The organism is Marinobacter nanhaiticus D15-8W, assembly GCF_036511935.1.
Lineage (GTDB): Bacteria > Pseudomonadota > Gammaproteobacteria > Pseudomonadales > Oleiphilaceae > Marinobacter_A > Marinobacter_A nanhaiticus.
In genome coordinates this window covers 3,795,644-3,910,986 of sequence record NZ_AP028878.1, presented here as the reverse complement: position 1 = coordinate 3,910,986, position 115,343 = coordinate 3,795,644, and the positions used below count along the sequence as shown (strand labels likewise).

Annotated in this window: 105 protein-coding genes (2 of these 105 running past the window's edge); 67 read left to right on the top strand and 38 right to left on the bottom strand. The window is 59.0% G+C overall.

Features of this window, described 5'->3' with window-relative positions; all coding sequences use genetic code 11:
* Together RE428_RS17560 and RE428_RS17555 are read right to left on the bottom strand one after the other, a co-directional pair.
* Positions 1-110: the 5' portion of a CBS domain-containing protein gene (locus tag RE428_RS17560; RefSeq protein WP_004583243.1), read on the bottom strand. The gene continues 379 nt to the left of window position 1, outside the view; 110 of the gene's 489 nt are visible here — the first part of the coding sequence; it begins with the start codon at positions 108-110; the stop codon falls past the left edge of the window.
* A 135-nt stretch (positions 111-245) separates the two neighbouring features.
* Entirely contained in the window at positions 246-965 is a 720-nt protein-coding gene (locus tag RE428_RS17555) for an START domain-containing protein (RefSeq protein ID WP_227500308.1), read from the bottom strand.
* Positions 966-1,264: 299 nt separating this feature from the next.
* Between RE428_RS17555 and RE428_RS17550 the strand changes: the two genes are divergently transcribed.
* Positions 1,265-2,260, top strand: a complete 996-nt coding sequence (locus RE428_RS17550) for a DUF2804 domain-containing protein (protein ID WP_004583241.1) — start codon at positions 1,265-1,267, stop codon at positions 2,258-2,260.
* Between the two features lie 146 nt (positions 2,261-2,406).
* On the opposite strand, the gene minE is transcribed toward RE428_RS17550, so the two are convergent.
* From minE to RE428_RS17525, 5 genes are all read right to left on the bottom strand, one after another.
* The gene (gene minE, locus RE428_RS17545; RefSeq protein ID WP_004583240.1) at positions 2,407-2,661 is read right to left on the bottom strand and encodes a cell division topological specificity factor MinE; all 255 of its coding nucleotides are present in this window, start codon (positions 2,659-2,661) and stop codon (positions 2,407-2,409) included.
* Between the two features lie 6 nt (positions 2,662-2,667).
* Positions 2,668-3,477: a septum site-determining protein MinD gene (minD, locus tag RE428_RS17540; protein WP_004583239.1), complete on the bottom strand. Its 810-nt coding sequence runs from the start codon at positions 3,475-3,477 to the stop codon at positions 2,668-2,670.
* Between the two features lie 152 nt (positions 3,478-3,629).
* On the bottom strand, positions 3,630-4,406 hold the full coding sequence (gene minC / locus RE428_RS17535) for a septum site-determining protein MinC (RefSeq protein ID WP_004583238.1): 777 nt from the start codon (positions 4,404-4,406) through the stop codon (positions 3,630-3,632).
* Positions 4,406-4,828 (bottom strand): HopJ type III effector protein, encoded by a 423-nt coding sequence (locus RE428_RS17530; RefSeq protein ID WP_004583237.1) that lies wholly within the window; start codon positions 4,826-4,828, stop codon positions 4,406-4,408. The genes minC and RE428_RS17530 overlap by 1 nt, the downstream gene beginning before the upstream one ends.
* On the bottom strand, positions 4,825-5,112 hold the full coding sequence (locus tag RE428_RS17525) for a DUF1244 domain-containing protein (RefSeq protein WP_004583236.1): 288 nt from the start codon (positions 5,110-5,112) through the stop codon (positions 4,825-4,827). The genes RE428_RS17530 and RE428_RS17525 overlap by 4 nt, the downstream gene beginning before the upstream one ends.
* Before the next feature lie 130 nt (positions 5,113-5,242).
* Between RE428_RS17525 and dinB the strand changes: the two genes are divergently transcribed.
* Positions 5,243-6,307: a DNA polymerase IV gene (gene dinB, locus RE428_RS17520; RefSeq protein WP_004583235.1), complete on the top strand. Its 1,065-nt coding sequence runs from the start codon at positions 5,243-5,245 to the stop codon at positions 6,305-6,307.
* A 42-nt stretch (positions 6,308-6,349) separates the two neighbouring features.
* Here dinB and RE428_RS17515 read toward each other — a convergent pair whose 3' ends face one another.
* The gene (locus RE428_RS17515; protein ID WP_004583234.1) at positions 6,350-6,910 is read right to left on the bottom strand and encodes a phosphatase PAP2 family protein; all 561 of its coding nucleotides are present in this window, start codon (positions 6,908-6,910) and stop codon (positions 6,350-6,352) included.
* Positions 6,879-8,078, bottom strand: a complete 1,200-nt coding sequence (locus tag RE428_RS17510) for a glycosyltransferase family 4 protein (RefSeq protein ID WP_004583233.1) — start codon at positions 8,076-8,078, stop codon at positions 6,879-6,881. Before RE428_RS17510 ends, RE428_RS17515 begins: the two co-directional genes overlap by 32 nt.
* Before the next feature lie 239 nt (positions 8,079-8,317).
* On the opposite strand from RE428_RS17510, the gene RE428_RS17505 reads away from it, so the two are divergent.
* The 6 genes from RE428_RS17505 (at position 8,318) to RE428_RS17480 (ending at position 13,984) form a co-directional block, all read left to right on the top strand.
* A complete protein-coding gene (locus RE428_RS17505) occupies positions 8,318-9,355 on the top strand; it encodes an NADP(H)-dependent aldo-keto reductase (RefSeq protein WP_004583232.1) in 1,038 nt (345 codons plus the stop codon).
* 2 nt (positions 9,356-9,357) lie between these two features.
* Complete coding sequence (locus RE428_RS17500) at positions 9,358-10,119, top strand: alpha/beta fold hydrolase (protein ID WP_205624685.1); 762 nt, start codon at positions 9,358-9,360, stop codon at positions 10,117-10,119.
* Between the two features lie 12 nt (positions 10,120-10,131).
* The gene (locus tag RE428_RS17495) at positions 10,132-10,491 is read left to right on the top strand and encodes a hypothetical protein (protein ID WP_205624684.1); all 360 of its coding nucleotides are present in this window, start codon (positions 10,132-10,134) and stop codon (positions 10,489-10,491) included.
* A 255-nt stretch (positions 10,492-10,746) separates the two neighbouring features.
* Entirely contained in the window at positions 10,747-11,061 is a 315-nt protein-coding gene (locus RE428_RS17490) for a hypothetical protein (protein WP_004583231.1), read from the top strand.
* Between the two features lie 186 nt (positions 11,062-11,247).
* The gene (locus tag RE428_RS17485; protein ID WP_004583230.1) at positions 11,248-13,419 is read left to right on the top strand and encodes an acetyl-CoA hydrolase/transferase C-terminal domain-containing protein; all 2,172 of its coding nucleotides are present in this window, start codon (positions 11,248-11,250) and stop codon (positions 13,417-13,419) included.
* A 103-nt stretch (positions 13,420-13,522) separates the two neighbouring features.
* Positions 13,523-13,984 carry an FKBP-type peptidyl-prolyl cis-trans isomerase gene (locus RE428_RS17480; RefSeq protein ID WP_004583229.1) on the top strand — a complete coding sequence of 154 codons (462 nt, stop codon included), beginning with the start codon at positions 13,523-13,525 and terminating at the stop codon, positions 13,982-13,984.
* Here the strand turns inward: RE428_RS17480 and RE428_RS17475 are convergent.
* Together RE428_RS17475 and RE428_RS17470 are read right to left on the bottom strand one after the other, a co-directional pair.
* Positions 13,981-14,796 carry a lysophospholipid acyltransferase family protein gene (locus RE428_RS17475; protein WP_004583228.1) on the bottom strand — a complete coding sequence of 272 codons (816 nt, stop codon included), beginning with the start codon at positions 14,794-14,796 and terminating at the stop codon, positions 13,981-13,983. The genes RE428_RS17480 and RE428_RS17475 overlap by 4 nt on opposite strands.
* Entirely contained in the window at positions 14,790-15,563 is a 774-nt protein-coding gene (locus tag RE428_RS17470) for a GNAT family N-acetyltransferase (protein WP_004583227.1), read from the bottom strand. The genes RE428_RS17475 and RE428_RS17470 overlap by 7 nt, the downstream gene beginning before the upstream one ends.
* A 509-nt stretch (positions 15,564-16,072) precedes the next feature.
* Here RE428_RS17470 and RE428_RS17465 point away from each other — a divergent pair.
* Together RE428_RS17465 and RE428_RS17460 are read left to right on the top strand one after the other, a co-directional pair.
* Positions 16,073-16,810: a response regulator gene (locus tag RE428_RS17465; protein ID WP_040883805.1), complete on the top strand. Its 738-nt coding sequence runs from the start codon at positions 16,073-16,075 to the stop codon at positions 16,808-16,810.
* Positions 16,811-16,894: 84 nt separating this feature from the next.
* A complete protein-coding gene (locus RE428_RS17460; protein ID WP_004583225.1) occupies positions 16,895-18,460 on the top strand; it encodes an ATP-binding protein in 1,566 nt (521 codons plus the stop codon).
* Between the two features lie 293 nt (positions 18,461-18,753).
* Here RE428_RS17460 and RE428_RS17455 read toward each other — a convergent pair whose 3' ends face one another.
* From RE428_RS17455 to RE428_RS17445, 3 genes are read right to left on the bottom strand one after another with little or no spacing between them, the layout of a single operon-like run.
* Positions 18,754-19,830, bottom strand: coding sequence for an ABC transporter ATP-binding protein (locus RE428_RS17455; RefSeq protein ID WP_040883804.1), 1,077 nt, complete (start codon positions 19,828-19,830; stop codon positions 18,754-18,756).
* A 1-nt stretch (position 19,831) separates the two neighbouring features.
* Positions 19,832-20,740: an ornithine carbamoyltransferase gene (gene argF, locus RE428_RS17450; RefSeq protein WP_004583223.1), complete on the bottom strand. Its 909-nt coding sequence runs from the start codon at positions 20,738-20,740 to the stop codon at positions 19,832-19,834.
* A gap of 37 nt (positions 20,741-20,777) precedes the next feature.
* The gene (locus RE428_RS17445) at positions 20,778-22,007 is read right to left on the bottom strand and encodes an aspartate aminotransferase family protein (protein ID WP_004583222.1); all 1,230 of its coding nucleotides are present in this window, start codon (positions 22,005-22,007) and stop codon (positions 20,778-20,780) included.
* Positions 22,008-22,495: 488 nt separating this feature from the next.
* Between RE428_RS17445 and grxD the strand changes: the two genes are divergently transcribed.
* Positions 22,496-22,831 (top strand): Grx4 family monothiol glutaredoxin, encoded by a 336-nt coding sequence (grxD, locus tag RE428_RS17440; protein WP_004583221.1) that lies wholly within the window; start codon positions 22,496-22,498, stop codon positions 22,829-22,831.
* Here grxD and RE428_RS17435 read toward each other — a convergent pair whose 3' ends face one another.
* From RE428_RS17435 to RE428_RS17415, 5 genes are all read right to left on the bottom strand, one after another.
* The gene (locus RE428_RS17435; RefSeq protein WP_004583220.1) at positions 22,832-23,656 is read right to left on the bottom strand and encodes an energy transducer TonB family protein; all 825 of its coding nucleotides are present in this window, start codon (positions 23,654-23,656) and stop codon (positions 22,832-22,834) included.
* Positions 23,657-23,699: 43 nt separating this feature from the next.
* The gene (locus tag RE428_RS17430) at positions 23,700-25,931 is read right to left on the bottom strand and encodes a DUF1631 domain-containing protein (protein WP_004583219.1); all 2,232 of its coding nucleotides are present in this window, start codon (positions 25,929-25,931) and stop codon (positions 23,700-23,702) included.
* 286 nt (positions 25,932-26,217) lie between these two features.
* Positions 26,218-26,820, bottom strand: a complete 603-nt coding sequence (locus tag RE428_RS17425; protein WP_004583218.1) for a Yip1 family protein — start codon at positions 26,818-26,820, stop codon at positions 26,218-26,220.
* Between the two features lie 184 nt (positions 26,821-27,004).
* Positions 27,005-28,288 (bottom strand): HlyC/CorC family transporter, encoded by a 1,284-nt coding sequence (locus RE428_RS17420; protein WP_004583217.1) that lies wholly within the window; start codon positions 28,286-28,288, stop codon positions 27,005-27,007.
* 132 nt (positions 28,289-28,420) lie between these two features.
* On the bottom strand, positions 28,421-29,224 hold the full coding sequence (locus RE428_RS17415) for a cytochrome C assembly family protein (protein WP_004583216.1): 804 nt from the start codon (positions 29,222-29,224) through the stop codon (positions 28,421-28,423).
* Positions 29,225-29,412: 188 nt separating this feature from the next.
* Here RE428_RS17415 and ffh point away from each other — a divergent pair, with 188 nt between their 5' ends.
* The 13 genes from ffh to ung all read left to right on the top strand — a co-directional run bounded on the left by ffh (position 29,413) and on the right by ung (position 43,188).
* A complete protein-coding gene (ffh, locus tag RE428_RS17410) occupies positions 29,413-30,801 on the top strand; it encodes a signal recognition particle protein (RefSeq protein ID WP_004583215.1) in 1,389 nt (462 codons plus the stop codon).
* Positions 30,802-30,964: 163 nt separating this feature from the next.
* On the top strand, positions 30,965-31,210 hold the full coding sequence (gene rpsP / locus RE428_RS17405) for a 30S ribosomal protein S16 (protein ID WP_004583214.1): 246 nt from the start codon (positions 30,965-30,967) through the stop codon (positions 31,208-31,210).
* A 41-nt stretch (positions 31,211-31,251) separates the two neighbouring features.
* Complete coding sequence (gene rimM, locus RE428_RS17400; RefSeq protein ID WP_004583213.1) at positions 31,252-31,779, top strand: ribosome maturation factor RimM; 528 nt, start codon at positions 31,252-31,254, stop codon at positions 31,777-31,779.
* A 3-nt stretch (positions 31,780-31,782) separates the two neighbouring features.
* Positions 31,783-32,541, top strand: coding sequence for a tRNA (guanosine(37)-N1)-methyltransferase TrmD (trmD, locus tag RE428_RS17395; RefSeq protein ID WP_004583212.1), 759 nt, complete (start codon positions 31,783-31,785; stop codon positions 32,539-32,541).
* Between the two features lie 24 nt (positions 32,542-32,565).
* Positions 32,566-32,922 carry a 50S ribosomal protein L19 gene (rplS, locus tag RE428_RS17390; RefSeq protein WP_004583211.1) on the top strand — a complete coding sequence of 119 codons (357 nt, stop codon included), beginning with the start codon at positions 32,566-32,568 and terminating at the stop codon, positions 32,920-32,922.
* A gap of 120 nt (positions 32,923-33,042) precedes the next feature.
* Positions 33,043-33,954 (top strand): site-specific tyrosine recombinase XerD, encoded by a 912-nt coding sequence (xerD, locus tag RE428_RS17385; protein ID WP_004583210.1) that lies wholly within the window; start codon positions 33,043-33,045, stop codon positions 33,952-33,954.
* Between the two features lie 108 nt (positions 33,955-34,062).
* The gene (locus RE428_RS17380; protein WP_004583209.1) at positions 34,063-34,812 is read left to right on the top strand and encodes a DsbC family protein; all 750 of its coding nucleotides are present in this window, start codon (positions 34,063-34,065) and stop codon (positions 34,810-34,812) included.
* A 160-nt stretch (positions 34,813-34,972) separates the two neighbouring features.
* Positions 34,973-36,274: a homoserine dehydrogenase gene (locus RE428_RS17375; RefSeq protein ID WP_004583208.1), complete on the top strand. Its 1,302-nt coding sequence runs from the start codon at positions 34,973-34,975 to the stop codon at positions 36,272-36,274.
* 75 nt (positions 36,275-36,349) lie between these two features.
* Positions 36,350-37,750, top strand: a complete 1,401-nt coding sequence (gene thrC, locus RE428_RS17370; RefSeq protein ID WP_004583207.1) for a threonine synthase — start codon at positions 36,350-36,352, stop codon at positions 37,748-37,750.
* A gap of 87 nt (positions 37,751-37,837) precedes the next feature.
* Positions 37,838-39,574 (top strand): single-stranded-DNA-specific exonuclease RecJ, encoded by a 1,737-nt coding sequence (gene recJ, locus RE428_RS17365; RefSeq protein WP_004583206.1) that lies wholly within the window; start codon positions 37,838-37,840, stop codon positions 39,572-39,574.
* Positions 39,575-39,759: 185 nt separating this feature from the next.
* A protein-coding gene (prfB, locus tag RE428_RS17360; RefSeq protein ID WP_115840370.1) for a peptide chain release factor 2 occupies positions 39,760-40,855 on the top strand; the annotation gives its coding sequence in 2 pieces (ribosomal slippage) (positions 39,760-39,831 and positions 39,833-40,855; 1,095 coding nt in all).
* Between the two features lie 75 nt (positions 40,856-40,930).
* On the top strand, positions 40,931-42,442 hold the full coding sequence (lysS, locus tag RE428_RS17355; RefSeq protein WP_004583204.1) for a lysine--tRNA ligase: 1,512 nt from the start codon (positions 40,931-40,933) through the stop codon (positions 42,440-42,442).
* 5 nt (positions 42,443-42,447) lie between these two features.
* Complete coding sequence (gene ung, locus RE428_RS17350; RefSeq protein WP_004583203.1) at positions 42,448-43,188, top strand: uracil-DNA glycosylase; 741 nt, start codon at positions 42,448-42,450, stop codon at positions 43,186-43,188.
* Between the two features lie 86 nt (positions 43,189-43,274).
* On the opposite strand, the gene RE428_RS17345 is transcribed toward ung, so the two are convergent.
* The 5 genes from RE428_RS17345 to nadB form a co-directional block, all read right to left on the bottom strand.
* The gene (locus RE428_RS17345; protein WP_004583202.1) at positions 43,275-44,108 is read right to left on the bottom strand and encodes an HDOD domain-containing protein; all 834 of its coding nucleotides are present in this window, start codon (positions 44,106-44,108) and stop codon (positions 43,275-43,277) included.
* A gap of 189 nt (positions 44,109-44,297) precedes the next feature.
* Positions 44,298-45,299, bottom strand: coding sequence for a CAF17-like 4Fe-4S cluster assembly/insertion protein YgfZ (ygfZ, locus tag RE428_RS17340; protein ID WP_004583201.1), 1,002 nt, complete (start codon positions 45,297-45,299; stop codon positions 44,298-44,300).
* 12 nt (positions 45,300-45,311) lie between these two features.
* A complete protein-coding gene (locus RE428_RS17335) occupies positions 45,312-45,785 on the bottom strand; it encodes a hypothetical protein (protein ID WP_004583200.1) in 474 nt (157 codons plus the stop codon).
* A complete protein-coding gene (locus RE428_RS17330; protein WP_004583199.1) occupies positions 45,769-46,023 on the bottom strand; it encodes an FAD assembly factor SdhE in 255 nt (84 codons plus the stop codon). Before RE428_RS17330 ends, RE428_RS17335 begins: the two co-directional genes overlap by 17 nt.
* A 92-nt stretch (positions 46,024-46,115) precedes the next feature.
* Positions 46,116-47,720, bottom strand: a complete 1,605-nt coding sequence (nadB, locus tag RE428_RS17325) for an L-aspartate oxidase (RefSeq protein WP_205624683.1) — start codon at positions 47,718-47,720, stop codon at positions 46,116-46,118.
* Positions 47,721-48,043: 323 nt separating this feature from the next.
* Here nadB and rpoE point away from each other — a divergent pair, with 323 nt between their 5' ends.
* The 13 genes from rpoE to pdxJ all read left to right on the top strand — a co-directional run bounded on the left by rpoE (position 48,044) and on the right by pdxJ (position 61,778).
* Positions 48,044-48,655, top strand: a complete 612-nt coding sequence (gene rpoE, locus RE428_RS17320) for an RNA polymerase sigma factor RpoE (RefSeq protein WP_004583197.1) — start codon at positions 48,044-48,046, stop codon at positions 48,653-48,655.
* A gap of 58 nt (positions 48,656-48,713) precedes the next feature.
* A complete protein-coding gene (locus tag RE428_RS17315; protein WP_004583196.1) occupies positions 48,714-49,289 on the top strand; it encodes a sigma-E factor negative regulatory protein in 576 nt (191 codons plus the stop codon).
* Between the two features lie 15 nt (positions 49,290-49,304).
* Positions 49,305-50,324 (top strand): MucB/RseB C-terminal domain-containing protein, encoded by a 1,020-nt coding sequence (locus RE428_RS17310; RefSeq protein ID WP_115840369.1) that lies wholly within the window; start codon positions 49,305-49,307, stop codon positions 50,322-50,324.
* A gap of 29 nt (positions 50,325-50,353) precedes the next feature.
* Complete coding sequence (locus tag RE428_RS17305) at positions 50,354-50,842, top strand: SoxR reducing system RseC family protein (RefSeq protein WP_004583194.1); 489 nt, start codon at positions 50,354-50,356, stop codon at positions 50,840-50,842.
* A gap of 169 nt (positions 50,843-51,011) precedes the next feature.
* A complete protein-coding gene (locus RE428_RS17300) occupies positions 51,012-52,430 on the top strand; it encodes a DegQ family serine endoprotease (RefSeq protein ID WP_004583193.1) in 1,419 nt (472 codons plus the stop codon).
* 206 nt (positions 52,431-52,636) lie between these two features.
* Complete coding sequence (locus RE428_RS17295; RefSeq protein WP_004583192.1) at positions 52,637-55,354, top strand: bifunctional diguanylate cyclase/phosphodiesterase; 2,718 nt, start codon at positions 52,637-52,639, stop codon at positions 55,352-55,354.
* A gap of 186 nt (positions 55,355-55,540) precedes the next feature.
* On the top strand, positions 55,541-57,340 hold the full coding sequence (gene lepA / locus RE428_RS17290; RefSeq protein ID WP_004583191.1) for a translation elongation factor 4: 1,800 nt from the start codon (positions 55,541-55,543) through the stop codon (positions 57,338-57,340).
* 98 nt (positions 57,341-57,438) lie between these two features.
* Positions 57,439-58,245, top strand: coding sequence for a signal peptidase I (lepB, locus tag RE428_RS17285; protein WP_004583190.1), 807 nt, complete (start codon positions 57,439-57,441; stop codon positions 58,243-58,245).
* 51 nt (positions 58,246-58,296) lie between these two features.
* Positions 58,297-58,662 (top strand): DUF4845 domain-containing protein, encoded by a 366-nt coding sequence (locus tag RE428_RS17280; protein WP_004583189.1) that lies wholly within the window; start codon positions 58,297-58,299, stop codon positions 58,660-58,662.
* Positions 58,659-59,351, top strand: a complete 693-nt coding sequence (gene rnc, locus RE428_RS17275) for a ribonuclease III (RefSeq protein ID WP_004583188.1) — start codon at positions 58,659-58,661, stop codon at positions 59,349-59,351. Before RE428_RS17280 ends, rnc begins: the two co-directional genes overlap by 4 nt.
* Positions 59,351-60,268 (top strand): GTPase Era, encoded by a 918-nt coding sequence (gene era, locus RE428_RS17270; protein WP_004583187.1) that lies wholly within the window; start codon positions 59,351-59,353, stop codon positions 60,266-60,268. Before rnc ends, era begins: the two co-directional genes overlap by 1 nt.
* 54 nt (positions 60,269-60,322) lie before the next feature.
* Complete coding sequence (gene recO, locus RE428_RS17265) at positions 60,323-61,051, top strand: DNA repair protein RecO (protein ID WP_004583186.1); 729 nt, start codon at positions 60,323-60,325, stop codon at positions 61,049-61,051.
* Complete coding sequence (pdxJ, locus tag RE428_RS17260) at positions 61,041-61,778, top strand: pyridoxine 5'-phosphate synthase (protein ID WP_004583185.1); 738 nt, start codon at positions 61,041-61,043, stop codon at positions 61,776-61,778. The genes recO and pdxJ overlap by 11 nt, the downstream gene beginning before the upstream one ends.
* Positions 61,779-61,808: 30 nt before the next feature.
* Here the strand turns inward: pdxJ and RE428_RS17255 are convergent, their stop codons facing one another.
* The gene (locus RE428_RS17255) at positions 61,809-64,685 is read right to left on the bottom strand and encodes a response regulator (RefSeq protein WP_004583184.1); all 2,877 of its coding nucleotides are present in this window, start codon (positions 64,683-64,685) and stop codon (positions 61,809-61,811) included.
* A gap of 364 nt (positions 64,686-65,049) precedes the next feature.
* Here RE428_RS17255 and cysM point away from each other — a divergent pair, with 364 nt between their 5' ends.
* The 5 genes from cysM (at position 65,050) to RE428_RS17230 (ending at position 71,174) form a co-directional block, all read left to right on the top strand.
* Positions 65,050-65,943 carry a cysteine synthase CysM gene (gene cysM, locus RE428_RS17250; protein WP_004583183.1) on the top strand — a complete coding sequence of 298 codons (894 nt, stop codon included), beginning with the start codon at positions 65,050-65,052 and terminating at the stop codon, positions 65,941-65,943.
* Positions 65,944-65,985: 42 nt separating this feature from the next.
* A complete protein-coding gene (gene rlmD, locus RE428_RS17245; protein ID WP_004583182.1) occupies positions 65,986-67,329 on the top strand; it encodes a 23S rRNA (uracil(1939)-C(5))-methyltransferase RlmD in 1,344 nt (447 codons plus the stop codon).
* Between the two features lie 55 nt (positions 67,330-67,384).
* Positions 67,385-69,625, top strand: coding sequence for a GTP diphosphokinase (gene relA, locus RE428_RS17240; RefSeq protein ID WP_004583181.1), 2,241 nt, complete (start codon positions 67,385-67,387; stop codon positions 69,623-69,625).
* Positions 69,626-69,665: 40 nt separating this feature from the next.
* The gene (gene mazG, locus RE428_RS17235; protein ID WP_004583180.1) at positions 69,666-70,562 is read left to right on the top strand and encodes a nucleoside triphosphate pyrophosphohydrolase; all 897 of its coding nucleotides are present in this window, start codon (positions 69,666-69,668) and stop codon (positions 70,560-70,562) included.
* Between the two features lie 267 nt (positions 70,563-70,829).
* Positions 70,830-71,174, top strand: a complete 345-nt coding sequence (locus RE428_RS17230; RefSeq protein WP_004583179.1) for a hypothetical protein — start codon at positions 70,830-70,832, stop codon at positions 71,172-71,174.
* A gap of 96 nt (positions 71,175-71,270) precedes the next feature.
* On the opposite strand, the gene RE428_RS17225 is transcribed toward RE428_RS17230, so the two are convergent.
* Positions 71,271-71,504, bottom strand: a complete 234-nt coding sequence (locus tag RE428_RS17225; RefSeq protein WP_004583178.1) for a hypothetical protein — start codon at positions 71,502-71,504, stop codon at positions 71,271-71,273.
* Between the two features lie 346 nt (positions 71,505-71,850).
* On the opposite strand from RE428_RS17225, the gene ppc reads away from it, so the two are divergent.
* From ppc to RE428_RS17190, 7 genes are all read left to right on the top strand, one after another.
* Positions 71,851-74,493, top strand: coding sequence for a phosphoenolpyruvate carboxylase (gene ppc / locus RE428_RS17220; RefSeq protein ID WP_004583177.1), 2,643 nt, complete (start codon positions 71,851-71,853; stop codon positions 74,491-74,493).
* A gap of 197 nt (positions 74,494-74,690) precedes the next feature.
* The gene (locus RE428_RS17215) at positions 74,691-76,067 is read left to right on the top strand and encodes an HDOD domain-containing protein (RefSeq protein WP_004583176.1); all 1,377 of its coding nucleotides are present in this window, start codon (positions 74,691-74,693) and stop codon (positions 76,065-76,067) included.
* Positions 76,068-76,451: 384 nt separating this feature from the next.
* Positions 76,452-77,105, top strand: coding sequence for an adenylate kinase (adk, locus tag RE428_RS17210; RefSeq protein WP_004583175.1), 654 nt, complete (start codon positions 76,452-76,454; stop codon positions 77,103-77,105).
* A 36-nt stretch (positions 77,106-77,141) separates the two neighbouring features.
* A complete protein-coding gene (gene tsaB / locus RE428_RS17205) occupies positions 77,142-77,837 on the top strand; it encodes a tRNA (adenosine(37)-N6)-threonylcarbamoyltransferase complex dimerization subunit type 1 TsaB (RefSeq protein ID WP_004583174.1) in 696 nt (231 codons plus the stop codon).
* Between the two features lie 39 nt (positions 77,838-77,876).
* A complete protein-coding gene (locus tag RE428_RS17200) occupies positions 77,877-78,674 on the top strand; it encodes an undecaprenyl-diphosphate phosphatase (protein WP_004583173.1) in 798 nt (265 codons plus the stop codon).
* Between the two features lie 61 nt (positions 78,675-78,735).
* On the top strand, positions 78,736-79,062 hold the full coding sequence (locus RE428_RS17195; RefSeq protein ID WP_004583172.1) for a hypothetical protein: 327 nt from the start codon (positions 78,736-78,738) through the stop codon (positions 79,060-79,062).
* Positions 79,063-79,071: 9 nt separating this feature from the next.
* Positions 79,072-79,863, top strand: coding sequence for a class I SAM-dependent methyltransferase (locus tag RE428_RS17190; protein ID WP_004583171.1), 792 nt, complete (start codon positions 79,072-79,074; stop codon positions 79,861-79,863).
* A gap of 221 nt (positions 79,864-80,084) precedes the next feature.
* On the opposite strand, the gene plsB is transcribed toward RE428_RS17190, so the two are convergent.
* Positions 80,085-82,550, bottom strand: a complete 2,466-nt coding sequence (gene plsB, locus RE428_RS17185) for a glycerol-3-phosphate 1-O-acyltransferase PlsB (protein WP_004583170.1) — start codon at positions 82,548-82,550, stop codon at positions 80,085-80,087.
* A 242-nt stretch (positions 82,551-82,792) separates the two neighbouring features.
* Here plsB and nudC point away from each other — a divergent pair, with 242 nt between their 5' ends.
* Together nudC and murI are read left to right on the top strand one after the other, a co-directional pair.
* The gene (gene nudC / locus RE428_RS17180) at positions 82,793-83,590 is read left to right on the top strand and encodes an NAD(+) diphosphatase (RefSeq protein WP_004583169.1); all 798 of its coding nucleotides are present in this window, start codon (positions 82,793-82,795) and stop codon (positions 83,588-83,590) included.
* 2 nt (positions 83,591-83,592) lie between these two features.
* On the top strand, positions 83,593-84,408 hold the full coding sequence (gene murI / locus RE428_RS17175) for a glutamate racemase (RefSeq protein ID WP_004583168.1): 816 nt from the start codon (positions 83,593-83,595) through the stop codon (positions 84,406-84,408).
* Here murI and RE428_RS17170 read toward each other — a convergent pair.
* Together RE428_RS17170 and RE428_RS17165 are read right to left on the bottom strand one after the other, a co-directional pair.
* Entirely contained in the window at positions 84,401-85,408 is a 1,008-nt protein-coding gene (locus RE428_RS17170; protein WP_004583167.1) for a DUF2156 domain-containing protein, read from the bottom strand. The two genes, murI and RE428_RS17170, sit on opposite strands and share 8 nt — an antisense overlap.
* A 128-nt stretch (positions 85,409-85,536) precedes the next feature.
* Positions 85,537-86,193, bottom strand: coding sequence for a class I SAM-dependent methyltransferase (locus RE428_RS17165; protein WP_004583166.1), 657 nt, complete (start codon positions 86,191-86,193; stop codon positions 85,537-85,539).
* A 469-nt stretch (positions 86,194-86,662) separates the two neighbouring features.
* On the opposite strand from RE428_RS17165, the gene RE428_RS17160 reads away from it, so the two are divergent.
* Positions 86,663-87,436, top strand: a complete 774-nt coding sequence (locus tag RE428_RS17160; protein ID WP_004583165.1) for a type 2 periplasmic-binding domain-containing protein — start codon at positions 86,663-86,665, stop codon at positions 87,434-87,436.
* A 62-nt stretch (positions 87,437-87,498) separates the two neighbouring features.
* Here RE428_RS17160 and RE428_RS17155 read toward each other — a convergent pair whose 3' ends face one another.
* Together RE428_RS17155 and RE428_RS17150 are read right to left on the bottom strand one after the other, a co-directional pair.
* Positions 87,499-89,667, bottom strand: a complete 2,169-nt coding sequence (locus RE428_RS17155) for a putative bifunctional diguanylate cyclase/phosphodiesterase (protein ID WP_004583164.1) — start codon at positions 89,665-89,667, stop codon at positions 87,499-87,501.
* A gap of 73 nt (positions 89,668-89,740) precedes the next feature.
* Positions 89,741-91,753 carry an HDOD domain-containing protein gene (locus RE428_RS17150; RefSeq protein ID WP_004583163.1) on the bottom strand — a complete coding sequence of 671 codons (2,013 nt, stop codon included), beginning with the start codon at positions 91,751-91,753 and terminating at the stop codon, positions 89,741-89,743.
* 354 nt (positions 91,754-92,107) lie between these two features.
* Here RE428_RS17150 and RE428_RS17145 point away from each other — a divergent pair, with 354 nt between their 5' ends.
* The 6 genes from RE428_RS17145 (at position 92,108) to RE428_RS17120 (ending at position 100,245) form a co-directional block, all read left to right on the top strand.
* Positions 92,108-93,508 (top strand): MinD/ParA family ATP-binding protein, encoded by a 1,401-nt coding sequence (locus RE428_RS17145; protein ID WP_040883797.1) that lies wholly within the window; start codon positions 92,108-92,110, stop codon positions 93,506-93,508.
* Positions 93,509-93,725: 217 nt separating this feature from the next.
* The gene (locus RE428_RS17140) at positions 93,726-93,929 is read left to right on the top strand and encodes a hypothetical protein (RefSeq protein ID WP_154660786.1); all 204 of its coding nucleotides are present in this window, start codon (positions 93,726-93,728) and stop codon (positions 93,927-93,929) included.
* Positions 93,930-93,958: 29 nt separating this feature from the next.
* The gene (locus tag RE428_RS17135; RefSeq protein ID WP_004583161.1) at positions 93,959-95,485 is read left to right on the top strand and encodes a fatty acyl-CoA reductase; all 1,527 of its coding nucleotides are present in this window, start codon (positions 93,959-93,961) and stop codon (positions 95,483-95,485) included.
* 433 nt (positions 95,486-95,918) lie between these two features.
* Entirely contained in the window at positions 95,919-97,874 is a 1,956-nt protein-coding gene (acs, locus tag RE428_RS17130; protein ID WP_004583160.1) for an acetate--CoA ligase, read from the top strand.
* A 228-nt stretch (positions 97,875-98,102) separates the two neighbouring features.
* Positions 98,103-98,768 carry a LuxR C-terminal-related transcriptional regulator gene (locus tag RE428_RS17125; protein WP_004583159.1) on the top strand — a complete coding sequence of 222 codons (666 nt, stop codon included), beginning with the start codon at positions 98,103-98,105 and terminating at the stop codon, positions 98,766-98,768.
* Positions 98,769-99,141: 373 nt separating this feature from the next.
* The gene (locus RE428_RS17120) at positions 99,142-100,245 is read left to right on the top strand and encodes a fatty acid desaturase family protein (protein ID WP_004583158.1); all 1,104 of its coding nucleotides are present in this window, start codon (positions 99,142-99,144) and stop codon (positions 100,243-100,245) included.
* Here the strand turns inward: RE428_RS17120 and RE428_RS17115 are convergent, their stop codons facing one another.
* Together RE428_RS17115 and RE428_RS17110 are read right to left on the bottom strand one after the other, a co-directional pair.
* Positions 100,246-100,977 carry a sulfite exporter TauE/SafE family protein gene (locus RE428_RS17115; protein WP_004583157.1) on the bottom strand — a complete coding sequence of 244 codons (732 nt, stop codon included), beginning with the start codon at positions 100,975-100,977 and terminating at the stop codon, positions 100,246-100,248.
* A 2-nt stretch (positions 100,978-100,979) separates the two neighbouring features.
* The gene (locus RE428_RS17110) at positions 100,980-101,555 is read right to left on the bottom strand and encodes a YceB family lipoprotein (protein WP_004583156.1); all 576 of its coding nucleotides are present in this window, start codon (positions 101,553-101,555) and stop codon (positions 100,980-100,982) included.
* Positions 101,556-101,715: 160 nt separating this feature from the next.
* Between RE428_RS17110 and RE428_RS17105 the strand changes: the two genes are divergently transcribed.
* Positions 101,716-102,318, top strand: a complete 603-nt coding sequence (locus RE428_RS17105; RefSeq protein ID WP_004583155.1) for an HAD family hydrolase — start codon at positions 101,716-101,718, stop codon at positions 102,316-102,318.
* A gap of 5 nt (positions 102,319-102,323) precedes the next feature.
* Here RE428_RS17105 and RE428_RS17100 read toward each other — a convergent pair whose 3' ends face one another.
* Positions 102,324-102,509 carry a CPXCG motif-containing cysteine-rich protein gene (locus RE428_RS17100; protein ID WP_004583154.1) on the bottom strand — a complete coding sequence of 62 codons (186 nt, stop codon included), beginning with the start codon at positions 102,507-102,509 and terminating at the stop codon, positions 102,324-102,326.
* 81 nt (positions 102,510-102,590) lie between these two features.
* A complete protein-coding gene (locus RE428_RS17095; RefSeq protein ID WP_004583153.1) occupies positions 102,591-103,820 on the bottom strand; it encodes a pyridoxal phosphate-dependent aminotransferase in 1,230 nt (409 codons plus the stop codon).
* Positions 103,821-104,175: 355 nt separating this feature from the next.
* On the opposite strand from RE428_RS17095, the gene RE428_RS17090 reads away from it, so the two are divergent.
* Positions 104,176-105,159, top strand: a complete 984-nt coding sequence (locus tag RE428_RS17090) for a D-2-hydroxyacid dehydrogenase (protein WP_004583152.1) — start codon at positions 104,176-104,178, stop codon at positions 105,157-105,159.
* Between the two features lie 28 nt (positions 105,160-105,187).
* Here the strand turns inward: RE428_RS17090 and RE428_RS17085 are convergent, their stop codons facing one another.
* Entirely contained in the window at positions 105,188-106,345 is a 1,158-nt protein-coding gene (locus RE428_RS17085; protein WP_004583151.1) for an isocitrate/isopropylmalate dehydrogenase family protein, read from the bottom strand.
* 161 nt (positions 106,346-106,506) lie between these two features.
* Between RE428_RS17085 and RE428_RS17080 the strand changes: the two genes are divergently transcribed.
* Together RE428_RS17080 and RE428_RS17075 are read left to right on the top strand one after the other, a co-directional pair.
* The gene (locus RE428_RS17080) at positions 106,507-107,277 is read left to right on the top strand and encodes an EAL domain-containing protein (protein WP_004583150.1); all 771 of its coding nucleotides are present in this window, start codon (positions 106,507-106,509) and stop codon (positions 107,275-107,277) included.
* Positions 107,278-107,307: 30 nt separating this feature from the next.
* Positions 107,308-107,664: a hypothetical protein gene (locus tag RE428_RS17075; RefSeq protein WP_004583149.1), complete on the top strand. Its 357-nt coding sequence runs from the start codon at positions 107,308-107,310 to the stop codon at positions 107,662-107,664.
* A gap of 570 nt (positions 107,665-108,234) precedes the next feature.
* On the opposite strand, the gene RE428_RS17070 is transcribed toward RE428_RS17075, so the two are convergent.
* A complete protein-coding gene (locus RE428_RS17070; RefSeq protein WP_004583148.1) occupies positions 108,235-109,134 on the bottom strand; it encodes a LysR family transcriptional regulator in 900 nt (299 codons plus the stop codon).
* Between the two features lie 160 nt (positions 109,135-109,294).
* On the opposite strand from RE428_RS17070, the gene RE428_RS17065 reads away from it, so the two are divergent.
* The 5 genes from RE428_RS17065 (at position 109,295) to RE428_RS17045 (ending at position 114,669) form a co-directional block, all read left to right on the top strand.
* Positions 109,295-110,509: an acyl-CoA dehydrogenase family protein gene (locus tag RE428_RS17065; protein ID WP_004583147.1), complete on the top strand. Its 1,215-nt coding sequence runs from the start codon at positions 109,295-109,297 to the stop codon at positions 110,507-110,509.
* Between the two features lie 31 nt (positions 110,510-110,540).
* The gene (locus RE428_RS17060) at positions 110,541-111,356 is read left to right on the top strand and encodes an SDR family oxidoreductase (protein WP_004583146.1); all 816 of its coding nucleotides are present in this window, start codon (positions 110,541-110,543) and stop codon (positions 111,354-111,356) included.
* 35 nt (positions 111,357-111,391) lie between these two features.
* Positions 111,392-112,456: a phosphotransferase family protein gene (locus tag RE428_RS17055; RefSeq protein ID WP_004583145.1), complete on the top strand. Its 1,065-nt coding sequence runs from the start codon at positions 111,392-111,394 to the stop codon at positions 112,454-112,456.
* Positions 112,456-113,145 carry a histidine phosphatase family protein gene (locus RE428_RS17050; RefSeq protein ID WP_004583144.1) on the top strand — a complete coding sequence of 230 codons (690 nt, stop codon included), beginning with the start codon at positions 112,456-112,458 and terminating at the stop codon, positions 113,143-113,145. Before RE428_RS17055 ends, RE428_RS17050 begins: the two co-directional genes overlap by 1 nt.
* A gap of 753 nt (positions 113,146-113,898) precedes the next feature.
* Positions 113,899-114,669: an SDR family oxidoreductase gene (locus RE428_RS17045; protein WP_004583143.1), complete on the top strand. Its 771-nt coding sequence runs from the start codon at positions 113,899-113,901 to the stop codon at positions 114,667-114,669.
* A gap of 39 nt (positions 114,670-114,708) precedes the next feature.
* On the opposite strand, the gene dacB is transcribed toward RE428_RS17045, so the two are convergent.
* On the bottom strand, positions 114,709-115,343 hold the end of the coding sequence (gene dacB / locus RE428_RS17040) for a D-alanyl-D-alanine carboxypeptidase/D-alanyl-D-alanine endopeptidase (RefSeq protein ID WP_004583142.1). 895 nt of this gene lie beyond the right edge of the window; only the last 635 of its 1,530 coding nucleotides appear in the window; its start codon lies off the right edge, out of view; the stop codon is at positions 114,709-114,711.

The following is a 115,343-nucleotide window of genomic DNA, read 5'->3' as shown; positions in this document are numbered from 1 at the left end:
CTGCCGGTGATCTCGTGATCGGTGAGGAACCGGGTGAACTGGTCCATCGTCCAGGACTGGGGTACGGCCTTAACACTGGGTGTCATGATCTCGCGCGCGAGAACCGTCATTCTAGCTTTCCTGCTCTGACGCCAGGTTTATCGTGTACCGACAGGTGCTACATCTGGACACTTTCGTCACCTACGCTCTGCGCCTGCATTCCCATCAGTTGTTGGGAATTCTTACATCAGAGCTTATACGCTCTTTTATTCGACGTCACCCTCCGATTTTACGACATCGACCAGCTCGCCGGATGGACTGAAGACCAGCTTGTACCCTGCATAGCGAGGCTTCTGCGCGACGGATTCAAGCTTGCGCATGGATTCCAGTGGGATATCGACGATCAGCGAATTCACTAACCAGCTTGGAATCGAGCCGTTGGGTTCGGTGTGCTGAATCCAGGTCAGGCGGGTCTGGTCGGGACCGAGGGATTCGAAGCGGTAGAGGGTGTCGGACTTCTCGACCCGGACATAGTCATCGTTGTCCTTGCGGGCGTCGGGGATGGCGTTGAGGTCCATCACCACCACATGAGCGTCCTCGTTTCCCCGGGTGCGGATACGAATCACATAGTCGCGGTCCTGGACCGGCCAGGGCATGTCGTTAACCGAGTAGGCATAGCGGTCATTGAAATCGCCGTCGCCGAAAGCGCGGGAGATCGTGCAGTTGTGGACCCATTCCGTGCAGGATTCGGGATCGATCATGACCGCCATCAATTGCGGTAGGGATGCATCCAGATCGGCCACGGCCTTGAAGGCTTCGAAGTCGGAGCCGGGCAAACCGGTGGTATAGATGCGGATATCGTCGCTTTCCTTGCGCAGCTCCCAGTCCGCATCGTCACCAGGGAGGGCGCCGGCCAGGGTGAGGTCGAAGGGGAGCAGCAGAGTCGCCAGGGCCATGGAAAAACGTCTACGGTTCAACAGTCTCAAGGTGTCTTCCTTCTCTGTTTGCTTGGCTAACGCTACTGTTTACTCGACTGGCGCTTTATTGCGGAACGGTATTCCGTACAGGCCGACTGCGCTCGGCAGTCTAGCATGGGCCTCAAGGCTGGAAATGATACCTGCGCGGCAGTTTTGAGCATCGTTATGATCGAGGACGGATTGGCCTGATAGGCCTCTGTCAGATCGCTAGTCATGTTGTCGCGGAGTGCACGAATCGAGATCGAAGCAGCAAAGCCTTCGCCAACAGAACCGATCAGCTGGTTGAGAGCAATAAGGATTACGCCTTCATGGAACTCATTGATAGTAAAGGCCAACCCCACTACGGGGAGTTCGGTCAGCCTATAACCCATATCAACTATCGGGACTTTGACCTACGCTCCGTCATGGACCGGCCTCGCCCGAAGTGGCTCAGGCACTGGGCCTTCAACCAGTTCCAGTTCATCAGCGTACAGGGTCCGGATTGGTTGATGGGCCTGGCGGTGGTCGACCTGAAGCTGGTCAGCAACGCCTTTATCTATATCCATGATTTTGGAGCCGGCGAAACCCATGAGAAGAGCTGGCTCAACCCCTTGGCGACAAACACCCACATCGACCCTTTTCCTGAAAAGGGCAGGTGTCGTTTCAAACGTGGCGAAACGGAAATCCTGATCGAAGGCGAAGATGATCGGCGTCGGGTATCGGTCCTTGATGAAGACATCAGGCTCGACCTGCAGCTTAGCGGCGATAATCAGCCGCTACGCCTATGCAGCCGCGCGGGCTACGGTGGCTGGGTCTTTACGCGCAAGTCGGCCGGGTTAACGGTAAAGGGTGGGCTGCGTTGGGCGGGTGCAACCTACACGATAGACCGCTCTTTGTGCGGTACTGTGGACTGGAGCTGCGGTTTCATGCGTCGGGAAACCGCCTGGAACTGGGCTTGTATAGCGGGGGTTACCGGTGACGGGCAAACTGTAGGGCTGAACCTGGCAGCCGGCGTCAACGAAACGGGCGTAACGGAGAATACACTGTGGATCGACGGGGAACGGATCAAGCTGGATCTGGCGCGCTTTGACTTCGACCGCTACAACCCGGAGTCACCCTGGCAGGTCAAAACCTCCGACGGTCATGTGGACCTCGAGTTTCAACCGGAAGGGGGGCGGCGTGAGCGTATCAACATGCTGGTGCTGGCCTCTAACTTTCGTCAGTTCGCGGGCACTTTCAACGGCACGGTGAAAGACAGCGGTGGGAAGGTCATTCGAATTGAAAACATGCGTGGCTTGATGGAGGACCACTTTGCCCGCTGGTAAGGGCTTCAATGATGATCTGGAGAGTTCTCAGCAGGCGAGGGTATTCCTACTCATCGACAGCGTTCTCAGCCTTGGCAGCGTTTTGACTTACGGACAGCACACACTCGGCAGGCTCACAGCAACAAGCGCCTGCCGCGTGCGCTGAGCTAGTGGTGCTCAGGCAGGGTCACGTTCAGTTCGAGTACCGAGCAGTCGTCGTTTCGGTCCAACTCAACCTGCACCATATCGTCATCGATCTGGACATACTTGCGGATCACGGCGACCAGTTCCTGCTGGAGTTGCGGCAGGTAGTCCGGCTGGTCACGCATCCCACGCTCATGGGCTACGATAATCTGCAGCCGCTCCTTGGCCATATTCGCCGTGTTCTTCTTTTTACTCTTGAAGTAATCGAGAAAACTCATGCGGCGTCACCCCTTGAACATGCGTGAGAAAAATCCTTTCTTTTCCGCCGTCAGGAAGCGGTGCTCACGCTCTTCGCCCAGCAGACGGCCCACCGCATCCTCGTAGGCCTGACCGGCATCGCTGTCGTCCTCGAGTATCACCGGCAGACCCTGGTTGGACGCGTTGAGGACGATCTGCGATTCGGGAATGACGCCCAGCAGCGGAATAGCCAGGATCTCCTCGACGTCGCTCACAGAAAGCATCTCGCCACGGTCAACCCGGCCCGGGTTGTACCGGGTCAGCAGCAGGTGTTCCTTGACCGGATCCTGGCCCATTTCCGCGCGGCGGGACTTGCTCTGCAGGATGCCGAGGATTCGGTCGGAATCCCGCACCGAAGAGACTTCCGGGTTGGTGACCACGATCGCCTCGTCGGCATAGTAGAGCGCCATCAGCGCCCCGTGCTCGATACCCGCGGGGGAATCGCAGACGATGTAGTCGAAGGTTTCGGACAACTCGTTCAGCACCTTCTCCACGCCTTCCCGGGTCAGGGCTTCCTTTTCCCGGGTTTGGGAGGCGGGCAGGATGTAGAGGGTTTCGACGCGCTTGTCCTTGATGAGTGCCTGGTTCAGCGTGGCTTCGCCCTGGATCACGTTGACGAAGTCATAGACCACCCGACGCTCGCAATTCATGATCAGGTCCAGATTGCGCAGACCCACGTCGAAGTCGATAACCACGGTCTTGTTGCCGCGACGGGCCAGGCCGGTGCTGATCGAGGCGCTGGTTGTGGTCTTGCCCACACCACCTTTACCTGAGGTAACGACAATGATTCTAGCCAAGGTTGCAGTCCTGTTTGCTGAAAGTGAAAGAGATGATTACACGTGCAATTTTGGCCCTGTCGCCAGGCAAGGCCTTTTACGCTACAGGCATCGCTTCTATGTGCCTCTGATTGCTCAGGCATCTTAAGCAAGCGAATGCCCTGAAATTTTTTTTAGGTCTTGTCGAGTGGTGTTGCCACCAGCAAATCGTCCTTGAGCCGGAGCTGTACCGCTTTCTTCCAGCCTTGCTCCTGCAAATCTTCCGAAATTTTATAGTGTCCCGCAATCGACACAAGCTCTGCTTCGAGGGACTGGCAGAAAACGCGCGCATCCGCCATGCCGTGGACCCCAGCCAGCGCCCGGCCGCGCAGGGGGCCATATACGTGGATGTTGCCGGCCGCGAGTACTTCGGCACCTGCCTGGACCGGCGCCAGGATAATCAGGTCGCCTTCTGGCGCGTAGACCTGCTGGCCCGAGCGCACGGGCTGGGTGACAATCCGAGCCGCCGCTGGGGCCGGGTTCGATGACGAGAGTGCGACATCGGGTGTCTGTACCGGTTCCGGGTGCGTTTCGGGTTCTGGCTCGGCCTCGGTCTTGGGAGCCGGCGCCTCACGCTGGGCTGTCGCCGGGAGCAGGGCGAGTGCGGCATTACGGGCCAGGCGGCGCTGATCATCATCGCCACCACGGACGGCAACCACGTGGATGTTATGGCGGCGGCAGATGCCGATCAGCTGAAAGAAGTCCAACTCGGTGGTCGGGCCTTCGTACTTTTCCAGGCTCACAACCAGCGGAATATCGCGGAAAAAGCCCGGTGCCTGGCGGATCTTGTCGCGCAGGGTTTCCTCGAAGGCGGCAGGCTCAAAGAAGTGCAGTTCCAGGGCGGTCAGGGAGACCGTGGCTCCCTTGAGCTGGAAGCATTGACTGGTCTGCATCGCGTCAGCTTCCGGCATCAGCGTGTTTCTCCATAATCAGTAGGTCTGTCGATTGTTGTCGATTCGTCGACGGCTTCATTGCCGGTTGCCGCGCGGAAAACCAGGGGCCGTCCCTCGAAGCGGACGCCGGACCAGCCGGTACTCATGAATTGCCGAATATTGGCATGTCCAGTGCCGGCTGGGTCATCAATTACGGTATGGTAATGGCGGCCGAAACAGGCGAGGGTTTGCTGCTCGCTCAGCCCGGCGAGTTGGCCCAGGGCCAGGATGCGACAGGAGGCGGTATTCTCGTCCGGTTCGTTAGCGACAGGGCCATTCCGGAAAGCGGTAGGCGTGGCATCAAAAAAGCGGTCTATCAGTGCCAGTGTATCCTCGAAGTCGGACCGGCCGGCGTCCAGCGCAGCCAGGTGAATGCGTAGTGCCTCCTGGAAGCCCATCATGATGGGGTCGGCTTGTTATGGGGTTGCTTTTCCCCAGTCTGGTACTTCTCTTTCCATTCCTCGTAGGGCATGCCGTAGATGATTTCCCTGGCGTCGGCATCGGAAATATCATGGCCCCTTTCTTCTGCTTCCGCCCGGTACCACTTCGAGAGGCAGTTACGGCAGAAACCGGCGAGATTCATCAGGTCGATGTTCTGGACCTCGGTGTGTTCACGCAAGTGCTTGACGAGCCTGCGAAAGGCAGCGGCTTCGATCTCGGTGGTGTCGGCGTTGGGTTCAGCCATGGTGCGAAGGCCTCCTGTTCCTGAATCCTGACATTCTCGGCATGTGACGGTAAGATACAAGTCTGTATAAATATACAGTTACCATGCAGCGCAGCTATTCAGACAGTAAGGGCAGGCAGGTAGTCGGACAATGGCCGATCGGAAAATCATTCATCTGGATTGTGACTGCTTCTACGCCGCGGTGGAAATGCGTGACGATCCTACCCTGCGTAATGTTCCCCTGGCCGTGGGTGGTGCAGGTCCACGCGGTGTCGTGACCACCTGCAACTACCTGGCCCGGGAATATGGCATACGCTCGGCGATGCCGGGCGCCGAAGCAAGGCGGCGCTGCCCGGATCTGGTCACGGTGCCGGTGGATATGCAGCGCTACCGCCGTGTATCGCGCCAGGTCATGGATATCTTTCGCGAACTGACGGATCGCCTTGAGCCGCTGTCCCTGGACGAAGCCTTTCTCGACGTGACCGACGTGAGCGAACACCATGGCAGCGCCACGCTGATGGCGCGCTACCTGCGCCAGAGGGTACATGACGAGGTCGGTATCACCGTGTCTGCCGGTGTCGCGCCCAACAAGTTCCTCGCCAAGATTGCCAGCGACTGGCAGAAGCCCGACGGCCTGTTCGTGATTCGCCCGGAAGACGTGGCCGATTTTGTCATGACACTCCCGGTGGAAAAGCTGTTCGGTGTCGGCAAGGTGACGGCGGGCAAACTCCACGCTATGGGCGCCACGACCTGCGGCGAGCTCCAGGGGTTTACCCAGGATCAGTTGGTCGACCGGTTCGGCCGCCACGGCGCGCGCCTGTTCCATATGGCCCGCGGCGAAGACAATCGACCAGTGGTCATCACCCGGATCGCCAAGTCGGTCTCGGTGGAGCGAACGTTCTCCGAGGATCTGCCCAACCGTGAGGCTTGCTATCGTGTCATGGAAAAGCTGGTGGAGGATCTCGAGCGGCGCCTGGAGCGCAAGGCCGAACGCAAACCAATCCACAAGCTGTTCGTGAAAATCCGCTACAGCGACTTCTCCACCCATACCCTGGAGCGGGTCAGGGAGAATATCGAGGTCCCGGGAGTGGAGGATTTTCAACCTCTGGTGGAGGCCCTGTATACCGACGCCAGTCGGCCGGTTCGCCTGCTGGGGCTGGGGGTGCGTTTCCGCGAAGAGGAAGCGCCGACGCAGCAGCTGCGTCTTTTCGAGTAGAGGGCCAGGGACCCTTAAAACCCGTCTTTCATCGCGCTGGCTTCACGCGAAGATCATAAAGCCGGGCAGGGTGTAGGTTGCGAGCGTGCCCATGCTTCCACCGATTATCGCGCCGGCGGCCACATCGCTGGGGTAGTGCAGTCCCAGTACGACACGGGAAAGGGCCACGCTTACCGTAAAAGGCAGGATGATCAACGCAAGTTCAGGTGCAGTGAAAGCCAGCAACGTGTTGAAGCAGACTGCGTGCAGGGTATGACCGGACGGGAAGCTGTACTGGTCCAGTGGGGGTGTCCCACAGTGGATATCCGGGAAGGAGATGAACGGTCGCTCGCGGATCAGGGTTTTCTTCAGGCCTTTATAGGTCAGGGTGCATACCAGTCCGGTGGCCGCCATCAGCAGTGCCAGGGCGAGGCCGTTCTCCGGCTGCAGGATGGGCAGGGCGAGGATCAGCGCATACCAGAACCAGCCATCACCTAACCGGCTGACCACCCGGAAGTAGGGCAGTACGAAGCGATACCGCAGGTAGCCGTTGATGACCTGGCACAGCAGGAATTCCCGCTGGTCCACCCGTTCAAAGAATCGAGACGCTTTGCTTGCCGGCATGACGGGTCTCCCTGTATTGGAGATTGAACACGATGTTCTCGAACTGCTCGATCAGGCTGGGCCAATGGATATCCAGGGCGTCCAGTCTGGCCTGGCTGCGCAGGTGGCTGACCAGGGATGGTTGATCGGCCAGGCGCAGGGTGGCATCGACAAAGCCGCCGTGATCATCCAGCGGTACCTTGATCCCGTTGGCTTCGCTACGGATGTGCTCGCTGGCGGCGCCGTCATCGAAGGCTACCAACGCCAGGCCGCTGGCCATCGCTTCGGTCACCACATTGCCGAAAGTCTCGGTCTTGCTGGGGAACAGGAACAGGTCGGCAGAAGCGTAGTGGCGGGCTAAATCGTTGCCACGCTGCATGCCGCAGAAGATGTAGTCCTTGTGGCGATCCCGCAGCTTCTTGCCCATGGGGCCATCGCCGACCAGGATGAACTTTGCCCGTGGGTGGATATTGCGCAGCCGCTCGAAAGCGGTCACCGCCAACTGCAGGTTTTTTTCCGCCGCCAAGCGGCCGACGTAGATCACGGCCAGGTCCCTTTCGCCGACACCCCACCCTTCGCGTAAGGCGCGATCACGTTTGCCCGGGGAGAAGCGGTCGCAGTCGACGCCGCGACTCCACACGGAGACCGGCTGGATGCCGAGCCCGTTAAGCCGGCTCTGCATTTTTCGCGTCGGTACAAGCGTGAGTTGGGTGCGGTTATGGAACCAGCGCAGATAGCCGACGATCATCCGCTCCAGGAAGCCGTAGCCGTAATGGCGGCTGTAGCTGTGGAAATTGGTGTGAAAGCCGGAACAGACCGGGATCTGTAGCTTGCGCGCCGCATTGAGCGCCATGAGCCCCAGTGGCCCTTCGGTTGCCACATAGATCACATCCGGACGATTTGCCTTCCAGTCCCTGGCCAGTCGACGGCTGGTCGACAGACCGAACTGCAGGTCGGCGTAGCCGGGAATCGGAAACCCGGGTACTGCGACCATGCGATCGGCCAGACCCTGGACGGCCGCAGTGCCCGCCTCGGAAGCCGGCTTGCGCTGGCCTGGTCGGACCACCGACAAACGATGACCACGCTGACGCAACCCCTCGCACAGTTTGCCGAGGGTGTTCGCCACTCCGTTGATTTCCGGAGGAAAGGTCTCGGTGACGATGGCGATATGCCGTTGACGCTGGATCAAGTGTTCTCCGTCATGACGTCGACCCGGGCAGACTGGATGGTACCGCCAATAGCGGTTAATCTTTGCTGCCTGCGAGTCTGGTTGCGCATATTCGGCGCGAAAGCCTATCAACTCTGGGGTTCACGGGCTTTCGGCTCCTACACCCGCACTATGGAAATGCCAGATGACAGTTAGGCGACAACGCCGTGACAATCCGTTGAACAATGCACCGGTTTTGACCGGATTAAGGTGGAATGACGATGCAGAAGCGCAAATTGGGGCAGACCGATCTTGAGGTAAGTCTGATCTGCCTGGGGACCATGACCTGGGGTGAACAGAACTCCGAAGCCGAAGCGTTCGAACAGCTGGACTACGCTGTCGATGCAGGCATCAATTTCATCGATGCCGCTGAAATGTACCCCGTGCCGCCGCGCGCAGAGACACAGGGCGCCACGGAAACCTGCCTGGGCAACTGGCTCAAGCGCCGAGGCCGCAGGGATGATCTTGTGATCGCCTCCAAGGTGGCCGGACCAGGCAATGGCCTGGGCTACCTGCGTGATGGCCCGCGTCTGACCCGCAAGCACATCCACCAGGCCGTTGACGCTAGCCTGGATCGCCTGCAGACCGACTATATCGATCTGTACCAGGTTCACTGGCCGGACCGCAGCACCAATTTTTTCGGTCAGTTGGGTTATCGACACGATACGGATGAAACCGCGACGCCGATCGAGGAAACGCTGGAGGCCCTCGCCGAACTGGTTGAAGCCGGCAAGGTGCGCCACGTAGGGCTCTCCAACGAAACGCCCTGGGGCACCATGCGTTACCTGCAAGTGGCGAAAGAGCGCGGCTGGCCGCGAATGGTGAGTATTCAGAACCCGTATAACTTACTAAACCGTTCTTTCGAGGTAGGGCTGGCAGAGATTGCCCACCGGGAGCAGGTCGGCCTGTTGGCCTATTCTCCCCTGGCATTTGGCGTGCTCAGCGGCAAGTATCTGGGTGGCAAACGCCCGCAAGGTGCCCGGCTCACGCTGTTCGAGCGCTTCCAGCGTTACAGCAGCGACCAGGTTGAGGCGGCAACCCAGGCGTACGCGGAGCTGGCAGCCCAGCATGGACTGTCGCTCACGCACCTGGCCCTGGCCTATGTAAACAGCCGGGATTTCCTGACCAGCAACATCATCGGCGCCACGACAATGGAGCAACTCCGAGAGAACATCGATTCGGCGCAAGTCACCTTGTCCGAGGACGTGCTGAAAGGCATCGAGGCCATTCACAAGGACTTCACCTACCCCGCGCCCTGATCATGAAGATACGTCGAAAGGACAGCCTCACAGGAAAAGTCCTCTCCGCCGCGGTGCACGCGGTGGAGCGACGGCTGTTCTCAGAGAACTTCAACGTCTCCAACCGCACGCCCTTCGATACGGTCCATGAAGACGGCATCATGAGCGTGCGCCACTATCACCCCCTGGCGGTGGATGAAATCGTCGTGGGCACGGAGCCGATGTCGGTGGCGCCAGAGCGTCACCGGATACCGGTCGTCCTGGTGCCGCCGTTGGCCGCGACGTCGATGATTTTCGATCTCCTGCCGCAACGTTCGGTCGTACGCTACCTCTTGGCCCGTGGCTTTGACGTCTACCTGATCGACTGGGGGGAGGTCACCGCCGATCACAGTAATCTCTCCCTCGAAAACTACGTGCTGGACTGGATGCCCGCGGCCCTGGATGCAGTTCGCCGGGACAGCGGCGAGCAGGATGTTTCGATCTTCGCCTACTGCATGGGTGGGCTGCTGTCACTGATGTACGCAGCAGCCACCCAGGATCGCCATATCCGCAATATGGTAACCGTCGCCAGTCCGGTGGATATGCACCAGATGGGCATTGCCGGCGGCGTGTTGTCTGCAATCTACCGCCCGGCGCAAGTGGTGTCCCAGGCGCTCAATATTTCTTTGCTGGACATGCCGGCGCGCTATTTCCATATCCCGGGCTGGATGAATTCCCTCGCCTTTAAGCTGACTAATCCGGTCGGCAGTCTGGTCAGTTCCCTGGAGTTGCTCGTCAATCTGTAGGACCGGGAGTATGTGAAGGTCCATACCACCATGCAGAAGTGGTTCGACGAAATGGTCGACTACCCGGGTGAGACCATCAAGGGCATGGTCGTGCATATGGCACTGAACAACGACATGGCTCGCGGGCGCCTTCGCCTGGGGGGCGAAAAGGCGACCTTCGATCGGATCGACTGTGCCATCCTGGCGTTCGCCGGCGAGTCGGACCGTATTGTCAGTATCCCGTCGGCACACAAGGTGCTCGATATCGTCGCGTCGCAGGATCGGGAATTTTGCGTGGTGCCGGGCGGCCATGCGGGCGTCTTTGCCGGTGCCGCCGCCCCGGAGAATGCCTGGCGGATCAGCGCGGACTGGCTATCGACCCGGTCGAATTAGGGCCTCTTGAGTGTGAAAGCCGCGACAAGGTAAGGTGCCCGGAACGTTCTCCAAATGCCTGTAACACCCAATCAGTCAGCTTGCAAAACTGTGTTACATACATTGACTGTTTATTGACAAAATAATGATCAATGCCCGGCGAAAATCCGTCGAAATGAGTGTTAAATCACGTTTTGCAAGCTGCCGATCCGTAGACTAATGTCTAAGCAGTTTGGTTGATTCAAAGACATTGGTTACGCCGTTGGGTTCTCTCGGATGATTTTACGCATCTTCATTATTCTTCTAGCGCTGAATTCGCTCGCATTCGTCGTTAAGGCCGATGCTGCCGAGCGCGTGGACATCAGTGATGAAGAATTCTCCGATATCTACGCCCTCCAGGACGCCATGTCCGGCGATTTCGAGCAGGATGATACCGATGCGATCGCCGAACTGGGCTCGCGTATCCTGCGTTGGAGCATTTCCGACTCCGACGATGGCGGCCAGCGTTACGCGTCCGAAGGCGCCCAGCCGGATCATGGTATCGCGCTTATCCAGAACGGGGCCTGCCTGAACCTTAAGTGGAATTTCTGATTTCCCGCCAAGCAGCCCTCTCCGGAACGCTGCTGCAAACCGTTCATATTGGCCTTGCCGCATATCAAAGAATCCCGCTTTATTAGCCTCTGCCGTTGTTCCCCGCATCCTCTCATGTGATTATTTCCTGCCAGAACGTACTCGACAACCTCCGGAAAAACGTTCGATTACAAGGAGTGTCACACCATGGTGGATGGCCCAATCGTCCATGCCCAGATCGAAGCCTGTATTGATGCCATTATCGACCGTGTCGGTCGCGAGATAACGCTCGGCTTGCCCCTGGGGCTGGGCAAGCCGATCCATATCGTCAATGCACTCTATCGACGTGCGCAGCGCGATCGGGACCTGAAGCTGCATATCGTTACAGCAATCTCGCCGTTGGCGCCTAAAGGGTCTTCATCGTTGGAGAGCCGTTTCCTGGGAGAGTTCGTGCAGCGGATGTACGGCAATATTCCTGAGTTGGCTTATGCGCGGGATGTAAAGGAGGGCAAGCTGCCGCCCAATGTGGAAGTTTCGGAGTTCTTCTTCCAGGCGGGGAGCTTTCTCAACAATCGCCAACAGCAGCAAAATTACATTTGCACCAACTACACCCATGCCGTGCGGGATCTGATGGCGTTGGACATCAACGTTATCGCCCAGTTGGTGTCGCCAGAAGATAGCGGCGAAGCCTACAGCCTGAGCTGCAATCCGGATCTGTCCCTGGACCTGATACCGTTGTTGCGCGAGCGTGAGGCCGCGGGTCGCTCGGTCGCCATCGTAGGGGAGGCCAACCGTCAATTGCCTTATCTGGCCAACGATGCCGAAGTGCCGGCCCATGTGTTCGATCTCATCTACGACGTCAAGGCGGACGATTACCCGCTCTTTCCCGTACCCCAGCAAGCAGTGAGCCCGGCGGATCACCTGATCGGCTTCTATGCCAGTGCATTGATCCGTGACGGCGGCACCCTACAGGTCGGTATTGGCTCCCTGGGCGCGGCTGTCGTGTATTCAGCGGTGATGCGGCACAAATACAACGACCAGTACCAGCGGGTATACAAGCATCTGAAGATCGATCAGCGCTTCCCGGTCGTGCAGGCCTGGGGCGGTTACGAGCCGTTTTCCGAAGGGCTCTACGGATGCAGCGAGATGATGGTCGACGGCTTCATGCAGCTGATGAAGGCGGGGATCCTGACCCGCGAGGTCTTTCCACACACGGAGCTACAGAACCTTGTGAACGAAGGGCGGATCGGCACCGAGGTGAGCATCGAGACGCTTGATGTCCTGCGTCAGGCAGAGCTTATCGATTCGCCACTCCGGGCCAGGGACGTCCAATGGCTGCAGCAGTTCGGTATCATTCGCGACGGGGTCGCCTTCAAGGGCGGCCGGCTGGTGGTCAACGAGACGAGCCTGGAGCCGGACCTGGATAACGAGACAGCACGGGAGCAACTGGCCTCTACGGTCTTGGGCGACCGTCTGCAAGGTGGCACCGTGCTCCACGGTGGGTTCTATCTGGGGCCGGCGGAATTCTATGAAGCCTTACGCCAGTTGTCGCCGGAGGATGCGTCCCGTATCTGCATGACCAGTGTGAACTTCATCAACCATCTCTATGACCATCGTTTCGGCGACCAGAAGCTGAAAGTCGCCCAGCGCGCGGAGAGCCGCTTCATCAACTCGGCGATGATGTGCACGCTCGAAGGCGCCGTGGTTTCCGACGGCCTGGAAGACGGCCGGGTGGTCAGTGGCGTCGGCGGTCAATACAATTTTGTGGCTATGGCCCACGAGTTGCCTCGCGCGCGTTCCATCCTGACCTTGCGTGCCACCCGTAACTCCGGTGGCGAAACCAAGTCCAACATCGTCTTCAGTTACGGCCATTGCACCATCCCGCGGCACCTGCGGGACATCGTGATTACCGAGTATGGGATCGCCGATCTACGCGGGCGTTCCGACAAGGACGTCTACCTGGAGCTGATCCGCATCGCCGATTCACGTTTCCAGCCTGAGTTACTGAAGCAGGCCCAGAAAGCTGGCAAGGTGCCGGCCGCGTTCAAGCTCCCGGCCTCCTGGCGTGACAATACGCCAGAATCCGTGACTGCAGCGCTGGATTCGGCGGGAGAGTCCACGGCATTTCCGAAGTTCCCATTTGGCTGCGAGTTCACCGGGGAAGAGCTGACGTTGCTCAAGGCTCTGAACGCGCTCAAGGCGGCGACCCAATCCCGCAAGGGCAAGCTGGTGACGGTCTGGAAGGCCCTGAGGGAAGACCCGGCAGACGACGCTGTCGCGCCCTACCTCAAGCGCATGGGTCTTGAGGCCCCGGACAAATGGCGGGATAAGCTTGATCAGCGTCTGCTCGTCCATGCGCTGCGCAAGCATGGCCCGTAGGGAAGCATAGCCTGTAGAATAGCGGTTCAGGAGCAAGGCGGGACGCGCATCCACCCGGAAGCAACGAAGATCCCGTCGCCATGAATCATCAGGTTGGAGTCACATGCAACGCCCGTCGGTATATACCGTTCACTACCGTCTCAAGAACAAGATCGGCGAAATCGTCGATACTTCAGAAGGTGCCGAACCCCTGCAGTTCCTGTGGGGTTCAGGCAACGTCATCCGTGGCATCGAGGAGGCGGTCAAGGACCGTGGCATCGGCGATTGCCTGGAAGTAACCATTCCTCCGGAAATGGCCTATGGCGAGACCAATCCCGACCTGGTTCGCAAGGTGCCACGCTCGGCGTTTGCCGACGTGGAGGGTCTCAAACCGGGAATGAAGTTCCAGACCAACAGCGGCGAAGAGGCGCAGATCGTGCAGATCGTCGCCATCGACGGCAATGTGGTGAAGGTGGATGCGAACCACCCACTGGCAGGCTTCACCCTCTACTTCGATCTGGAAATCATCGACAAGCGCCCAGCCACCGACGACGAAATGGCTGCCGGACACCCGATGGAGGTTTAAGAACCAAGGCCGAGAGGCGCTGTTGGAAACCCGGACGCTTTCCCGCTCTGGTTCGAGCCCTGATGGATGTCGTTTAGCCCAGCCTGGATCTGATCGTGCAGCGCCTGGGTAACCGCCTGAAGGTCATCGCCGGCCCTTACCAGCACGGGTTCGTGCAAAATGATGTCGACCGAGACTGCCGGCTCGCGCAGCATTCGAATCAGGTGGTGCTCGAATTGGTCGTCTCCGATGAAAGGCGCAAGGTGATCGGGATGATTGTTCCTCCGGTAGCCGATAGTGATCGGCTGGATCGGAATTTCGGCGTCGATGGCTGACGACAGCAAACGGCCGTGGAAAGGCAAAACCGTAATACCCAATGTCGTAGTGCCCTCCGGGAACACCAGTACCGACTGACCGCTGCGAAGCGTGTCGGCGATCTGGTCTCGGGTGGCCCGGGCCTGGCCGCCGCCGCGGCGGATAAAGAGGGTCCCTGCCTGCTCGGCAAGCCAGCCGATGACCGGCCAGGTGCGCACCTCGACCTTCGACAGGAAGCGTAGCGGAAGTACGCCGCCGAGGATGGGAATATCGGACCACGAGATGTGGTTGCTGACCAGCAGCACAGTTCGATCCGGTCTCACGCCCCGGATGTTCACACGGAAGCCCAGGCAGCGATTCGCCAAACCAAAGCAGAAGCAGGCGAAAGGTGTGCGATTCACTTTGCGCCGGGTAACCAGCTCGATCGATGAGATCCCCAGCGCGAGTACCGTGCAGACCAGTAGGGCCAGGCTGAACAGGGCGAGCCGGCTGACCAGCCGGAAGGATTTCATCAGCATGACCCTGGCTCTTCGGCGGGGCGCATGAAATGGCGACTGTAGCGGCTAGCCAGCTTTTTGACTTCCAGTAGGACCAACAGGTCGGCGCAGCGGAATTCGGGGTCCCAACAGGGTTCACCGCAGACTCGGGCGCCGAGTCGCATATAGGCACGAATCAGCGGGGGGATATCCACCGCATGATAGCCCGACGCGTTGGTAATGTGGGGCAGGGCGCGACGAGGGCTGACCCGTTGTGTCCGGTCCGTCATGTAGCGCTGCTGCAGCTGCTGGGTGATACGCCAGGCCTTATGGCCGCCATCGGCCATGCTGATACTCGCGCAGCCGATCATGTAGTCCACATTCTCTCGGACCAGGTATTCGGCTACGGAGGACCATAACAGGCTTATTGTCGCGCCGTTACGGTAGTCGGGGTGCACGCAGGTGCGACCGAGTTCGGCGAGTTGGCCAGGCAACTGGTAGAGGTTCTCCAGTTCGAATTCGCCTTCGGAGTAGAAGCCCCCGGTTTTCTCGGCATCGCGTTGGTGGAGGACGCGAGAGGTGGCGACGAGTTGGCCTGTCTGTACGTCCGTGACGATCAGGTGATCGCAGTGGGCATCGTACGTGTCCTGGTCGATGCCCGGGGTGAGGGCGCCCAGATCTGAATCGTACTCTTCGGAGAAGATGCGATAGCGCAAACGCTGGGCAGCTTCCAGCATAGCCGGATCGCGAGTGATGGACGCCTTGAGTCGACGAGCGGTGCTGACTGAACGGGCGTGTTCTGCAGACATGACAGGTTCTCTTTGTGACTGTTTCCCGTCGAGCCTATGAACCGCGGATGTCAGTTGAATGAACGAAGAGTGACGTCCATGTGACAGCGCTTATCTGTTCGGGCCGTGTCACGTCTTGTTACAGTGCCGCCTTTCCATGTATTTTTCAGAACAGCATGTATAATTGCTGTTACATGGCGTAGCCTGCAGATGAAGTGCTATCTTGATCAGAGGGTTATCTAGTTAGACCGCAATTAAAGTCTGACTAAGTGATCGGGGTGCCGACTGAGTGGAACGCCTTGCTGACCGGACCGGCAGTGGTCGAGACCAGGGGAGCATTGACAACCAGGTCACTGATGTCGCTGACATCACCGATAAGGTGTCATTGATCTTGCTTGGAAAGTGTCATTGGTCTCACTGATAAAGTGTCATTGACCTCACTGATTAAAGAGTCCGGCGGCGCTGAAAGCATTCTTTCACTGAGGCGAGCCACTAAGCGGTTGGCTGTAAACGGAAAAACAAAATCAGAGATGGACGGCGTGGAACAATCAAACGAGAGTTGTAGGGTTCTCATTGTCGAAGATGATGAGCGCCTGGCTGATTTGACTCGGGAATATCTTGAAAGCAACGGACTCACTGTCTCCGTCGAGGAGAACGGAGCACAGGCGGTTGAGCGCATTCGTAGCGAACAGCCGGACATCGTGGTCCTTGATTTGATGCTTCCCGGCGAAGATGGACTGTCAATCTGCCGTCGGGCACGGCCGTTCTATTCCGGTCCGATACTTATGCTGACTGCACGTACCGATGATCTGGATCAGGTTCTCGGCCTGGAGATGGGTGCAGACGATTACATCTCCAAACCGGTACGACCCCGAGTGCTTCTGGCCCGTATCCGCGCGCTGCTGCGTCGCGTGACTGACAGCGGCAAAAGCGAGTCCGAGCCGAAGTCCACGGAAGAACCGGTGCGTCTTGAATTCAACGACCTGGTGGTTGATCGTTCCATGCGTGAAGCATGGCTGAACAACGAGAGCATCGACCTGACCAGTGCAGAATTCGACCTGCTTTGGCTATTGGCCTCAAGCGCCGGTCGGGTCCTGAGTCGTGAGGAGATCTTCACGGCGCTGCGCGGCATCGAATACGATGGACAGGATCGTTCCATTGACGTCCGGGTTTCCCGGATCCGACCCAAGATTGGTGACGATCCGGTTCATCCCAGACGTATCAAAACCGTGCGCAGCAAGGGCTATCTGTTCGTCAAGGAAGCCTGATCAGGGTAGTCGTCTGAGATACCGTAGCGGGTCGAGTCCGTCCGGTGGACGCCGGCCCTGAGTTGCGTCTTCCGGAAAGGCCTTATGCCCCTAGCCCCCTTCCTGAACATGTTTGGCCGTCTCCTATTGGTGGCCGTGATCATCCTCGCCTTGTGCGCGGGTCTCTTTACGGGGCTCAACGCCGTACGCGAGAAGGATTGGAAAGAGCATTATGCTGGCCCGCTGATGGACTGGCTTGCTGTCGCCCCCCACCCGTTAGCCAGCTATCCGTGGCTGGATGCGCTCTATAATCTCAATCTGCTTGCCGGACCCCAGACTGACCTGACCCCGGTCGAGGAAGAGCGCCTCGCCTATGGCCAGGTCGTGGCGAGCAACAGCGGCTTGGGCGTACGCGTCCGGCGGCTGGCGGAGTCTGGCGATGTCCTCGACGCCACCTTTCGTGACCTCTACCGCGACGTGGGCGAGGCGTCCGCCCTGATCGTGCTGACCCACCTGAACCAGTTGTTGCCACAGGATCGCCTGGCGGCCATGGAAAGTCTTGGCGTCGAGCTCGGGCTGGAGGTCCAACCTGTTACGGAGGATATCTCGGCGCCGGAGGCCATGACGCTTGAGCGTCTGGTGGAGCGCGGGCTCGCCTTCGTCCAAAGCGAGTCCTCTGACGCTGCCAGGATCTACATCCGACTTAACGATGGCACCGTGGCGCAGATCCAGTTGCCGGATCCATTCCGGCCCATGGCATGGCCGGTGGTATTGCTGGTGTTTTGCGTGGCTGCGGGTATCGCTGGCGTGTTCCTCTTTCTCCTGCTAAGCGGCGTTGATCGCAACCTGCGTGCGGTGGAGTCGGTTGCCGTGCGCATCGCACGGGGCGAGCTCGAAGCGCGCGTGGATACCCGTCGGGGTGCGCTGGTCCGGCGTTTGGGGAGATCGTTCAACGGCATGGCCGACCAGATACAGCGGCTGGTGGAGGTGCAGCGGGAGATGATCCATGCAGTCTCCCATGAGCTGCGCACGCCGGTGGCCCGCATTCGCTTCGGTGTCCAGATGATCGAGGACAGCCCGGACGAGGCCTCCATGAACAAGCAGCTGGCAGGTATCGACAGCGATATCCAGGAATTGGACGAGCTCATCGACGAGATCCTCACTTACGCGCGGCTGGAGCAGGGCGGACCGATCATGAGTTTCCAGGAAGCCAGCGTGCCGGACATCGTGCGGCAGGTGGTCGAGGAGCAGCAGCGTCTACGTCCCAATATGGGCTTCAAGGCGGAGTTCGTCGGCGACAGCGAGAGCTGGGGATTATCGGATATCGAGCCGCGCTACATCCACCGGGCCCTGCAAAACCTTGTCGGTAATGCTGGGCGCTACGCCTCCGGCCAGATCCGTGTACGCTGCCAGTTCGACGAGCAGACTTGCCGCATTGATGTGGAAGACGACGGCCCGGGCATCCCGGAGGGCGACTGGGAAAAGGTCTTTACCGCCTTCGCTCGACTGGATGACAGCCGGACACGCACCTCCGGCGGCTATGGCCTGGGGCTTTCGATCGTACGTCGCATCCTTTACTGGCACGGTGGTCAGGCTTTCGTAACGCGCAGCCCGGATCTGGGCGGTGCGGCGTTCAGTCTGGTCTGGCCTCGACGTCAGCCTGAAAGCTAAATCACGATCTCTCGTACTGCAAATGGAGTCCGGGCAGGAGGGCGGTTTTCCTGACGGGTACTTATGGCGCGCTTGAGTTTTGAGGGTGTGAACGGGTTCTCGTCATCTCACGTGTTGTAACAAACAACTACAGAAGCTCCACTGAAAACCAGGCTTGTCCCGCTGATAATTAAAAGCGTAAGGGATGACTACTTGAGGTTGTAGTTCTTACGAACTTTCCTTGTTTCATTCGTCATTTTTGAGGGGCCCGCAGTTTGTGGCCCCTTTTTTTATCGTTTTATACCCCACTTTTCCTACGTCCTCTCGAAGGCGATCAGGTGATCAGCCTCGACTCTCACCGGCACCTGCTCACCCAGCCTGAAATCCAGGTGACTGCGGAACAGCGCCTCGAATTCCGTTTCCGCAGAGAGGCGAAAGCGATAGAGCGTCGATGTGCCAGCGAAGGTCTTCTCAATGACTTTTGGTCGGAGTTCGGACTGCGCGTCGAACACGATGTCGTCAGGACGGATCAGGACATCGACCAGCGTGCCTGCCGGCCAGGGGTAGGCGCGGTTGCCGCGGATCACGCCAAGCTCGCATTCGATACTATCGGGACCCATCGTCCTGCCCTTGACGAAGCCTCCCTGGCCGACGAAGCCGGCGACGAAGCGATTGGCGGGCTCGTGGTAGAGGTTGTAGGGCACGTCCCATTGTTGGATATGCCCGTCTTGTAATACGGCCACCTGGTCACACATGGCGAAAGCTTCCTGCTGGTCGTGGGTGACCAGGATGGCGCTCATCCCCAGGGTTTTCAGTATATCGCGCACATCCAGGCTGAGACGGCGGCGGAGATCTGCGTCCAGGTTGGAGAAGGGTTCGTCCAACAGGATCAGCGTAGGTTCGGGAGCAAGTGCGCGTGCCAGCGCCACCCGTTGTTGCTGCCCGCCTGACAGGGCGTGTGGATGTTGATCGGCAAGGTCCTGCAGGTGGACCAGTTCCAGAAGTTGGGTCACCTTGAGTTGGCGCTCCTCCCGGTCCATGTGCCGGAGGCCGAAAGCCACATTCTCCGCAACGGTCAGGTGAGGGAACAGGGCATAGTCCTGAAAGACCATGCCAATACGGCGTTTCTCCGGGGGGACCGCTTTTCCGGGCACGCTGATCGGGTGCCCCGCCAGGTGGATCTGTCCGTGCTGCAACGGCAGGAAGCCGGCGACGGCCCTGAGAATCGTACTCTTGCCGCACCCGCTCGGCCCGAGCAGGCAGCCGATATCGCCTTCTCCGAGGGCGAAGTTGATATCGCTGACTACCGTGGTGTCGCCGTAGCCACAAGCGAGGTCTTTCACTTCAAGCAGCCAGTTTGCGGGTGCGGAGGTCTCCTTATCCTCGACCATGTCAGGCACCCAGGATCAGGAATTCCAGCAGTGCTTTCTGAGCATGCAGGCGATTTTCCGCCTCATCCCAGACGACGGCGCTCTTATGGTCGAGCATGTCCTCAGAGATTTCCTCGCCCCGGTGGGCCGGCAGACAGTGCATGAAGATCGCATCCGGATCCGCCATTGCCATGAGTCTGGGGTTGACCTGGTAGGGTGCGAAGTTCCGCGCCCTGATTGCCTGCTCGTCTTCCTGGCCCATTGAGGCCCAGACGTCGGTTGCCACCAGGTGGGCGCCTCGAACGGCCTCTTCAGGTTCGCGAATTACGGTGACGCGTTCGGCATTTTCGGCTAACAGCTTCGCATCGGGTTCATAACCTTCCGGGCATGCAATGCGTAGATCGAAGCCGAATTGTTCGGCCGCATTAATGTACGAGGCGCACATGTTGTTGCCGTCGCCGACCCAGGTCACTGTCGCGCCACGAATGCTGCCCCGACGCTCGCGATAGGCCTGCATGTCCGCCAACAGCTGGCAGGGATGGAACTGATCCGTCAGGGCATTGATGACCGGCACGCGGGAGGTGCTCGCAAAGCGCTCGATCTTTTCGTGCTCGAAAGTGCGGATCATCACCGCATCGACCATGCTCGAGATAACGCGGGAAGAATCTTCGATGGGCTCGCCGCGCCCCAGTTGGGTATCGTTGGGTGACAGGAAAAGTGCGGCGCCTCCCAGTTGGGTCATGCCGGCCTCGAAGGAAACGCGGGTGCGGGTCGATGCTTTCTCGAAGATCATGGCCAGCACCCGGTTCTTCAGGGAGTCCCTGGTTTCGCCAGAGCGCCAGCTTTTCTTCAGGGCGATTGCATTGTCGATTACCTGGTCCAGTTCAGCCGGGGAAAAATCCAACAACGTAAGGAAATGTCTGGCAGCCATGCGGTCGTTCCGTATCTGTTTATCGAAAAAGGAGGGTTCAGGGAGTCTGTGAGCCTTTCGGCCCCTCATTAGAGCGGGGGCTTTGGCGATCATCGGCGGCGTAAAGTCGAAGGATGCGAATCAACTGGTCCACCATGGTATCCGCTTCCTCGTCGGTGAGGGTCAGGGGCGGCAAAAGGCGGATGACCCGCTCGGCAGTCACGTTGAGTAGCAATCCCTGCGTCTTGGCCAGCGGTACCAGCTCAGCGCAGGGGGAGGTCAATTCAACGCCAATCATCAGGCCTATACCGCGAATCGAGCGGACATAATCCGCGCCTGCAAAAGCCTGCTCCAGCCGGCTGCGGATGCGGTCGCCCACTTCACGGGCGCGAGCCATCAACTGGTCTTTCTCCAGGGTGTCGATCACGGCGCTGGCAGCAGCGCAGGCAAGGGCATTACCGCCGAAGGTGGAGCCGTGATGGCCCGGTTGGAAAGTGCGCGCCGCTTCTCCACGCGCCAGGCAGGCGCCGATGGGAAAACCGTTGCCCAGTCCTTTGGCAGTAGTCACCACGTCGGGTGTGACGCCGAAGGTCTGGTAAGCGAAATAATTGCCGGTGCGGCCGTTGCCGGTCTGTACCTCATCCAGCATCATCAGCCAGCCCTGATGATCGCAGATCTCTCGGACACCCTGCAGCCATGAAGGGTCGGCGACCTGCAGGCCGCCTTCACCCTGGATCGGTTCCAGCAGAACCGCGACGATGTTGGGGTTTGACCGGGCAATGGCGCTGACGGCGTCCAGATCGTTATACGGGGCGCGGACAAAGCCGCTGACCAGAGGCTCGAAGCCGGCCTGTACCTTGCGGTTGCCGGTCGCGGTGAGTGTTGCCAGGGTCCGGCCGTGGAACGACCGGTCCATCACCAGCACCGCCGGCGAGTGGATGCCGCGATTGTGGCCGTAAAGGCGGGCGAGCTTGAGTGCGGCTTCGTTGGCCTCGGCGCCGGAATTGGCGAAGAATACGCCGTCCATGCCGGAAATATCGCAGAGCTTACGGGCCAGGGACTGCTGGATGCCGGTGTGGAACAGGTTGGAGCAATGCATCAGGCGTGCAGCCTGATCCGCGATGGCCTGGGTTATGGCGGGGTGTGCGTGCCCCAGACCACTTACCGCGATGCCGCAGAACGTATCGAAATAGCGGTTGCCATCAGTATCGTAGAGCCAGGGTCCCCGACCGTGATCAAAGACGATCGGCAGTCGCCCGTATGTGTTCAGCAGCGGCAGGTCCGCCATGATTTCTCCCCGTCAGGGTCTCCGGTAAAAGCCCCGCTGACACAGGTGATGATAGGCTCAGGGAAATAGGAAACACCGGCAAGCGGATATAAGTCCGCACCGGTAAGATGAGCGTTGGAAACTGGTCAGTGAGCCTGCTGCAAAAGCAGGCCTGACATAGTATCGGTAAATGCTGATATTGACAATGCGACCAATGGCGCCATGAAGTGCAGTGCCTGGAGCCGTAGGTGGCGCGCTTAAATGCTTCGGAGTCGGTCAGTGCGGTGGGTGGCCAAGTTAGCACAACGGCAGTGATAGCAAGGGAGGTAGCGAGGTCATCGTGGCGTATGACCCCGTGGCCGAATGGCCAGTATTCGGGCGTCTGTGTACAATGGAATTCATAACTTTAGTTTCCATAACTCCAGCCGCTACAGTTTCGGCCGCAACAACTTCCGCAACATGCGACAGTCCGGCCGTCGTGCCGGCGCAAAGATGAGGTAGATTTCTCTATGGATATTAATGAGACCATCAAAAGCCAGCTTCAGGACAATCCGATTATCCTGTACATGAAGGGTTCCCCCCAACAGCCCCAGTGTGGTTTCTCCGCCCGCACCGTGCAGGCGCTGATGGCGTGCGGCGAGCGATTTGCCTACGTCAACATCCTGGACAATCAGGAGCTGCGCGAGGCCCTCAAGGTGTACTCCAACTGGCCGACTTATCCGCAGCTCTACATCAATGGCGAGTTGGTCGGAGGCTGCGATATTGTTCTGGAAATGTCGGAAAACGGTGAGCTGGCCGAAATGGTCAAAGCCGCTGCTGCCAAGAGTGAGGACACTGAGAGCTGATCAGTCTCCCGAGCGTGGAGTGAACCTGAGCTCCACCTGGAAACGAAATCCCTGCTCCCGTGCCGATTCCGGCGGACGGGGGTAGGGGCTGGCCGCCAGGGCGCTCTGTCTGGCGGCCTGATCCAGGGTCGGCTTTCCCGAACTTTCAATCGTATCCACCCGCCGCAACGCCCCGTTTTCCATTAAATGTAATTCAAGTCGTACCGTCCGCATCTGGTTTAGGTCGTGAATTGACCGAACCGGGCGGCTGTCCAGCTCGTCACTGATGTACTGCCAGAGCAGTGTAATGTATGGATCCTGTTCGACGATTCTTTCGGCAATCTGGGCGCGTGGCTCTTCGGATTTGGGGGCAGGAGTATCGACCGGTGAGCCACTAACGCGTTGCGTGCTTGCCGCAGCCATCGGGCTGGGTGCGCTTTGGGGGGCGGGTTCCGGCGACGGGCTTGTCGTGGCCGCGTTTTTTGCGAGGTCTGACGTTTGGTCCTGCGACTTCGCCGGCTGGACGCGAGAGGGGCTTTCGCTTGGCGCAGGTTCGGCTGTTCGGATGACCCGGGGAGTTTTCGACAATGCAGCCGCGGATGCGCTGGAAGCTTCGGCCGATACCTGTTTGGATGCGCTGCTGTTACGGCTCTGGCGGCTTGCCGCGCTATCGTCTTCGCTGTTGGCAAGCAGTGAGAAGCGAACGGTGGAAGCCTCGGGTTCGGGCTGAAGGACCCAATTGTGAAGGACGGCCGCGAGGATTAGTATGTGCAGCAGGAAGGCAATCGACAGCGTCAGAATCAGGCGATAGGTCGATTGGCCATTCTGGTGACCGGGCAACGGCATGTGGCTCCTGCATCAGCTCGCGACAGCAGGCACCGAGGCTAGCCTATCCGTTACTGCGCCGCAAGCTGCCCACTACCGCATCGAGAGCCCTGTCAATTAACGCGCCTTGCTCAAGGATGGTCATTCGGCCGCGGCGCATCTCGTGGGCTAGCTCGGTACGGGTCTTCTCGATGACCTTCAGGCCCATGCGGTTGACGAAGACGAAGCAGTCAGCCTCCTCAATGATGGCGGATAGTTTGCAACGGAAACGTGCGCCGTTGACCAGATTGAATTCCACCCAATGCCCGACGGCGATTTCGTCGATTTTGTTGATGTACTCGGCGGTCGCGGCATCCTCGATTTCCTGCTGACGCTCGATTGCGCTGGGTTCTTGCTCGGATAACGACTCCGCGCTTTCACCATTGATGGGCGCCGGGTGCGGGTCGTAGGGTGAATCGGTCCGCGCTTCGGCCAGGGCATGAGCCCGGAATGCTTCCGTAAGCTCATGCTTGAGGTCGCTCATCATGGCGTCGAGGCCGGTGGAGTTGTAGGAAACCTCCTCCAGGCCAGCGCGCAGGTTTTTAAGGAGGCCGGGGACCACCCGAACCCATTGGTCGCGCTCATCGTCTTCCAGGTGAGGGTGCAGGCACCATATCAGATCGTCCACGACGCGCACGGATTGGTTCCAGCGGTGTTCCACGTCGTTTCGCAGGTAGGCCAGGAACATGACCCGGCTCCAGCCATTGATGAGAATGTTGCGGATGGTGTCCGGAATCTGGTGGCGTCGGAGCTTCTCCTGGAGTAGCTGGTCGACGGTTTCCTGGGCTTTCTGGGATTTGATGCGGCCGCGCTCGGACTCCCGGGTGCGTTGTTCCACCAGGGTGGCCTTGCGGTTTTCCCGGGCCAGGAACTGGTCGAATTCTTCATTGAGTTGTTCAAACAAGGTGATGTCCCCATCGAACTCATTGAGGATCCGCAGCACGATGTTGTGGATCTGCTCATACAGCTTGTCGCGGGTTTTCTCGTCGCTCTCGCTCCAGCCGATACCAGCCCGGGCGAGGGCGTTCAGTAGTTTGCGTGCCGGATGGGTGGCGCGGCTGAAGAAAGTCTTGTCCTTGATCACCACCTTGAGAATGGGGATCTGTAACCGGCTGATCAGAACCTGGATCGGGGGCGACAGGTTGTAGTCGTCGAGTATGAACTCGAACAGCATCGACACCAGGTTGATAAGGTCTTCATCGGATTCGCTAAGAGCGGCGGGCTTGCCGTCGCTGGTTTTCTGTTGCTGCAGGAGGTGCTGAACGACCTCATGCAGGTCGACGACGATGGGCTCGCCCTTGCTCAGGTTGTCCGTAGCCTGGGCGTTAGGGTCGTGCGGGATATGGGCGACCAGTTGAAATAGCTCTGCGCCGCCGACGACGTGCAGGTTCGGGTTGGTCGCGCGGGGCATCCCGCCGCTATCGCGCTGCTGGGCCAGCAACTGACGGATCTGCTCGAAAATGGCGTCGCTACGGTCTGCACCTGCGCCAGGGGCTTCGCTTGTCGTATCCGTCGCCGGTTGTTTCGGTGCCTCTGACTGCGGCTTTTGTGCCGTCTGACCGGTTTTTCCGTGGAAGCGGAAATTGGGGATGACGCCAGCCTGGATCAATATTCGGTTGGCTTCATCGAGCAACATACCCAGATTGGAAACGACGTAGCGGTCAAACTGTTTGAGTACGATCAGTCGTTCCCGGATCTGGATTTCCAGGGCCTGGGCAGCCTCGACGAAAGCGCCGCACAAATGTTCCGGGGCGAGTGGATTGACTGGGTCGTCATCGCTGGCATTGGGGTAGACGGAGCTGAATCGGGCCTGCAGTTGAATCAACGGGCCCTGGAAGTAGGCCCGGGATTTGGAAATCATCGCGTTGAGGGCGACCTGCTCTTCCAGTTCGTCATTCTGGATCAGTGACAGGGTGTCCGCAGTGGTGCCGCTGTGGTCTACGACTTCCGGTGCAGTGGTGCGCGGAGGATGTAGGAACAGTTGGCTGACAGCGGTCTGGAAGTGTTTCTCGACGCCCTTTCGCTTGATGCGGATTTCCCGCATCGCCTCGAAGTAGCGGTTCTGCTCGTTATTACTGCGCGCGTTATTGGCCAGTTCGAACAGGGAATCGTCTACGGCGTCGAAGGCGCCCTGCAGCAGATCCCCTAGACCGGCAACAACGGTCTCCCGGATCTTGCTGATTTCTTTAGGCAAGCCAGCACTGCTCCCCGGGCCTTTGTGCTCGTGGAGATAATGTATGCCGGACTGCTTGTTCATGGCCAACTCCTTCTACGCCTCAACCGGATACATGACCGAGCGAAACTTTCCTTATGGTTATATAAATCAAGATTTTACGCATCGCGGATTATACGGGCTAAAGCGCGAAAGGGTATTAACTTCCGTTCATTATTTGAGCATAAACAGAGTTGGGCTCAAAGTGTACTTGCCAGCTTTGACATTAACAAAATATAACATCTGCACGACGAAAAGGCCGCCGTTGATGCTGGGCGGCCTCATCGCCAATGATCGAGCAGTGGCCTGTTTTGTCAGCGTCTTGCAAGCGTCAACTTACGTACACCGGCCCGATCCCCACGCTCCATATAACGACACTGATCGCGAGCAATGCTACCAGCATTACCAGGCCAACGGTCAGTACCGAAGAGGCGAACATAAAGCCGCGTTCCGCGGGGATTTTCATGAGTATGGGGAGGCCTTCATAGAGCAGATAGACCGAGTAGGCTACTGCGAGCAATCCCACCAGCATGTTGACCCAAACATTGGGATAAGCAGCGATGATACCTAAAAGAAAGACGGGCGTCGCCGTATAAGCGGCAAGAGTAACACCTTTTGGGTTGTCTTCACGAACACCGTAGGTGGCCGCAAAGAAGTCGATAAATCGACCGATGATATAGATGCCTGCCAGCATCGCAGCGTAGAAGAGGGCGCAGAGTTGGAGTGCACTGGCAAAGGTAAGTTTGATCACCTGGCCGTCTCCGATTTGCCAGCCCACCTGTGTGGTGCCGTAAAAACCGGCCGCCGCCGGTATCAGGGCGAAGATCAGGATATGTCGGAAATAGAGACCGCTTACGGATTCAGAGTCCTGACGGATGGACTCCCACTCCTCATCGGGATGCCTCAGCAATCCCATCGTGTGGCCTAGGCTCATGGATATGACTCCCGCGTTTATTATTGTCAGGCTGCTTGTCTGAGACTACGCGTTCAGTGTTGAGTCACTTCCATGTACGGGTCAAGAAAGCGGTTAAATTTTGATCTTCCTAGCCGGCGCCGCTTTATAACCATAGTTCATAGCGGCTAGGCGCCAGGAGCGCTTGAGTGTCGGATCACGACCTTCAGGTCCCGGTGCGCAACTTCTGCCGGCGCAGGGGCGGGTGCACCGTAGCCGCTTTCACCACGTTATCCTTGATCTGCAGGACCTCGATGCGCACGCCGTTCACCTTCAGGCAGACATTGTTCTCCGGGATCGTTTCCAGCGTCTCGGTGATCAGGCCGTTAAGGGTCTTCGGTCCGTCGGTTGGCAGCTTCCAGCCGAGCATCTTGTTGATGGTGCGGATGTGGGCTGAGCCGTCGATGATATAAGTGCCGTCGTCCTGGGGAATGATGTCCGGGCTGGTTGCGGCATAATCCGTCGTGAAGTCGCCGACGATTTCTTCCAGGATATCCTCCAGGGTGGCGATGCCCAGAACGTCACCATATTCGTCGACCACGATGCCGATGCGTCGTTTCGCTTTCTGGAAGTTGATCAACTGCAGGTGGAGCGGGGTGCTTTCGGGAATGAAGTAGGGTTCCCGGCACAGCTGCATGATCATCGCCTTGTTGATGTCTTCCTGCATCAAAAGCTTGGAAAGGTTGCGCAGGTGCAGCATGCCCTGGATGTTGTTGATGTCGCCCTTGAAGACCGGCAGTCGCGTGTGCTGGCTATTGCGGGCCTGGCGCAGGATGGTTTCGAGATCGTCGTCCAGATCGATACCCACCACTTCGTTACGCGGCACCATGATGTCGTTCACGGTCACCTTTTCAAGATCGAGAATGCTGACCAGCATGTCCTTGTGCTTGCGAGGGATCAGTGCGCCAGCCTCGTTCACCAGGGTGCGCAACTCTTCGCGACTGAGATGCTCGCTGGATGCGTCTTTGGCCGATACGCGCAGTAATTTGAGAATGGCTCCGGTAAACAGGTTTACCAGCCATACGATCGGATAGAGGATCTTCAGCAGCGGTTGCAGCACGTAACTGGCAGGAAAGGCGATGCGTTCCGGAAACAGCGCTGCCAGGGTTTTGGGTGTGACCTCGGCAAAAATCAGTATGACCACGGTGAGCAGGATGGTGGCAATGGCGATACCTGCATCGCCCCACAGGCGAATGGCGATAACCGTGGCAATGGATGAGGCAAAGATATTGACGAAGTTGTTGCCGATCAGGATGACGCCGATCAGTTGATCGGTACGTTGCAGCATCTTGCTGGCACGTTTGGCGCCACGATGGCCGGTCTTGGCAAGGTGTTTCAGTCGGTATCGGTTCAGGGTCATCATGCCCGTTTCCGAACTGGAGAAAAACGCGGACATGACGATCAGGGCGGCGAGGAGGATGAACAGCGCCGAAAGCGGTGCTTCGTTCAAGCAGGAAGATCCTTTTATGGCTATCGATAAGAAGAGAGAAAGTAGGAGGTCGCGCCCACGAATGTCAAGCGCTGTAGCGGCGTATTGCGTCCGGTTTGCGGCGGGCGAGATCGTTGGTGACGCACCCCTTGGTCAGGTGCGCTGGAAGATGAGTTCGAGAACGAACTTACTGCCGTAGTAACCGAGCATTAGCAACACGCAGCCGGCCAGCGTCCAGCGGCTGGCTGTGATGCCTCGCCAGCCCTGGGTGTAGTGGCCGACCAGCAGGGCGGAGAACACCAGCCAGGATACGATGGAAAACAGACTCTTGTGGGCCAGATCCTGGGCGAACAGGTCGTTCACGAAAACCGCGCCGGTGATGATCGCGAGCGTGAGTACGATCACGCCAGCCCACAACAGTTCAAAAAGGAGTGATTCCATGGTCTGCAGTGGTGGCAGATTACGAATCAGCAGGCTGTTGTAGTTGCGCTTGAGCTGACGGTTTTGCATGTGGACCAGCAGTGCCTGCACCGCAGCCAGGGTAAACAGGCTGTAGGCGGTTACCGACAGGGCGATGTGGGCCAGCATGCCCCAGTTGTTCTGCGATACGTAGTGCGGCGGCGAATGGAACGCCAGAACGAAGACGACCGTCAAAGCTGCCAGGGGATAGATCGCCAGGAATAGTGCCTGCATTGGTTTGCGGCTATTCAGGATCAGCAGTAACAGGACGATGAACCAGGAAATCAGCAGTGAGGCCGGGAAAAAGCCCATATTAAGTGCGGTTTGGGCTGCAACCGTGTCCCAAATCAAGGCGCCGTGACTGATCAGAGCCAGGACGCCGAGCAGCGATGTGAGGTTGCGGTTCGGTTTGATCCTGCCGCGAAAGACGAGGGTCTGCAATGCAGTGCCCAGGCTATAAAGGAAGAGCGTGGTTACGGCGAGGATCAGGGTGCCCATGAAGTTATGGTTGGTCCGTTACTGAATCGGCTGTTCGTGTCAGAGCGACAGTCTGGTTATAATGTGCCGATTGTGCAACTGGAATCAATCTATCGGGCGTTGTTCTGACGCTACCAGAGGACCGGACGCCGTTGCATTGTGGGTCCTTTTTCCTATTTATGCACCACAGATGAGAATGCTGAGTCGCCATGTTTGAAAATCTCACCGACCGTCTTTCTGGCAGCCTGCGCAAAATTTCCGGCCAGGCAAAGCTGACTGACGACAATATCAAGGACACCCTTCGGGAAGTTCGCAAAGCGCTGCTTGAGGCCGATGTTGCGCTGCCGGTGGTCAAGGACTTTATCGAGGGCGTGCGTCGCCGTGCCGTGGGTACGGAAGTCAAGCGCAGCCTGACCCCGGGGCAGGTTTTCGTCAAGGTGGTCCAGGATGAACTGGTCCGGGTCATGGGCTCGGCCAACGAGGACCTGAATCTTTCCGTCCAGCCACCCGCGGTCATCATGATGGCCGGCCTGCAGGGTGCGGGTAAAACCACCACTGTCGCCAAGCTCGCGCGCCACCTCCAGGAGCGCAAGAAGAAGTCGGTCATGGTGGTGAGTGCCGATATATATCGTCCGGCGGCGATTCGTCAGTTGGAAACGCTGGCGAGTGACGTGGGGGCGACTTTCTTTCCCAGCTCCACCGATCAGGATCCGGTTGCGATTGCTGAAGGCGCCATGGACGCTGCTCGCAAGAAGCATATCGATGTCGTAATTCTGGATACCGCCGGCCGGCTGCACGTCGATGAGCAGATGATGGGTGAGATCGGCCGTTTGCAGCAAGCCGTCAAGCCGATCGAGACGCTGTTCGTGGTCGATTCCATGACCGGCCAGGATGCGGCCAATACTGCCAAGGCGTTCAACGATGCGTTGCAGTTGACCGGTGTGGTGCTAACCAAGACCGACGGCGACGCCCGCGGCGGTGCCGCGCTCTCAGTGCGTCATATTACCGGTAAACCTATCAAATTCCTGGGTGTCGGCGAGAAGACCGAGGCCCTTGAATCCTTCCATCCGGATCGTGTGGCGTCGCGCATCCTCGGCATGGGTGATGTGCTCTCCCTGATCGAAGAGGCGGAGCGCAAGCTCGACAAGAAGAAGGCCGACAAGCTCACCAAGAAGATCAAGAAGGGCAAGAGCTTCGATCTCGAGGACTTCCGCGACCAGCTGCAGCAGATGAAAAGCATGGGCGGTATCGGTGGTCTATTGGATAAGTTGCCGGGCATGGGGCAGATGGCCCAGATGGCGCAACAGCAGGTCAACGACAAGAGCGTTGGTCAGTTAGAAGCGATCATCTGTTCGATGACGCCGAAAGAGCGTCGCTATCCGGATGTGATCAATAACTCCCGCAAACGCCGTATCGCGGCCGGTTCGGGCACGCAGATCCAGGACGTCAACCGACTGCTCAAGCAGCACAAGCAGATGTCCAAGATGATGAAAAAGCTGGGCAAGAAGGGCGGAATGGCCAACATGATGCGGGGTATGCAGGGTATGATGCCGCCGGGCGGTGGAGGCGGGGGCAAGCCACCCTTCGGTCGTATGTAAAAGCCACGATCGGGAACTTGTATAAAAGCCCGACTTGGCTGTTTTCATTGGCCGGGATTTAGCATAGAATAGCGCCCCTTTCGAGTATGGGTCTTCGCGCAATGGCGCCTCAGCGCCGCGCGAAAGCGCAACGTTTATACAACAGAACAGGATATTGGTCGAAATGGTAACAATCCGTTTGGCTCGTGGTGGCGCCAAGAAGCGTCCGTTCTACCATCTGGCAGTTACTGACAGCCGCAGAGCCCGTGATGGCCGCTTCATCGAGCGCGTTGGTTTCTTCAATCCGGTCGCCCGCGGCCAGGAAGAGCGCCTGCGTGTAGATCAGGAGCGTGTTGAATACTGGGTCAACCAGGGCGCGCAGACCAGCGATCGCGTTGCCAAGCTTCTCAAGGAAGCGGCTGCGAAGTAAGCGCTGTTAGATTAGCTGTTTGTACGAACCGGGGCGAATGTATGGCAGATAACGCACAGGAAACTGTCGTCGGCCGCATTACCTCGGTTTTTGGGGTTAAAGGTTGGGTGAAGGTTTACTCCTACACCGACCCCATGGAAGGTATTCTGGACTACCCGCACTGGCATATTAGTCAGGGCGGTAAGAAGGTTGACCTTGAGGTCGTGGAAGGCAAGCGCCACGGGCCCGGTATTGTGGTCCGTCTCAAGGGTGTTAATGACCGGGATCAGGCACGGTCCTACTGTGGTCTGGATGTGATGGTGCCCATCGAAAGCCTGCCGGAGCTGCCGGAAGGTGAGTATTATTGGCATCAGCTTGAAGGTCTGGCGGTGACAACGCCGGAGGGTGACATTCTGGGTGTGGTCAAACACCTGATGGAAACCGGCTCCAATGACGTTATCGTCGTTCGGCCGACGCCGAAGTCCATCGATAACCGGGAGCGCCTGATTCCGTACTTGCCGGATCAGGTTATTCAGAGCGTCGACCTTGCAGCGGGTACGATCGTCGCGGACTGGGACCCGGAGTTCTGATCCGTGTGGATTGGTGCAGTTACGCTTTTCCCGGATATGTTCGATGCGGTGGTTGACTACGGTATAACCGGTCGCGCAGTACGTGACGGGCTTTTGTCAGTAGATTGCTGGAATCCGCGTGATTTTACGCATGATCGACATCGCACGGTCGATGATCGTCCCTATGGTGGCGGTCCGGGTATGCTGATGAAGATCCAGCCTTTGCGTGACGCCATCCATGCCGCGCGAGCAGCAGCCGATGGCGAGGCGAAGGTTGTGTATATGTCGCCCCAGGGGGAGCCGCTCAACCAAGCGGTGGTTGAAGAGCTGGCCAACGCTGAGCGCCTGATATTGGTCGCTGGCCGTTATGAAGGGGTAGACGAGCGGTTGATCGCATCAGAGGTCGACCGGGAAGTGTCCCTGGGGGATTTTGTCTTGTCCGGGGGCGAGCTGGCTGCAATGGCCGTGATTGATGCGGTAACCCGCCTCATTCCGGGTGCACTGGGCCATGCGCAGTCGGCGGAGCAGGACTCGTTTGCCGACGGATTGCTGGACTGTCCGCATTACACTCGCCCTGAAGTCTATGAGGGGCAATGGGTGCCGGAGGTCCTTTTGGGCGGGCATCACGAGCAGATCCGGCGGTGGCGGTTGAAGCAATCGCTGAAGCGGACCTGGGAGCGGCGCCCCGATTTGCTGGAGAAGCGGCAGCTTACGGGCGAAGAGCGCGAGCTGTTGGACCAAGTTTTGAACGAACCGGGTGCCTCTGGGTCAACAGGGCATTGAAAGATTGGTATTCAGGAGTTAACGATGAGCGGCAAGAACAACATCATCAGTCAGATCGAAGCGGAGCAGATTACCCGGGAAGTCCCGGAGTTTGGTCCCGGCGACACTGTTGTTATCCAGGTACGGGTTACTGAAGGTAACCGCGAGCGTCTTCAGGCTTTCGAAGGCGTTGTTATCGGTAAGCGCAACCGCGGCTTGAACTCTTCCTTCACCGTGCGCAAGGTTTCCTATGGTGTTGGCGTCGAGCGTACTTTCCAGACCCACAGTAAGCTGATTGACAGCATCACCGTGAAGCGTCGTGGTGACGTTCGTCAGGCCAAGCTTTACTACCTGCGCGACCTGTCTGGCAAGGCAGCTCGTATCAAGGAAAAGCTGGGCTAAGTCGATTGCGCTTCGGCGTAACCGACAGCTACATCAAAAGGCAGCCTTATGGGGCTGCCTTTTTGCGTTTGGACGCTCAATGGCCGGTGTCTTGGCAGGCCGCTGGTAACGGGGTAGCGGATGGATGACTGTCGCGCTGAAGATCGAGCGTTGCTCAGGCGCTTCAATGATGCACTATGGCTTGAGTTTGGGCTTGGCGAACGCACCCGCGATGCCTATCAAGGCGATCTGGCCCGCTTGGCGTGCTGGTTGGAAAAGCAGCCTGGTCAGCCGCTATTGAAGGAGGCTTCCCGTACGCATCTGTTGGGCTGGATTTCGGAAGGTATGGCTGCAGGTGCCCGGGCGTCGACCGCTGCCCGTCGGTTGTCCGGTCTGCGCCGTTTCTTTCGCTTCCTCCTGCGGGAAGGCCTGATCAGCGAAGATCCCACCCTGCGAATTGACAGTCCGAACCAGCCCAAGCGCCTACCGGACACTTTGTCGGAGCAGGATGTAGATAGTCTCCTTCGTGAGCCGGACCCAGGCGTTGCCATTGAATTGCGTGATCGCGCGATGCTCGAGATTCTGTATGGTTGTGGTTTGCGGGTATCTGAGCTGGTGAATCTGACAGTGGATCAGGTAAACCTGCGTCAGGGCGTCGTCCGTATTACGGGGAAAGGCGATAAGGAGCGCCTGGTGCCGATGGGTGAGGAGGCGCTGGACTGGCTGGTGCGGTATATGCGCGAGGCCCGTGGTGAGCTGCTGAAGCAGCGGGCAGCTGATGCGCTGTTCCCCGGCAACCGTGCCCAGCCGATGACGCGTCAGACCTTCTGGTATCGTATCAAGCTCTATGCCCGTCGGGCTGGTATTGGCAAGAAGCTTTCGCCTCACACGGTGCGCCACGCATTCGCCACCCATCTGCTCAATCATGGAGCCGATCTGCGCGTCGTGCAGATGCTCCTCGGGCATTCCGATCTCTCGACGACCCAGATATACACCCATGTCGCGCGGCAGCGTTTGCAGGAGCTGCACGAGAGTCACCACCCGCGTGGTTGAGTTTGGCGTCTGTGCCGGCTGGCTCGACGAACTTCCAGTCGGTATGGTTGTCCCACTGGCTCATCGCGAATTTCCTTAGACGATTCACTCGCTAAAAAAAGAGGCTTCATGATAAACACATTCAAGCTCCGTTCTCTGGGCATGGCCCTTGCGCTTGTCGGCATTTTCTCCAGTGGCGCCGCGCACGCGGCGGGTGACGAGGCGGAGGATGCCATCCGGGATCGCCTGGAGCAGTCCATTCCCGGTCTGGAGGTTCAGGATGTGTCGGTCTCTCGGGTCGATGGGCTCTACGAAGTCACCACCAACAACCCCGAGATGATTTATGCGACAGAGAATGGTGAATATTTCCTGGTAGGGGATCTGTACCAGGTTAGCGAACAGGGCTTGAGCAACGTAACCGAGCAGGGGCGGGCCGAGGCTCGGGCCAAGCAGATGGCCAAGGTGGATCATGACGATATGATCAGCTTCTCGCCCGAGGGTGAAGTGAAGGCCGAAATCTTCGTGTTCACCGACATCGATTGCCCGTATTGCCGTAAGCTGCATCAGGATGTGCCCCGGCTCAACGAGCTGGGTATCCAGGTGAACTACCTGGGCTATCCCCGGTCCGGCCCCGGCACGCCGTCGTTCAAGAAGTATGTGTCCGTCTGGTGTTCGGAGGATTCCCGAGCGGCGATGGACAAAGCCAAGAATGGTGGCTCCGTGCCGCCGACCAGCTGTGACAATCCCGTGGAAGAACAGTTCCGGCTGGGCGGCGAGGTGGGTGTCACCGGTACGCCGGCCATCGTCTTGGAAGACGGCAACATGATCCGCGGTTATGTTCCTGCCGACCGCCTTGCCCAAGGCCTCGGGCTCCTCTAGTCAACGCTCATTTCTCCCCTGTTCGCAGGATTGGCGTCCGGCCGTTTTTTTCGGACGCCAATCGTTATAAACTGCCGCGCTGGGACCGGGTTTTGGTGGCGAAACTCAAAGATGTCTTCAACCCGGTTCTATGCAATTCATCTGGATCAGGGGAATGAGCTTGAAAGAGGTCAGAGTCGGAATCTGCGGACTGGGTACCGTGGGCGGCGGTACGTATAACGTATTGACGCGTAACGCGGAAATGATTGCCGGGCGTGCCGGATGTCCGATTCGAATTAGTCGGATTGCCTCTCGCCGTCGCCGCGACGACCTCGATCTGGGCCAGATCCCCTTTTCCACCGACGTCTTCGATGTGGTTAACGACGCTGACGTAGACATCGTGGTCGAGCTCATCGGCGGCTACGATGTGGCACGGGAACTGGTGCTCGCCGCCATCAAGAATGGCAAGCATGTGGTCACTGCCAACAAGGCGTTGATCGCCGTTCATGGTAACGAAATCTTCGAAGCCGCCGCCGAACGTGGTGTGATCGTCGCCTTTGAGGCTGGTGTTGCCGGCGGTATCCCGGTGATCAAGGCGATCCGTGAAGGCATGTCCGCCAACCGTATCGACTGGATCGCCGGCATCATAAACGGGACCGGTAACTATATTCTCACCGAGATGCGTGCGGGCCGGGAATTTGGCGAAGTGCTCAAGGAAGCGCAGGCGCTGGGCTATGCCGAGGCGGATCCAACGTTTGACGTGGAAGGCATCGATGCCGCGCACAAGCTGACTATCCTGGCCTCCACCGGTTTTGGTGTTCCCCTGCAATTCGAGCGCGCCTACACCGAAGGCATCTCCGAAATCACGCCCTACGACATCGCTCATGCCGAACTGCTGGGCTATCGTATCAAACACCTGGGTATTGCCCGTCGCCGCGAGTCCGGTATCGAACTGCGTGTGCATCCCACCCTGGTGCCCCAGAGTCACCTGATCGCGCAAGTGGACGGCGTGCTCAACGCTGTCCTGGTTGATGGTGACGCGGTTGGCCAGACCATGTACTACGGTCCTGGTGCGGGTGATGAAGCCACCGCTTCGGCGGTCATTGCCGATATCGTCGATGTGGCGCGTACCGTTGCCCACGAAAGTCTGCAGCGTGTGCCTTACTTAGGCTTCGAGCCATCTTCCCTCGACAACCTGGAAGTGTTGCCGATGGAAGATGTGCAGTCGGCTTATTACTTACGCATCGAGGCGCTGGACCGTCCGGGTGTTCTGGCCAAGATTGCATCCGTCATGAGCGAGCACGGCATCAACATCGAGTCCATCATGCAGAAGGAGTCCGAGCTGGAAGATGGTCGGATTCCGGTGATTATCCTCACCCACACTGTGCAGGAGCGCCAGATCAACCGCGCAATCGAAGATCTGGAAGCGCTGGCCGAGATCGAGGACAAAGTCGTTCGCATCCGGGCCGAGAATTTCAACTGAGGCGGCGTTGGCAGTCTCTCTAGGTATTCGGGCCCGTGGCGTGTGTCGCCCTGGGGCCCCTGACGGGAAAAGATTGTGAGATACATCAGTACACGGGGCGATGCGCCTTCCCTGGGTTTTGAAGACGTCCTGCTGACCGGCCTGGCTACCGATGGTGGCCTCTACGTGCCTGAATCCCTGCCCAAGTTTAGCCTCGAGGAAATCCGCAGTTGGCGCGGTCTGTCATATGCCGAGCTGGCCTTCAAGGTGATGCATCCGTTCGTTGACGATGCGATCCCCGCCGACGATTTCCGTGCGATGCTGGACGAAACCTACAACCAGTTCGCGCACAAGGCGGTGGCCCCGCTGGTCCAGCTGGACAGCAACGAATGGGTCATGGAGCTGTTCCGCGGTCCAACCCTGGCGTTCAAGGATTTCGCGCTGCAGTTGCTCGGTCGTTTGCTCGACTATGTGCTGGAGAAGCGCAAGCAGCACGTGGTAATCATGGGGGCCACTTCCGGGGACACCGGTTCCGCCGCGATCGAAGGCTGTCGCCATTGCGAGCACGTGGACATTTTCATTCTGCATCCCCACGAGCGCGTGTCCGAAGTGCAGCGTCGTCAAATGACCACCGTGATCGGTGACAATGTCCACAACATCGCCGTGAAGGGTAATTTTGACGACTGTCAGCGCATGGTGAAGGCGAGCTTCGGCGACCAGTCGTTCCTAAAAGGTGAAACCCAGCTGGTGGCGGTCAACTCCATCAACTGGGCGCGGATCATGGCCCAGATCGTCTATTACTTCCAGGCATCCCTGGCGCTGGGTGGGCCCGATCGCAGCATGGCGTTTTCGGTCCCGACAGGTAACTTCGGCGATATCTTCGCCGGCTACCTGGCGCGTGAGATGGGGCTGCCCATCAGCCAGCTGGTCATCGCCACCAACCGCAACGATATCCTGCACCGTTTCATGAGCGGTAACCGCTACGAGAAACAGCAACTGGAGCACACCCTGTCACCCAGCATGGATATCATGGTCTCCAGCAACTTCGAGCGGCTCTTGTTCGACCTGCATGGTCGGGATGGCGCTGCGGTGCGCGACCTGCTCGAGCGTGCCCAGACCGAAGCGGTGAGCATCGAGGACTATCGCTGGAAATCGGCCCGCAAGCTGTTCGACAGCGATGCGGTAGATGATGCCACCACCTGCGAAATCATCCGCGAGGTGTTCGATCAGAACGAATACCTGCTGGACCCCCATACGGCCATTGGTGTACGCGCCGCTCGTAACTGCCGACGCGACGACAGCGTGCCCATGATCACTCTGGGGACCGCCCATCCGGCCAAATTCCCCGACGCGGTCAAGCAATCCGGTATGGGTGTTAAGCCCGAGCTTCCGCACCACCTGGCCGACCTGTTCGAGCGGGAAGAGCGCTACACCGTGCTGGATGACGACCTGAAGTCCGTTCAGGATTTCATCGCCTCCCACTGGAAGAGCGCCTGATAATTATCCCGACCCCGGCACACAGAATGCGGGGGTCGGGAGTTCTGCAACACCGCGATAACAACCATCGGAATAGCCAGACTGTCTATGACGCCACGCAAGATTATCCGGCGTCCCCTGCCGGAGCACCCCGCCGATTGGGGCCATTCCCTGCCGCCGTTGCTCAGGCGCCTCTACCAGGCCCGTGGCGTGCAGTCCGAGGTCGAGCTCGATTACACCCTGAAGCAATTGGCATCGCCGTTTGACCTGCGCGGCATCGATCGTGCGGTTGAGCTGATAGCCGAGGCGATCCAGCAGGGACAACGGATCCTGATCCTTGGTGACTTCGATGCCGATGGTGCAACCAGTACTGCGGTGGCCATTCTGGGATTGCAGATGATGGGCGCGCGTCACCTGGATTTCCGGGTGCCCAGCCGCTTCTCCGACGGGTACGGTTTGACGCCGGGGATCATCGACCGACTGCGAGAGGAAGGCGCGTTACCTGATCTGTTGATTACCGTCGACAACGGTATCTCTGCCATCGAGGGTGTCGAAGCCGCCCGACATCATGGGATGCGTGTGGTGGTTACTGATCATCACCTGCCAGGCGAGACCCTGCCCCCGGCGGATGCCATCGTGAATCCCAACCAGCATGGATGTCCTTTCCTGAGCAAGAATGCCGCTGGTGTGGGGGTCATGTTCTATGTACTGACCGCCCTGCGCCGCTTTATGAGCGATCGGGGGTTATTGCAGGGTCCGCCGCCGAACCTGGGCTGCCTACTCGACCTGGTGGCATTGGGGACCGTGGCCGATGTGGTGCCGTTGGACCAGAACAACCGCATTTTCGTCGAGCAGGGACTGCGCCGGATCCGACAGGGCGAAGCCCGGCCGGGTATCCTGGCATTGCTGGAGGTCGCCGGCCGCGAGTACAGCCAGATCAGTGCAACAGACCTGGGTTTTGTCGTGGGCCCGCGTCTGAACGCTGCGGGACGCCTTGATGACATGAGTTTGGGTATTGCCTGTCTGTTGGCGGATACGCCCGTCGAGGCGCGCCGTCTGGCGACTGAACTGGATCAGATGAACCGCGAGCGACGCACGATTGAAACGGGGATGAAGGAGCAAGCCCAGGACCTGCTTGCATCCCTGTCACTTGATAGGGAAGGGTTACCCTGGGGGCTGGCGCTGTTCGACCCGGACTGGCACCAAGGGGTGATCGGCATCCTTGCGGCGCGGATCCGCGAACAGACCCATCGGCCGGTGATTGCCTTTGCCCCGGACGACGGCGGCAAACTTATCAAGGGATCGGCACGCTCTATTCCGGGGCTGCATATCCGCGATGTGCTAGCGTCGCTGGACGCCCGCAATCCTGGCCTGCTGCAAAAATTCGGTGGTCACGCCATGGCGGCGGGAATGACGATCGCCGCAGATGCTTTCCAGCAATTTGCCGAGGCCTTCGACGCCACGGTACGCAGCACGATTACCGAAGATGCCCTGGAGGCGACGATTACCACCGACGGGCCGCTAGGTCTCGATGAGTTGACGCTGGACACAGCCTATACGCTGAAGCGCTCGGGCCCTTGGGGGCAGCACTTTCCGGAGCCGGTCTTCGATGGCGAATTCGAAGTGATCAATCAGCGTATTGTCGGTGAGCGTCACCTCAAGCTGGTGCTCCGGCCCAGGAATGGTGGCGATATCCTCGATGGGATCGCCTTCAATACCGGAGCCGAAGTTCCTGATTTCACTGTTACCGGCGCCCGGGTAGTCTACAAGCCGGACGCCAACACCTTCCGCGGTCGGACCCAGCTCCAGTTGCTGGTGGATTACATCGAGCCGGTGCAGGGCTGATGGGCAGACCTATAAGGCGCGACGGGGCGAAGCCGGCTGATTTCCATACAGATCTCCGGTAAAATGCCTCGCCTCTGCCGGCCACCGTCCGTGGCCAGGGTCCCGTTTGAACAGCGGCACGCAGTAGGTCAACGCATTGACCAACCGGGACACTGAAATCATTTCTACCCTTAGATGGAAGCTACATGGAAATCAACCCGATTCTGAACACCATTAAAGATCTCCGGGAGCGCAGCGAAGCGCTTAGGGGGTATCTTTGACTACGACCAGCGCAGCGAACGACTGATCGAAGTAGAGCGTGAACTGGAAGATCCCAAGGTATGGGAAGATCCTGAGCGTGCCCAGGCCCTCGGTAAGGAACGGGCCAATCTCGAGCTGATCGTGAAGACGATCGACAAATTGTCTACGGGTCTTTCGGACGCCGAGGACCTGATCCAGATGGCGGATGAGGAAGAGGACGAGCAGGCGGCAGAAGACGTTCGCGGCGATCTGGAAGATCTGGAAAAGGATCTGGAAAAGCTCGAATTCCGCCGCATGTTCTCGGGCGAAATGGATGAGAATAACGCCTACCTGGACATTCAGGCGGGCTCCGGCGGCACCGAAGCGCAGGATTGGGCCAATATGTTGCTGCGCATGTTCCTGCGCTGGGGCGAGCGCCGCGGTTTCAAGACGGAAATCGTCGAACTGCAGGAAGGTGAAGTGGCCGGTATCAAGAGTGCCACCATTCACTTCGAAGGGGAGTATGCCTACGGGTGGCTGCGCACCGAAACCGGCGTTCACCGACTGGTGCGTAAATCGCCGTTCGATTCCGGTAACCGTCGTCATACGTCTTTCTCGTCGGTTTTCGTATCGCCGGAGGTGGACGACAGCTTCGAGATCGAGATCAATCCCGCCGATCTGCGTGTCGACGTATATCGTGCCTCCGGCGCTGGCGGTCAGCACGTCAACCGGACCGAATCCGCCGTGCGACTGACCCATTTGCCGACGAACACGGTGGTGGCCTGTCAGGCTGGCCGTAGCCAGCACCAGAACAAGGACCAGGCCATGAAACAGCTCAAGGCCAAACTGTTCGAGCTGGAAATGCAGAAGCGCAACGCCGAGAAACAGAAACAGGAAGACGCCAAGTCCGACATCGGCTGGGGCAGCCAGATCCGCTCCTATGTCCTGGACGACAGTCGCGTGAAGGACCTGCGCACGAAGGTGGAAACCAGTAACACCCAGGCCGTGCTCGATGGCGATATCGACAAGTTCATTGAGGCCAGCCTGAAGATGGCTCTCTGATTCCCGGGAGCCCCAACGATCACCGGTCCGGATGTCACAGGGTCCATCCGGACCAGCCAACGCTAGCGAGAGATCATGACCGACCAAAACCCGAACGCCACACCCCAGGACGAGAACAAGCTGATTGCCGAGCGCCGGGCCAAGCTGGCCGACTTGCGTGACCAGGGCAATCCCTTCCCCAATGATTTCCGCCGCACGGCGACCGCGGCCGAGTTGCAGATGAACTACGGCGATAAATCGAAGGAAGAACTCGAGGACTTGGGGCTGGACGTGGCGATTGCCGGTCGATTGATGCTCGATCGCAAGGCGTTCAAGGTGGTACAGGACATGTCCGGTCGCATCCAGGTTTATGCCAGCAAGGACGTGCAGAAGGACACCCGGCACTGGGACTTGGGTGATGTGGTCGGCGTGCGCGGCAAACTAAGCAAGTCAGGCAAGGGTGACCTGTATGTGACGATGGACGAGTACGTGTTGCTCACCAAGTCCCTTCGCCCGCTGCCCGAGAAGCACAAGGGCCTGACCGATACCGAATCCCGCTATCGCCAGCGCTACGTGGACCTCATGGTCAACGAAGATACGCGTCGCGTGTTCCATGCGCGTTCGAAAATCATCAACTGCATCCGCAACTTCTTCACCCAGCGCGACTTCATCGAAGTGGAAACACCGATGCTGCAGGCGATTCCCGGTGGTGCAGTGGCGCGCCCCTTCATCACGCACCACAATGCGCTGGGCATCGATATGTACCTGCGTATCGCGCCAGAGCTGTATCTCAAGCGCTTGGTGGTGGGCGGTTTTGAGCGGGTTTTCGAGATCAACCGCAATTTCCGCAATGAGGGTCTGTCCACTCGCCATAATCCTGAGTTCACCATGCTCGAGTTCTACCAGGCCTACGCCGACTACCACGAACTGATGGACCTGACCGAGGCCATGCTGCGGGAGACGGCGCAAACGGTATTGGGCACGACGACAGTGACCAACACCCGCGTACTGTCCAACGGTGAAACGGAAGCCGTGGAGTACGACTTTGGTCGGACCTTCGAGCGCGTGACGGTGTTCGATTCCATCCTCAAATTCAATCCGGATATCAAGGCGGAACAGCTGGCCGATGCCGACGCTGCGCGTAAAATCGCCGAAGGCATGGGCATTCCGCTGAAGGAAGGTTGGGGGTTGGGTAAGGTGCAGATCGAGATCTTCGAGAAGACGGTCGAACATCGCCTGATGCAGCCGACCTTCATCACTGAGTACCCGACGGAAGTGTCCCCGCTGGCCCGGCGCAAAGATGCCGATCCGTTCGTCACCGAGCGTTTCGAGTTCTTTGTCGGTGGCCGCGAGATCGCCAATGGATTCTCCGAGCTTAACGATGCCGAAGACCAGGCCGAACGTTTCCGTGAGCAGGTTGCCGAGAAAGAAGCCGGCGATGACGAGGCGATGTTCTATGACGAAGATTACGTCACCGCACTGGAATACGGTCTGCCGCCTACGGCGGGCGAGGGCATCGGCATTGATCGTCTGGCGATGCTGCTGACCGACTCACCGTCCATCCGGGACGTGATCCTGTTCCCAGCCATGCGTCCGGAAAAGGGCTGAGTGTCATGCACCCGGCCACGGAAGCGCTGCGTCAGGAGCTCAAGCCCGGTCGTGGATGGCTGGAGCGTCTCGACGGCGAGTTCGAGAAGCCATACATGCAAACCCTCGGTGCTTTTCTTGCCGAGGAGGAAAAAGCGGGCAAGGTGCTTTATCCTGCCCGCCACCATTGCTTCAATGCCTTGAACTCGACGCCATTCGACAGGGTCCGGGTGGTGATCCTGGGTCAGGATCCATACCATGGCCCGGGACAGGCTCACGGTCTTTGCTTCAGCGTACGCCCCGATGTCCGCACGCCGCCGTCGCTGGTGAATATTTTCAAGGAAATCGAATCCGAGCTGGGTATCCAGCCTCCCGATCACGGTTGCCTCCAGCCCTGGGCAGACCAGGGGGTACTGCTACTCAATGCTGTGCTGACGGTAGTGCAAGGTCAGGCTGGAGCCCATCAGGGGAAAGGTTGGGAGCATTTCACCGACCAAGTGATCGAGCTCATCAACGAAGAACGCGAAAATGTCGTTTTCCTGCTGTGGGGTAGCTACGCGCAGAAAAAAGGCCGCATTATCGATCGCAACCGCCACCTGGTTTTGCAGGGGCCGCATCCATCACCGCTCAGCGCCCATCGCGGCTTCTTTGGGTGCGGGCACTTCCTGCAGGCGAATGACTGGCTGACGCAGAAAGGCCGACCGCCAATCGACTGGCAGTTGCCGTCCCGGGAAGAGCTGATATCCAGATACAAGAAAGGCCGGTAAACCGGCCTTTCTCTTTCAGGAATGTTCCGTGCTGGACAGGTGTTCCGGAGCAGCCTGCATTAGATGTCCGCCGCTCCGTCAGCCTGTTATTGGAGAAGGGCCATCGCTGCTTCCATCTCCGCATTCAGGTCTTCTTCCTGGCTCATGTCGATATTCGGATCCAGCCCCAGTCGATCGAAGGCCGGAATGGTGTTCCAGTCGACCTCGGTGAACGGATGCTCGGTACCGGCTACCAGTTGCAGGTTGGCGACCATCACCAAATCTGCATAGTCCGCCTTGGGCACCACGCGCGTGAAGTCGGTGAAGTCCGCCGGGACTTGTTGCAGTTCAGCCGGGAAGTCCCATCTCTTCAGGATCTTCATCCCGATATCGGCATGCAGTTCGTCGATCACCTTGTCCAGCATGATACTGCTGATCTGGATATCGTTGTCTTCCACGTAGCGCAGGATCGGCAGCACGCCGATCAGATGTACCAGGCCGGCCAAGGTCGCCTGGTCCGGCTTGAGCTTCGTGTAGTGCTGGGCCAGCACGTGGCAGATGCCGGCCACTTCGGTGCTGGTCTGCCAGGTGGCACGCAGGCGTCTGTCGATCATGTCGGAGGTCGCCTGGAACATCTGTTCCATAGCCAGACCCATCGCCAGGTTGCTGGTGTATGCCATGCCCAGGCGGCTGACCGCCATGGTGAGGTTTTCGATCTGGCGGGCACCGCGGAACAGCGGGCTGTTGCACACCCGGATCAGGCGCGCGGACAGCGCGGTGTCGGTACTGATGACCTTGACCAGGTCCTGGATGGAGGAGTCCTCGGATTCAGCGATCTCACGAACCTGTAGCGCTGCCTCCGGCAGAGTGGGCAGCACTAGCTTGTCGCTTTCGATGGCTGCGGTAATGTCTTGTTTCAAGGTATCCGAGATGGTGGCCATAACTGGGATATTCCGTCCGACAAAAGTAACTGGCGAAACACGCAGTGACTGGCTAACAGTCACCGGTATAAAAACGGGCATTTGGCATACAAATAACTGGTGCAAAACCAGCAGGATATGCCCGCTGCACCCCATTTATAGCAAATTTACGCGGATTCGCCCGTCACAAAACGTATCTGAAGTGAGCGTTCAGTTACCAGCTGCCTCTTGTTCGGGCACCTTGTAAGGTAGTGGCAGACGTTCGAGAGAGGGGTCGAAGCCCTCTAGATGCCAGTCCGGAGTCGATAACGCGGCGTGTTTGACGACGGCCAGGATCTCCTGATGGCCGTCATCGAAGCCGACGCTATTGATCACCTCGCCAACAGCCTTATCGTTGGCGATTATCTGGGTCCCTACTTCAACCGGACGCTCAGACGGAAGCGAGAGCCGGAAGATGCTTTTCTTGAGTTGACCCAGGTAATGCATGCGCGCAATGACTTCCTGGCCGGTATAGCAGCCTTTCTTGAAATGAATGCCATCCACGTGCTGCAGGTTGAGCATCTGGGGAACGTACTCGGACATCGTTGATGGTGAAAGCTCTGCCAGGCCAGCGCTGATTTCCGAGGCAGCCCAATCGGCCTCTGTGGCTTCGGCGCCTTCGGGAATGGGCGCACTGTCGTCGATCTGCCAGTATTCATAACGGGCAACGCCCTCGGCGGTGTCCTGCACGCGAATCAGCTTGCCGCCCGCCAGGGTTATCGAATCGCCCGGGAGCTTGAGTTCCATTGCCTCGGGAAGCAGGGCCTCTGCCGTTGCTTCACCCCAGAACCCGTAAAGATGGGCCTGCTCCAGAGGCTTCATATCCGTGCCCCGGAATAGCATCAGGAACTTATTGAGCTGGCTGGTAACTTCGTCGGCGATACGCCGTGGCAGGCGCAGGACGATATCGCCCTCGTAGTCGGCCAGCAGCGGAAGTGCGTAGGCACGCCCCTTGGGGTTACAGGCGGCGGCCCGACGGGACTTATCCGGTTTGACGTCGTCCAGGCTCTGGCTCAGTTGCCCGTGCAGGAACTTGTGCGGGTCCTTGCCTCCGACGCGATACAGCCGGGCACTCTCGACCCGTGCGATGGCCGCTTTCGGTCGATTGGCGGAGGCGAGATGCGCGGTACCTGTGGTGGAGGTGCTTTCAGTTGGCGTGGCGGTATCGGACATGCCTGTCTCCTGTCACAGCGGGGAAGTCGTTTTATCCTGATGTGGGCTCCTTGCGAAACGGAGCCAGACGCGCAGTCGTCTGAAAGCTTCGCTATCGACGTTCCGGATCAGGAACGTGTCGATCAGGATAACGGTATATGCGTTGTTAGTGGTGTCCGCTGGATAAAGTTTCAAGAGCGCGAGATGACTGAAGAGGCGACTATTGCCACCGACACGAACGGGCTCGGTATCGTTGCCAGTTGTCTCGACCCATAAAGTATCCCGGTCGACGTGGATAGCCCGGACTGCACGACGTCCATTCAGCGTGGCCCGGTGCCGGACCGTGTGCCAACCCGCGAAGGCCAGCAGAGGCAGCACCGCCAACAGCCACGGCGATATCCGGTCGGCTGCCAGAGTCAGGCCCAACGCCAACATCAACCAGCCACTGGATAGGAGGACGGCCAGCGGCCGGCAGGGTTGGAGTCTCAGGTCAATCCGGCTGGACACGCTTGAGGATCATGTCGACGATGACCTGCAGGTTTTCGTCCTGCGGTCGTTCACGCTGCATGAACCACTGGTAGATCTCGGTGTCCTCGCAGTCGATCAGTTTGCGGTAGCGCGCCTTATCATCGTCTGGCAGGCTCGGATAGACTTCCTCGAGAAAGGGGATCAGCAGGACGTCCAGCTCCAGCATGCCGCGGCGGCTATGCCAGTACAGGCGCTTGTATTCGACATCGTGTTGCATTATTGAGCCTCTGGAAGGTTAACCTCTGAATACAGGACTTCTGGGCACCGAACTACCGGGTGCCGAGCGTTTGGATATAGAGGCTCGATCACTTAGGGGGCGATCGAGCGAAATGTCGTCGGCGTCAGGATTGTATCCCTGGCTTCGTGCAGCAGGCCTGGGTAATCCAGCGTATAGTGCAGCCCCCGGCTTTCCCGCCGTTGCAGGGCCGAGCAGATGATCAGGTCGGAGACGGTGACCAGGTTGCGCAGCTCCAGCAGGTCGTTGGAGACCCGGTAATTATTGTAGAACTCGCCAATTTCCCGCGATAGCAAGTCCACACGGTGCTTGGCCCGCTGCAGGCGCTTGGTGGTCCTCACGATGCCGACGTAGTCCCACATGAAGTGTCGTAGCTCATCCCAATTGTGGGAGATCACCACATCCTCATCGGAATCGCGCACCTGTGATTCGTCCCAGGCAGGTGCCTCCGGCGGGGGAGGAATGTCGGCGTCATAGCGTGCAATGTCTTCAGCCGCCGCGCGACCGTACACCAGGCATTCCAGCAGGGAGTTGCTGGCCATGCGGTTGGCGCCATGCAGGCCGGTAAATGCAGCCTCGCCCACGACATACAGCTGGTTGACGTCAGTGCGGGCGCGATTGTCGGTCATTACGCCACCGCAGGTGTAATGAGCCGCGGGCACCACCGGGATAGGGTCGCGGGTCATGTCCACACCGAAGTCGAGGCACTTCTCGTAGATCGTGGGGAAGTGGGTCTTGATGAAGTCCGCCGGCTTGTGGCTGATGTCCAGATAGAGATGATCCGCCCCCAGGCGTTTCATCTCGTGGTCGATCGCCCGCGCGACAATGTCCCGTGGCGCCAGTTCGCCTCTCGGATCAAAGCGTTCCATAAAGGACGAACCGTCCGGCAGCAGTAGCTGTCCACCTTCACCTCGAACAGCCTCGGTGATCAGGAACGACTTGGCGTGCGGGTGGTACATGCAGGTGGGATGGAACTGGTTGAATTCCATGTTTGCCACCCGGCACCCGGCGCGCCACGCCATGGCGATACCATCGCCCGAAGCGCCATCGGGGTTGCTGGTATAGCGGTAAGCCTTGCTCGCGCCGCCCGTGGCGATCACTACAAAGCGGGCGCTGAAGAGTTCCACATGACTGTCGTCAAGATTCAGCACATAAGCGCCGACGCAACGGTTGCCTGGAAGCGCCAGCTTGCGGTGGGTAATCAGGTCCACGGCCACGCGATGCTCCATGATATCCACGTTGGGGCAGGCGCGGGCCTGGTCGCTTAACGTGTGGGAGACCGCCTGGCCGGTGGCGTCGGCGGCGTGGATGATGCGCCGGCGGCTATGGCCACCCTCGCGGGTCAGGTGATAGTTGTGCTCCTCGTCCCGGGTGAAGGCGACGCCTTTATCGATCAGCCATTCGATGCTTTCACGGCTATGTTCGACGGTAAAGCGCACGGCATCTTCGTGGCACAAGTCGGCACCGGCATCGAGCGTGTCCTGGATGTGGGCCTCGATGCTGTCCTCGGAATCCAGCACCGCGGCGATCCCACCCTGGGCCCACAGGGTGGAGCCGCTGGAGAGTTCGCCCTTGCTGATCACGGCGACTTTCAGGTGCGAGGGCAGGTTGAGGGCGACGGCCAGGCCGGCGGCACCGCTGCCGATAATGAGGACATCATATTGGTGAGACTGTGGCATCTGTTCGTTATCGCAGGCCATAATGTGGGCGCTATTGAACTAAACTTTACGGCTGCTGTCTATTTGGCCACACGGGTTCCGGCCCCTCAACATCTAGGTTTCGGCCCATCAGTACCGGGGCGGGGCACCAAGGCGGGACGGGTATCTGCCCGGATAAGAATACGCGCAAATGGGACTGCAGCATGACGTTTTCCAGAATGCCAACTTCGGCCATTGCAGAGAGCCGGGCCGTCGCACATAGTCGGAAGGGTGATGACGATATCCAGAACAGGCCTCAGGTGGCTTCTCTGGCAGAGCGCCCAAAAGCAGGCAGCCAAACGGCGATGACATCGGTGACAGACAACGCGCCGCAGGCTCCCAGTGAGAGCCAGACGGACAAGCAGCTCGTTCAGCGCGTCAAGCGTGGAGACAAATCCGCCTTCGACTTCCTTGTGCTCAAGTATCAGTCGCGGGTGGCCTCCATCATCAGCCGTTATACCAGTGATTCCCAGGATATCCTCGACCTGACCCAGGAAACCTTCGTCAAGGCTTACCGTGCCATCGAACGTTTTCGCGGTGACAGCGCCTTCTACACCTGGCTATACCGTATTGCGGTCAATACCGCCAAGAATTTCCTGGAGTCCCGCGGCCGCCGCCCGAAGGGCAGTATGGAAGCGGAAGAAGCGGAGCGTCTGGATTCCGGCGACTGGCTGCGGGATGTTGCCACGCCGGAGAAATTGCTGCAGCGCGAAGAGATGTATGAGGTTATGCAGCGTGCCATTGCCGGATTGCCCGAGGAATTGCGATCAGCCCTTCTGTTGAGGGAATACGAAGGGCTGAGCTACGAAGATATTGCCCGTATCCTGGAGTGCCCGATCGGAACCGTGCGCTCCCGTATTTTCCGGGCGCGGGACGCAGTGGATCGCGAACTCGCCCCGTTGATGGATATGGACTGAGTTGATCGGTCCGGAGTTTTAGTTGAGATGTTGATCGTTTTCTTGAGGTGCAAGCGCGATGGATGAACGTCTGAAAGAGACGCTGTCTGCCATGATGGATGACCAGGCTGATGAGCTCGCGGTACGTCGTGTGTTATCCCAGGCCAGTAAATCCGAAGTGCGGGGGCAGTGGCATCGGTGGCAGCAGTTACGCAGCCTGATGCATGACGAGCGTCGTGATCTCGCCACGGTAGACGTCAGTGCAGCCGTGCGGGCAGAGCTGGACGATGCTCCGGCCCGGGCACAGTTGTCGGACGTACCGGTCCGCAATACGACGGCCCGTCGATCCATGCGTTGGTCTGCGGTTGCCGCCGTATCGTTGGCGCTACTGGTTGGCTTTGGTGCCGGTGCCCAGTGGGGTGTTCCAACGGGTGATGGAGAAACGGCATTGGCGGCAGGCGTTACTGGACAGGCCGGGCAGGTCGATCCGGCCATGGGTGCCGTGCCGGAGATTGCCTTGCAGGGCCTTGATGAGGAACAGCGCGAACAAATGAGTCGTTATCTACTGGAACATGCACAAAACAATAGTGTAGGTATGGGCTATGGAACCATGGGGTACGCTCGTGTCGCCAGTGCATCCACCGGGGTTCGTTAGTCGGGTCGAAGACTGATGTCTATGTGCTTCAATACCCGGGCGCGTTCCGCAGCGATGCGTGCATGCCTGGTACTACTGCTTTTTCTGTTTACCGCTGCCACCCAGGCCGAGCAGGCCTCCACGACGGCTGAAAGCTGGCTTGAGCGTTTGGGCCCCGCCCTGAACTCCACCAGCTACAAGGGTGTGTTTGTCTACAGTCGGGGTGAGCAGGTCAGTTCCATGCGCATTGTCCATCGTTACGATAATGGCGAAGTGCAGGAACGGCTGGTGATCCAGGATGGCGATCAGGGCGAGATAATCCGCCGGGGTGGCCGCGTATTTTGCGTGTTGCCCACTCACGGCCGCATTCAACTGGATGCCGTATTGCCCTCGGGCCCTTTCTCAGAAGCCTTCGCCGACAAGCTGGCTCCCTTTCGTCGTTGGTACGCGGCAAGGATGCTGGATGATGATCGGGTAGCAGGGCATGAGGCGGTGGTTATCGCCCTCAATCCAAAGGACATTCATCGCTATCACTATCGTCTTTGGCTGGAAAAGACGTCGGGTCTGTTAGTGAAGAGTCAGGTGCTGACCAACGAAGAGCAAGTGCTCGAACGTTTCCAGTTCACCATGCTGGAGCTTACCAGCGACATCCCGGACAGCGAGTTCCGGATTCCCGACTCAGAAAAGGCTCGTAAGATTACTCTTGATAGCCCGGAGCCGCGTCCAGAGGTTCATCCACAGGTGGGGTGGCAACTGGGCTGGCATCCTGACGGTTTCCGCGCCACACCGTCTCCGAAAGGGAAGGACGGCCAGGTGAAAGCGTTTTCCGATGGTTTGGCTTCGTTTTCGGTGTTCGTCTCACCGGTAGGTGAAATGGATATGCCAACCGGTGTTTCCCGCATCGGCGCGACGACGATCTTCCTGCGCAAATTGACGGCTGGTGACCAACGCCACCTGATTACTGTCGTAGGCGAAATACCGCCGCATACGGCAATGAAGGTGGCAGAGTCAGTCACCATCGAAGCCTCCTCCGCGGCTTCGGGTAGTGAGCTCTAGTTGCAGGCTGGGGCCATGAGGTGTCCGACATGATCGAGGAAAGCGGAACAGTGGTTGCCCTCGAAGGCGATGAGGTCTGGGTCCAGACTATACGCCAGAGTTCCTGTGGCAGTTGCAGTGCGCGCAAGGGATGTGGTCAGGGCGCCTTGGCGAGTATCACCGACGGGCGGGCCAACCAGGTCAGGGTACGCAATACCTGCGGTGCTGGCGTCGGTGACCATGTTGTGCTGGGTATCGAAGAGTCCCAGCTGTTGCGGGCATCGCTGCTGGTATATGCCCTGCCACTGCTCGGGTTGCTGGTTGGCGCCCTGGTGGGTGCTGGTCTTTGGCCAGGGCTGGACCTGGCGGCCATCGCCAGCGGAGGCCTAGGTCTCACGGCTGGTTTCGTCACGCTCAAGGTGGTTTCCGGTGGTCGGGGACAGGCGGATTACCTACGCCCTGTGTTGCTTCGGATTGATCTGCGTCATGTGGCGCCGGAGCCTCTGTTCATACGGGATCCCGGCGCGTTAAATCCTTGATGGATGGGAATCCGGCCTGAATTCTGGGCCCTAACATTTCCTTAATTTGAAATGCTCTAATATGCACACAGAATACACGTGTTTGTTGCTGTCAGCCGAGTCCTGTATTAGCAAGCCGAATGTTCAGCAGCACAACCAACCGCGTATTCCAACAACTTCGGAGTGAGGTATGCCCACAAAGAACCTGAGTGTCTGGTTTGCACCCATTCTGGCTTTAATGATGGTGATCTCGGCACGCGCCCAAGCGGAGCTTCCCGACTTCACGGGGCTCGTCAAGGAAAATACGTCTGCGGTGGTTAACATCAGTACGACACAGGCGCCCCCGGCGCAGGGGTCCTCGCGGTTTGACCAGGACCAACTCGACCAGATGCCGGATTTCTTCCGTCGCTTCTTCGAAGGGCCGAATTCGCCATTCGGTGGTGGACAGCCCGGGCGTCAGCAGCCGCTTCACTCCATGGGCTCCGGTTTCATCGTGTCCGACGACGGTTATGTCCTGACCAATAATCACGTGGTTGAAGGGGCTGACGAAGTCATCGTCCGCCTGAGCGACCGTCGCGAGCTGGCGGCGCGCGTGGTGGGCACCGATCCCCGCTCCGACCTGGCCGTACTTAAGATCAATGCCCAGGATCTACCCGTAGTAAAAATGGGTAAATCCAGCGAACTCGAACAGGGTGAGTGGGTGTTTGCCATCGGCTCGCCATTCGGTTTCGACTACACGGTGACGGCGGGTATCGTCAGCGCCATTGGCCGTTCGCTGCCATCGGAGAACTATGTTCCCTTTATCCAGACGGACGTGGCGATCAACCCGGGTAATTCCGGAGGCCCTTTGTTCAACCTGGAGGGCGAAGTGGTCGGTATTAACTCCCAGATCTATACCCGTTCAGGGGGCTTCATGGGGGTTTCCTTTGCCATCCCCATCGACGTCGCCATGAACGTATTCGACCAGATTCGCGATCAGGGCTTCGTTTCACGCGGCTGGTTGGGCGTGCTTATCCAGGAGGTCAATCGTGACCTGGCCGAATCGTTTGGCCTGAACCGTCCTCGTGGTGCCCTGGTGGCCGAAGTCCTGCCGGACTCGCCGGCCGAGGCCGCTGGGCTGCAGCCGGGCGATATTATCCTCGAGTATGAGGGGCAGTCGATCAATCTGTCCTCCGATTTACCGCCGATGGTCGGTCGCACCAAGATCAACGAAACCGCTGAACTGCTGGTGCTTCGCAACGGCGACGAGGTGGAACTGGACGTAAAGATCGGCGAACTGCCGGAAGATCGCATGGCTCGTGAGGATCAGCCTGCCGAGCCGTCGCCCACTGCCGGTCCATTGGGTCTGTCCGTGGTCAACCTGACTGACGAGCAGCGCGAGCAGTTGGGCATCGAGAATGGCGTGCGGGTGCGTAATGTGGGGCCGGGGCCGGCACTGGATGCCGGTATTCGTCCCAACGATGTGATTCGCAAGCTTAATAACGAAACCGTGAATTCAATCGATGACTTCCAGCGTATCGCCTCAAACCTGCCCAAAGGTAAGGCCGTTCCTGTGCTGGTGATGCGTGACGGTCAATCAACCTTCCTGGTGATCAAGACCGAAGAGTAGCTGGAGCGAAAAGAAATACCGGGCACCTCCTGCCCGGTATTTGCATTTAGTCTCATTGCGAACCCGTAGTGGATAGTTCTACTACGGGTTTTTGCTATACTTTGCCGCTTAATTATTGAACGAACCGCCGCAATTTCGTTGCGGCTGGCCTGTTTTGGGGTGGTATGTGGTTGCCGCCCGTTCCACCGGCTCTATGGATTGTATCGATGGCAAAGGACCTGACTATTGGGCAGCTGGCCCGCCAGCGCCCCTCGCGAGTGGCGTGGCTTGTGCTCATCATCTCGTTGGCGTTGACGGTAGGGGCCTGGCGCTTTTCGATCATTCTCGTTGACGACCGAACCGAAGCGCGGTTCGAAACTCAATCCCTCCAGCTCAAGACCGCCATCGAGGAGCGTTTGCTGAACTACGAGCAGGTGCTGGCCGGCAGCGCCGGCCTGTTCGCCGTCGCGGACCTGGTGGGGCGGGACGACTGGCGCCTTTATGTCAATAAGCTGGACATCAATCGGTACTATCCCGGTATCCAGGGCATCGGCTTTACCGCCCGCGTGGACGGCGACGAAGTAGTGGAGTTCGTCGAGCGCATTCGCGAACAGGGCCTGCCGGACTACCTCGTCAATCCGGCCGGGGTAAGGGCCGAATACCATCCCATCGTTTTTCTCGAACCCAGTACCCAGCGCAATAAACGGGCCTACGGCTACGACGCCTTTGGTGATCCGGCACACCGCATTGCCATGGAGCGGGCCCGGGATACCGGCGAGGCCACGATGACCGGCAAAGTTGTGCTGGTGCAGGAGCAGGTGGACGATGAACAGGCCGGTTTCCTCATGTACTTCCCGGTGTACGAGGGCGACAAGGTTCCCCAGATCCTGGAAGAGCGCCGTATGCGGCTACGGGGCTTTGTCTTCAGCGCCTTCCGTATGAACAATCTGATGGATGGCATCGTTGGGCTGATTTCGCCATTTCTGGACGTGCGTATCTACGACAGTGACGTTCCCGTGGAAGACGCGCTCATGTACGGCTCCAACCTGGGCTCCCTGGAGAACGAGTACACCTTCGAGATGAGCCAGAAGGTCCGGCATGGCGGCCGTACCTGGCTGCTCCAGACCCGCACCACACCGGCCTTCGATTACCTGGCGTCCGACCCGCGGCCGCTGATTGTGGCGGTGGCCGGTCTGATCATCAGCGTCCTGCTGTTCGCTTTCGCGTTGGTCATGGTGCGCTCGCGCCTGTTGGCCCAGATCAATGCCGGTCGATACCGGGCCATTACCGAGGGTGCGAGCAACGTCACGCTAATCCTCGACCGTAGGGGACGGCTCAACTACGTCAGTCCTTCATCGGAAACAATACTCGGATTCGACCCAACCCGGGTCTCCGAACTTACGCTTGAACAACAGGTCCACCCGGATGACTGGCCACAGTTGCAGCAGTGTTTCGAACAGGCGTTGACCGAGCCGGGCAGGGCACTGCCGGTGGTGCACGCCCGTATTCGAGATGCCGAAGGCGGCTGGCGCAATATGGAGGGCACGTACACTGCGATGATCGACGTGCCGGGGGTTAACGGTGTGGTATTGAGTCTGCGCGACCTCACCGAGCTAAAGGCGGCCCAGTCTGAACTGCATCGCCTGGCGTTTTACGACCCTTTGACCGGACTGGCCAACCGCCAGTTGTTTCGCGACCGTTTGGAACACGTTATTCGTCGCTGCAAGCGTAGCGGCAAATCCGCAGCCCTGATGTTCCTCGATCTGGACGGTTTCAAGCGGATCAACGATACCCTGGGCCACGACGTCGGCGACGAGTTGCTGAGTACGGTTGCAGGCTGGCTGCAGGGGTGCGTACGGGAGGAGGATTCGGTCGCCCGGCTGGGCGGCGACGAATTCGTTGTGCTGTTGTCGGAAGTTACCGGCTCCGACGCGGCGGCCACCGTGGCAGAAAATATCCTGCGCCGACTGTGTCAGCGCATCCGTCTGGGTGAGCATGAAGTCGGTGTGACGGTCAGTATCGGTCTGGCGATGATTCCCGACGACAGTGAGGACGCCACCTCCCTGATGAAATACGCCGATCTCGCCATGTACCGGGCGAAGGAGATGGGGCGCAACAATGCGCAGTTCTTTACGCCGGCGATGAACATTCAGGCCGCCCGTCGCATGCTGCAGCAGGAGGAGCTCGCCAATGCGCTGGAGTCGGACAGCTTCACGTTGCATTACCAGCCCAAGTTCGACCTGGCTCGGGAGACGGTTCTTGGAGTGGAGGCGTTCCTGCGCTGGCAGCATCCCGAGCGAGGTTTGATTCCGGCCAACCAGTTCATCAGCCTGGCGGAAGAGTCCGGTCTGATCGTGCGTTTGGGGGAGATGGCCCTGCGCCAGGCCTGTATCGAGATCCAGGCGCTGGAACGGGCAGGGTTCGAGAACCTGCACGTGTCCGTCAACCTCTCGTCGCGGCAGATTACCGATCCCCGATTCCTGGAGATGTTCCGCCAGGTGATTACCGAAACCGGCGTGGCACCGGAACGATTGGAGCTCGAGCTGCCCTCGGAACTGCTGAACGAAGATCCGGAGACCGTCCAGCGCCTGCTCGGATCGCTGCATGACATTGGTGTGTACCTGATCCTCGACAACTTTGGCGCCAGCAATTGCTCGCTGGCGGCGATGCAACGGCTGCCGCTGAATGCGGTGAAGATCGACCATGAGTTTATCCGCGACATCCCCTACAATGCGACCGCTACCGATGTGACGTCGGCTGTCATCGCCCTTGCGCACAAGCTGCACCTGACCGTCATTGCCGAAGGGGTTGAAACACCCCAGCAACTGAACTTCCTTCGCGCTGCCGGCTGCGCCCAGGCCCAGGGCAACCTGTTCAGCTATCCGCTCGACGAAGATGCCCTGATTGGTTTCCTGTTGCGCCAGGAAGAGCGGTTAACGCTATAGAGCCTGTTGTTATATTTTGTATACCCTTGTCGAAACCAGCTTCTGGCAAGGGTATCGGCCACCTCGACGGGACTCTCGGGATCATGGCAATAGTCCCGCTTAACCGGTAAAATCAGCCTTCCTTTATCTGCCACCGGCCCAGGCCGGTCGCGCCGGACATTTTTCTGACGTGAGACACCCGATTCTGTGACTGACCTGAGCCACATCCGTAACTTTTCCATCATCGCCCACATCGATCACGGAAAATCCACCCTCGCAGACCGTTTCATCCAGGTATGCGGCGGCCTGACCGACCGAGAAATGGCCGAGCAGGTCCTGGATTCCATGGATCTGGAGCGTGAACGCGGTATTACCATCAAGGCCCAGAGCGTCACCCTGCGCTACAAGGCGAAGGACGGGATCGAGTACGAACTCAACATGATCGACACCCCGGGCCACGTCGACTTTTCCTACGAGGTCTCCCGCTCGCTGTTTGCCTGTGAAGGCGCGCTGCTGGTGGTGGACGCCGGGCAGGGTGTCGAGGCCCAGTCGGTGGCTAACTGCTATACCGCAATCGAGCAGGGGCTTGAGGTTGTTCCGGTACTCAACAAGATGGACCTGCCCCAGGCCGAGCCGGAGCGCGTGGCGCAGGAAATCGAGGATATCATCGGTATCGAAGCGTCCAACGCCGTACGTTGCAGTGCCAAGAACGGTATGGGCGTGGAAGATGTGCTGGAGGAACTGATCCGGCTGGTGCCGCCGCCTCAAGGCAATATCGATGGCGCTCTTCAGGCGCTGATTATCGACTCCTGGTTCGACAACTATCTGGGCGTGGTGTCGCTGGTTCGCGTGCGTCAGGGCAGTCTACGCAAAGGGGACAAGATCCTGATCAAGTCCACGGGCAAGGCCTGGATTGCGGACAAGGTCGGTATCTTTACGCCGAAACCGACGGAGACCGGTGTGCTCGGTACGGGCGAGGTAGGTTTCGTGGTCGCCGGCATCAAGGACATCCATGGCGCGCCAGTGGGCGATACCATCACCCACCAGAAGACCCCCGATACGGCGCCGGTTCCCGGCTTCAAGAAGGTCAAGCCGCAGGTCTACGCCGGCCTGTTCCCGGTCAGCGCCGACGACTACGACGACTTCCGCGAAGCGCTTGAGAAACTCACCCTCAACGACGCCTCCCTGTTCTTCGAGCCTGAAAGCTCGGACGCGCTGGGCTTCGGTTTCCGGTGTGGTTTCCTGGGCATGCTGCATATGGAGATTATCCAGGAGCGGCTGGAGCGTGAATACGACATCGACCTGATCACCACTGCGCCCACCGTCGTATACGAAGTGGTCACCAAGCAGAACGAGACGGTGTACGTCGATAACCCTTCACGCCTGCCGGACGTGGGCAGTATCGAGGAGATGCGCGAGCCGATCGTCGAGGCCAACATCCTGGTGCCCCAGGAACACTTGGGTAACGTCATCGCCCTGTGTGAAGAAAAGCGGGGCGTGCAGAAGAACATGCTGTTCCTGTCAAGCCAGGTGCAGTTGACCTATGAGCTGCCGATGGCGGAAGTGGTTCTCGATTTCTTTGATAGGATCAAGTCGGCCAGTCGCGGTTTCGCCTCGCTGGACTATCATTTCAAGCGATTCCAGACGGCGGACCTGGTGCGCCTCGATGTACTGATCAACGCCGAACGGGTCGATGCCCTGGCGCTTATCGTCCATCGCGTACAGGCCCATTATCGCGGGCGGGCCGTCATCGAGAAGATGAAAGAGCTGATTCCGCGGCAAATGTTCGATATCGCCATCCAGGCTGCTATCGGCAACCACGTAATTGCCCGCCAGACGGTCAAGGCCCTGCGCAAGAACGTAACGGCAAAATGCTATGGCGGTGACGTAAGCCGGAAGAAGAAACTGTTGCAGAAACAGAAAGAAGGTAAAAAGCGCATGAAGCAGCTTGGTAATGTCGAGGTGCCCCAGGAAGCGTTTCTTGCCGTACTCCGCGTCGATAATTAGTGCTCTGCGCGTGGAAACCAACCGAAGTTGGCAATATACATTGCGGTAGCGCTACGACCGACAGAGCACTGAGACCGATAGAGCACTAGGACCCAAGCATGGATATCGATTTTCCCCTGATCCTCGTCACCCTGACGTTTGCCACTGGTTTGATCTGGCTGGGTGACAGGCTCTTCCTGCGCGCGCGTCGCGAAGCCCGCTTCTCGCAGTCGTCCCAGGCGACAGCCGGTGTAGCGGGCGACGCAGCCGAAGAAAAAGAGGAGCCGAAGGAACCTTATCTGGTCGACCTGAGCCGCTCCTTTTTTCCGGTACTGGCGATTGTTCTCGTATTGCGTTCCTTCCTGGTCGAACCCTTCCAGATTCCATCCGGTTCCATGCTGCCCACCCTTCAGGTGGGTGATTTCATCCTGGTCAATAAGTTCGCCTACGGCTTGCGCCTGCCGGTAGCCGGTACCAAAATTGCCGACATCGGCAATCCCGAACGTGGCGATGTCATGGTGTTCAAGTATCCCAAGGACGGCGAGACCAACTATATTAAACGGGTTATCGGGTTGCCGGGTGACACAGTGACCTATCGTGACCACACGCTCTACATCAATGGACAGGAAGTGCCCAAGGACTTTGTCGCGACACTGCCGCCGGTCCAGCTGTTCCAGGAGAATCTCAGCGGCGTCGAGCACCAGATCCTGAATAATCTCGGACCGGGCAATCCCGGCGGTGAAGGTCAGTGGAGAATTCCCGAGCACGAATACTTCGTCATGGGGGACAACCGCGACAATAGCAACGACAGCCGTTACTGGGGCACCGTCCCGGACGAGCTGGTGGTCGGCAAGGCCTTCGCCATCTGGATGCATCTGGGCGACAACTGGATTCCAAGCTTCGATCGTGTGGGGCTTATCGAGTAAGGACCGTCTTCGGGCTGTCCAGGGATATAACGCAAAGAAGAGAGCAGTAACATGAAGAACCAACGTGGCGCTTCCACTCTGGGCATTCTCATCGCAGTACTCTTTTTCGGCAGTCTGATTACGCTGGCGATCAAGCTGGGTCCTATCTACCTTGATGACATCACCATCCAGGAAGCTATCGAAAGCCTGGACAAGACCGAGGATCTCGGGCAATTGCGACCCACGGACGTGCGCTCGCTGATCCGTAAGCGCCTGAGCGTGAACAACGTCGACAACTTCGACGAAAAGCAGATCGAGATCAAGAAAGACGGTGAAATGGTGCTGATCAACCTCGAGTATGAGGTGCGCACCGACCTGTTCCAGAATGTGGACGCGGTTGTCCACTTCAATCATGCCTACGAGATGAGAGGCCAGTGAGGGTAAGTGAGATCGAACTTGGCCGGCTTCAGAAACGCCTGGGCTACCAGTTCCGCAATCCGGAGCTGTTGACCCTTGCGCTGACCCACCGAAGCCATGGCACCCAGAATAACGAACGTCTGGAGTTCCTGGGCGACTCGATTGTGAACATGGTGATCGCCGAGCATCTGTACCGCAATTTCGAGAATGCCCGGGAAGGCCAACTCAGCCGCCTGCGTGCGCGTATGGTCAAGGGCGTAACCCTGGCCGAGATCGGCCGTGAGTTCCATTTGGGCGACTACCTGCGGATGGGTTCGGGAGAGCTGAAGAGCGGTGGCTTCCGGCGCGATTCAATCCTCGCCGATGCCGTCGAATCCGTTATTGGCGCCATTTATCTCGACAGCGATTTTCATACCTGCCGGGCGCGGGTGCTGGACTGGTTCACCGAACGCCTTGAGCGCCTGGATCTGCAGGATACCCAGAAAGATCCAAAAACCCGCCTGCAGGAATATTTGCAGTCCCGCCAGTATCCGTTGCCACGTTATGACGTCATATCCGTGGAGGGTGAGGCCCATGCGCAGACCTTTCACGTGGAATGTGCGTTGCCCTCCCTGGATCGCAAGACAACCGGCGTCGGCGGCAGCCGCCGGGTTGCCGAGCAGCAGGCCGCCCGTAATGCCCTGAAGTCACTGGGCGTGGAGACTAATTGATGATAGATCCTACCCAGCCGGACAATCCGGACAGCCGTTGCGGTTTCGTTGCCATCGTTGGACGGCCGAATGTCGGCAAGTCCACGTTGCTGAACCATATCCTCGGCCAGAAACTCAGTATTACCTCGCGCAAGCCCCAGACCACGCGTCACCAGGTACTGGGCATCAAGACCCGTGGCGACGTGCAGGCCATCTACGTGGATACGCCCGGCATGCACGAGGACGAGCCGCGGGCGCTCAATCGTTACATGAACCGGGCAGCCTCGTCAGCCCTGGTCGATGTCGACGTGGTGGTTTTCGTGGTCGACCAGAACCATTGGACCACTGCTGACGATATGGTTTTGCAGAAGCTCGAGCAGGTGAAGGCGCCGGTCATACTGGCAGTCAACAAGGTCGACAAGCTGGCCAAGCGGGAAGCACTGCTGCCGCACCTGGAATCGCTGGCCCAGAAACGCGAGTTTACCGAAATCATTCCGCTGTCGGCCTTACGTGGCCAGAATCTCGCACCGCTCGAAGAAGCGGTGGATCGCCTGCTGCCCGTTAGCGTCCATTTCTATCCGGACGACCAGATCACCGATCGCTCCCAGCGCTTCCTTGGGGCAGAAATCGTCCGCGAGAAAATCACCCGCCAACTGGGCGCCGAGCTACCCTACTCCGTGGCTGTGGAGATCGAGGAGTTCAAACAGGAAGGTAAGACGCTGCATATCGCTGCATTGATCCTGGTTGAGCGTGAGGGGCAGAAGAAGATCATTATCGGTGACAAGGGCGAGCGCATTCGCCAGATTGGCCAGGACGCGCGGATCGACATGGAAAAGTTATTCGACAGCAAGGTGATGCTGCGTCTCTGGGTCAAAGTGAAAAAGGGGTGGGCGGATAGTGACCGGGCGCTGAAAAGCCTGGGCATGAACGATTTCTGATCTCGCAATGGCGCCCACCATATGCACAGACCCTAAACGGCTGGGGCGAGGGGAATGACGGACAGGGTCGAACAGGAGCCCGGCTACGTGCTCCATCGACGCAACTATCGCGAAACCAGTCTGATGGTGGACCTGTTCACCCTGAACCACGGCCGCCTGACGGTGATATCCCGTGGTGCGAATAGCCCCAAGAGTCCGCTCAAAGCCCAGCTCCAGCCGTTCCAGCCTATGTTGTTGTCCTGGCAGGGGCGTTCCGACCTGAAAACCCTGACCTCCGCCGAGAGCCGTCTTGGCCCCAATCTCAGTCGCACCGAACGGTTGTACTGCGGACTCTACCTGAACGAGTTGTTGCAACGACTCCTGCCACCTCAGGAGCCGCATCAGACCCTGTTTGCCCAATACATCGAGACCCTCGACGAGCTGGCTTCGGCGCACGAGTTTGAGCCGACATTGCGTCGTTTCGAGGCCAGGCTGGTCGAAGCCCTCGGTTACGGGTTCGACTGGGGAATGGCCACGGATTCCGGACGCGCGGTGTTATCCGGCCAACACTACTACTATGATCCGGAGCAGGGCGTGGTTGAAACGTCGAGCCCCAATAGTCTCTTGCAGGGGCTCCGTGGCGACGTCCTGCTGGGGCTGTCGGACCAGCGTCTGGATACTCCGGATGCCCGGCGCACGGCCAAGCGCGTTATGCGCGTATTGATAGATCATTTACTTCAGGGGCGCGAGTTACACAGTCGCGCCCTGTTTACCCGTTGGCGAGGAGATAAAGATGAAACCTAGAGTGCTGCTTGGTGTGAACGTTGACCACGTGGCTACCCTGCGCCAGTCTCGGGGGACCCGCTATCCCGATCCGGTCCAGGCGGCCCTGCTTGCCGAGGAGGCCGGCGCGGACGGAATCACGATCCACCCGCGGGAAGACCGTCGCCATATCCAGGATCGCGACGTGATGTTGATGCGCGAGATGCTCAATACCAAGATGAACCTGGAAATGGCAGTGACCGACGCCATGCTGGCCTTCGCCGAACAAGTGCGCCCCCAGTGCGTGTGTCTGGTTCCGGAGAAGCGTGAGGAGCTGACCACCGAAGGTGGCCTCGACGTGGCCGGCCAGGAAGAAAAGGTCGCCAAGGCTTGTGAGCGCTTGGCGGCTATTGGCGCCGAAGTGTCACTGTTTATCGATGCGGACAAGGACCAGATCGATGCCGCAGTGCGTTGCGGTGCACCGGTGATCGAGATCCACACCGGCCACTACGCGGAGGCGGACAACCCCGCCGAGGTGGATCTCGCGTTCCTGAAGGTGGCCGATGGCGTGGAGTATGCTCGCAAGAAAGGTTTGATCGTCAACGCTGGCCACGGTTTGCATTACCATAATACTGAGCGGGTCGCGGCCATTCCTGGAATAAATGAGCTGAATATCGGTCACGCCATTATTGCCCGGGCACTCTTTACCGGAATTAAGGAAGCGGTACGGGATATGCGGGCGATCCTGGATCGGGCGCACCAGGAGTAAGGCAGTATGAGCCGGAGTTCGACCGCCGGTTCAGGAATCGCTGAGGGTCTCGCCCTGCCGTTGCCTGAACATGGCCTGCCATTCGGTTTCTTCAGCCCAGATCAGCAATCGCTCCATGGCTGAGACCAGGGAGTGGGTCAGGTCGTCCTGGTCGTCAGTTTCACGCTTGATGGCCGTCTCCAGGCGCTCGGAGATATTTCGGAGTTCCGGCACGCCGCAATAGCGCGTCGCGCCATGCAGTTTGTGGACGCGCTCCAGGAGCTCCTGGCCATCGCCGCGTTCCAGCAATTTCCGGATGCTCTCCCGGTCAAACGCCACCTGTTCCAGCAGCATGCTGAACAGTTCCTCCGCCAGATCTGCCTTTCCGGCCGCGAGGCGGATGCCTTCTTCAACGTCGACGCAGGGGAGCTGCTTTTCCCGGCTGGAAGGCCGGATGCTGCGTTGTCGCACGTCATGCCGGGTGGTCGGCTCGGGTCGACTTGCGTCCTGGTAGCGGTAGCCGGTGTGTCGGTAGAGGGTATCCAGCAGTTGCTGGCTGCTGACCGGCTTCGCCAAATAGCCATCGAAGCCCTGGCGCAGGAGGCGATCCTTTTCCTCGGACAGGGCATGGGCTGTCAGTGCAATAACCGGCATGGGCTGGCTGCGTTCGTCGAGGTGGCGCAGGCGCTCGGTGGTCTCGAGGCCATCCATTCCCGGCATCTGCAGATCCATGAATACCAGATCGAAACGGGTCTGGCGCGCCTTGCTCAGGGCCTCGAATCCACTGGAGGCGCCTTCGGCCTGTACCTTGCAGTCCGCCAGCAGCGTCAGCACCAGCTTCAGGTTGGCCTCGTTGTCGTCCACCGCAAGCACCCGGGGTGTTTCGCTGGAGCGCGGCGCCGTTGCGTCGGTATCCTGTACTGCAGGCAGTGTTGGATCGGCGGCCGGGGAACCATGGATCAGCATGAAGAGCTCGTCGTAAAGCCGGTCGCGACAAACCGGTTTGGCAATGTGGCCGCTGGAAAGCTGGGTGAGGTGGCCTTCCTGATCTTCCAGCGTGGGTGTCAGGATCAGGCTACGGCAGTCGCGTTCCACTTCCAGGGTATGGAACAGGTCCCGGTACTGGCTGGAATGCAGCAGGTGTCGGGTAACGCCGACCATGGCCACGGCATAGCCACGGTTTTCATATTGGGCCTGCTCCACCTTCTCAAGCAAATCACCCGGGGATTTGGCTTCGTCCACGTCCATGCCCCAATCCCGCAGCATATGGATGACGGACAGTGCTGTGGTCTTTTGCTGTTCGAGGTAAACCACACGTTCCTGCTGGAGGCCGTCCCGGGGTGCGGGCGGCTCGGCATTGCGGGCGACCTCGGTGGAGAGGGTAAACCAGAACGTGGAGCCTTTGCCCAGTTCGCTCTCCAACCCGATCTGACCGCCCATCTCCTCAACCAGTCGTTTGGAAATTACCAGCCCAAGCCCGGTACCGCCATATTGACGCGCGGTCGAGGCATCTGCCTGACTGAAGGCGTTGAACAGGGACTTCTGCTGGGCTCGGGAAAGGCCGACGCCGGAGTCGCTGACGCTGAAGCGTATGACCACGCGATAGCCCTCGGCGTCCTCCTCTTCCAGGCTGGCGCGCAGAACGACTTCGCCGGTCTGGGTGAACTTGATGGCATTGTTGACCAGGTTGGTGATGACCTGCTTCACGCGCAGCGGATCGCCCAATATCGTATCCGGCACGTCACTGTAGATCAGCGGTACCAGGTCCAGGTTCTTGCCGTGTGCTGCCGGTGCCAGCATCACCATGACATCTTCGATGGTGTCGCGCAGGGCGAAAGGCACGCGGTCGAGTATCAGCTTGCCGGCCTCGATCTTGGAGAAATCGAGGATGTCGTTAATGATGGTTAGCAGAATTTCCGACGACTTGCGGATGGTGTTGAGATGGTCTCTCTGCTGCTGGGGGACAGGCGTCTTCAATAAGAGTTCGGTGAATCCGATAATTCCGTTGAGCGGTGTGCGGATTTCGTGGGACATGTTGGCCAGGAATTCCGACTTGATGCGGCTGGCTTCCAAGGCCTCCTTCCGCGCCAGATCCAGCTCGATGTTCTGGATCTCGATGGTTTCAAGCGTTTCCCGCAAGTCCTCGGTGGCCTGGTCGATGTTCTGCTGCATTTCCGCCTGGGCTTCGCTGAGCTCCTGGGCCATGGCGTTAAGGCCTGACTCCAGTTGTTCGAACTCGGGGCCGGCGTTGGTGTGCACGCGGGTGTCCAGGCGGCCTTCCTTCAGCTTGGCGACTGCGTTGTTCAGCTCGAAGATCGGGTCCGTCACATTTCGGCTCATGCGCAGGGCGATCAGCACATTCATGGCGATACCGCCGAGTATCAGCAAAAGGCTGATCAGCAAAGCCTTGTAGCGCTCCTTGTCCGTACGCACGTGGGACATCTCGACCACCGCCCAGCCAATAGGCTCCACGGCGCTGGGGGCCGTCCGGCGCGATTCCATTTCCAGCATGCTGTCGACCATCAGGTCCTGCAGGAACACCGGTGCGATAAAGATGGAGTTAGACTCGTTGGGCAGGGTTAGTGTCTTGTTGGAGGTCAGGTTTTCCTCGCCAATCTCATCCGACAGGCTGGGTCCGGTATGGATCAGGCGCTCGCCGCGGGCATTGAAGAAGGTGATTGAGCGGACGTCCTGTTCTTCCAGCAGTGCGTTGGACAGGTTGTTGAGCAGGCTGCGGTTGCCGGTAAACATGCCGTATTCAGAGGCCGCAGCGAGTTGGCGGGAGAGGGACTCACCACGATCATGGAGCAACTGCTCGATGTTGCCCACCCAGCTTTGGGTAAAGAACACCCCAAGGATCAGGGTGGTCAGTATGGTGGGTACCAGTGTGACAAAAATGACTTTCTTGCGAATGCCCCAGCGTCGCATGGTGCGCTTCCTGATTCTGCCGCAGGCCCCGTACTGGATCATCTTCCCTGGAAAGCGTACGGGGCGTCGTCCCTGATTATCATTGGCGGCTACTGCAACCCGCCATACCATCGCAATCGTGAACCCCGACAGGATCGGGAAGGCTTGCAGTGAAAGAGGTACCTGTGAGGGCTTCTGAACCAACGCTTATAACGTTTCGGTTGCCTTAGAACCCAATCGCATTTGGGTAGCGACAAGCTTTATTGGGATACCTTTCACTATGCGCGTATGATGCGACCTCAGAGTGTAACACAGCTTGGAAGAATGCCCGGTAGATCGGCGGGGCGTTTTTCTGCCAAGCCCGCTGTCAGGAGTCTGTCCATCCATGCATTTTCCTACCATTGAAGATTATGTCGGCCATACACCGTTGGTTCGGCTGCAGCGTTTGCCGGGCGACACTTCGAACGTGATCCTGGCGAAGCTCGAGGGCAATAACCCGGCCGGCTCGGTAAAGGATCGCCCGGCAATCAGCATGATCCAGGAAGCCGAGCGCCGTGGCGACATCAAGCCCGGTGACACGCTAATCGAAGCCACCAGCGGAAACACCGGTATCGCCCTGGCGATGGCAGCGGCGATTAAGGGTTATCGGATGGTCCTGATCATGCCGGCGAATATGAGCGAAGAGCGTCGGGCATCAATGCGGGCCTATGGTGCGGAGATCGTCACCGTGAGCAAGGAGCAGGGTATGGAAGGCGCCCGCGACCTGGCAGCCCAGATGGAGCAGGAAGGCAAGGGGCGGGTACTCGACCAGTTTGCCAATGGCGACAATCCGCTGGCCCATTACCGCACCACCGGTCCGGAACTTTGGGAGCAGACCAGCGGTCGTATCACCCATTTCGTCAGTTCCATGGGTACCACCGGTACGATCATGGGTGTATCGCGCTATCTGAAGGAGCGCAATCCGGATATCCGCATTATTGGCCTGCAACCGTCCGAAGGCTCAGCTATTCCCGGTATCCGTCGTTGGCCCAGGGAATACCTGCCGAAAATCTATGACGAAACACGCGTCGACCAGGTGCTGGACGTCAACCAGCAGGAGTCGGAAGACACCATGCGGGCGCTGGCCCGGGAAGAGGGCATCTTCTGCGGCGTATCGTCCGGCGGTGCCATTGCAGCTGCATTGAAGTTATCCGGGCAGGTTGAGAATGCTGTAATCGTCGCCATTATCTGTGACCGCGGCGACCGCTACCTGTCGACGGGGGTTTTCCCCGGCGCCTGAGCAACCGCGTCGCGGGAATACATCTCCAGACCGGAATACCTGATGAGTAAGAGACGAAAAAGAAAAGCGCTGCCTGTCGAACCGGTAAGCTGCGACATTGAAAAATTGAGCCACGATGGCCGCGGCATTGCTCACCGCGACGGCAAGATCCAGTTTGTCGACGGTGCGCTGCCGGGCGAGACCGTCATGGCGAAGTATGTCGGCAGCCGCAAGACCTTCGACGAACTACGGGCCCTCGACGTACTCAAGGCGTCGGACGAGCGCATCGATCCACCCTGCGAGTTTGCCGATCTCTGCGGCGGCTGCAGCCTGCAGCACATGACGCCGGATGCCCAGATCGCGTTCAAGGAGAATACCCTGCGTGAGCATTTTGCCCATTTTGGGGGCATCGAGCCCGAGCAGTGGGTCACGCCCATGCGTTCACCGGAGCTGGGTTATCGCCGCAAGGCGCGTCTGGGGGTGCGCTTCGTGCCCAAGCGCGATGCGGTGCTGGTCGGATTTCGTGAGAAGCGCAACAGCTTCCTGACCGATATCGATCGTTGCGTGGTGATGGATCCCCGGATTGGCGATCGCATTACGGCGCTGCGTGACTTGCTCTATGGGATGGAAGCCTATAACACCATTGCCCAGGTGGAAGTGGCCTGTGGCGACGACATTGCGGCGATGGTGTTCCGCAATATGGAAAGCCTGTCCGGCGGGGATATGGAGAAACTGATCCAGTTCGGTCAGGCGCATGATTTGCATATCTATCTGCAGCCCAAGGGACCGGATACCGTGCACCGGATCTGGCCCGAGAGCCGCGGCTCCGATGACGAGCGTCTGAGTTATCACCTGGATGAATTCGACGTGACGCTGAAATTCCACCCTATGGACTTCACCCAGGTCAATGCCGACATCAACCAGGCCATGGTCTCACAGGCTTTGGCGTGGCTGGATCCGCAGCAGAACGAACGGGTGTTGGACCTGTTCTGCGGTCTGGGAAACTTTACGTTGCCGCTATCGCGCCGCGCTGGCGCCGTTGTGGGCGTGGAGGGAGACGAGGCCATGGTGGTTCGCGGCCGAGAGAATGCGGAACTCAACGGGCTGGACAATGTCAGGTTCCACGGCGCCAACCTGCAGGGGGATTTTACCGCCGAGTCCTGGGCGGCCGAAGGTTTCGACAAGATCCTGATCGACCCGCCGCGCTCGGGTGCCCAAGAGGTCTGCGAATACGTGACAGCCTTTGGGGCACGCCGCATCGTCTACGTGTCGTGTAATCCCGCGACGCTTGCCCGGGATGCGGGCGTGTTGGTCGCCAAGGGCTATCGCCTGGTGAAGGCCGGGGTCATGGATATGTTCCCCCATACCACCCACGTGGAATCGATGGCTTTGTTTGAACGTCAATAACCGGTGTCGGGGAGGGTCTCTCCGGCGCGCAGGTTAGAGAGGAAATTCAACCGTTATGGTGAAGGTTCGTGAAGATTACGCCGTGACCACGGATGGTCAGGTGGACATCGAGGGCTGGGTCCGGCAGATCCAGTCGAAGACCACTCTCGAAGATGTCGACCAGTTTCGGCGGGCCTGCGAAAAGGCCGCTATTATCGACCTTCAGGCCGTGCGGGACGACCGGCTGTGGGCGCCCGGCGCGAGCAGCTTTCGTACCGGTATCGAAATGGCTCAGGTGCTGGCGGAACTGCACCTTGACCAGGCCTCGCTGGTGGCGGCGATCCTATACCGCGCCGTACGCGAAGAGCGCATTCTGATCGAGGACGTGCGTAAGGACTTCGGCGACGAGGTGGCCAACCTGATCGACGGCGTGCAGCAGATGGCGGCGATTTCCTCGATCCACCATCCCCTGAAAGGCAACGTACTGGGCCAGAGCCAGGGCCAGCTGGACAACGTCCGCAAGATGCTGGTCACGATGATCGACGACGTTCGTGTTGCGCTGATCAAACTGGCCGAGCGGACCTGCGCCATTCGCGCCGTGAAGAGCGCCCCGCCGGAAAAGCGCATGCGTGTAGCCCGGGAGGTATTCGATATCTATGCGCCGTTGGCGCACCGTCTCGGGATTGGTCACATCAAGTGGGAGTTGGAAGATCTATCCTTCCGCTACCTGCACGAATCCGCCTACAAGAAAATTGCCAAGTTGCTGGACGAGAAGCGACTCGACCGTGACCAGTACATCAAGCGTGTCCTGGATGCGCTCAAGACCGGCCTGGACGCAGCCGGCATTGAGGCGGAACTGACCGGTCGGGCCAAGCATATCTACAGCATCTGGCGGAAGATGCGACGTAAAGGCATCGATTTCTCTCAGGTCTACGACGTGCGGGCATTCCGCATCCTGGTACCCAGCGTGCGTGATTGCTACTCGGCGCTGGGTATCGTGCACAGTCTGTGGCGCCACATCCCAAACGAATTCGATGACTACATTGCCAGCCCCAAGGAGAACGGTTACCAGTCCCTGCATACGGCCGTGATCGGTCCCGAGGGCAAGGTGATGGAAGTTCAGATCCGTACCCAGGCCATGCATGAGGAAGCGGAACTGGGCGTCTGCGCTCACTGGCTCTACAAGGGCATGGATACCAGCAACAAGTCGGTGGGCTACGAGGCCAAGATCAACTGGCTACGGCAGGTACTCGAATGGCAGGAAGACCTGGGCGACCTGTCCGGCTTGGTGGATCAGCTCAAGACTGACATTACGCCGGATCGAGTCTATGTCTTTACCCCCGAAGGTCACGTGGTGGATTTACCCCAGGCTGCCACGCCGGTGGACTTTGCCTATCGCGTACATACCGAAGTTGGCCATGCGTGCCGCGGCGCCAAGGTTAACGGCCGCATCGTGCCTTTGACCTATCCGCTGAAAACCGGCGATCAGGTCCATATCCTGACGTCAAACAACCCCGCGCCCAGTCGCGACTGGCTCAATTCGAGCCTGGGTTATATCCAGACGTCCCGGGCACGGGCGAAAGTGACCCACTGGTTCAAGGAGCAGGATCGTGACCGCAACATTGTGGACGGCCGCGCTATCCTGGAAGACGAGTTCAAACGCCTGTCGATCTACGATGTCGATCTCAACGAGCTGGCACATAAGGTCAACCACCAGAACGCCGAGGACATGTTCGCCGCAATCGGCGCTGGTGACCTGCGTCCCACCCATGTAGCCAATATCGCCCAGCAGTTGATTGAGCCCCACACGCGGCAGTTGGACCTTAAACTCCAGAAGCCGAGAGCCCAGCCTTACGATACCGACGGGGATATTCAGATACAGGGTGTGGGCAAGCTCAAGACCCAGGTGGCGAAATGCTGCAAGCCGCTGCCTGGCGATGCCATTGGTGGCTATATCACGGTGGGGCGCGGTGTTACCGTCCATCGACTGGACTGCCTGACATTCCTGCATCTGCGTGAGTATGAGCCTAACCGAATCATCGAGGTCAGTTGGGGTGGCCGGCAGGAATCGGTCTATCCCGTCGATATCGAGATCGAGGCCTACGACCGGTCAGGACTCTTGCGGGATATTACCACCGTGCTGGCATCGTCCCGTTGTAACGTGTTGGCGTTGAACACGCTGTCGAACCAGGATGATAACTCCGCAACCATGGCGGTTACTGTCGAGATATCGAGCTTGGAACAGCTGGCCAAGCTGCTGGCCCAGATCCGCAGCCTGCCCAATATTCTCGAAGTCAGGCGCAAGCGGAGTCAGTAAGCAACGCGGTCCCGAAAGAGCACATATTCAGGAAACGGTCATGACCGACAATGACACGGGGAATAGCGACGCCAACATGGAAAACAACTACACGATAGATGATCTGAAGTACCTCATGGCGCGGCTGCGAGACCCGGACATCGGCTGCCCCTGGGACTGCAAACAGGACTTTCGCAGTATCGTGCCCCATACGCTCGAAGAGGCCCACGAGGTGGCCGACGCGATCGAGCGGGCAGACTACCCGCATCTCAAGGACGAATTGGGAGACCTGCTGTTCCAGGTCATCTTCTATGGGCAGTTGGGTAAAGAAGCGGACCACTTCGATTTCGATGGTGTCGTCGATCATCTCGTTCGTAAGCTGATCCGCCGTCATCCTCATGTGTTTCCCGAAGGCACGCTGGAGAGCAAGGTCGACCCTGACAACAGACCCGGCGATGCTGAGATCAAGGCCAATTGGGAGCGTATCAAAGCAGAAGAGCGCGCCATGAAGCCAGAGGCCGACGAGGCTCCGGAAGACAGCCGGCTCGACGGTATCGCCGCGTCCCTGCCGGCTATGGTCCGTGCCGAGAAGCTGCAGCGTCGGGCTGCTAACCACGGTTTTGACTGGCCCGACATCGAACCGGTATTCGCCAAACTGCATGAGGAAATCGACGAGCTGAAGGCCGCCTGGCAGCAAGCGCTACAGGATCCAGACGATCGCGATGCGCTGGAAGATGAACTGGGTGACCTGTTGTTCGTCTGTGTCAATCTGGCACGCTTCCTGAAGGTTAATCCTGAGCAGGCGCTCCGACGCACGAATCGCAAATTCGATGCACGGTTTCGGGCCATCGAACGGGTGCTTGCATCACAAGGGCGCGAGTTTGACGCTCAGACTCTCGACCAGCTGGACGAGATCTGGCAGTCGGTGAAAGGGGTGGAGAATGGGGTCCAGAATTAGAGTGTCTAAGAACGTTCCCCTCTGGTCCTGAAAATTAAGACCCTATTAAATCCCTGTAAAATCCGCGCCGAAAAGCTCACCGATAGGTACAATCCGTAACGATATCACGCAGTAAGCGAAAGTTCGTTAAGCTACACTTTAGTTTCAAATTCGTTACGTCAGCCGGTGGTATGACTGACGCAACGCTCATACAGGTAGTTAGCTGCAAAGGGGCTCACGAGGTGCCGGCGCAGTCTTGATCGAGCAAACGAAGCGGGAGCGTTGAACATGAAGATCAAGGATCTGGTGCGGTATTGGGATAAGCATGCACGGGGGCGTCTGACCCGTGACGGCTATGATGTCGCTCTTTCCGAGCAGCATCTGGCTCGGCTGGAAAAGCTGGCTGAGTTGTACCCGATGAAGTCTCCCCAGGATCTGATCCGTGACCTGGTCTCTGCAGCGCTGGATGAGCTGGAAACCAGCTTTCCCTACGTGCAGGGTTCCAAGGTTGTCGCCTTTGATGAGGATGGCTTTGAAATATACGAGGATGCGGGTCTGACACCACGGTTCGTAAGCCTCAGCCAGAAGCACATGCAGCAACTCAAGGAGCGGCAACTCGAAACCGCGGCCTGAGCGGATTCGGACCAGCTCTCAGCATAAAAGCCGGCCTCCCTGCTGGCTTCCCAGGCGGGTCGCCTCCCCGGCGACCCCCATGGTACTTGACGCTCCCTACTTCTTCACCGATTCCAGCTTACCTTTCAGCGGTGTTTGTCGCGTAAGGTCGTCCAGCGCCGCACCGATCATGTCATTCAGGATATCGGTTTCACTACGGTCCGGATAAAGTTCTGCCAACGCCGCAATACGCGCCGCATCTTCCAGAGGCAGACGCAGGGTGTAGCTTTGTGGCCGGTCGGTGTCTTCCTTCTTGTCTTCCCAGTGCTTGGGCAGATCTGTCACTTTCATAAATGTTCCTCGGTTTTGGCGCCTTCCATTGGTTCGGTTTGGATGTGCCTAAAATAAACACCTTTGGCGTGTCGATTTCAATCGAAAGCGGTATGGGGGTATTTTAGCAGGCTGTGATGATGAGCCGGTAACGGGCTGTTATATTGGGAAACCTTTTTTTGAATACCCGAGTTTTGAATACCCGAGAGTTGAACACCCGAGAGTTTGAACACCCGTAGGGTTGGAACACCCGTAGGGTTGGAACACCTTTCAGGTATCTCTGGATACGTCCCGGAACCATCCGGCCACCCAGGACGTATCCAGAGGTTGCCTCAGGGACTTGTCGAATCAACGATGGAAAGGCTTCATGACCGAACTGCACCCGCATTTGAGAGATAATGTCAGGCTGCTGGGGGAACTCCTCGGCGAGAGTATCCGCAAGTATCCAGGACAGGGCTGTTTCGACCTGATCGAGGAGGTCAGGGCAGCAGCAAAGGCGGACAGACGCCAGGAGAGCGGCTCCGGCCAGCGACTCGTGAACCTGCTCAGTCAGCTCAGTGATGACCAGCTCCTGCCGGTCACACGGGCTTTCAGTCAGTTTCTCAACCTGGCGAACCTGGCCGAACAGTACCATGGTATCCGCCGCAAGCAGGGGCACCATGCAGACGTGATGGTGGAGTCCCTGGGCGAGGTGTTCGACCGCCTGCTGGCCAAGGATATTCCGGCCGAAGAGCTGCATCGTCGGGTTACCGAACTCAGTATCGAATTCGTTCTCACTGCCCATCCCACGGAAGTGACCCGTCGGACACTGATCCTCAAGTACGATGAAATCTCCAACTGTCTGGGCCAGCTCGACCATGACGACCTGCTGCCGGTAGAGCGCGCTGAAATCGTCGGTCGTCTGCGCCAGTTGATTGCCGAGGCCTGGCACACCGACGAAATCCGTTACCAGCGGCCCACGGCGGTGGACGAGGCCAAGTGGGGGTTTGCGGTCATCGAGAACAGCCTGTGGCAGGCACTACCGCGGTTCCTGCGGGGGCTCGATAAATCCCTGATCGAGGCGACCGGGAGTGGGCTACCTATCGATGCCGCACCCCTGCGCTTCGCGTCCTGGATGGGGGGTGACAGGGATGGCAACCCGAATGTGACCCACGAAGTTACCCGTGAAGTGTTCTGGCTAGGTCGCTGGATGGCGGCCGATCTCTACCTGCGTGATATCCAGACCCTGCGCGCCGAACTTTCCATGTGGGAGGCCAGCGACGCCCTGCGTGAAGCGGCCGGGGAGACCCGAGAGCCCTATCGCGCCGTGCTGGGCCAACTGCGGGAACGTTTGCTGCGCACCCGCGATTGGGCCGAAGCCTGCGTCAACGGTGAACCCGCCGATGACACCGATATCCTGTTCGAGAACGAGGAGCTGATTACGCCGCTCCAGCTCTGCTACGACTCCCTGGTTGAGTGCGGTCTGGATGCGATCGCCGATGGATTGCTGCTCGATACTATCCGCCGGGCTCATACCTTTGGTCTTCCGTTGGTACGGCTGGATATACGCCAGGAGGCGGGTCGTCATGCCGAGGCTGTGGGTGAGATCGTCAGCGAGCTGGGTCTGGGCGATTATGAATCCTGGAGCGAAAAGCAGCGCGAGGAATTCCTGGTAAACGAACTGCAGGGTCGTCGTCCACTGATCCCACGGAATTGGGAACCGTCGGCCAATGTTCAGGAGGTGCTCGATACCTGCGCCGTGATCGCCGATCAGACGCCTGAATCCCTGGGCTCATACGTGATATCCATGGCCAGTCAGCCGTCGGACGTGCTCAGCGTGATCCTGCTGCTGCGCGAATCCGGCATGTCCCGTCCCCTGCGTGTCGTGCCCCTGTTCGAAACCCTGGACGACCTGCGTGGAGCGCCGGACACCATGACCGCGCTGTTCCAGGTGGATTGGTATCGGGAATACTGCGCCGGCCGTCAGGAGGTGATGATCGGGTACTCGGACTCCGCCAAGGACGCTGGCCAGATGATGGCTGCCTGGGCGCAATACCAGGCGCAGGAGCAGTTGACCGAGGTGGCGCGGGAGCACGGTGTTCACCTGACCTTGTTCCACGGTCGTGGTGGTACCGTCGGACGGGGTGGCGGGCCGGCCAATCGGGCGATCCTGTCCCAGCCTCCGGGGTCGGTGAATGGCAGTTTCCGCATTACCGAACAGGGCGAAATGATCCGATTCAAGTTCGGCCTGCCGCGCCTGGCGGAACAGAGTCTGACCCTCTATGCCACGGCTGTGATCGAGGCGACCTTGGCACCGCCACCGGGCCCGCAGGACGAATGGCGCGACATGATGGACTGGATGACCGAACGGTCCCTGAAGGCCTATCGCCAAGTGGTTCGCGAGAACCCGGATTTCGTGACCTATTTCCGTCAGGCAACGCCCGAGCAGGCGTTGGGTAAGCTGGCCCTGGGCAGTCGTCCTGCCCGGCGCAAGGCTACCGGCGGCGTGGAAAGCCTGCGCGCCATCCCCTGGATTTTTGCCTGGACCCAGATGCGCATGATGCTGCCCAGCTGGCTCGGCAGTGACGTGGCGTTAAAAGAAGCAGCGGAAGCCGGCCACGTGCCCATGCTGCGCGAGATGATGGAGCGCTGGCCGTTCTTCAAGACCTATGTCGACATGCTGGAAATGGTGCTGGCCAAGTCGGACCTGCGCATTGCCAGCTACTACGAGAAGACACTCGTAGAGCCGGAATTGCGGCACCTGGGTGAGGATCTACGGTCGCGACTGGCGGACTGCATCCAACAGGTGAAAGACCTCAAGCAACAGGGCGAGCTCTTGCTGGACGAGCCAGTGTTCGCCCATTCGTTGCGCGTTCGTAACCCGTACACGGATCCGCTGCACTATCTGCAGGCCGAACTGTTGCGTCGTGACCGCGAAAGCGAAGATCGCGGGGAGGTGCCAGAGCTTGTGGAGCGTGCACTGAAGGTCACCATGGCCGGCATTGCTGCAGGCATGCGCAACACCGGCTAGTATCCCGATAGGGCGATTCGTGGCTGAGTCATCCGGATAGGACCAGGGTCTATTGCAACGGCATTTGGCTGCACCGTAAAAAAATGTACACGCCGTATCCGAAACCGCGCGCAATCGGTTAGGCTGTACGCTGGGGCTACGCATAATCAGTTGAAGGCGTAGCCCCGGGATCTATCAGGATGACAGAGGTAGTTTGAGTGGCGGCATCAGCCAAACTGGAGGTTTTCCTCAACCGCAAGGGTGTTGTGTACGAAACCGTACTGCATGACGAAATGCCGACCTTCGATGTCGCTGTTTCCAGTGCAGGTATTGCCCAGGAGGACGTGATTCGCGCCACGCTGTTGATCGACCTCAATGGTGTCGTGATGGCGGTTCATGGTTATCACACGGCCGTGGATGTTGATGCGGTTTCGGAAGCCACCGGCCGCCGGCTTCAATTGCTCACCGCCCGCCAGGCCGACCGCATGTTCTCCGACTGTGAATCCGGTTTCCATCCACCGATCGGCGCGGCCTACGATATGCCTGTGGTCGTGGATGAGCCGGTGCTGGCCATGCGTCAGGCCTATATGGCTTCGGGGGCCAGCAACAGCATGCTACGCCTGGACGGGCGAGCATTGCGCCTGTCTCTCGCTGGCGCCCGCAAGGGGCGAATCAGCATCGTCGACGAGGCCCACGATATCCAGGCTGGGAGCAGTGGCGAGATAACCCTCGAAGAAGTCGCGCACCGCTTGCAGAAACTCTATCGCTTGCCTCCCATGCCGGCGCTGGCGCTAAAGATCCTGCGCCTGACCGCCAACCCGGAAGCGACGGCGAAGGAGTTGGCGGACCTGATCGAATTCGATCCCAGCCTGACAGCGCAGGTTATGCGGTACGCCCGCTCGGCACTATTCAACTACCCTGGCCAGATCAACTCCGTGCAGGAGGCTGTAACCCGGGTCCTTGGCTTCGATCGCGTAGCTCACGTTGCCATGGGTATTGCCTCTGTGCGTGCATTTGACGTGCCGCGTGACGGTATGCTCGGAATGGATGCGTTCTGGCGTCACTCGCTCTACTGCGCCCACCTGTGCCAACAGATGGCCATGCTGACCAATGCCGACAAGGGGCTGGCTTACCTTTGTGGCCTGCTACATAACTTCGGCCTGCTGTTGATCGGCCACCTCTTCCCGGACGAATTCGACCAGCTCAACCGCCTGCGTGAAGCCAATCCGGAGCAGAGTATGCGAGCGCTTGAAGGCCAGGTGTTCGGCGGCAGTCAGGAATTCCTCTCTGTCGGCCACGGGCCGATCGGCGGTATTCTGCACCGTCTCTGGCAGCTACCTGACGAAGTGGTCAAGAGTGCCGGGGTACACCAGCATATGGAGTATGAAGGCGACCACGCCGAATACGTTCATATGGTCCAGTTGGCCAATGGGCTGTTGAAACAGAAGGGTATCGGTGACGAATTCAATCCCGACGATACCGAAGCCCTCGCCGAATCCCTCGGGCTCGGTCCCGCAGATGTCGATCGGCTACTGGAGATAACCGACGCCGTGGCCGAGGAACTCGACGATCTGGCCCGCTCCCTCGCTGCCTGATACCTTCGTACCCTTTCTATGCCTGTCCTGACTTCGTATAATGCCCGATCCTTTTACTAGCTGGGTCTCAGCTGCTGTCGGAAATAGGTTCCTTGGACCATTGGCAGCGTCGACGACCGGAGCTAATGTTCCCATTGGGGTGATACGGTAAGCGTCCCCTGGGGCTCAACCAGTCATAGGTCGGCCTTGTTGTATGCGAAGTGCGCCATAGTCCTGGACTGTTTCGGATGACGACTGGCTCGCCATTGAGCGCGCTGGCGATAAGAACAATAAAGCCCGTTTGCCTGGATATGCCGGCAGGCGAGGCGTGCGAGATAGAGTCGGTTGAAGGCAACGCCTCCCGATCCGCACAACGATTTCACGATAAACGGGAGCATATGCACTATGAGAATTATTCTTTTGGGCGCGCCGGGCGCAGGTAAGGGTACCCAGGCTCAGTTCATCACCGGAAAGTTCGACATTCCCCAGATCTCCACGGGCGACATGCTGCGTGCCGCGGTCAAGGCCGAGAGTCCGCTGGGGCTTGAGGTCAAGGAAATCATGGCCTCTGGTGGCCTGGTGCCTGACGAGACCATCATCGCCCTGATCAAGGACCGCATCAAGGCGGACGATTGCAAGAATGGTTTCCTGCTCGATGGTTTCCCGCGCACGATTCCCCAGGCCGAAGCCCTGAAGGACGAAGGCGTGGTGATCGATTATGTCGTTGAAATCGCTGTGGACGATGAGGAAATCGTCACTCGCCTGTCCGGACGCCGCGTACATGAAGCCAGCGGTCGTATCTACCACGTCAAGTACGATCCGCCGAAGACGGAAGGCAAGGACGACGAAACTGGCGAGCCATTGATTCAGCGCTCCGACGACTCCGAGGAAACCGTCCGTAACCGTCTGAAGATCTATCACCAGCAGACCGCACCCCTGGTCCACTATTACCAGGACTGGGCCCAGAAGGAACCTGAAGCTGCGCCGACCTACGTTCGCGTTGAAGGGGTTGGCAGCATGGACGACATCCGCGACCAGATCCTGTCGAAACTTCAGTAAGATCCACCCACGCATTTCCGGGGCATTGCCACCTTCATGAAACTCCTGGCATTGGATACCACCGCAGAGGGCTGTTCCGCAGCCCTCTGGACGGACGGCGGCATATTTGAACGCGCCATCCGTTCGCCCCGGGGCCACACCCAGCACCTGTTACCCATGGTCCGCGAACTGGTTGCCGAGAGCGGCATCCCGTTGACTGAACTCGATGCCTTGGCTTTCGGCCGTGGCCCGGGCTCGTTTACCGGCTTGCGTATCGCCACGGGCGTTGTCCAGGGCTTGGCATATGGCCTGGATCTCCCGGTGGTGCCCGTTTCTTCGTTGGCAGCTGTGGCCGCCCAGGCCGTGCGTCGCGGCGTTGCCGGCGAGGGGGACGGCATCGCCGTGGCATTCGACGCCCGTATGGGCGAAGTCTACTGGAATTGTTACAGGGTGCAGGGTGGCCAGCTGCGTGCATCCGCCGAAGAAAGGGTGTGCGCACCCGACAAGGTCTTACTTACCGAAAATGTTGATCGATGGGTCGGTGCTGGTTCCGGCTGGACCTTGGTCAACCAGTTACCTGCCAGCTTGGTCGAGACTGTGGCAGAATCCTACGCCGACTGGTACCCGCAAGCTGTCGATATCGCCTCCCTGGCGGTGGCGGACTGGTCTGAAGGCGCGCAAGTTCCCGCTTGGGAAGCCGCGCCTGTCTACGTCAGGGACGAAATTACCTGGAAGAAACTGCCGGGCCGTTGAGCGACCGGTATTGCCCAACCCTCCTCAGGAAGCCGCCTAATGGATCTATGGCAAACGATTGTTCTGGCCATCATTCAGGGACTGACCGAATTCCTCCCCATCAGTAGCTCCGCCCATCTTATCCTGCCGTCCCAGGTCCTGGGTTGGACCGACCAGGGTCTGGCATTCGACGTAGCCGTTCATGTCGGTACGTTGCTGGCCGTGATGGGGTACTTCCGCCAGGATGTGATCCGCTTGAGTTCGGCCTGGTTCGCCGATACTGCGCAGCGACGCACGGGGCCGGATAGCCGCCTGGCCTGGGCCATAATCCTGGCGACCGTACCTGCGGGGCTCGCCGGGGTACTGTTCAACGACTTCATTGAAGAAGAGCTGCGATCGGCGCTCGTCATCGCCCTGGCCACGATCGGCTTTGGTCTGGTGCTCTGGTGGTCCGATGCCGTAGGGCGTCGCGAGCGCGGGTTGGACGGGCTGGGCTGGCGGGACGCGCTGCTGATTGGCATTGCCCAGGCGCTGGCGTTGATCCCGGGTACATCGCGGTCCGGCATTACCATGACTGCAGCGCTGTTCCTTGGCTACAAGCGCGAGGCGGCAGCACGGTTCTCGTTCCTGCTTTCGATCCCACTGATTATCGCGGCGGGCTTGCTGAAAGGTATGGAACTGGCTGAAACCGGCACCGAGGCCCAATGGATCGATATCCTGGTCGGAACCGCCGTTTCGTTCGCCAGTGCAGTGATCTGCATCCATCTGTTCCTGCGCTTCCTGGACCGATTGGGTTTTATGCCCTACGTGATTTACCGTTTGTTACTAGGCGCGCTACTGTTATTGATGATATCTTAACCAATCCAGGGTTCCCTGGGATTTCTTACTCAACCTGTCTTCCACGGGTATCTCCACTAGTATGATTGGCGGCATCAATTCCAACGGTTACGGCCCCCTCCAGCCGGATCGCCTGGTCCAGCGGGACGATTCCGCGCGCCAGGATAGCCGCCGGAATACGGGTAATGTCTACGATGCGGATATGCCCGTTCGCCGGGACACGGTGGATCCAGAGTTGCTGGAACGTCGCGTTCAAGCCCGCCAAGCAGCCCAGGATGCCCAGTTCGAGCGCTTCCGGGCCGACGATATCCCGCGGCGCAACGCGGAAGCCCTTGAGGTGTTTACCGGCATCGCGAGCCAGCGTGACGGTAGTGACGTCGAGCTGGCCGGCATCGATATTCGCGTCTGATACTACCTGATGGTCGCTTCCCAACTGGCCGTCGGCTGCGCCGAACCCCTATATATTCCCCAGGCTCGTGCTATCGCCGACACCCTGCATTTTCCCTGCATCGATCAAGTCGACCCGCGTTTTGTGGCCGATTATCCGGTTCTCCTATGGCTGGATGATCTTGGCCTTTCGCTGCAGGTGACAGGGCGTAAGGCGCCGGGCCCCGTGCGGGCGGAGTTCGTTTCGGGCAAGGCAGGTTATCGCCGGGAACACGGCGGCGGTGCGGGGCAGTTGGTGGCCAAGGCTGTCGGGTTGCAGCGGGCATCGAAGCCGCCCCACGTGCTCGATGCGACCGCCGGTTTGGGGCAGGATGCCTATGTTCTTGCTGGTTTGGGCTGTGAGGTCACGCTGCTGGAGCGGTCCCCGGTAATCCACGCCTTGCTGGCAGACGGTCTTGTACGCGCTGCCGGAGACCCTGATGCCGGTCCGCTCGTTGCACGCATGTACCTGCAGGCCGGGGACAGTATAGAGCGGCTGCGTTCGCAAGACGGAACGATTGCCGATGTTATCTATCTCGATCCCATGTTCCCGCATCGCGACAAGTCGGCTCGGGTAAAGAAGGAAATGGAACTCTTCCGTCCGATCGTCGGGTCGGATGACGATGCGCCCGAGCTTCTGGCTATCGCCCTGGAGCGGGCCGCCTACCGGGTGGTGGTCAAGCGCCCGCGCAAGGCGCCAGTCGTCGACGGGCCTGCACCCAGCACACAGCTCGAAGGCAAGAGTAGCCGTTACGATATCTATGCGCTGCGCGCACTACCGTAAATTGGCCTGATCCTACTAAATGATAGTCCTTTGGGCCTTTTGCCTGACGCGTGCAACGGCAGCCCTGAGGGCTGCTCCGAAGCTAAAGCGTCGGCTACATTTCGCGTACAACTCAAGTATGTAGCAGAAGCTTCAGCTTCTGAGGCGCCGAAGGTGCCCGCGGTGGAGCCGTACAGCCGACCTATTGATCGTAAAGGACCAAGTCCAGCAAGCCTGCTCCCTCACGCCCCCAACATCGTCACCTGCTGTATCGCCTGTCGCATTTCCATATTCAGCACCAGTCGCGCGTCTTCGGCCACCTCGTCAAGTCCGTCGGTGTAGCACAGCAGATCGTCCTCGCCGGTCGTCAGTATGTCGTTCCTCTGCAGGTTGGCGATGAAATTGCGGAACAGCATCTTGTCGAAGAATTCAGGCGCATTCAGGCCGAACAGGATCGACATGCGTTGGGCCATCTGCGTACTTTGCTCTTCCAGTTCCTTGGCGGAAATCTTGCCCGAGCCGTACTTGCGGAGGATGGCGATCGATATGTGATAGCGCTCCAGGGTCTGGATGATGAAGCGGGACAGATGGCGCAGACGCAGGGCAGCCTCCGTACCGTCTGCCGGCCTGCAGACCCGGTCATCCTCCAGAGTAAGCAGCTTGCGCTCTACCAGTATGTCGATCCAGTGTTCGATGATGGGATCCACACCTTCATCGGAGTACTTCAGGAACAGCTCCGACTTGATATAGGGATAGATCGCGCTGGCCAGGAATACGACCCGCTCGCGCTTCAACGATGCGAAGTTCTCGAACAGGCAGGCAATCAGCGCCGGCAGGGCAAACAGGTGCTGGATATTGTTGCGGTAATAGGTCATCAGGATGGCGTTATTGCCTTCCAACGCGATGATGTCGCCCAGGTCCTGGGAGTAGCGGCTGATCAGGCCCATTTCCTCGCCATAGGCGACCCAGTCGCGGCCGTGGCCTTCCGGGAAGGTTACGTTGTCTGAATAGGGCGCACTCTTGATCAGGTCGCAGAACTCATCCATCAAACGAACCAGCAAGCGTTCGTCCATTGCCAGTCGTTGGGCCGACAGCAAGACCGTCGCCAGCATACCCACCGGGTTCACCGCAACGGCAGCGTTGATGTTCACGGCCACCTGATCTGCCAACTCGTCCACGGTGGTTGTGAGCCATTTGGGTCGGTATTCGTTGTCGTACGCTTCCTCGCGCCACTCGGGGCGAGTCTGGTCGAGAACGGTGCTGAGCTGGATCGGATCGCCGAAGTTCACGGCGACCCGGCCGAAGGAGTTGCGCAGCTTCTTGACCGTCTTGGCCAGGGAGAAAATGCTCTCCTTCTGCTTTTTCTTGCCTCGCAACTCGCCCAGGTAGCTGCGGCCCTCCATGACTTTCTCATAGCCGATGTAGACCGGCACGAACACGATCGGCTTGCGGTGATCACGCAGGTAACTGCGTACCGTCATTGCCAGCATGCCTGCCCGCGGCTGGAGCATTCGCCCGGTACGGCTGCGTCCGCCCTCCACGAAGTACTCCACGGAATAGCCGCGCGAGAACATTACGTGCATGTATTCGTTGAACACGGTCGCGTAGAGCGGGTTGTCCTTGAAACTCCGGCGCATGAAGAAGGCACCGCCGCGACGCAGGATCGGTCCCACCACCGGCATGTTCAGGTTGATACCGGCCGCGATATGCGGTGGCATCAGGCCGTTGCGGTAGAGCACGTAGGACAGCAGCAGGTAGTCGATGTGCGAACGATGGCAGGGCACGTACACCACCGCATTGTCCTTCGCGGCGTCCTGTGCGACCTGAACGTTGTTGATGGCCACGCCGTTGTAAATGCGGTTCCAGAGCCACGACAGTACTACTTCCAGGATACGGATAGTCACAACCGACATGCTGGCGGCAATCTCGTCCGCATACTTGAAGGCCCTGGCGCGCACTTTCTCCGGCGGCAGGTCCTTGTCCCGGGCGGTCTCGCGGATGGCCTCCTTGACTGCCGGGGTGCGGACCAGTGAGGCAACCAGGGTCCGGCGATGGGACAGGTCAGGGCCCAGGACCGCCTGGCGCACGCGACGGAAATGGGTGCGCAGGATGCGCGCCAGCTTACGGGTAGCGCGCTCCTCATTGTCCCGGACTTCGTTGATGACGTGCTGGATCGAAATCGGCTGCCCGAACTGCACATAGGTGTTGCGGCCGTGTACCAGAATGATTAACAGCTTCTGCAAGCGCCCGGCAACCGACCAGGTGTCCGAGAGCAGTAGTTTGAACAGGGACTTTTCCTTGTCCGGTGCACGGCCCCAGAACAACGTGACCGGCACGATCTGGATATCGACGCTGGTATCCTCCAGGGCAAGGGCGGTGACCTGTTTGATGCGCGGCGTCAGGGCAGGGGAATGGCGGCGGCGGAACAGACCGCCGGCACGTTGGTAGAGAAAGAAGAACGAGCGCCGTGGCCCTTTCTCCACCGGAAGCGGCGCCTGGGAAGACGGTAGACCGGCGCGCTGGATTTCCTGCTCCAGCACCAGGCGACTGGAGAGAGAGCTGTATTGGAGTACGTAGCAAACGGGCTTTTCGGGATCGAGACCCAGTTGCTCGCGGTCGGCGCCCATGACATCGGTGCGCACCCAAAGGAACAGGATCTTGCGTAACAGCGTGAAAAACAAGGCGCTCAGCCCCGGGAAAATTCGCATGCATACTCCAGTCAGCATCAAGTGCGCTAAGTTTACTTGGTCGACCCACGGGCGCAAAGCATGCGTCCTCCGGGTTGCGGAATGCATGGCCTAACAGTCCGCAGGTTGTCCCCGATAGCCGGACTCTGTGGTACCGTTGGCCATTCGGGCGGCTTCGGAAGGTATTCCCTTCGACAGTTGCGAAGGATCTTCCGGCAGTTGTCCCATTTCTCCATACACTGTAGTTCAGGAGCGACGTCCAGATGTCAGGCTGGGTTCCCGGTTGGTCAGAAGAACCGCCTCGGGCGGGTGATGGGCTCGTCTTGGCCCGGGGTTCGAAAATCGTGACTTCATCCGGTGGTTGGTTGCATGAAGCGCTGGCGCCGGAGGCCGACGTGGTCGCCGATGATCCGGCGATTTTCCTGGGGCATTTGGAAGGGCGCCGTATTTTTGTGGCGCGGGCGCAGGAGCCGGCCGAGGAACAGGTGCTTGCCCTGAGAGACGCATTGCTCGGCTCCGATCCCTTGCAGGCGGGAGTCCTCAACACGGCTTCCCAAGTCCTGCAATGGCAGATAGACCACCGCTACTGTGGGCGCTGCGGCAGCGTTACCCGCATGCATGCCCGGGAGCGGGCGAAATGGTGTGAAACCTGCGAAATCCCCTTCTATCCGCGTCTGGCACCCTGCGTCATTGTGCTGATCCGCGACGGCGACAAGCTTTTCCTGGCTCGCTCCAGTCGCCACAAGCATGGCTTCTACAGCCTTATTGCCGGTTTTATCGAACCGGGAGAGAGTGCCGAAGAGGCGGTGCAGCGTGAAGTCTTTGAAGAAACCGGGCTTTATGTGCAGAACATTCGCTATCACGCATCCCAGCCCTGGCCGTTCCCGCATCAGCTGATGCTCGGCTACTACGCCGATTTCGCCGGTGGCGAACTGCGTCTGCAGGAAGACGAACTGGCGGCGGCAGACTGGTTCGCTCCGGATGCACTTCCCCCGTATCCCCCTGAGAACACCATTGCAGGGCGCCTGATCAACCAGGCGCTGGCGGAAATCCGGTCCTGATCGTGCCGCGGGTCCTGGTCTTTGACTCCGGTGTTGGGGGTTTGAGTATCGCCGGTTGCCTGCATGCGGCCATGCCGGGCCTCCAGCTGCTTTATGTAGCCGATACTGCAGGCTTTCCTTACGGTGACCGCACGGAAGAGACGGTGATATCCCGGTGTGCCGGGCTGGTCGAGCAGGCGATGACCGAAATTCCGGTGGACCTCGTAGTGGTGGCGTGCAATACCGCGAGTACGGTCGTGCTGCCGACGTTGCGCCAGCATATCCAGGTCCCGGTCGTCGGCGTGGTCCCAGCTATAAAACCTGCTGCGAAGTTGTCCATTAACCGCCAGATTGGCATTCTCGCCACGCCCGCTACCGTCAGGCGCCCCTATACCGATGAACTGATTCGCCAGTTTGCCGCAGACTGTGTGATCACGCGGGTGGGGCATCCCGGCCTGGTGCAGTGGGCGGAGGACAAGGCCTCCGGCATCGGCGTACCGCTCGACGCACTCAGCGATGCGACGGCTCCCTTGGCTGCGGCCGGAGTGGATACCGTGGTACTGGGTTGCACTCATTACCCTCTGATACTCGATGAGTTGAAGCTGGTCTTGCCGCAGGTTCTGCATTGGGTGGATTCAGGAGAGGCGATCGCCCGGCGCGTGGCCTTTCTGTTGGGCGAGGGGGGATTCACGGTGAGTGATCTGGAAAAACGCGCCGCCGATCGTCCGGTAGAGGCGCGCTTCTCCGGGGCCGCGCCCACCGAGCTGGCCGATTTCCTGTCGGTGCTCGGTCTGGGCACAGCATATGTAGAGACTGAATGGTCGGACGGGCTTACATGACCCGGGTCAGCTTGAGCATGGCCAGGAATTCCAGGGCCGGAACGGCGCGCTTGTGGCAGCAATAAGTCTTGAAGCCGTCGCCCCGGAAGCGGGATTTGGTGAATTCGAGGCCCTTGAAGTTATAGAGGAAGTTGCCTTTCTCGTAGAGGGTGTGAAGCGTGCGCTTGAGCAGCCGGCTTTCCTGGGGCTCAATCACTTTATCCAGCGATAGGGGGATCAGCCCCAGGTCGAGGTAGGGGACGCCTTCGTTCTTGAAAACATCCATCGCATGGGCCATTAGGGTGTAGAAAATGCCCTGGCGGAAATCGGCGTTGGCCCGCGATATGTTGGGCACATAGCTGATAATGCGGTTGTTCTCATAGACCGGGTCGAAATAGATGAAGCCAACCGCCTTACCGTCCTGGTAAGCATAAAAGTGGCGTTCGTTCTCCCGGTATTGCATTTCCATCGGCCGGATCAGGAAACGGATCTCGTTGCTCTTGACCTTGCGGGTTCGGATCCAGGCTTCGGATATTTCCCGGGTATGGTCATCACTGAAGCGCTCCTTCACCGTCACGCCGTTATTCGACGCCTGGTTGACTGCGGTCCGGATGATCTGCTTTTTCTTGCCCTTGAGGGACCACTTTTGCAGGTTGATACGGGATTCACTGCCAAACTGCGTGCCGTAGAGCCCATAACGGCGATGCAGGATATCCACCACCGACTTGGAAACCTGAATATAGCTGGCATTCGGGTGACGGGCATGGAACCGTTCGATGATCAGCTCGAAGTGTTCCGGTGCCGTTACCGGATCGGATAGCACAAAGGTCATGCCCCACTTGCGCATGAAGCCAATGTAGCCAACGCCTGGCAGATCGAAATAGTCCATTTCCGGTTGTAGGGTGGAGAACGACTGGGTGTGGACACCGAACTTCTTCAGGTAGTCGACGCGCTGGGAAAAGGTCAGGCGGCCTTCTTCCAGTCCGCTGAAACTGTCAAGGGCAAGGATTTGCTCTGTCATCGCTAATATCTCCCGGAATCCTTGTTCTTATTGGCTTGTTCCGTGTTGTGGAGCCCGTCTGGCTGGCTTGCCTCCCGGAGGGTCAGGCATCGGCCGGCAGTCAGTGGCGGTTAACTGCAATCTCCGCTTTATCCGATCTGCTTCCGGCCCAGGATCGACCAGTAGCAGTTCATGTTCAGCAGCTTGAAATGCTTCTTCTGGGCGATTTCCAGTCCCAGCCGCTGCATGTGTTCGGGGTAGTTGTAGATCTTGTGGAAAGCGTTGTTGGCGAAAAGCCAGAAGATGAACACCGCCGTATACCAATATAGTTTCTTGAATACCCGGGCGAAGACGTTACCGGTGGGATAGCAGAAGTCGCCGACGACGACACTACCGTCCGGTTTAGCCAAGCCTATGAGGTGTTCGAGGACGCGCACCATCATGTCTTCATCAAAAACGTTGAGGAAGAAGTTGGCCACGACCATGTCGTACTGGCCGGTCTGGTCGATTTTCATGATGTCGCTGTGGATACGCCGGATATTCAGGTCGGGGGCTTCGGTCGCCAAGGCATCGGCAAACTTGCGTAGCATGGTTTCGGAAAGATCGACCACCGTTACGTCTGCGCCGAGTTCCGCAGCGCGAATGGCATCCCGGCCATGTCCCACGCCAGCGAACAGCACCTTGGTGCCGGGTTTGACAGTTTCCACATCAAGCATCGCCGTTTTGCAACGATGGATGTTCTTGCCGCTATAGAGGTTGCTCAGGAAGTCGTAGACGGGGCCGATGTACTTGTATTTGTCACGCATGGTCTCTTACTGCCTGTCCGAGTCAGGGTTGTCCCGCGATACAGGTCCGCTCTCGCGGCTCTTCTTGTACCGGTTATCCGGCAGCGGGTTTTGTTCTTGTTCCTGAAAGAGCTTAGAGAACTCGTTGCCGGGATTTTGTGCAGCACCACGCATTTTTCGATACGTAAGTTTACATAAGACTACGCTTTGCAAACTTAGTCAAAGTTGAGGTTTGGAGTGTAAGACAATCCAATCTTGTTGGGCCTTCATAGCCATCCATTAATCGGGCAATAGGTTCCGCCCGACGTGCCCTTGTAGCATCGGTATGCTAATGATGTATCAATGAAAGATGATTTCCTGAACAATTATTCAGAATTACGTGGACTGAAATTGCAGGGTAATCAGCCGGGGTAACCGCGCTTTGAAGTATTGCCTGGGCACTAAAGTCAGAGGTTTCGAAATGATACGTCCTGGAATTCGGCGGTGGCTGTTGAGCTTGGGGATCGGTATTACGCTGGCCCTCGATCTCGTGCCAGCGCAGGCCGCCCGGGAAGTCGCCTATCTCATTGTCGAAGACAAAGCTCGTCCGTTTCAGGTTGTGGAAAATGGCGAGAGTCGGGGCGGTATCGTTTCCGATATGGTGGATGCCATCTTCGCTGGTTCCCGGTACGAGGTCGACCATCAGGTCTATCCGATCAACCGTCTGCGCCAGGTCGTGGCAGAAGACCAGATTGAGTATTGGGTAGCCTACGAAGCCGTACATTGGCAAACCTTCGGCAACCATGGCCTCCTGGTGGACGAGCCGCTCTTTACGACACATCACGTCATGTTGAGTTGCCGCGAAGAGCTTCCGGACCGCATTACGACGTTGGATCAGCTGCGCGACCTGAGCCTTGTGACGCTCCGTTATTTCGACTACCAGCCCTTGGACGAGGCGGTTGCTGAGGGGTTCATCAAGGAAATACCCATCGATCGCTATGAAGCGGGGATTCAGCTGGTAGGGCTGGGTCGGGCCGACGGTTTCGTAGAAATGGAATCCCGGTTGAGGTTCCACGTTCGCCGAATGGAGCATGCGTTCGACGAGTGTATGCGCTGGATTGATTTTAGCGCCATCATCCCCGACTTTCCGATCTATCTCAGTGTCGACATCGACTGGCCGCCGGAATTCCGGGAATTCGTTGCCCGTCGGATCCGTGAGCTACGCTCGTCTGGAGCGTTCGACCGCATTATCGAAAATTATCTGGGGGATGGCATCGCTGATTAAATCTATTGGCGATTCTACAAAGTTGGTCTTGAGTAACTCGCCAGTGAACCCGTCAAAGCTTCCTAGACGGCGGCCCGCGCACGCGCCTTGACGCCGAGTAGGGCGTCTATTTCGTTAGCTGGTCGGGCCGGACCATAGAAGAAACCCTGGACCTGGTGGCAGCCCAGATTGCGCAGGTACGTCAGTTGGGTATCGGTCTCAACACCTTCGGCGACGATATCGAGTCGCAGGCCGTGGGCCATGGCGACGATCGCATTGACAATGCAGGCGCCGTCTTCGCCGCTGCGAATGCCCCTGACAAAGGACTGGTCCACCTTGAGGGTGTGGATAGGCAGGCGATGCAGGTAATTGAGGGAGGAATAGCCGGTACCGAAGTCGTCGATGGCGATGCGCACGCCATGGGCCGCGAGTTCCCGCAGTTTGCGGCTGATCTGTTCCAGATCGTTCATGATCACGTTTTCAGTGATCTCGATCTCCAGGTTCTCCGGTGGGAAGCCCATGGTTTTCAGTTGGGCGATCAGGTTTGCCACGAAGCGAGGGTGATCGACCTGTAGCGGTGACAGGTTAACCGCCAGGCGCATCGATTTGTGACCGGCGTCGATCCAGCGTTTCATCTGCTGGCAGGCTTTTTCCAGCACGCACTCGCTGAGTTCGGCGATCAGCTTGGTTTCCTCGGCCAGGGGCAGGAAATCCCGTGGATAGAGCAGGCCACGTTCGGGGTGCTGCCAACGGACGAGCGCTTCGAGCCCGACCACTTCCCCCGTATTCGAAGCCACCTGTGGCTGGTAGTGCACGCACAGTTCGTTGTTTACCAATGCCTGGCGCAGGTCCCGCTCCAGGCTAAGGCGATTGGCCGTATCGATGCTCATGGATTCGCTGTAGAAGCGATAGCCATCCTTGCCGCCGGCCTTGACGTGGTACATGGCGATGTCTGCGCACTGGATCAGTTGATCCATTGAATCACCGGCGTCCGGGAAAATGGCGATACCGACGCTGACCCCGACGAACACTTCGTGCTCACCCAGCTGGAACGGTTCGCGTAACACGCTGATCAGCTTGCGCGCGATCTTGCGGGCGTCGTCATGGCTGCTGATGGCGGGCAGCAGCAGCGTAAACTCATCACCGCCGAACCGGGACAGGGTGTCCCCCTTGCGCAGGCAGCTTTCCAGGCGCTGGGTCACGGCCTGCAGCAACCGATCGCCCATGGCGTGCCCCAGGGTATCGTTGACCACCTTGAAACGATCGAGGTCCAGGAACATGACTGCCAGCTTCTGTTGGCTACGCTGGGCCTGGGTGATGGCCAGCATGAGGCGGTCCTTGAATAGTGCGCGATTGGGCAAGCGGGTCAACAGGTCATGGTAGGCCTGGAAGTTGATAAATGCTTCCGCTTCCTTACGTTCGGTGATATCGCGGGCGGAACCGTATATGCGGGCGTTGCCGTTGGCTCCGCCCGGCGTGACGTGAGGCAGGAATTGCCCGCTGTCGTCGCCGATGGGGAAGGCTGTAATCTCGAAATGGCGATTGGCCTTGCGGCTACCGCGGGTTTTCAGGCGAATCTCGAAAGTGCGCGGGTTCTCGGCGCTGATGGCCGGGTCCTGCAGGGCATAGGTGCCGCGCGCGACATCCTGTTCGTCGATCAGGTGGCGGAAATGGCGGCCGATCAGCTCATTGGGGCGGTAGCCCAACAGTGCCTCGATCTTGTGGTTGACGAAACAGACCCGCCCCTCGCGGTCTAGCATGAAGACGATATCCGGCGAGGTGTTGACGATATAGCGGTGCAACTCCTCGGATTTCTGCAGGCGTAGCTGGACGTTGCGATGGGCCCACGCCAGCGCCTGCTTCTGCAGCACGTTGCTGACTGTGGCCAGCAGCTCGTCCGGATCGAAAGGCTTCTTGATGTAGTCTTCGGCGCCCCGGCGCAGAGCGCGGCTGACGGCGTTGAAGGAGGATTCGCCGCTGACCACGATCACCGGTGTTTCTATCTTGCGCTCCTGAATGAACTGCATGACCTGGTGACCATCCACTTCGGGCATTCGCAGGTCCAACATCACCAGGTTGAAGTGTTCGCGGGTCAGTAGCTCACAGGCGGCCCGGCCACCCAACGCAGGCACGGCGACAACACCCTTTTCTTCCAGCAAGTCCACCAGACTCTGGAGTAGCCTCGGTTCATCGTCAACGACGAGTATTCTTGCCTCGGAAGTACTGATCTCTTGCAGTCGGTCCGATGTCATGGCCTGCGCCCGTCCTGTTGGGTTCCCCGATTCTACACGGGTTGTCATTTCGTCTCAGCCCGGTCAAGTCCGGTTATTCTGTTTCTTTTACCGCCGGTAGCAGGATGCGGAAGCTGGTGCCATCCTCTCCCGTCCGGCAGCTGATGATGCCCTCCATGTCATCGACAAGCTGTTTTACGATACTCAGTCCCAGACCGCTATGGCCCGGCCCCTTGGTGGAGCGGACCGGTTTGAATAGTGAGTCCCGGATGGATTCGGGAATTCCCTGCCCCGAATCATCAATAGTCAGCTCGATCCAGCGACGGCCATCCTGCCAGATCGGGGCTGCGGTGCGAAATTGGATCCTACCGCCATTCGGCATGGATTCCACGGCATTGCGAGCCAGATTCATTACCATTTGGCGCACGGGGCCGCGAGTCGCACGGGCGCGGGTGCTGGCGGTGGTCATGGTCAGCTCGCACTGGATGTCGCTGGGCGCGAACAGTGCTTCCTCGAACAGATCGCACAAAATGGTCAATTCGCTGTTTAGCACGACCCCGTCTTCGTCCTGTTCGTTCGATGCACCGGATTCGCCGGCTTCGCTGATACGTTCCAGCATCCCGGCGGCCCGGTCGAGTTCCTCGCGGACGATTTCCAGATCAGGCTCGACTTTGCCGGAGCCTTCGATGTCCTGGAGTTTGTTTTGTAGCTGACGGATGTACTGACGCACGATCGTCAGCGGATTGCTGATCTCATGAACCCGCTTTCGCAGCTCGATGCGCTGGGAAAGCTGCTCCAGCGTTTCACCGGCGACCTTCTCGGTCCGGGTTTCCTTTTGCAGGGCATGGGCCAGGCCGCCGACACGGCGGGCGAAGAGCTCTACCAACGTGGTATAGGTCTCGGCTTCTTCTACTGAATCCAGACCGATAACGTAGACGCCGCAGCATTGTTCCCCGTAGCACACGGGTACGCTCATCATCGCCCGGCAATCGAGCAGACCCAGCAGTTGGCGGTCGAGAATCGTCGCGCTGTCCATCTTCAGCACGTCGGTCTCCCGTAGTGTGCCGACCTGGGTCACCAGGCTTTGCGGGTTGTCCAACGGGACTTCGATGTGCGGGGGCGCCGTGCGCGTGGCGGCGAGAAGCTCCAGGCGATCATCATACTGTTGGAACACCAGGCCCGGTCGGCCGGTCAGGGTAACCAGGTTACGCAGGGCGGTGGTCAGGAGTTCTGCGCTATTGGCCTGTTCCGGCAGGGTTTGCAGGGCCTGCTCGACCATCGCCGAGCGCACCACCTGTTCGAACAGCCGCTTGTGGGCGTCGCCGCTGTCGAAAGGGCCTTCCAGCGGGATGTCCAGGCTCTCGGCCAGGGACGAGACCTCGCGACCGATGCGGGTACAGATTTCCCGGGTAAGGGCGCTGGTCAGGCCGAAGATGGTCTGTGCCGCTTCGATGCCGCTGGAGTCGGCCAGCGCCAGACGGGCGGATAGATTGATCAGCTTCACCAGGTGGCCGGCGTCGCGAATGTCCCGGGCCGGCGCCTGCTGGTAGCGAATGGCATCGGTGGCCATCTGCCCCAAGCCCCAATGGTTAGCCAGCCGCGCACCGATCTCGATCTGGTCGTCGAGCGGGGTCTGGTGTTCGTTATCGGATGGCTGGCGCAACGCGATCAATTCGCCTACGTTGTGCAGTATGCCCACCATAAAGGCTTCTTCGTTATTGGAGTAGCCGGTCAGGCGGCTCAAAGCGCGGGCGGTGAGGGCAGTGGTCAGAGAGTGGCGCCAGAAGTCGCGGATCTGTTGCCAGCGATCAGACCCGAGGTCGAACAGCAGTTGTCTGAGGGAGGCGGTGATGATCAGGGCCTGAAGCTGGTCGGTCCCCAGGCGTAACAGGGCCTGTTCGATGGAGTTGATTTCGCCGGGGCGTCCGTAGAGCGCCGAATTGGCGAGCGCAAGCACACGGGCACATAGAGCCGTGTCAGCGCTTATTATCCGGCCAATATCGCGATAGTCTGACTCGCTACGGCAGGCTTCCAATGCGCGCAGGACAACCTGCGGCAAACTGGGTAGCTCACCATCCGCCGGTAAATCAATATGAGCCCGGGCCATGAATTATGACACTTTCTTCATTTATCGTTTTAACGGTGGAGCTTAGCCAATAACCGTCGAATATCAAAGATAAAGTGTACATATTTTGAACCGATTCCACTCGCCTCAGTTGTAAAATCGCGTAAATCCTCGCGCTATAAAGACCTCTGCGCCTGTAAAACCTGTCGCAGACGCGTCGCTGGACTGTACAATCAATTGTCGATCCAGCTGATTTACCCGTCTTTCCATCGGCAGAGGCCGAACAAAGGATGTCCCGGATGAGGCGCCTGTGCGTTTCCGTCAGGGCTTTGTGCACAGGCTGTGTATCAAGATCCTTCTTCCCGGCCCACTGCAGTGAATGTGGCGTATTGGTCCATGAAGGATTCATCGAAACGTTCATCGGGGCACCCCCGCATCCTTGCCATAACCGGCGGAAAAGGGGGCGTGGGCAAGACCTCTGTCGCGCTCAACCTGGCTTTGGTGCTCGCCCGTCAGGGTAATCGCGTTTTGTTGCTCGACGGTGATACCGATCTGGCCAACGTGACAATCATGCTGGGTCAGTACCCGGGGCGCACGCTTGAACACGTGCTCAAGGGCGAGTGTTCCCTGGAGCAGGCGATCTTCGAGGCGCCTTTCGGCCTGCATGTCTTGCCCGGAGCTTCCGGGGTCGAGCGCTGCATGGGGATATCGGCAGCCGACCGGCTATCGATTTTCCGCGGGCTGGCGGCGTTCGAGAAGCGCTACGACTACATCCTCATCGATACCGCGGCAGGCCTGCAGGCCAACGTTATCCACATGATTGCCAGCGCAGCGCTGGCCTGTGTGGTGGTAACGCCGGACCCCACGTCCCTTACCGATGCCTTTTCCCTGATCAAGGTGCTCAAGCGCCGGGGCTACCGAAGGACGCCAAGCGTGCTGGTCAATATGGCCCATGGGGCCAGTCAGGCGCAGTCCATCTTTCAGCGGTTCCGTGCGGCACTGCAGCGCCACGTCGATATAGTGCCGCATTATCTCGGAGCGATCTGGCGTGATGAAACCATACGCCAGGCGGTATCGATCCAGCGGCCGGTGGCGTTGCTGGCGGAGTCGGACCCCTCCTGTCGGCAGTTCCGTGTGCTGGCGGATATGCTCAAGGTCCGGTTCGAACAGATCGAACCGCGCCGTGCAGGCTTCGCGGCCTATTGGAACCGACTTGCGGAGCGTCAGCAGGCGAAGCCCGCGGGTCCCAGCGGTATGGATCCGGCAAAGGCTGGTACAGTCGCAGGAGCAAATCCAAAGGAAGGCGCCGGCGGTAAGGAAGACGAGAGGTATAGAGGCGACTCGCAAGATCAGGAGAAAGCGCCGGATACAGCTACCCGGTGGCACAACTGGTCTACTGAGATGGAAACTCTAATCGCTGCAGCAGACACGCCCCCCGTTCAGCGCTATGAAGCACTGACTCGCTGTATTGCCCTGCTCGGACGCACCATGGACGAGGACATGATGGAAATCCTCCAGACCGGATTGGCGTCGATGCATTGGGATCGGCTTCCACCAGGCCAGCGCAGTCAGTTTGCCAGCCATCTCCGCCATTTGGCCGGTCAGATCGATCCTGCGCCCGCGGCTTCGCCCAAGCTGCCCGAGCTACCGGTCGAAAGCCCCGAACCTCGTTACGACGAAGTCCGGTTTGGCAGCCAGGAGGCCCTCCTACGGGCGCTACAGGATCAGCCCGACCACCTCTCCCTGGATGCCTGGCTGGACCGTATTACACGCGGCAAGCCGGATGCGCAAAAGTAGAGTTTACTGACGTATTTTCCTCGTCATCTTTCTTTCATAATGGTTTTCGAATCCCATAATGGTGCTCGACATTTGTGGTGATAGGCGACGCCACAAGGGCGCTTGTCGTCGGGTGGAGAGGCTCTGGCTCTCACCGCGTCACATTCTGGGGATTTGATGCAGTCCTGAATCATTTTCTTGCTTCAGGTCACCTATTTGTCACGGCGTGCACCGTAAAATGGCCCCCGAGGTCATTGGCAGTCGTTACGTTTTTACGGCCGTGCCCGAGCATCTGGTGCTGTTGCCTGATAATCCTTCGCGCGAATTCAGCGACTTACAAAATCCAGGCAGTTTTCGCCATGCCAACACACCGGTAATTGGCGTGGTTGATGCATTCTCTGACTTATTCTTAACGGGAAAACAGGACTGTTTTTCTGCCTAATACCATTTTTTTCGAGAAGGAGTTCCGCCATGCCACACACCGTCGAACAGCCCAGTTCGAATGTTCTGAAGGCGCTGAAAGGGAAGCACGTTCTGATTACCGGCACCACCGGTTTTCTGGGCAAGGTGGTGCTTGAGAAGCTGGTCCGGGCCGTGCCGGACATTGGTGGTATTCACCTGCTGATTCGTGGCAATCGCCGCCATCCCAACGCGCACGACCGGTTCCTTAACGAGATTGCCTGTTCCTCTGTGTTCGAACGCCTGAAGCTTGATGATCCGGACGGGTTCGACGCCTTCATCGAGCAAAAGGTGCACTGCGTTACCGGCGAGGTTACGGCGCCACATTTTGGTCTGACCGAATCCCGTTTCGAGCAGTTGGCGGACCGCCTCGATGTTGTGATCAACTCTGCGGCGAGCGTCAACTTCCGTGAGGAGTTGGACAAGGCACTGGAGATCAACGCCCTGTGTCTGCGCAATATCGTTGACCTGTCGAAAACGGGTGGACAGATTCCCGTCATCCAGGTCTCCACCTGCTATGTCAACGGTATGAATGCCGGTCAGGCGCATGAGGATGTCGTGCGGCCGGCCAAGGGGAATATCGCACGCGGTGACGACGGTCTGTACGAGGTGGAAGAGCTGATCCACCTCCTCCAGGACAAGATTGCGGATGTGAAGTCCCGTTATTCCGGCCAGGTACTGGAGAAGAAGCTGGTTGAATTGGGCATCCGCGAGGCCAACCGTTACGGCTGGAGCGACACCTACACCTTCACCAAGTGGATGGGCGAACAACTATTGGGCAGGGGGCTCCAGGGGTCGCCATTGACCATCCTGCGCCCGTCGATTATCGAGAGTGCGCTGGAAGAGCCAGCGCCGGGCTGGATCGAAGGCGTCAAGGTGGCAGACGCTATTATCCTGGCATACGCTCGCGAGAAGGTTGCCCTGTTCCCGGGCAAGCGTAATGGCATTATCGACGTTATTCCTGCCGACCTGGTCGCCAACAGTATTATCCTTTCCATGGCGGAAGCGCTGGTCGAGCCGATCCAGCACCGGATCTATCAGTGCTGCAGTGGCTCCGGCAACCCGATTACGCTGGGCGAGTTCATCGACCATCTGATGGTGGAGGCGAAGGAAAATTACGCATCGTATGACCGCCTGTTCTATCGCCGCCCGCGCAAACCGTTTATCGCCGTCAACCGCCGCCTGTTCGGTGCCGTGATCACCGGTGCGCGGATGCCGCTGCAGGTCATGAATCAGGCGATGAAGCTGATCGGGAGCGAGCGGGAAATGCGTTCCCTGCGCAACATCGATACCACCCTATCGCTGGCGACCATCTTCGGTTTCTATACCGCGCCGGATTATATCTTCCATAACGACCGACTTTTGGAATTGTCCCAGCGCATGGGCGAGCATGACCAGGCGCTGTTCCCGGTGGATGCCCGTCGGGTGGACTGGCCGACCTACCTGCGCAAGATTCACATGGCCGGTCTTAATAAGTATGCGCTCAGCGAGCGTAAACTCTACCGACTCAAGACCCGCAAGGAACGCAAAGCGGCCTGAGTCTTCTGATACACCCCGGGTCCGCGCGACCTGGGGCTTTCTCCTACCAGTGTCTTCCCCCTCCGTTACAGCGGGCTTCGGCCAGTGTCCAGGTTTGGGTCTGCATCCCGAACCGTTATGCTGATACAGTGATATCAAGTCTTCCAGGAGTCTTGCTGGCCCATAACGGAGTCACGCCGGAATCACTCCCGAGGGGCATAAAGTTTCGCAATAATAGGACGTTAGTCTAATTCAACCGGCCTGTTGTGCCGTGGTGAACTATCGGACTAAATATAGTGGTCTGTCCTTAGAAGAAAAAGCACGCACGTCAGGGTAGGCCCGGACCCCAGGCTGGCATAGCCGCCTGATGAGTGCCTCGCACAGGCGTTTCAGCGGTTCCAGAGATTCCAATAACGACAAACGAAAAGCTGATCCACAAATGAAGGGGAGCACGATGACAGAACAACATCAGCAAGTTTATCCAGTGACTGAGTCGTTCAAGAAACAGGCACTGGTCGATCGCGCGAAATACGATGAGATGTACGAGCGCTCCATCAAGGACCCGGAAGGTTTCTGGGGCGAGCACGGCAAGCGGCTCGAATGGAGCAAACCCTACACCAAGGTCAAGAATACGACCTACGACTATGACAACCTCTCCATCAAGTGGTTCGAGGATGGGGAGCTGAATGCTTCGGTGAACTGCCTGGACCGCCACCTGGAAAAGCGTGGCGACCAGACAGCCATCATCTTCGAAGGGGATGATCCCAGCGTCTCCCGTCATATCACCTACCGCGAACTCCACGCGGAGACCTGTAAGTTCGCCAACGTCCTCAAGACTCTCGGCGTCAGCAAAGGCGACGTGGTTACCATCTACATGCCGATGATTGTCGAGACGGCCGTAGCCATGCTGGCCTGTGCCCGCATCGGCGCGATCCATTCGGTGGTCTTCGGCGGCTTCTCGCCGGAAGCCCTGGGCGCCAGGATCCAGAACGGCAAGTCCCGCTTCGTCATTACCGCCGACGAAGGTGTTCGCGGTGGTCGCACCATCCCGTTGAAGAAGAATGTCGACAAGGCGCTCGAAAGTGACAAGGTGCCGGATGTTGAGCGCGTGGTTGTCGTGACCCGTACCGGTGGCGATGTGCCCTGGGACGAGAGTCGCGACGCGCGCTATGAAGACCTGATGAAGAGTGCCTCGGCGGATTGCCCGGCAGAGCCGATGAACGCGGAGGATCCGCTGTTCATGCTCTATACCTCCGGTTCCACCGGGGCGCCGAAAGGGGTGCTGCATACCACCGGCGGCTACCTGGTCTTCGCTGCCATGACCCATGAGTACGTCTTCGACTATCACGACGGCGACGTCTACTGGTGTACTGCAGACTTTGGCTGGATCACCGGCCACAGCTACATTCTCTATGGTCCGCTGGCCAATGGTGCCAAGACGCTCCTGTTCGAGGGGGTCCCCAGCTATCCGGATACCTCGCGAATTGGTCAGGTGGTCGACAAGCACAAGGTTAACACGCTCTATACGGCGCCGACGGCCATTCGTGCATTGATGGCGGAAGGTGAGTCCTGCATGGCGAATTCCTCCCGGGACAGTCTGAAGCTGCTGGGCTCCGTGGGCGAACCCATCAACCCGGAAGCCTGGGAGTGGTACTACCGGGTAATCGGTAACGCCAAGTGTCCGATCGTGGACACCTGGTGGCAGACCGAGACCGGCGGCATCCTGATCAGCCCGCTGCCCGGCGCCATCGACCTGAAGCCAGGTTCCGCGACGTTGCCATTCTTCGGCGTGCAGCCAGCGGTAGTGGATAACGATGGCAATGTCTTGGAAGGCAAGACCGAGGGTAACCTGGTCATCCTGGACAGCTGGCCTGGCCAGATGCGTACCATCTACGGCGATCATGAGCGCTTCAAGCAGACCTACTTCAGCACCTATAAGGGCCGCTACTTCACCGGTGACGGCGTGCGTCGCGACGAAGATGGCTATTACTGGATAACCGGGCGTGTGGATGACGTGCTGAACGTCTCCGGTCACCGTCTGGGCACCGCCGAGGTGGAAAGTGCGCTGGTGGCGCACGAAAAAGTCGCTGAGGCGGCGGTGGTGGGTTATCCCCACGAGATCAAGGGGCAGGGTATCTACGTGTACGTGACCCTGGTTCATGGTCAGGAGCCAACCGATGAGTTGCGCAAGGAGCTGGTGCAGTGGGTGCGTAAGGAGATTGGCCCGATCGCTTCACCGGATGTCATCCAATGGGCGACAGGTCTGCCCAAAACCCGCTCGGGCAAGATCATGCGTCGGATTCTGCGCAAGATTGCCGCCAATGAGCACGATCAATTGGGTGATACCTCCACGCTGGCCGACCCGGGCGTGGTCGATGAGTTGATCGCCCAGCGCGAATTCAAGAAGTAAGCGCATCGGAAAAGGCCGGGCTCCACCGGGGCCGGCATGACATAGCGTTCGCCTGAAAACGAACGTCCGAAAGCCAGCGAATCGCGCTTGCGCGGTTCGCTGGCTTTTGTATTGTGCGTGCTATCATTTATGTCATACATCGAATCGTGACCTGCCAGGCGCGATTCAGAATAAGAAGGAAGGGGCTCTAACGCTCTTTTCGGTATCACGAAGGAGACAGACTTTCCGATGGTTCAGCAAATTATCATTGCCGATGATCACCCGTTGTTCCGGGCGGCCCTGCGCCAGGCAGTATCCGAGGCAGTGCCCGATGCCGAGATGGTGGAAGTCGACAGTATCAAGACACTCCAGGCTGCCGTGGAAGAGCATCCGGACGCAGACTTGGTGCTGCTGGACCTGAATATGCCCGGGGCGCATGGTTTCTCCGGACTGGTGTTCATGCGTGGGCAATACCCCGGGCTGCCTGTGGTGGTGGTTTCGGGTTCCGAGGAGTTGCAGGTGATGCGCCGCTCCATCGATTACGGTGCTTCCGGCTTCATCCCCAAATCTGCGCCGCTGCCCGAAATCACCGAAGCCATCCGTGAAGTGCTCAATGGCGAGGTCTGGTTGCCGGCGGGTGTGGCCGAGAAGTTGGATCGTATGCAAGCAGATGTCACCGATTTTTCCGACAAGCTGGCCTCGCTGACGCCGCAGCAGTTCCGTGTTTTGGGTATGCTGGCGGAAGGTCTGCTCAATAAGCAGATTGCCTACGATCTGGATGTGTCCGAGGCCACGGTCAAGGCCCATATCACCGCGGTGTTTCGGAAGCTGGGTGTGCGTAACAGGACCCAGGCGGTAATTGCGATCCAGCAGATGGAGATCGATCCGTCCGATACCTCGTTGTCGGGTAGTTGATTAGCGCCCCCTAGCGCAAATTCCATAGCTTTGACGCCGCCTGCCCGGGCGGCGTTTTCGTTTGTTGGTTTGCTAAGCTCATTCCTCAACCTCGAGTCATGCAGGTCGGGTTCACCTGACCTGCGAGATGCGTCTTGCCCATCCCCAGCGATCACCTCTCACCTCTAAGCCATCGCTTTCCAGTCCAGGCCTATTTCGGTACACGCGTACGCTGTTCAGGTGTCTATCTCATAATTATGTCTCCACCTGTAACGCGCTCTAGGTCTGGCTTCATGCCTCTGTCATGGAAAATTTATCTAATGGCCATTGAACTGTCACTGGCTCTTCTGTAAATTCAGCTAACAATTGTACGCTGAAATGCAGGAGAGACCCCGTGAATGCGGCCGTAAAACCCGAATCTATCCGTTCCGCCAGCTTTGGCAAGCAGGACGAGCGTGCGCTGCGCGATCAGATGCGAAAGGATCTGCCAGCGGATACCTTCAAGACGCAGACCTGGCGCATCATCTGGTTCCTACCGTTGCAGTTGGTAATCTGGGGTGGGATTGCGACCATACTGATGGCTGGACTTCCGTGGTATGCCAACCTGGTATTGGGACTCGTCGTGGGTCATACCATCGGTTCCCAGGCCCTGCTGGCGCATGAGGTGCTACACGGTGCCATGGGTATGAGTCGGGGATGGCAGAATTTCTTTGGCTGGCTGGGTTTCGGTCCGATGGTTGCGCCGCCGGAGTTTTGGCGCAAGTGGCACAATTCCATCCACCACGCCCACACCAACATGGGCGACACCGATCCGGACAGCTTCGGCACCCTGCGCCGTTACAAGGCCGATCCGAAGCAGAAGAAGTTCCCCAAGCTGGCGCCGGGGTCAGGCACCTGGTATAGCCTGCTGTTCCTGACCTATTCCTTCACTATGCATGCCCAGATCGTATTATGGAAACAGGCCAAACGACGCAAGCAGTTCCGCGGCTTCAACCGCCGCAAGGCAATCATTCAGTCCATGCTGTGCGTGGCCGGTTGGCTGACCCTGGCGGTGATCTCGGGGCCGTTGGCGATCTTCACGGTGGTGATTCCGTTCATGATGGCGAATGTTTTGGGGCAGGGTTACATTCTCACCAATCATTTCCTGCGCCCGCAGACGGAGACCAACAATCCGTTGGACAACTCCATGAGCCTGCGTACGCTGCCCGTCCTTGATCGGTTGCACTTCCGCTTCAGCCACCATATCGAGCATCACTTCTTCCCGAAGATGCCATCGAACAAGGCGCCGCGTCTGCGCGAATGGCTGGAAACGCACTATCCGGAGCGTTACGTGGCGCCGACCCACTGGCAAGCCATCAAGCTGTTGTATTCCACGCCGCGGGTTTACAAGACGCCGACTGAGCTGGTTGATCCGAACAAGCCGGAACGCACGTTCGATCTGCTACCGCTGCAGGTCGAGATGAGCGCTGCGACTTACAAGGCGGCCAAAGGCGCGTGATCAGCCGCCGGTAAGGCCGCGTATCAGCGCGCCGATACCGGCGATGCTCGCGATGCCCAGGATCAGCGGCCGCATGGCCGCAAAGGGGAGGCGCTGAACCAGTAGTCCCGACAGCAGGAAGCCGGCCACGACCCCCGGCAGGGTATAGGCAAATAGCTTGAGCTCGATCAGCCCGAGCCGACCTGCCGGGATCAGCGCAACGATGCTGGCGCAGCTGGAAAACAGGAAGAATGCCGACATATTGGCCCGCACGAGCGGGCCTTTTTCGTTCTGGTAGATCATGGCGACGGGGGGGCCGCCGACTGCGACCGTGGTGCCCATATACCCGCTGGCCGCTCCCGCAATCACGCTGTTGCGTGTGTTGAGCTGTGGCTTGAGGCCGGCAACACTGAGCAGGACACCAAACAGGATCAGCCCGCCAAACACCAGGTCAAAAGCCCGGCCGGTTATGTAGGCCAGGGTCAGCCCGGCCAATACCGTTCCAACGATGCTGCCGCCGATGGCAAAGCGCACTTCACGGAAACGGATACTTGCCCGGTTTCGCAACAGCAGCAACACGGTGAGGACGACGGCGTTCACCACGAGGGGGCCAGGAACGAACAGCGGGCTGATCAGGAATAGCAGCGGTGCGGAGAGGGTACCAATGCCATAGCCGGCGATGCCCTGAAGGCAGCAACCCGCAAGCAGGAAAAGATTGGCGAGTATGAAGTCGAGGAGTGTCAGTTCGTCCACGATTATTCGGCCGGTACCAGGATCAGTTTGCCCGGAACCACCTTGACGCCGACCGGTGCCATGCCCAGCAATCGCTGTCCAAGGCTTTCCTCGTCAAGTCTATAGACGGGTACGGTTTCCAGCCATTGGGCAACCATGCGCATGACATTGTCGGTCACCGGTTTCAGGTCCCCCTTGAACATTGACGACTCGACGCGGCTGTCGAGTAACTGGAGGCGGCGGATGAAAACGGCTTTCTGCTCGCGGTCATAGACGGGAGCGCCTTCGACTTTTAACGCCAAGTCTACCGGCAGGCGGGCCAAGAACGCGTTGACGGATACCTGGCCTTCGATTTCGAGCACGGCAACTTCGCGGCCATCCGGACCCAGTGTGATATCGGCATGGCTCAGTGATACGCTCAGCGGTGAGCCTGCCTGGAGCTGTTGCCGGTCGAAGTCCGCCACGGCATTTTGCAGGTAACCTTCGAGGGTGTTTTCGCTGATCGAGTAGGGCGACAAAGAAGCGCAACCGGTCATAACCAGCATGAGAGCCAGCGCGCCCAGCAAACGAATGTGACGGAGCAGCGGGAACTGCGGCATGTAAGGATACTCCATATCGGCATCGGGATTAGCCCGGGTATGGTGGTCGGGCGTATAGCAGAAGCGTGCTTTGCGGCGCTTCGGGCAGGTATAGGTTTTGGTGCCTAATGGTACGGGCTCGGAAAAGCGACACCAAGTTACAGTTGATCAAGGGCAACGCATGGAAATGAATACAGGTGGGCTAACGGGGCCATTCGGCGCCATCGCCTTCGACCTCGATGGAACCCTGGTGGATTCCGGTCTGGATTTCTTCGCCATTCGCGAGGAGCTCGGTTTCCCCCAGGGTATTGGGTTGTTGGAGCACATTGCGACCCTGTCCGATCCCGCCGCGGTAGCGCATGCCCATGCGGTTATACATCGTTTCGAAATGGCCGGGGCCAGGCGAGCGACATGGATGCCGGGAGCGCAGGAGCTACTGCTGCATTTAAAGGCGTTTGATGTGCCTGTTGCGATCCTCACCCGCAACAGCCGCGAGGCAGTGGCGGCTACGGACGCGGCTCTTGGCCTCGGGATCGAGCTGATCCTGACCCGGGACGATGCGCCTCCGAAGCCGGACCCTGGGGGCCTGGCGCTCATTGCCGAGCAACTGGGCACCGCGCCGGATCGCATGACCTACGTTGGCGACTATGTCGATGACCTTACCGCCGCACGCCGGGCGGGCATGGCGGCCGGCCTCTATCGCAACGAGCGTAATGCCCGTTTTGTCGGGCAGGCGGACTATGTCATCAGGCATTTCAACGAACTACAGCAACTCTGGCGCTGAAAACATCAGTCGTTTTCCGCTTCCGCGCTGACAATCAGCTCGCCATCTTCTTCGAACTGCACGTGAATCAGAATGGGCTGACAGCACACTTGGCAGTCTTCTACGTAGTCCTGGTGGCGTACGGAGGGATCGACGCTAATGTCCAGCGACTCCCAGCAATAGGGGCATTGGATTTGGGCGGGTTCAAGCATGGGTGTCAGATCGTTGCGAGCGCCTGACCATCATGATGATCAGGCGTCGACATTGGATAATAGAAAGAAGGGCATCCAGCTTCAGAACGGTTGCTTGGCCATCCACGGAATGATTCGATCAAAAGCTTCCTCGATCGTCTCTACCGACGCGGAGAAACTGAATCGAAGGGCGTTCTCCGTGTGCTCGCCAAAGGCGTCGCCCGGGACCACGCAGACACCGGTTTCCTTGAGCATGCGCAACGCCAGGTCGGAGCCGTTCACATGCTTGGGCAGGTCCGGGAAGATGAAGAAGGCCCCGCCTGGCTGGTAGCCGGTTAGGTGCGGTGTCTGTGCGACAAGATCCACGATCCGGTCACGCCGCTCCCGATAGATTGACACCATATCCCGAATGCACTGCTGGTCACCGGTCAGTGCTGCGACACCCGCAAACTGCGACGGCGTGTTTGCCACCGACGTGGTGAACATGTGATAGCGCCGCAGCGACTTGATGGTTGCCTGGCTTGAAATTACCCAACCGACACGCAACCCCGCCATGCTATAGGTCTTGGAGAAGCTACTGATGCACATGATGTTGTCCAGGTCCACGCTGCAGCGGAGAACGCTGGCGTATTCCTGGTCATCGAGGATCAGATGGTCGTAGACTTCGTCGCTGAAGATCTGTATGCCGCGGTAGGCGCACTCCTCGACGATGGTTTCGATAGTGCTGCGTGGATAGACCGCGCCCGTAGGGTTGTTCGGAGAGTTCAGCACCACCGCGAAGGTGCGCTGGCCCATGGCCGCGATGACTTCGTCCGGATCCAGCTGGTGGTTGTTCTCGATCCGCGTGGGAATGAACTTCACCTCGCCACCGTTCATACGAATCAGCGGTGCATAGAGCAGGAACGAGGGATCGGTGACGATGAACTGTCGGCCCGGCGCCGCGGTGGCGGACAGTGCCAGGTACATGGCCTCCGTCGCGCCCGACGTAATCAGGATGTTGTCCTTGGTCAGCTTTCGGTCGTAGCGCTTGCCATAATAGTCACGCAGCGCGACCAGCAGCTCGGGCAAGCCGGCGTCCATGGTATAGCCGGTCTGGCCGGCATTGAGCGCATCGATGTAGGCATCGATGACATGTTTCGGTGTCGGCAGGTCTGGCTGGCCAATGGACAGGTGGATCACGTCCTTCATGGTGGCCGCCATGTTGACCATACGCCGGATACCCGGCACCGGGATCGCCTGCATCGATGGATGCCAGCGGGCCTTGGTCTTGCGGTACTTGATCTTGCGCGGAGCGGTATCAGTGGATTGGTTGGGCTTTGCACCGTCGGCCATAAGCATCTCCTGACAGAACACGGGAAGATGTGGAGGCGTCGCCGCACGCGCCGCAGCGGTTTTGTAAAGCAGCGGACTCCGTAAGAGAGCCCCGGGATTGGCGGCTCTTCAGGTGACACAGACATGCAAACTGCGTTCACTCTGGCAGATTAGTTTTTAAACGCAGGCGGGGCAAGCCCACCACATCAGTAATCTTGCGTAATTTCGCGATGGATAGATCGGCTCCGGTTGACCCGGGCAAAGCGGGCTTACACACTCAAGTGATGGAAGGGGCGGGTTGTGCCAGCACGTTATGCGGTGAACCGGCACGACTTCTGTCGCCAAGGAGATGCATCCACCACTGATGAGGCCCACTATGACGCGCGAAACAGATAAGCCGATCGTGACTGTTCTCACTGCCCCCGATGAGCCGGAGCCGCCCGGCATGGAGGCGGTTCGGGAGTTGGCGGAGGTTCGCTTTGCCTCTGATGAATCGTCGTTGAAGGAAACCCTACCTGGCACCCAGGTCATGATGGTGACGGACTTCCGTACCGAGGCCCTCGAGGCGGCCTGGCCCAGCGCTGACCGACTGGAATGGATTCACGCGACGAGTGCCGGGGTGGATGCGCTGATGTTTCCGGCGCTGATCGATGGCCCGGTGAAAGTCACTAACGCCCAGGGCATCTTCGATCGCACTATTGCCGAGTACGTGCTCTGTACCATCTTGATGTTCAGCAAGGATTTCCCGCACTCCATTCGTCTCCAGCAGAAACACCAGTGGAAACACCGGGACACGGAGCGCGCCCAGGGCCAGCGCGTGCTGGTGGTGGGGGCCGGTTCCATCGGCCGTCAGATCTCCCGGCTGGTTCGCGCGATTGGTATGGAGTCCCACGGGATCGCCCGGCGGGCTCGGGCCGATGATCCGGACTTCGAGGCTGTCCACAGCAACGATGCCCTGGACGAGCAGTTGGCACTGGCGGACTACGTGGTGGTGGCGGCGCCGCTAACCCCGCAGACGGAGGGGCTGTTTGAACGCCGTAAGTTCCAGGCGATGAAGAAGGAGGCGCGGTTCATCAATATTGGCCGCGGGCCCATCGTCCGTACCCATGACCTCGTGGATGCGCTCAAAGCGGGTGAGATAGCCGGTGCCGGCCTCGATGTCTTCGAGGAAGAACCACTGCCTGAAGACCATCCCTTGTGGGGCCTGGAAAACGTGCTGATCACCGCCCATATGGCCGGCGATTTCATCGGCTGGCGCGCTGCCCTGACCGAGCAGTTCGTGGATAACTTACAACGCTGGAAGGCGGGCGAGAGTCTGTTTAATAACGTAGACAAGAAACTGGGCTACGCCGCAAAATAGCGCGGCGTAGCCAACCGTTTCGTTCCCTTTATCCCTTCATCCGCAGGCGCACGGCCTGACCGATTTCCACTGTCTTGCGCCGTTCGCCGCCATGGGCGGCAAGGTCTGCGGCCATGGCGTTATAAAGGGTATCGGCGGCGTGCTGCAACTTTTCATCTTCGTCGTTGGCCAGCCACTGCAACATTCGCGCGGTGGTAAAGAGCATGGCAGTGGGATCCGCAAGGCCTTGGCCGGCAATGTCCGGTGCACTGCCGTGGGTCGGTTCGAACATGGATGGCATCGAGCGGTCGTCCGGGTTCAGGTTGCAGGAGGGCGCAACGCCCATACCGCCGGATAGGACTGCCGCCAGGTCGGTCAGGATATCGCCTTGAAGGTTGCTGGCGACCACTACGTCGAACGCCCAGGGTGCCTGGACAAATTTCATGCAGGCGGCGTCTACCAGTTCGTGGTGGGTGGCGACATCCGGGTATTCGGTAGCGATGGCCGCCAGAGCTTCGGTATACATATCTCCCCAGTAGCGCAGGGCATTGCGCTTGGTCACCAGGCAGACCTGGCTCTCGCAGGTACGGCCATCCAGGGTCTTGAACTGGCGCGGTTTACCATCGGCGGAGCGCGTCGCAGCGCGGGCCCGGGCCTGCTCGAAGCCGTAGCGGATAATCCGGTCGGTGGCGCGGCGGGTAAAGACTTCCATCTGCGTGGCGACCTCATCGGGGCTCCCGGGCCGCAGTCGGCCACCCTGGGCCACGTATTCCCCTTCGCTGTTTTCGCGAATCACCAGCATATCGATATCTCTGGCTCGATCATCAGCCAGGTACTGGCGTGCGCCGGGCAGAAGGCGCGCCGGACGTTCGCAAACCCACTGGTCGAAGCCTTTGCGCATCTGCAGCAGTGGTGCGAGGGAAATGCTGTCCGGTAGCAGGTGACGGTTGGGGTCGGTCATCGGACCTGGATCGCCCAGGGCGCCAAGCAGGATGGCGTCGAAGCTGCGCAGTTGGTCGAGGGCGTCCTCGGGCATGACCTCGCCGTGCTTTTCATGCCAGCGGTGGGACGGCCAGTCGAAGATTTCCCACTCCAGATCCAGTTGGAACTGATCGCGAAGGTCCTGCAGGCAGGCCACCGCCTGATCGATCACTTCCGGTCCTATCCCGTCCCCGGGCGTGACGGCGATTCGCTTGGTTGTAGTCATGTTCGACTCCTGTAGCTGGGATGGCGCCGAGGAATCCCCCGGCTCGGGATGTCCTTCAGTGTAAACGTGTGTGAAACCTGTGCCAGTCTTGTAGCTACTATTGGGGGAAATGCTAAGGTGAGACCAATGGGTATCTACCCGCACTGACTATCGGAGGCTATTTGAATCAGCCCGCTATCCTTTTCGATGAATCCCATTGCGAGCAATGTGCCTGTGGCGAGGGTCTGGAGTTCGGTATCTCTTTCGCGTTCCAGCCTATTATCGATGTCGAATCCCGCTCAGTTCTGGCGTATGAAGCCTTGGTGCGGGGTACGGAAGGGCAGGGAGCGGGTGAGGTCCTGGCGCGGGTCAACGAGCGTAACCGGTATGCGTTCGACCAGATATGCCGTGTCAAGGCGGTCAAGCTTGCGGCGAAGCTGAATATGCAGACGGCCCTGAGCATCAACTTTATGCCCAACGCTGTGTATCAGGCTGAGTACTGTATTCGGACCACCCTGGCGGCGGCCAGGACATACAATTTCGATACGCGCCGGATTATCTTCGAGGTTATCGAGGCGGAAGCCCTGACATCCGCCGAGCACCTGACCTCGATTATCGATACCTACAAAGAGATGGGCTTCCAGGTGGCCCTGGACGATTTCGGCACCGGCTTTTCCCGCTATAACCTGCTGGTAGCCAGCCCGCCGGATCTTCTGAAACTGGATATGGGGCTGATCCGCGATGTCGATCACGAGCCCAATAAGCAGGCCGTTATCTGCGGTATCATCACCATGATGCAGAAGCTGGGGGGCCGTATTATCGCAGAGGGTGTGGAAACCGAAGCGGAATACGCTTGGCTCCGGGATCAGGGCATTACGCTGTTCCAAGGGTATCTCTTTGCCAAACCTGGTTTCGAGCACCTGCCCGAACCCTGGTATCCTTCCGAATCCTAGCTGCCTCTTGATCGGGACTTCTTCTTTCTTATGGCCTATCGCGCTGTTGTCGTTCTCGCCGGCATCCTGCTGGTTGCTGCACTCTATGGTTTGATCTGGCTTTTCTCTCGTTATTTTCTGCGTAAGCACGGGGTCGAGGAGAACCTTGCCGACCGCAGTACTATCCTCGCGACCTGGACGTTTGCCGGTGTGGCTGTAGGGCTGGTCTTCGTAGTGTTCGGTGCGTTCGTGCTTGGCCCGTGGGCGTTCTACCGGACAGCGCGGGCACATCAGGTGCCCGTTTCTGATGCGGCCGCTGTGGGCTGGGGCTTTGTGATTGTGGCGATCAGTCTGTTAATGGCTGCTGGGGGCTTGGCCGCTCTCCTCTCTATTGTTGGGGCTCTCTAAGCCAATTTTGGATCTTGAGTTACGAGGTAGGAAGCGGATGGAGACCATCGCTTCCGTCGGATTGGATGGCCTTCCCGAGTGTGCTGTCCGGCTCATTCGTTAACCTACTGCGCGCTTCTGAGGGCTTTGGACAAGGCGCTGCTCTGCAGGCATGGTGGCTCCATGTCAAAGAGCAGCAACGCAGAGCCAAAGCCCTCAGAAGCGCGCCCGAAGGGAGGCCCTGAGAATCTGGCTAGCGGCGTTGCAGCGACTCGATGTGGAACCACCACACCTTCGCCGCTGCGCCTTGCTTTCCAGATTCTCAGGGTCTCAGTAGGCTAACGAATGAGCCGGACAGCACACTAGCCAATCCGAACGAGTGACATCCCTGTCCCTCTCTCCAGCGATGGTCTCCATCCGCTTCGATCTGGCTACTTGAATACTGCTTTCCCCGTAAACCGAGACATGGCGAAACGTAGGTTGGGTTAGCTTCGCGTAACCCAACAACCTCTCTTTCTTTTTGCTGTTATGGCGCCCACCTTGAACTGCTTTGTCGGATTACGCGTTGCTAATCCGACCTACGTTTAATGGTCAAATCGCCGCCACTTGATGCAACTGTTCCCTGAACCACAACAACGCGGGTTCCTTTTCATACGCCTTATGCCAATACAGATGCACATTGAGAGGCGGCATATCGGTCGGCAAGGGCAACACACGAATATTCGACTGCTGCTCGATCATCCTGGCGTAAGTCTCCGGCATCGTTACCAGAAGATCCGTGGTCTCGGCGACCCGACAGGCCGCATAATAATGCTGGCAGCGTAGTGCTATTCGCCGATGCACGCCGAGTCGTGAGAGCTCGAAATCCTCGATGCCTGGCCCCTCCGTCCTGGATGACACGAGCACATGGCGTGCCTCCAGATAACGCTCCAGCGAAAGCCCCTTATCCAGATCCGGCCAATGCGCTCCGGCAATCACCACCAACCGGTCCTTGCGTAGTAATTCATGAGCCGTCTGGTTACTGACCGGCAGCAATACGTCCACGGCGAAGTCCAGCTTGCCGGAGGCCAGTTGGGTTTCCATATCCCGCCGGGCGATGCGCTGGCTGATGACCTCGATTTCCGGATAGGCGCTCAGGTTCACCATCAGTTGTGGCAGGAAGGTCGATTCGAGGATATCCCGCAAGCCCAACGCAAAGCTCTTGTGCTGATGCGCTGGATCGAAGGCGTGGAACTGGTTGACCGCGCTTTGGATCTGGGTCAGGCCGGGACGCATGGTTTCCGCGAAACGCCGCGCCAGGGGCGTGGCGACCATCTGGTTGCCCTGCCGGGTGAAAAGCGGGTCGTTGAAATGTTCGCGTAGCCGCGCAAGGGAATGGCTCACTGCCGGCTGCGTCAGGTGCAGGGCCTGGGCGGCACGGGTCAGACTTCCTTCGCGATAGATGGTGTCGAACACGTGCAGCAGGTTGAGGTCGAGGCGGTTAGCGGCCATAGATGTGGGACTCGGCTTTATGATGGCTTCTGTATAAGTCCAGTTTATATGAATTGATAAGAATAATTCAGTGGCTTGATGCGGAGCGAGAAACGTAGACTGCGGCTACCCTGATTTATTTGCCAGTAACCGTTGTTCCTACCCACCCGGAGTGACTGCTATGGACTTCAAACCATCTGAGAAAGGCCAGGATTACCTCAAGCGTGTCAAGGCGTTCATGAAGGAGGAAATCTTCCCGATCGAGGCCCGCTACTATGACGATATGGCGGCTCTGGAAAACCGCTGGGTCGAGTTGCCCGTCATCGCCGAGCTTAAGGCCAAGGCCCGGGAGCAGGGGCTGTGGAACATGTTCCTGCCGGAAGAGGAATATGGCTGCGGGCTGCTGAACTCCGACTACGCGCTGATTGCGGAGGAAACCGGTCGCAGCTTTATCGCGCCGGAAATCTTTAACTGCAACGCGCCGGATACCGGCAATATGGAAGTGCTGATCAAGTACGGCTCTGATGCCCAGAAAGCCCAGTGGCTGGATAAGCTGCTGGCGGGCGAAGTGCGTTCCGCGTTCTGCATGACTGAACCCGGCGTTGCGTCTTCCGATGCGACCAACATGGCCGCGACCGCTATCGTGGAAAATGATGAAGTGGTTCTCAACGGTCGTAAATGGTGGAGCACGGGAATCGGCCACCCCAAGTGCGAAGTACTCATTTTCATGGGGCTGACAGATCCGGATGCGCCCAAGCACCGGCAGCATTCCATGGTCCTCGTCCCCAAAGATACGCCAGGCGTGAAAGTCGAGCGTATGTTGCCGGTATTCGGTGCATACGATGAGCCGTACGGCCACGGTGAAGTCAGTTTCGAGAATGTACGCCTGCCCGCGAGCGCAATCATCGCCGGACCGGGCCGTGGTTTCGAAATTGCCCAGGGCCGTTTGGGCCCGGGACGCGTTCATCACTGTATGCGTGCCATCGGCGCTGCGGAGCGTACGCTGGAACTGATGATCAAGCGCGCCGTTTCCCGGGAGGCGTTCGGCAAGCCGCTCGCAAAGTTGGGGGGCAATCCGGACATTATCGCCAACGCGCGCATGGCCATCGAACAGGCCCGTCTGCTGACCCTCAAGTGTGCGTGGCTGCTGGATACCCAGGGCGTTATGGGCGCGCTGAGTGAAGTGTCGATGATCAAGGCGGTGATTCCGCAGATGCTGCAGACCATCGTCGACAACGCCATCCAGATCCACGGCGGCGCGGGTGTCAGCGATGACGACTTCCCGCTGACCCAGTTGTTTGCCTACGCCCGGGTGTTACGCCTGGCGGATGGCCCGGACGAGGTGCATCGCGGTATGGTGGCGAAACTCGAACTGAAGAAATACGCCGGTAAATAACCCGGCGTCCGACTGACAGGAAAACAACCAAATGTCCAAACGCGTTTTTATCACCGGTGGCGCCAGCGGCCTGGGTCGAGCCTTGGCCTTGCGTTACGCCCGCGAGGGTGCTCGGGTCTGTATCGGCGACATCAATCCGGAACAGGGTGTCGAGGTTGAAAAGGAAATCGCTGACGCCGGTGGCGAGGGGCTCTTCCTCCCCTGCGACGTGCGGCGCATCGGTGACCTGGAAAAAGTCCGCGATCAGCTGGTGGAAAAATGGGGCGGCGTCGATGTCGTCGTCAACAATGCCGGCGTGGCCTCCAGCGGCAGTATCGAAGGCTCGTCCCTGGGCGACTGGGAATGGATCCTGGACATTAACGTCATGGGCGTCGTGCGAGGCTGCAAGGTCTTCACGCCACTGCTAAAGAAACAGAAGCAGGGCACGTTCATCAATGTAGCTTCCATGGCTGGCCTGATGCTGGCGCCGCTGATGAGCAGCTACAACGTGTCGAAGGCGGGCGTAATCGCACTGTCCGAGACGCTCAGCATGGAATTGCGGGATGATGGCATCAAGGTGTGCTGTGTTTGTCCGGCCTTTTTCCCTACGAACCTGACCAGCTCCATGCGCTCGGAGCTACCGGGTATGGATCTCAACGTCAACAAGCTGATGAAGCGCTCCGGCGTCACCGCCGACGATGTCGCCGAGGATATCTTCCGTGCAGCGCAGAAGGGCGAGTTCTGGGTGCTGCCCCACGTCAAGGAACGCCGCATGTGGATTCTCAAGCGCCACGCGCCCTGGGCCTTCGACTGGCTAATGCACCAGGAGAGCAAACGCTGGATCCGCAAATTCGGTGGCACCGCCTGAATTGGCGGCCGAAAACCCTCGAAGGAGATGTGCCAATGACACAGATCGATCAGGCCGTAGACATCCGTGAAGGCGAAGAGCTGGATGCTGGCGCCGTCGACCGTTTCATGAAGCAGGCGATGCCGGAACTGGAGGGCGAACCCAGCATCCGCCAGTATCCCGGCGGCGCCTCCAACCTGACCTATCAGGTGGACTATGGCGACCGCTCGTTCGTGCTGCGCCGTCCGCCGTTCGGTCACATTGCCAAATCCGCTCACGATATGCTGCGTGAAGCCAAGGTGATGCGGGCACTGAAGCCGGTCTATCCCTATGTGCCGGAGATTATCGCCATCTGCGACGACCACGATGTCCTCGGTTGCGATTTCTACGTGATGGAGCGCTTCAAGGGCATCATCCTGCGCCAGGATTTTCCCAAGGGATTCGAGTTGTCCGAGGCCGACACCCGCCGCCTGTGCCTGAACGTGATCGACAAGCTGGTCGACCTGCACAAGGTTGATCCGGTGGCGACCGGGCTCGATCACCTGGGCAAAGGGCCGGGTTACGTCCAGCGCCAGATCGGCGGTTGGAGCAATCGCTTCCGCAAGGCCCGCACCGAAGACGTGGGCGATTTCGAGGCGGTGATGAGCTGGCTCGACGACAAGATGCCGGAAGATATTGCCCAGTGCGTGATCCACAACGACTTCCGTTTCGACAACGTGGTGCTCAACCCGGACAACCCGTTCGAGGTGGTGGGCGTGCTCGACTGGGAAATGGCGACGATCGGCGATCCGCTGATGGACCTGGGCAACAGCCTGGCCTACTGGATCCAGGCGGATGACGAGCAGCAATTCCAGATCCTGCGCCGCCAGCCCACCCATCGGCCGGGCATGCTGAGCAGGGACGAGGTGGTCGAGTACTACATGGAGAAGTCCGGCTACGTGGTCGACCGATTCGACTTCTATGAGATCTACGGCCTGTTCCGGCTGGCGGTGATCATCCAGCAGATCTACTACCGCTACTACCACGGCCAGACCCAGGACAAGCGCTTCGCCATGTTCGGCCATGCTGCCAACTACCTGGAAAAGCGCTGCCAGCGGCTGATTGACGCGAGTACCTTGTAATGGCCAACCTCTACCTTATCCGCCACGGTCAGGCCAGCTTCGGCAAGGCCGACTACGATGCCCTGTCCGAGCGTGGCTGGGAGCAGGGGCGTGTTCTCGGGCGCTGGCTCAAGGGCAAGGTCAGCCCGACAGCGGTGTTCGCTGGCGACATGCGCCGCCACCGGGAAACCGTCGAGGCGATCACCGAGGGGCTGGGGCAGTCGCTTCCGGAATTGCAGATCAACCCAGGCTTCAACGAGTTCGACCACGAGACCGTCGTGCATACCCTGAAGCCGGAGTGGGCAGACCGGGAGGTCATGGCCCGCGATCTGGCACGCCACGAAAAACCGGCGAAGGCTTTCCAGTTGATGTTTGTGGAGGCCGTCGAACGTTGGGTAAGCGGGCAGTACGACAGCGATTACCCCGAAACCTGGTCGGATTTCTGTACCCGCGTGAACGCCGCCGTCGAGGATGCCCTGGGCAATTCCGGCGGGGGCGACGTGTTGGTTGCCAGTTCGGGCGGTCCGATTTCCGTCGTAATGCAAGCGCTGCTGGGACTGGACGACAAGCGGGCCCTGGAACTGAACCAGGTGATTGCCAATACCAGTGTGACCCGCATCCTGTTCTCAGGCCATCGGCGGAGTCTGTCGGTGTTTAACAATTACGCCCATCTGGAAGACGGCGCGCCGGAACTGGTGACTTTCCGCTGAGAGTGAAGCGCTATTGATCGGGCGCCTTCGGCACCTCAGAAGCTAAAGCTTCTGCTACACACTCCGGGCCGACGCGAGCACGTAGCCGACGCTTCAGCTTCTGGGCAGCCCGTAAGGCTGCTGCTTTTTTGTAATTGGCGGGCAAAGCACCGTGCATCGGGCGCCTTCGGCGCCTCAGAAGCTGAAGCTTCTGCTACACACTTGGGGCTGACGCGAGCATGTAGCCGACGCTTCAGCTTCGGAGCAGCCCGTAAGGCTGCTGCTTTTTCGTAATTGGCGGGCAAAGCACCGTGCATCGGGCGTCTACGGCCCCTCAGAAGCTAAAGCTTCTGCTACACACTCCGGGCCGACGCGAGCACGTAGCCGACGCTTCAGCTTCGGAGCAGCCCGCAGGGCTGCCGCTTTTCGTTATGGGCGGGCGAAGCACTGTGTATCGGGCGCCTACGGCACCTCAGAAGCTGAAGCTTCTGCTACACACTCCGGGTCGACGCGAGCGTGTAGCCGACGCTTCAGCTTCGGAGCAGCCTGCAAGGCTGCCTCTTTTTCGTTGTTAGCGGGCAAAGCACTGCGCATCGGGCGCCTACGGCCCCTCAGAAGCTGAAGCTTCTGCTACACACTTGGGGCTGACGCGAGCATGTAGCCGACGCTTTAGCTTCGGAGCAGCCTGCAAGGCTGCCGCGGTACTGACGGAGGCCGCCGGGAACGCGCTGTCCGCTTATGTGATGGACTTATAGACAACAATTGGAGCAACCCATGAGTCAGAACGACCTCTTTGATCTATCCGGAAAAGTCGCGTTGGTCACCGGCGCCAGCCGTGGTATTGGTGAGAGCATCGCCCACCTTTTGGCCGCAAACGGCGCCCATGTCATCGTCAGCAGCCGCAAACTGGAAGGCTGTGAGGCAGTGGCGAGCAGCATCCGCGATGCGGGTGGCAAGGCCGAAGCCTATGCCTGTCATATCGGCGAGATGGAGCAGATCGAGGGTATCTGGTCCCACATTCAATCTACCCACGGCAAACTCGACATCCTGGTCAACAACGCGGCGACGAACCCGCATTTCGGCCCAATCGAGACGACAGATGTCGGTGCTTTCCAGAAGACGGTAGACGTAAATATCCGCGGCTATTTCTTCATGTGCGCCCAGGCGGCTCAACTGATGAAGAAGTCCGGCGGCGGGGCTATCGTGAACGTCGCTTCAGTCAACGGTGTCACCCCGGGCCACTTCCAGGGAATCTACTCGATCACCAAGGCTGCGGTCATTTCCATGACCAAGGCGTTCGCCAAAGAGCTGGGCCAGCAGAATATCCGCGTCAACGCGCTACTGCCAGGCCTGACGGATACCAAGTTCGCCAGCGCCCTGACCACCAACGATTCCATCAAGAAGCAGGCTCTGACCCACATTCCCATGCATCGTATGGCGGATCCGGACGAGATGGCGGGTACGGTGCTCTACCTGGTATCGAAAGCGTCCAGCTACACCACCGGCAGCTGCATCAATGTGGACGGGGGGTACCTGACTGTCTAGAGTTTGGCCGGCTATCCAAGGCACGAAACAGCGGACGTCCTAATGGACGTCCGTTTTCGTCTTGACGGGCGCCTGCGAGAAGGCGGTACCGACCGGTGGCTGCAGATATAGCGAGTAGAGCACCTTGTCCAACAGCGCCTGGCCGTTCCAGGCCGGTGAATGGTTCACCATGCCCACCACCGCCCAGGTGGTGTTGTTGGTATCACGGGTGAAGCCGGCTATGGAGCGTACGTCTTCCAGATAGCCGGTCTTGATGCGGCCCAGGCCGGCCATGCCGGTGTTGCGCAAACGGCGATACATGGTGCCGTCCATCGCGATAAGCGGCAGTGAGGTAATTAGGTCGGCGGAGTAGGGGCTTTGCCACGCCGCCTGCAGGACCTGGGCGCCCTGGCGCGCGGTTATACGGCTGTCCCGAGACAATCCCGAACCATTGTCGATCACCAGCCCGTCAGTATCCACGCCATTGCGGCCCAGCCATTCGGTAATGACACGGACGCCGGCTTCACGATCGTCGGCATCTTCCGACTTGCGATACTCGGCGCCAACGGCCAGCAGCAACTGGCGCGCCATGACGTTGTTGCTCCACTTGTTGATGCTGCGGACGGTTGTTACGAGGTCCGGTGACTCCGAGGTGATCATCAGGTTGGCATCGTCCGGCGTTTCGCCGAGCCGTG

Bases quoted from the DNA above. Each gene is read 5' to 3' on its own strand.
- RE428_RS17550 (WP_004583241.1), top strand. From the start codon at position 1,265: ATGGAACTCATTGATAGTAAAGGCCAACCCCACTACGGGGAGTTCGGT.
- minE (WP_004583240.1), bottom strand. From the start codon at position 2,661: ATGAGTTTTCTCGATTACTTCAAGAGTAAAAAGAAGAACACGGCGAAT.
- minC (WP_004583238.1), bottom strand. From the start codon at position 4,406: ATGCCGGAAGCTGACGCGATGCAGACCAGTCAATGCTTCCAGCTCAAG.
- RE428_RS17530 (WP_004583237.1), bottom strand. From the start codon at position 4,828: ATGATGGGCTTCCAGGAGGCACTACGCATTCACCTGGCTGCGCTGGAC.
- RE428_RS17525 (WP_004583236.1), bottom strand. From the start codon at position 5,112: ATGGCTGAACCCAACGCCGACACCACCGAGATCGAAGCCGCTGCCTTT.
- dinB (WP_004583235.1), top strand. From the start codon at position 5,243: ATGGCCGATCGGAAAATCATTCATCTGGATTGTGACTGCTTCTACGCC.
- RE428_RS17515 (WP_004583234.1), bottom strand. From the start codon at position 6,910: ATGCCGGCAAGCAAAGCGTCTCGATTCTTTGAACGGGTGGACCAGCGG.
- RE428_RS17505 (WP_004583232.1), top strand. From the start codon at position 8,318: ATGCAGAAGCGCAAATTGGGGCAGACCGATCTTGAGGTAAGTCTGATC.
- RE428_RS17500 (WP_205624685.1), top strand. From the start codon at position 9,358: ATGAAGATACGTCGAAAGGACAGCCTCACAGGAAAAGTCCTCTCCGCC.
- RE428_RS17490 (WP_004583231.1), top strand. From the start codon at position 10,747: ATGATTTTACGCATCTTCATTATTCTTCTAGCGCTGAATTCGCTCGCA.
- RE428_RS17485 (WP_004583230.1), top strand. From the start codon at position 11,248: ATGGTGGATGGCCCAATCGTCCATGCCCAGATCGAAGCCTGTATTGAT.
- RE428_RS17480 (WP_004583229.1), top strand. From the start codon at position 13,523: ATGCAACGCCCGTCGGTATATACCGTTCACTACCGTCTCAAGAACAAG.
- RE428_RS17475 (WP_004583228.1), bottom strand. From the start codon at position 14,796: ATGCTGATGAAATCCTTCCGGCTGGTCAGCCGGCTCGCCCTGTTCAGC.
- RE428_RS17470 (WP_004583227.1), bottom strand. From the start codon at position 15,563: ATGTCTGCAGAACACGCCCGTTCAGTCAGCACCGCTCGTCGACTCAAG.
- RE428_RS17465 (WP_040883805.1), top strand. From the start codon at position 16,073: ATGGACGGCGTGGAACAATCAAACGAGAGTTGTAGGGTTCTCATTGTC.
- RE428_RS17460 (WP_004583225.1), top strand. From the start codon at position 16,895: ATGCCCCTAGCCCCCTTCCTGAACATGTTTGGCCGTCTCCTATTGGTG.
- RE428_RS17455 (WP_040883804.1), bottom strand. From the start codon at position 19,830: ATGGTCGAGGATAAGGAGACCTCCGCACCCGCAAACTGGCTGCTTGAA.
- argF (WP_004583223.1), bottom strand. From the start codon at position 20,740: ATGGCTGCCAGACATTTCCTTACGTTGTTGGATTTTTCCCCGGCTGAA.
- RE428_RS17445 (WP_004583222.1), bottom strand. From the start codon at position 22,007: ATGGCGGACCTGCCGCTGCTGAACACATACGGGCGACTGCCGATCGTC.
- grxD (WP_004583221.1), top strand. From the start codon at position 22,496: ATGGATATTAATGAGACCATCAAAAGCCAGCTTCAGGACAATCCGATT.
- RE428_RS17435 (WP_004583220.1), bottom strand. From the start codon at position 23,656: ATGCCGTTGCCCGGTCACCAGAATGGCCAATCGACCTATCGCCTGATT.
- RE428_RS17430 (WP_004583219.1), bottom strand. From the start codon at position 25,931: ATGAACAAGCAGTCCGGCATACATTATCTCCACGAGCACAAAGGCCCG.
- RE428_RS17425 (WP_004583218.1), bottom strand. From the start codon at position 26,820: ATGAGCCTAGGCCACACGATGGGATTGCTGAGGCATCCCGATGAGGAG.
- RE428_RS17415 (WP_004583216.1), bottom strand. From the start codon at position 29,224: ATGGGCACCCTGATCCTCGCCGTAACCACGCTCTTCCTTTATAGCCTG.
- ffh (WP_004583215.1), top strand. From the start codon at position 29,413: ATGTTTGAAAATCTCACCGACCGTCTTTCTGGCAGCCTGCGCAAAATT.
- rpsP (WP_004583214.1), top strand. From the start codon at position 30,965: ATGGTAACAATCCGTTTGGCTCGTGGTGGCGCCAAGAAGCGTCCGTTC.
- rimM (WP_004583213.1), top strand. From the start codon at position 31,252: ATGGCAGATAACGCACAGGAAACTGTCGTCGGCCGCATTACCTCGGTT.
- rplS (WP_004583211.1), top strand. From the start codon at position 32,566: ATGAGCGGCAAGAACAACATCATCAGTCAGATCGAAGCGGAGCAGATT.
- xerD (WP_004583210.1), top strand. From the start codon at position 33,043: ATGGATGACTGTCGCGCTGAAGATCGAGCGTTGCTCAGGCGCTTCAAT.
- RE428_RS17380 (WP_004583209.1), top strand. From the start codon at position 34,063: ATGATAAACACATTCAAGCTCCGTTCTCTGGGCATGGCCCTTGCGCTT.
- recJ (WP_004583206.1), top strand. From the start codon at position 37,838: ATGACGCCACGCAAGATTATCCGGCGTCCCCTGCCGGAGCACCCCGCC.
- lysS (WP_004583204.1), top strand. From the start codon at position 40,931: ATGACCGACCAAAACCCGAACGCCACACCCCAGGACGAGAACAAGCTG.
- ung (WP_004583203.1), top strand. From the start codon at position 42,448: ATGCACCCGGCCACGGAAGCGCTGCGTCAGGAGCTCAAGCCCGGTCGT.
- RE428_RS17345 (WP_004583202.1), bottom strand. From the start codon at position 44,108: ATGGCCACCATCTCGGATACCTTGAAACAAGACATTACCGCAGCCATC.
- ygfZ (WP_004583201.1), bottom strand. From the start codon at position 45,299: ATGTCCGATACCGCCACGCCAACTGAAAGCACCTCCACCACAGGTACC.
- RE428_RS17330 (WP_004583199.1), bottom strand. From the start codon at position 46,023: ATGCAACACGATGTCGAATACAAGCGCCTGTACTGGCATAGCCGCCGC.
- nadB (WP_205624683.1), bottom strand. From the start codon at position 47,720: ATGCCACAGTCTCACCAATATGATGTCCTCATTATCGGCAGCGGTGCC.
- rpoE (WP_004583197.1), top strand. From the start codon at position 48,044: ATGACATCGGTGACAGACAACGCGCCGCAGGCTCCCAGTGAGAGCCAG.
- RE428_RS17315 (WP_004583196.1), top strand. From the start codon at position 48,714: ATGGATGAACGTCTGAAAGAGACGCTGTCTGCCATGATGGATGACCAG.
- RE428_RS17310 (WP_115840369.1), top strand. From the start codon at position 49,305: ATGTCTATGTGCTTCAATACCCGGGCGCGTTCCGCAGCGATGCGTGCA.
- RE428_RS17305 (WP_004583194.1), top strand. From the start codon at position 50,354: ATGATCGAGGAAAGCGGAACAGTGGTTGCCCTCGAAGGCGATGAGGTC.
- RE428_RS17300 (WP_004583193.1), top strand. From the start codon at position 51,012: ATGCCCACAAAGAACCTGAGTGTCTGGTTTGCACCCATTCTGGCTTTA.
- RE428_RS17295 (WP_004583192.1), top strand. From the start codon at position 52,637: ATGGCAAAGGACCTGACTATTGGGCAGCTGGCCCGCCAGCGCCCCTCG.
- lepB (WP_004583190.1), top strand. From the start codon at position 57,439: ATGGATATCGATTTTCCCCTGATCCTCGTCACCCTGACGTTTGCCACT.
- RE428_RS17280 (WP_004583189.1), top strand. From the start codon at position 58,297: ATGAAGAACCAACGTGGCGCTTCCACTCTGGGCATTCTCATCGCAGTA.
- era (WP_004583187.1), top strand. From the start codon at position 59,351: ATGATAGATCCTACCCAGCCGGACAATCCGGACAGCCGTTGCGGTTTC.
- recO (WP_004583186.1), top strand. From the start codon at position 60,323: ATGACGGACAGGGTCGAACAGGAGCCCGGCTACGTGCTCCATCGACGC.
- pdxJ (WP_004583185.1), top strand. From the start codon at position 61,041: ATGAAACCTAGAGTGCTGCTTGGTGTGAACGTTGACCACGTGGCTACC.
- RE428_RS17255 (WP_004583184.1), bottom strand. From the start codon at position 64,685: ATGCGACGCTGGGGCATTCGCAAGAAAGTCATTTTTGTCACACTGGTA.
- cysM (WP_004583183.1), top strand. From the start codon at position 65,050: ATGCATTTTCCTACCATTGAAGATTATGTCGGCCATACACCGTTGGTT.
- rlmD (WP_004583182.1), top strand. From the start codon at position 65,986: ATGAGTAAGAGACGAAAAAGAAAAGCGCTGCCTGTCGAACCGGTAAGC.
- relA (WP_004583181.1), top strand. From the start codon at position 67,385: ATGGTGAAGGTTCGTGAAGATTACGCCGTGACCACGGATGGTCAGGTG.
- mazG (WP_004583180.1), top strand. From the start codon at position 69,666: ATGACCGACAATGACACGGGGAATAGCGACGCCAACATGGAAAACAAC.
- RE428_RS17230 (WP_004583179.1), top strand. From the start codon at position 70,830: ATGAAGATCAAGGATCTGGTGCGGTATTGGGATAAGCATGCACGGGGG.
- RE428_RS17225 (WP_004583178.1), bottom strand. From the start codon at position 71,504: ATGAAAGTGACAGATCTGCCCAAGCACTGGGAAGACAAGAAGGAAGAC.
- ppc (WP_004583177.1), top strand. From the start codon at position 71,851: ATGACCGAACTGCACCCGCATTTGAGAGATAATGTCAGGCTGCTGGGG.
- adk (WP_004583175.1), top strand. From the start codon at position 76,452: ATGAGAATTATTCTTTTGGGCGCGCCGGGCGCAGGTAAGGGTACCCAG.
- tsaB (WP_004583174.1), top strand. From the start codon at position 77,142: ATGAAACTCCTGGCATTGGATACCACCGCAGAGGGCTGTTCCGCAGCC.
- RE428_RS17200 (WP_004583173.1), top strand. From the start codon at position 77,877: ATGGATCTATGGCAAACGATTGTTCTGGCCATCATTCAGGGACTGACC.
- RE428_RS17195 (WP_004583172.1), top strand. From the start codon at position 78,736: ATGATTGGCGGCATCAATTCCAACGGTTACGGCCCCCTCCAGCCGGAT.
- RE428_RS17190 (WP_004583171.1), top strand. From the start codon at position 79,072: ATGGTCGCTTCCCAACTGGCCGTCGGCTGCGCCGAACCCCTATATATT.
- plsB (WP_004583170.1), bottom strand. From the start codon at position 82,550: ATGCGAATTTTCCCGGGGCTGAGCGCCTTGTTTTTCACGCTGTTACGC.
- nudC (WP_004583169.1), top strand. From the start codon at position 82,793: ATGTCAGGCTGGGTTCCCGGTTGGTCAGAAGAACCGCCTCGGGCGGGT.
- RE428_RS17170 (WP_004583167.1), bottom strand. From the start codon at position 85,408: ATGACAGAGCAAATCCTTGCCCTTGACAGTTTCAGCGGACTGGAAGAA.
- RE428_RS17165 (WP_004583166.1), bottom strand. From the start codon at position 86,193: ATGCGTGACAAATACAAGTACATCGGCCCCGTCTACGACTTCCTGAGC.
- RE428_RS17155 (WP_004583164.1), bottom strand. From the start codon at position 89,667: ATGACATCGGACCGACTGCAAGAGATCAGTACTTCCGAGGCAAGAATA.
- RE428_RS17150 (WP_004583163.1), bottom strand. From the start codon at position 91,753: ATGGCCCGGGCTCATATTGATTTACCGGCGGATGGTGAGCTACCCAGT.
- RE428_RS17145 (WP_040883797.1), top strand. From the start codon at position 92,108: ATGAAGGATTCATCGAAACGTTCATCGGGGCACCCCCGCATCCTTGCC.
- RE428_RS17140 (WP_154660786.1), top strand. From the start codon at position 93,726: ATGGCCCCCGAGGTCATTGGCAGTCGTTACGTTTTTACGGCCGTGCCC.
- RE428_RS17135 (WP_004583161.1), top strand. From the start codon at position 93,959: ATGCCACACACCGTCGAACAGCCCAGTTCGAATGTTCTGAAGGCGCTG.
- acs (WP_004583160.1), top strand. From the start codon at position 95,919: ATGACAGAACAACATCAGCAAGTTTATCCAGTGACTGAGTCGTTCAAG.
- RE428_RS17125 (WP_004583159.1), top strand. From the start codon at position 98,103: ATGGTTCAGCAAATTATCATTGCCGATGATCACCCGTTGTTCCGGGCG.
- RE428_RS17110 (WP_004583156.1), bottom strand. From the start codon at position 101,555: ATGCCGCAGTTCCCGCTGCTCCGTCACATTCGTTTGCTGGGCGCGCTG.
- RE428_RS17105 (WP_004583155.1), top strand. From the start codon at position 101,716: ATGGAAATGAATACAGGTGGGCTAACGGGGCCATTCGGCGCCATCGCC.
- RE428_RS17100 (WP_004583154.1), bottom strand. From the start codon at position 102,509: ATGCTTGAACCCGCCCAAATCCAATGCCCCTATTGCTGGGAGTCGCTG.
- RE428_RS17095 (WP_004583153.1), bottom strand. From the start codon at position 103,820: ATGGCCGACGGTGCAAAGCCCAACCAATCCACTGATACCGCTCCGCGC.
- RE428_RS17090 (WP_004583152.1), top strand. From the start codon at position 104,176: ATGACGCGCGAAACAGATAAGCCGATCGTGACTGTTCTCACTGCCCCC.
- RE428_RS17085 (WP_004583151.1), bottom strand. From the start codon at position 106,345: ATGACTACAACCAAGCGAATCGCCGTCACGCCCGGGGACGGGATAGGA.
- RE428_RS17075 (WP_004583149.1), top strand. From the start codon at position 107,308: ATGGCCTATCGCGCTGTTGTCGTTCTCGCCGGCATCCTGCTGGTTGCT.
- RE428_RS17070 (WP_004583148.1), bottom strand. From the start codon at position 109,134: ATGGCCGCTAACCGCCTCGACCTCAACCTGCTGCACGTGTTCGACACC.
- RE428_RS17065 (WP_004583147.1), top strand. From the start codon at position 109,295: ATGGACTTCAAACCATCTGAGAAAGGCCAGGATTACCTCAAGCGTGTC.
- RE428_RS17060 (WP_004583146.1), top strand. From the start codon at position 110,541: ATGTCCAAACGCGTTTTTATCACCGGTGGCGCCAGCGGCCTGGGTCGA.
- RE428_RS17055 (WP_004583145.1), top strand. From the start codon at position 111,392: ATGACACAGATCGATCAGGCCGTAGACATCCGTGAAGGCGAAGAGCTG.
- RE428_RS17050 (WP_004583144.1), top strand. From the start codon at position 112,456: ATGGCCAACCTCTACCTTATCCGCCACGGTCAGGCCAGCTTCGGCAAG.
- RE428_RS17045 (WP_004583143.1), top strand. From the start codon at position 113,899: ATGAGTCAGAACGACCTCTTTGATCTATCCGGAAAAGTCGCGTTGGTC.